The following is a 109,568-nucleotide window of genomic DNA, read 5'->3' on the forward strand; positions in this document are numbered from 1 at the left end:
CCTGCAGGCTCAACGGACCGGCCGCTTCCGGCTGGAGCTCCTGCAGACGCTGTGCCCGCTCGAGTGCCTCGTCGTAGCGTCCTGTCTGCAACAGGTACAGCACCAGCGTGGTATCCACCTGCTGGGCCGAGGCCTCGCCGCCTCCGGCGGCGCGCAGCGCATCCAGACCTTCTTCCGTCTCCCCGCCCCGGAGCAGCGCCACCGCCAGCAATTCCTGGAGACCCTGCGAACCCGGGCTCGACGCAGCCGCGTCGCGCAACGCATCGATGCCGGCTTCGGAATCGCCGGCAACCAGCAGCAGTCGCCCGCGCAGCTCGGCCATGTCGGCCGGCTCGCCGGTGTAGTCACGGCTTGCCCGCTCCACGAACTGCAGGGCATCCTCCACGCGATCCTGTTCCAGATAGATCGCCGTCAGCGTACGAATGCCCTGCAGCGATCCGGGGCTCTCCTGAACATGACGATTGAGGTTGTGTTCGGACTGCTCCATGTTGCCGAGACTGCGATGAGCCAGGCCGAGGCCCAGAAGCGCCGGGCTGTAGGAGCGATTGCCGGCCAGAGCCTGCTCGAAACTCGCCCGCGCTTCGCTATGCCGCTCCTGCTCCATCAGGAGCATCCCGTCCAGATAATGCACGCCCGGATGCGACGAGCCGCCTTGCTTCAGGCCGTCGACATCCGCCCGCGCACCCTCGTAATCACCGGCATTCAGACGCACCATCGCCCGCGCCATGTGATCGCGCCCCGAGGCCGGGCGCACTTCGATGGCTCGACTGAAGGCCTCTTCCGCACCCTCGGGGTCGCCGGTGATGCGCCGATACTCGCCCAGGAGACTCCAGGCCTGTCCCAGCTCGGGCTGCAGGTCAAGGGCCCGCTCCAGGGATGCGATCGCGTGCTCGGCATCGCCCTGGGCCATCGACAGGTGGGCATGCGCCAGGGCCTGTAGCGGCTCCTGCTCGCGCTCTCCAATCTGCGCCAGCTCGCCTTCCGCCGCCTCGCGCTCGCCGACGGCCGCGAAGGCGACGGCCCGCAAGGCGTGCAGCCGCGGCCGCTCCTCCGCCGCCAGGTCCTCCGGCACCTCCTGCTCACGGATGCGCACAAGACGATCGGTCGCGAACCACGCCTCGGCCAGCGGCAACGCCACCTGAGCGTCCGGGATCCCGAGCGACTGCGCCCGCTCCAGCTGACGCAGCGCCTCCTCGGGGTTGTTCAACTGCAGGTACACCACCCCGAGCCTTTGCCGAGTGGCGGGGGCATCGGTATTCAGCTGCAGGGCATTGCGGTACTCGATGCGCGCGCCCTGGTAGTCGCCCTTCTCCTGCAGGGCCTGGGCGCGTTCGAGGTAGTCCTGTTCGCTGCCCGCCCCGATCTGGTCGCAGCCGGCCAGACCCACACCGGTGGCCAGCACCACGGCCAGGGCCAGGGGCTTCAGCCGCCCGTTCGGTATCCGGATGGGGCGGGGCCGGGCGAGCCCGGCGTCTTCTTGCATGTATCGGGTAGTCACTATGGTGCTCCTCATCTGAGCCCGTACTTGTCGAGCAGGCCGTAGAGCGTTGGACGGGTAATGCCGAGAGTGTCGGCTGCCTGGGCGATGTTGCCGTTCGTGCGCCCCATCGCCTTGATTACGGATTGATATTCGGCCCGGTCACGGGCCTCGCGCAGGCGCTCCGGCGGCGGATCCTGATCCCGGTCCTGCAAGCCGAGATCTTCCGCGGTCACCAGATTGCCGTCGGCCATGATTACGGCGCGCCGGATCAGGTTCTCCATCTCGCGGACGTTGCCGGGCCAGCTGTGGCCCTCGATCGCCCGCAGCGCATCGGCAGTGAAGCCGCGGCGGGGTTTGCCCTGCTCGCGGGCGAAGCGTTCCAGAAGCGCATGCGCCAACAGGGTTGCGTCACCCTGACGTTCGCGTACCGGGGGGATGTCGATGGCGATCTCGCTAATGCGATAGAACAGGTCCTCGCGAAAATCGCCCGAGCGGATCAGCGCCTGGAGGTCCTGATTGGTCGCACCGATGATGCGCACATCCACCGGGATCTCGTTGCGCCCGCCCAGGCGCTCGACCGTGCGCTCCTGCAGAAAGCGCAGGAGCTTGGCCTGCAGACTCTGCGGAAGATCGCCGATCTCGTCCAGGAACAACGTGCCCTTGTCGGCGTGTTCGATCTTGCCGATGGTCTGGCGGGTAGCACCGGTGAAGGCGCCCTTCTCGTAGCCGAACAGCTCGCTTTCCAGGAGGTTCTCGGGGATCGCGGCGCAGTTGATCGCAACGAAGCGCTCCTTGGCGCGGTTACTCAGGTCATGGACGGCGCGCGCCAGGACCTCCTTGCCGGTGCCGCTGTCACCCAGCAACAGCACCGTCGCGTCGGAGGGCGCCACGCGTTCCACCATGCGGCAGACCTGAAGCATGCGCGGATCCGCAGTGATGAGCCCGGACAGCGAAGAGACGCCGCCACGGGCCAGGCGCCGATTCTCCTCCTCGAGCTCGTACAGCCGCGCGGCGCGGTCCACGATCAGACGCAGGAGTTCGGCGTCCACGGGCTTGATATAGAAATCGTAGGCCCCCAGGGCAACGGCCTTCAGGGCGTTCTCGCGATCATCGTTGCCGGTGACCACGATCACCTTGACCCCGGGATTGAACGCCAGGATCTCCTCCAGGAGTGCCAGGCCCTCGGTGGCGTTTGCGGGGTCCGGGGGCAGACCCAGGTCCAGCGTGACCAGCTCGGGCTCGTGACGGCGCATGTGGGACATCGCGCTGGCACGATCCTGGGCCTGGAGGATCTCGTAGCCGTCCAGACACCAGCGCAACTGGCTTTGCAGGCCGGTGTCATCCTCGACAATCAGAAGCTTGAGCATCGACTCCATTACATTGCACCCGGCCCGGGGAGGACGTGATGGTGGACGGCGGGGAGGGTTGTCATGCGCCGTGCTGCGGCAGGCGCAACGTGAAGGTGGTCCCCTCGCCGACGCGGCTGGAAACATCGATCCGCCCGCCCATCCGGACCACCAGGTCGCGGGCCTCATACAGCCCAATACCCATGCCGGCGTTTCCCTTGGTGGTCTGAAACGGACGGAAGAGCCGCCGACGAACGAAGTCCTCGTCCATGCCGGACCCGTTATCCTTGATTCCGATAATGACCCATTGATCCCGGGTTTTCAGGGTCAAGGTTATATCGCCGTTATCCGGTGTGGCCTCCTGCGCATTCCGCACCAGGTGCAGCAGTACATTCCGCAGGGCATCACGGTTTCCGAGGACCTCCGCGGATGTGTCGATCGCCACTCGGGGCAGCGGATGGATCTCGCGGCTATCGCCGGCGACCTCGCGCAACAGGGTGTCCATGGCGATCGCCTGACGCGGGCTGTCGGCACCCGGTTGCGCCTTGCGCAACTGGGCGAGGGTGCGTTCCAGACGCTCGCGTGCATTGCCGACGGTGCGGAAGGCGTCCGCCACGAACTCGGGGTTGTCACGGTGACGCTCGGCGTTGGAGCTGATCAGGGACAGCTGGGCCGATACGTTCTTGAGGTCGTGGACCAGAAACGCCGCCAGCCGGTGGAAGGTCTCGAACTGACGCGCCTCCAGCAGCGCCTCGTCGGTCTGCACCAGGGCCACGTAGACCGCCAGCTGACGGCCCGCGGTCTTCAGCAGGTCGCGCTCCTCCCAGTCGATACGGTGCCGTGCCCGCGGCTGGGCGAGCACGACAAAGCCCTCCAGGCCATCGCTTTTCAGGAGCGGCACCACGGCCCAGTGGCGCGGGTTGTCGACCAGCCACTGCGGCAGATCGAGCCCGTGATAGAACGCCGGATCGCGGCGGAACTCGTCAATATCGATCACCCAGCCGGACTGCGTCAGAAACGCCACCAGCGGGTCGTCCGGTTCCATTGACGGATAGTCCGGCTGGCCCAGATTCAGGACCCCGTCAAGGGCGAAGGTGCTGTCGTCCCGACGAACCCACAACAACCCCCCCGGACTCTCGACCAGCTCGCCAATGGCCTGGATGGCCCGCTGGCGAAACGGGATCTCGTGGTCCGTCTGCGCCAGGGTGCCGGTAAACCGCAGCCACTCCTGGCGGTAGTCGTAGCGATAGTTGAAGAAGTGCTTGGCCAGCCAGACGCGCAACTGGGCGCGGACGCTGCCGGAAAACAGCACGATCGCCAGGAGCAGCACGGCCCCGAACAGCAGGGTGACCTGCAGCAGCGCGCCCAGATCGCCCCCGTGGTGGCGCAGGTAATACCCCGCGCCCCCGACCGCCAGCAGATACAGCCCGGCCCCGAACAGCGACGCGGTGTGAAACAGCAGATGGCGGGACACCGTGGGCCCCTCGCGGTGCGGCAGGCGCCGGCTCACCGCGACCGCGAGCAACGGGACCACCAGCGCGTTGACGAACCCGCGGGCCTGCCAGGACGGACTGTCGATCGTCTGGAACAGCACCAGATCCGCAAACAGGAACAGGTCGAACGCGAACAGGCCCCCCAGGCCCAGGCAGAGGAACTTGATCTCCCAGCGATTCTGCGGCGGCGTGTTGCGGTAGACCTGCTCCACCAGCACCAGTCCGGCAATCGCCATCAACAGGGTTGCCAGCCCCGGCCAGATGGCGCCCAGCAACTGTGGCCACAGCATCGGCACCAGGATGAACAGCAGGAACGCCGTGGTGGCCGCCCCCCACCAGCGCAACGCACGCGGCTCCACCCCGGGGCGGCTGCCACTGCCGGCGAGCAGCGCCAGCAACACCGCAAACCAACCGGCATTGCGCGCCACCTCCATCACCCCACCGGAGATCGCAGCACTGGTCCCGTAGTGCCAGGCCAGAAAGCCCAGATATCCCGCCCATCCCACCGACAGCAGCGAGGCCAGCACCATCCACAGGGCCGAGGGGCGATTGCGCCAGCGCACCACGGTCACAACGGCCAGGACCAGGAACGCAAGTGCCGCCGTCAGATAGCTCGTCGCGGCCAGGGGCATCAGCATCGCGGATTCAGCGGGCCCCGCGGCCGAATAGTACAACCTTGACGGTCTCGAACAGGATCAGGATGTCCAGAAACAGGGTGTGATTCTTCACGTAATACAGGTCGTACTGCAGCTTCTGCCGCGCATCCTCGACCGAGGCCCCGTAGGGATACCGCACCTGAGCCCAGCCGGTGATCCCCGGACGGATGGTGTGGCGCGCGGGGAAATAGGGGATCTGCTCGGTGAGCTGTCCGACGAACACCGGCCGCTCCGGGCGCGGTCCGACGAACGACATGCTGCCCTGGAAGACATTGATAACCTGCGGCAGTTCGTCGATGCGCAGCTTGCGGATAATGCGCCCGACACGGGTGATGCGGTCGTCGTCATGCACCGCCCAGCGCGCGACGCCATCGACCTCGGCGTCCTCGCGCATGCTGCGGAACTTGCAGACCTCGAACGGGACGTTCCCCTGACCCACCCGGGTCTGCCAGTAGAACACCGGGCCGCGACTCTCCAGCTTGATCGCCAGGGCGGTGGCCAGCATCACCGGCAGGGTCGCCGCCAGCAGTGTGGCGCTGGCCAGCACATCGAACGTCCGTTTCACCGCGTTGCGCGTCCAGTGCTGCCGGAAGCCTTCGCCGAAGATCAACCAGCTGGCGTTCAGCGAGTCCAGCTGGACCTTCTGCAATTCGCGCTCGAAGAAGCTCGAGACGTCGGTAACGGCAACCCCGTTGAGCTTGCACTCAAGCAGCTGCCCGATCGGCAGGTTGTGGCGTCGGTCGCGGATCGCGACCACGATCTCGTGTACTCGGTGCTCACGCGCCATGTCCAGCAGGCTGGCATCGCTCCCGAGCTGGAAATGGCGTCCCGGATCCCGCGCGCAATCCTTCTCGCCCTGGGTAGCGATGTACCCGAGGACCCGATACGGCAGCTCTTCCGAATACTTGTCCGGATGGATCGTGTCGATCGCGCAGGCCCGGCTGCCGGTGCCCAGCACCAGGACCCGGCGCTTGAAGGCATCCGCATCGGAAAAGTTGCGCCAGAGGGTCCTTTCGGCGACCAGACCGGTCAGCAGGAGCAGCACGCCGCCGCCGACTGCGATCGGCGAAAACAGCGCAGCCGGGACCATGGCGCCATAGGCCAGCAGCAGCCCGCCCACCACCAGGATGGCCGGAACCAGGCGCAGTAGCGACCGTAGCGTGCTGCGGGTCGCGAGGTAGTCGGATTCGTACAGGCCGGCCAGAGTGAGGACGACCAGGACGACCAGCGTCGCCACCATCAGCTGGGGGTCCAGCAGGCTGAGAGCCTCCGGCTGGAAGGGCGGCAGGGTCAGCACCGCATACAGGCACAGATACGCCACGAGCAACTCCGCGCCCGCGAGCATCAGGACGCGGCGGCGGATGTAGTGGCCAAAGATGCGCACGACTAGCCGCCTCGCCGAGGCGCGTGCACAGAAGAGTTGTTTGTCCTTTTCAGGGGGTCCATGGCTACCGTCCCCGAGCCCGATCAATGGGGGCGGTCGTTCCCGGGCGGTGCCTCAAAGGCCCACCCACCCGGAAACCGGCCCCCCGTTCCGGGTTCGTCAGAAGCGTCGTTCAGGAATGATCAGCGTGTCACCGGGCAGCATGTCCACGTTGGCCGAGATATCGCCACCGTTGACCAGGTCGTCCAGGCGCACCCCATATTGCTTGCGCTCGCCATTCTCGTTACGCACGATCACTGCGCGATTGCCAGCGGCAAATTCGGTGATGCCGCCCACCGCGATCATCACATCCATCACGCTCATCTCCTCGCGATATTGCAGCGCCTGCGGCGCGGCGGCCTGCCCGATCACGCGGATCTGGCGACTATAGGGCCCGGCAAAACCGGTCACCATCACCGTGACGATCGGGTCACGCAGGAAGCGGGACAGCTCCTCCTCCATCACACGGGCCAGCTCCGTGGGCGTCTGCCCGCTCGCCTGGACATCCTCGACCAACGGGGTCGTAATTTGCCCGTCGGGGCGTACCGAGACGCCGGTGGAAAGATCCGGGTTGCCGCGCACGGATACCTGCAGGGAATCGCCGGGACCGATGATGTACTGCTCGATCACCGTGCGCTCGATGGAGGTCGGGGCCTCCGGGTAATCCGTCGTGGCACAGCCTGCCAGCAACAAGGCCGGCAGCAGGATGACGAAGCCAAACCTTGGCCCGGACTTCGACCCGGCCTTTGGAGCATTGATCAGGGACATCACGACTCCCCCTTGGAGATTCTGGCGGTTGTTAGAGGCTTCACCCGACCGGGAACGGGGCCCGCACCGCACCTCAAAGGTCGCGGAAACTGGCTACGCTTACCGGGAATACCGGATTCCACAAGCAACTTGATGTTAGGCCTCGGGTATGAACAGAGTCCACGTAAGGTCTTCATTCCCGGCGCTCCAGGACTAACGTTCGTGTTACGGAGACGTCGGGCCATCTACCTCCACCGAACAGGAGTGTCCCGTGGAGTTTCTGTCTCTCCGCTTCCTTGCCGACTGGTTTCTGCTCCCGCCCAGCGGCCCGCTCCTGCTGGCCCTGGCGGGCCTGCTTCTGTACCGGACCCTGGCGGGCAAGGCCCTGTTGACCGGCGGGCTGCTCCTGACCTACGCGTTCAGCATCCCGCCCGTCAGTCACGCCCTCATGGCCCCGCTGCAGGCCGCCTACTCGCCGCCCGACACGGCCGCGCTGGAACACGCCGAGGCCATCGTCGTGCTCGGCGCCGGGTATCGCAGTGGTGCGGTGGAATTCTCCGGCGAAACGGTCAACGACCTGGCCCTGGTGCGACTGCGCTACGCCGCCGCCCTGCACCGGCAAACCGGACTCCCCGTGGTCGCCACCGGTGGCGGCCCGGAGGACCGGGAACCGGAAGCCCGCTGGATGGCCGAGGTCCTCGCGGAGTTCGGCGTCAGTCCGGTGTGGCAGGAGCCCCGTGCGCGCGACACGGAAGGCAATGCCCGGCACTCGGCCGCGCTGTTGCACGAACGCGGCATGCAACGCGTCCTGCTCGTCACCCATGCGCACCACCTGGCGCGCGCCACTGCGGCATTCGAGCGCGCCGGGCTGGAGGCCATCCCGGCCCCGACCGGCGCCTTCGTCGCCCACGACACGAGGCTGTCGTTAGGCGCCTTCAAACCCCAGGCTAACGCCATGCGTACCAGCTGGCTCGCCCTGCACGAGTACCTCGGTATTCTGTGGTATCGCTGGCAATACGGCCGTCGCCCGGCACCGCCGGACTCCTGACGCGCCCCGCCAGCCCCAACCCATCACAACCGGGGGGCGACGGATGAATCTGCTGGTAACGGGCGGTGCCGGATACATCGGCAGCCATGTCCTGCAGCATCTGCGCAGGGGCGGGCACGACGTCACCGTGTACGACAACCTCAGCACCGGGCACGCCTGGGCCGTGGGGAATACCGAGCTGGTCGTCGGCGACCTGGCGGATACCGGGCGCCTGCGCGAAACGCTCGAACGCGGCTTCGACGGCGTGCTGCACTTCGCCGCGCACATCATCGTGCCGGAATCGGTCACCGACCCGATCAAGTACTACGGCAACAACACCCGCAACACCTTCAACCTGCTGGAGGCCTGCGCCGCCACCGGCGTGCGCTACTTCGTGTTCTCCTCCACCGCCGCCGTCTACGGCATCCCCGACACCGTCTCGGTCGCGGAGGACGCACCGCTACAACCGATCAACCCCTACGGCGCCTCCAAGATGATGTCCGAACGGATGCTCATGGACCTGGGCGCCGCCTCCGACCTGCGCTACGTCAGCCTGCGCTACTTCAACGTGGCCGGCGCCGACCCCGAAGGCCGGCTGGGCCAGGCCACCCCGGACGCCACCCACCTGATCAAGGTCGCCTGCCAGGCCGCCACCGGCCAGCGCGACGGCATCACCGTATTCGGCACCGACTACGCCACCCGCGACGGCACCTGCGAACGCGACTACATCCACGTCGAGGACCTCGCCGCAGCCCACGTCCGCGCCCTGGAACACCTCGACGGCGGCGGTGCCTCGCAGGTACTCAACTGCGGCTACGGCCACGCCTACAGCGTGCTCGAGGTCATCGATGCCGTGAAACGCGCCAGCGGCGTCGACTTCGCCGTCACCCTCGGCCCGCGCCGCGAAGGCGACCCACCCGCCCTGATGGCCGACGCCCGCCGCATCCGCCAGACCCTCGCCTGGGAACCGCGCTACGCCGACCTCGACCTCATCGTCCGCCATGCCCTCGCCTGGGAACAGAAGACGGCGCTACAGACCGCCTGATCCGTATCTCCCAGGCATTGAGGGCCGAATGCTATAGTCGAGCCAAAGCCCAAGGCGGTCCGAAACATGGCATCGACCCTCCACGCCAGCACCGGAAACACGGCAGAGGCACTCCCGCCCCGCGAACGTGTGAACCACCTCGCGCATGCGGCCGCGGAACTCGTACGCGAAGAATTCGGCCAGGATGCAAAGGTGTTCTGGTTCGGGTCCTGGCCACGCGGCACCGCTCGGTGGAACTCGGACATCGACCTCGCCGTGCTGCCTGCCAGGGAGGTTTCCATCAGCGACTGGGGCCGACTCCGCGGGCACATCGAGGACCTGCGCACCCTCTACACCTTCGACCTGGTGGATATGACCGAGGTCAGCGATGAATTGCGCAAGGAAATCGAAAGCGAGGGAATCCCGCTTTGACCGCCGTCCGCGACAGTTTCGGCAAGGCCCTCGGCCGGCTTGAAGAAGCCCTGCAGGCGCCCACCAGCGACCTGGCCCGGGATGCCAGCATTCAGCGGTTCGAATTCACCTTCGAACTGGCGTGGAAATCCGTAAAGGCAGCCGCGGTGCCCGAAGGGCTGGAGTGCGCGTCGCCACGATCCTGCCTGCGATTGGCTCTGAGCCAGAGCTGGATATCGGATGAGGCCATCTGGCTCGCCATGCTGGATGACCGCAACCGCGCCTCGCACACCCACGACGAGAAGCTGGCCGAGCAACTCTACTCCCGGCTGCCGGGATATCTGCCCGCCTTGCGGCAGCTCCAGGCCGCGCTACCCGCCTGAGAGCAAGTCCCCAGGCGGCCAGCCCGCACCTCTTCCTTTACAGCACCGTGCGGCGGGCGAGGTGCAGGAGCCGGGCGGGCAGTTCGTGCCCCAGCTCCCAGACGATGCTCATCCGAGTCGAACCTGGTAGCATGCGATCGAAACCTAGTCGCTCGATTTCGGGCAAGGCCATTCGCGGAATTGCTCTTCGCCGTGGATCCAGTCGGAGAGCCACGCAAGATCAGATTCCCTGAACCGTCCCTTGAGACCACATTCCCAAAGGGTGAGAACGCGCCATCCCGAAGCGAGAAGCATATCCCGGTTACCACGATCCCGCTTGACATTGGAAGCGAACTTCTTCTGCCAGCGGTCTTGATTGGTGGCGGGGGTAGTACAAAGCCGGCAACCCTGATGTCGATGCCAGAAACAGCCATGTACAAAGACAGCAAGGTTGTGCTTTCTGAGCACCAGATCCGGTTTTCCGGGGAGTGCCGAAACGTGCAGCCGATAGCGAAACCCCCGGGAATGAAGGAAGCGCCGCACCCTCATTTCGGGTTGCGTGTTGCCAGACCGTATCCCGGACATCATCCGCGAGCGGGTGGCCTTGTCCACTACGTCAACCATTCACATATGATCCCGGCCTCTGCTCCTCTGGGGCAACTCTCGGCCCCAAGGACAGGTTAGTGAGCCAGCGCATACCGGTAATTGATCTCTTTGCGGGCCCAGGCGGACTGGGTGAAGGCTTTGCCTCGCTCAGCGACTTCTTTCGCATAGAACTCTCCGCGGAATGTTCGGTTCCTGCTCACAAGACACTGCGTCTCCGGGCATTCAAGCGGCTTCTCGAGGAAGATGGGGACTCGCTGGACGACTATTACCTATACGTTCACGGACAGGCCCCCGTCCCCTATTCGGAGAGAACCCGAGATGCATGGGAAGAGGCCGGCCAGGAAGCGCTGCGCGTCACACTCGGCGACCCGGACGATGACAGGCGGTTTGCCGACAGGCTCGATGAACGAGGGTTTGATGGGGCGAATGGCATTCTGGTTGGCGGCCCTCCATGCCAGGCGTACTCGCTTGTCGGCCGAGCCCGGAATCGCGGTATCGCGGGGTATGTGCCCGAGGAAGACAAGAGGCATTTTCTTTATCGTGAATACCTCAAGCTGATCCAGCACTATCGCCCGGCCGTCTTTGTCATGGAGAACGTCAAGGGGATTCTCACCTCTAGAGTAGGCGGCGAACGCATCTTTCACCGAATCCTGGAAGACTTGGTGGATCCCGACGAAGCGCTCGGGCGCGGCCCTAACGGTCCGGGTTATCGAATCCATTCCCTGGTGGATCCCGGGACCGTGTTCAGGCGGGGTAACTCGCCGGCTTGCTTCGATGGACACAAATTTCTGGTCCGATCCGAAGATTACGGTATTCCACAGACCCGTCACAGGGTCTTCTTGGTTGGTGTTCGCGAAGACATAAAAGTTGACCCCCGCGCGCTAGAAGCTCGCCAGAAGATTTCTCTTGGTCAGGCCCTGGCCGGTCTTCCACCGCTGCGGAGCGGGCTGTCTCGGGATGACAGCCCGGCAGCCTGGGTAGACGCTGTCAGGGACCAGATCAGTCAACTAGCCCGTGACGCGCGGAGTCACGGTCAGAGCGATATTGCGGCCAGCCTCGAGCGTACGAGTCGCGAGATCCGGGATAAGCAAAGCTGGTCCCGTGGCGGCCTGAGATGTCCGAAGGTGGCGAGCTACCGACTACCGGAACACGAAGCGCTCGAACGGTGGTTGCACGACGACAGGCTGGAAAGCGTACTCAACCACCAGGCCCGCTCCCACATGCCAAGTGACTTGGGGCGATACGTCTACGCAGCGACATTCGCCGGGGAATACGGCCGTTCTCCTTCCGGCGCTGGAGATTTCTCCTTGCCGAGTCTGGCTCCCAACCACGCGAACTGGATGAGTGGAAAGTTTGCGGACCGCTTTCGTGTCCAGCTGCGCGACCAGCCAGCGAAGACGATAACAAGCCACATATCCAAGGACGGGCATTACTACATTCACCACGCCCCCGAACAGTGCCGATCACTTACGGTACGCGAAGCCGCCCGCATCCAGACGTTCCCCGACAACTACTTCTTCGAGGGCAACCGCACCGAACAGTATCATCAAGTGGGGAACGCGGTGCCTCCGTGGCTCGCTCGACAGATCGCAGACATCGTCCGCGCGGTCCTCGAAGAATGGCACGAGCAGGACATAACCGCGGAGACAACGGTATTCACTGAGGCCGGCTAGACCCCGCCGTATGTTCTTTCAGGGCGGCGCGGAATGCTGCAGAAACTCGGTCCCTCAGGCTTTTTTCGGGGAGAGCATCCAGATCCTGCGTAACGCGGTAGGCTCGCAAATTCCGGCTGGCGGAGCGCATGACCGCTTCCATTGGCGCCTCCCGCGAGCGCAATTCGCTTGTGTGGCACCAGGTTTCAGCAATGATCCTCGCGGTCTTCGGGTCAGACGTCAGCGATGTCCTTTCCATGATCTGCACCAGTGCATCTTGAGTAAGAGCCTCTAACGTTTTCCATCCGCCGCCCCTGCCGTCTTGGTGGTCGACTCCGATCAAATATCCGCGGCGCCACAATATCCCGAAGGTGTTCCGGATGCCGGAAGTCCAGCGCTCGCGTGGGCGCCCGTCGAACCGCCAGTCGGTGATGTCCGGCGCAAGAATCAACGAGAAATACGCCCAGATGTCCTGGCGCATGGCCTCGCACACAGGGATACCAGATTCCTCGCTCAGATAGCGTGCAGCAAGCAGGTCGAAGCGCGTCGTTGCTTCCCGCGGAGCCCTTTCCGGAAATCCGCACTCCCCGGCAATCTCCACAAGTCGGGAGCGAATTCCGCGAAGGCGACCATCAGTGACCTTTGATCCACCCGTCTGCGTGTAGGTCACGGCGGGATGGTGAATGTCCCATTCCGGTATGCGATCCAGATCGGAAGAATAATCCTCCCAGATCTCCCGGGCAGAAAAGGTGTCCAGACGCGGAAACAGTTCAATCGTCATCAGGGTTGCCGAAAACCGAGCTGATCATGGATTCAAAACGGGCCGGATCGTCCATCGCCTTCTGCCGGACTTGACCGACATCTTCCTCCGGAAATGCCGTAGCCAGCCAGGACAGTGCGACGGCGCCCAGACTTCCGTCGGGAAAATCCCCCGCATCGAATTCGAGTTCTTCCGAGAGAAGCAACCGCATAAGAATGTGCCGCACGATCTCCGCCCTGAAAAGCAATGTCAGCGGCTGCTCGCCTCGGATCAGCGGGCCATAGATGTCCGGCCGCGCCGTATTCAGGATGACTCGGAAAACGGACGCGAAACGCTCCTCCACGCGGTTGGCGCTGAGGTGGATATACCAGGGCGCATCGGAAAGTTGCCTCGAGAAGCTGGAGAAGTCTCGGGACTCCATGGGCATCCTGGAGCCGCCCCCCTCGATCTGGATGACAAATCGGTCGTCCCACAACCGGCTGCCGGGTGCCAGTGGGGCAAGCCGGGACAGGCGGCTCCCATGGTTGAAGGCCAGGCTGGTGAAGAGCTCGATACGACCTTGGAGCGTATCCCCGTTAATTCTGATCGGACCGATCGCGATCTCGCCGTGATCCAGAGTGTCCGCGGCGACCGTCTTCGAGAAGACATTGCGCCTCACGGGCATATCGCCGGTCTGGAGAAAGACGTTCAGCAGGAACGTGCTGTCGAGCTCCAGCTGCGTCTGCCGGCACAGATCGACCAAGTCGATCATCAGACTCCGACCAATGTTGATGTCAACGGAGTAGTCCCAGTGAGGAAGGATCTCCGGCACGGGTTCCCGCAGATCTTCACCCAATTCGCGATGCCACGGACCGGCGGTGATTACGCCCGGGTCAGGACGAAGAAACGGGAAGGCTACGACCTCACTCATCGGCACGCACCTCCCGGACGCTGATCCTTGGCTTGACTGCCACGCCCGGGGGCACAGTCACACGAACCGAACCTTCCATTTTTTTGCCCGCCATGTTGGTGACGACAGATTCGGCCGATCCAGAGTGCTCGCCGTCCAGTTCCCACCCGCACAATCGTGGCCTGTCTCCATCCGGGCTCACTTCAATGCTCTCACTCCCCTCTGCGGCGATGGCAGGACGGGCGATGAGTTCCACCCTCTTTCCCGTCGACCCGACGACCGTGAAATGGAATGTGGCGATTGTCTGATGATCTTCCGTTTGGAGTTCCCCGGAACGAATCCCGCTTAGTCGGACAGGGCCTCTTGTTCCGCCGCCTGTTTTTCCCGGCTTCTTGCGGCGTACGGCCCGGTCACCGTCACCGGAAAGCAAATCGCTGCCGAGACGGTCCGCGATCCCGGCCAGTCCTTCCGAACCTTCACCGGTCGGGGAACGCGGGTCCGGAAGGAGTTCTTTTGTCCTTTCCTTTATCCGAGAGAGAGCCACCCTGACGAATGTCTTCGCACGCGAACCTTTGGGAAGCGACTGAAAGTTCCAGTCGTCATGTGTAGGTGGCTCGGCGGCAGCGAAGGCTTCTTCCACATCCTGATCGCGAGAGGAAATAAAAACGCCCGCCCACTCCAGGCTCTCTTTAGGGTGTACGGGGCCCTCGAGATACTTGACCACCAGTTCCGCCGGCCTGAGGAGGGCGACATGGTGTGAAACCTCGGGCATGGCAAGACCGTCTTCTCCCTGAAGATGGGCTGGTCTGCCCTCGATGTATCCGATCTCGTGGCCCATGTGACCCAGCAGTTTCTTCGGTTTTCCACACATGATCGGTTCAGCACGCTCGGGCGATCTCGAACGGGCTTTCTGCAATGCCTGCGCGAAAAGATGGAAGGGGGGGCTTTGCTCTACGTCGGGAAGGGGAAATTCGTGGCCTTCGAGTTCGACCCGGAACCGCATGGGAGGGCTTTCCACCCCGTCCTCAGGGACCATCTTTGGCCAGAAAAGCCACAAGATGGCTCGATGGATATAGGACGCGAGAGCCGGATAATCGTCCGATTCGATGCCCACCACGGGGTCGAGGACCAGGACCGAGGTGCCGGTCCTGCTCTGATCATCGCGTTCGGGAAATCCCAACGACTCTGCCAGATGCCGGGCCTCTGAGCCGCGAACCGGGTCGACCACCCCGCCCTCCTCGGTCTTGGCACCCCACCAGTGGCGGCCCGTAAATCCGCACTGGGTCTCGGGGTCATGGAATTCCTCGCCCATGCGGCTGGCCATGAAACGCCGCTCGCTCGAGCCATCTTCATCACTGGTAAGACTGTCGACAATCACAGTCTGGCAGGAACTCAGCGCAAACAACGAAGATTTTCCGTAGCCGTAGGTTCCTCCAGATTCACTCCCGTCGCGGCGAGGACTTCCTATGTTTCGGAGGAACCGCACGAAGCGAGAGTCGCGGGAGTCCGTGAGTTCCGAAGGCCTTGGAGTCCCGGTCAGACCATGCGTCCGAAAATCGCAGATCTCGGCAACTCGGATGCGGGGCTTGCGGAACAGCTCTTCAAGTGGAGCCGCCGGATCGGATGACAGATCCTCGAACACCACGTCCCTGAGGTAGCGGGTTTGCCCTTCCGTGAGTGTTCTGATTCTGACCAGGTATTCCGGGACTTCTCCGGGAAGTCGGGCATCCCAGCTGTTCTGGCCGCTCTCGCGAATCGCCGTTTCCAGTGGCTCCGTGGCCGGGGTCCCAAGCAGACGCCTTGCGCCAGTTCCGGAAAGGTCCCCGAAATCACTGTAGGGCTGGCTGGACCGGCTAACTTTCGGTTCATCCTTCATGCAGGAATTCCTCCATGACCCGACTCCTTTCTTCATCGGCAACGGCCCACTGGTCCAGTGCATCAAGGCGCAACGAGAATTGCACTGAATCGATTCCGGGGTCGGTCTCACCTGACTTAAGCCGGTCGGGGGTGATGCGGGGGAAGTCCTCTCCCACCGTGAAAATCGTTCGCTTCCCCGGATTGAAACGATGCATCTCCCAGGCTTGCCGGATGGTTTCGGAATATCCGGAGGCGCCAAGTCGTTCGCTCAGCCCGGGGGCTGCCGGGGCGAGCACGTAAAGGCCGTCCACGAGATCCGGGACGGAGATTTCTCCCTGCGGATCGGGCACGAGTATCTGGTGAACCAGATGCAGTCCGCCGGAAGGGGCTTCGAGCTGACGGATGCCGTGGATTTCCACGGAGGAGGGTTCGCGGCGGGTGGAACTTTTGACCTCGAGGGAACGCTCGTTTCGGTGGAAATCGTGCTCCCCCCCCAGCGGCCCTTCCCATGCATTCCAGGCATCCGGGGCAAGGCGCATCAGGTCCATGAGGACCATCAGCTCCCCGGCGAGACCGGCAGCTTCTTCCCGCGTGACGTCTCCGGCTGGCGCGGCTTCGAGCAGCTTTCTGAAATCCCCGACCGCATTGCGCACCGCGCCGGCTCCCGAACGGCCCTGAAGTAGACGGCGGTGGATATCCGAGACCAGCTCCGCAAACACGGGGTGAAGCCTCGGTTCCGTACAGGTCAGTCGAAGAACCCGCAGCTTTCGGCCGCCGTACCAAACGGTCGCCAGGTCCACCACCACGTTTTTGGACGAGAGGTCAGAGGCGCGCTTGTGATCCGGCTCGACGGGCACCATTGCGCGAGGCACCCCTGCTTCCCCGAGACCCAGCAGCAGCGCATCGTGGTCGTGTTCGTCAGCGGGCTCGAAGACCGGCTTGTCGTCCTCGCCTACACGGCGCGTCAGACGCTCCCAGATCCAGAGAAGCTCCCGGGCCGGAAGCTGTCCGCTGTACTCACTCGTCATCGGATTCGGCCTCCTGGCCCTCTGCCAGCTTGTCGGGATCCACGGTGATGTAGTGGCCCGCGAACCCGCCAGGAGATTCGGGGAAGACGAGTCCCATTCCAAGTACGTGATCCACGGCATTCAGCGGTTGCCGGCTTGAACCGCGGAAGGGCCGGGAGTCGGCGTTGATCGGATAAAGGAGCAGCAGAGGGAAGCCCCGGCCGCCCTGCAGGCCCGCCCGGTATTCCTTCAGCTTGCGCCAGTTGTTCTCCATCCCCGCCGGCGGCGGCTGGTCCACGTCGATCAGGATGTCCCCGCGGGACATGAGTGCCTTGATATCGGTGCAGTCATCCGGAGCGTCCGACATGGCGGAACGGTTGACCAGGCGGGGAGCCTCGAGCGGGCCAAGAGCCTTGTCGGACGCCGGACCCGATGCAGGCATGACGACCGCTACATTCCAGCGGGCCAGCTCCTGGTCGTCGTATTTTTCCACGTATCTTGCCAGGGCCTTCGTGTTGGTGCGCACCTGGTGGGTTGTCCGGTATTGCGACAGGAACTCCAGAATCGCGTCCACGGGAACGTTGTGTATGACTGCCCCCTGTGCGCTTTCCGTTTCGGAGGTGCTGGGATCCTGCTGAGCCCGTTGCAGGAGACGTGCTCCGGCATCCCAGTTGCTAGAAAGCCAGTCGGGATCCTGGTGCAGGAACCGGATGGTCTGCAGGTGTTCGCCCGAATAGGAGAGGTTCGTTTTCTTTGCATGCTGCATTGCAGGCGCCCGGGTGACCAGCATCCCCGGAACCTGGCGGATGCGCACGCCCCAGTCGATCGGCTGGCTTGCACCGTCACTGTAGGCGGCAATGTCCTCGCGAATCTCGGCCTCGATGGTTGCGAGCTCCCGGAAATTCGACCGGGTAGAGGATGTCATCCAGATGCGAGGCAGGTCCTCGTACCCGTGGCGATAGCCGAACCACCGGCCCATCTGCATCAGGGTGTCGTACTGGCGGGCGTTCCGGCCAAAGTAGCTGACGATGAGCCCGGGCAGGGTCACGCCCCGCGCGAGTCGATCACCGCCAATGATGATCGCGGCCGCCGGATCATCTTCGGATGTCAGCACCGGCCGTTGACCGCTCATGTAATTGTCCTGAAAGACGTCGACCTCATTCAGGAGCTCTTCCGCGTCGTCGAGAACGGCTTCTTCATCCGGAAGCGCGTGTCCGAATCTCTCGGAGGGCAACGCCGTCGATTCCCGCCGCCAGACCTTTCGCAACAGCTTTCGGCGCTCATCCCGGTCGAGCTGGAGCAGCGACTGCAGTCGGCCCTTGACCGCCAATTCGAAAGAGGAATGGGCATCGGTCAGCCGACTCGTGTGGAGCAGCATCGTGGTATGCGCCCCCTGCCGAAAACGTAGAACCGCCGATGCCAGCGTGAACCAAAGGATGGCATTGTCGAGAGAGGGCGGCAGATCCGTTTCCGGTCCGACCTCGCCATTGCCAATCGCCTTCAGCCGTTCGACCTCGTCTTCGGTGATGGTGCGGACGACATCAAGCCCTTCGCGGTTCGCATCGGTGTCGTCGGCCGAGAGCATGTCTCGGCCGAACAGCGTTTCGGCCCCGAAGTATTCGGGTGGCGCCGGCAGGGAGAGAATGAAGTCCCGCGGATAGAGATCCTGGTGGTACTGCTCAGTCGATTCGGCTGCCGGATTGATCAGCACGTTGGCGAACGGCGTTGCCGTGTAACCCACATAGGATGCTTTCGGCAGGCGTACCAGGATCTCGCGGATCCGGAGGTTGATCGTGCTCGGATCCTCTTCTTCGTTCTGATTACTGACATCCGGGCTTGCCTGATCGGTTTCGTCGTCGATGACCAGCGCGGGGAGCTGTCTGCGTGTGTTTTTCGAGGTCTGCTCGAGAAAGTCCCTGAGCCGAGCGAGAACATGTGTGTTTTTCTTGACCACCGCGAGAATCGTCCCGCAGTGTGGCCTTGTCAGGCCCTGGCGCGTACCCGGGTCGAAATCGTTATCCAGTGTGGTGAGGCGCTCCCACAGTTCGGGGTGACTTGCCACCAGATCCGCTTCCATGCGTTCCTGCGTCTGGTTTCGCAGGGCATCGGTCAGCCCGGCAAGAATGATCACCAGCCGGTACCCCGTATCCATCGCCTTGGCGATCACGGCCGTCATGTTGGCGGTCTTGCCGGATTGCACGTAACCGACCACCAGTCCCCGGACCGAGAAGTCATCCCTGGAGCGTGGTGGCGCAAGCCGCGCGACTACGGACGTCGACAGGTCGTCTATGGACTGCACGGACCCCGGAGTCCAACCTTTGGCGTAGAGCAGATGCGATTCAAGGGTGGGCCAGAAGGTATCGTCCTTACTCGGGCCGGTGTACCAGCGCTTTTGTGCCCGGGCGTCGATCGCCGGGACATCGAGCTTGCTGACCCGCCCCAGCTCCTGAAGGATCTCTTCCTCGATCTGCTCCGTGGCGATCCGGGCTTCCTTTTCGTCGAGGCCCGTCATGTCCTGCAGTTCTTCCGTGATCCTGATTCGGGCTTCCTCATGCGTACCCCCCGAATGCAGCTCCCGGCGAAAATTCGCCTTCATGCGTTTCGCCTGCCGCTCGTTCAGTACCTGCTCGACCACGTAGCCTCCTTTTTTGTGTGCCGTTCCACCAGGCCCGGGTGCGTGGCGGCCGGTTTGCCCTCCCCCGGATCGTATCAGTAGTCGAGGTGTGGTTTCCCGTCTGCTCCCAGCGAGCGCTGCGCCCCATCATCCTTCGCGAGCTTCGGGGCGAGCTTCGGGGTCAGACCTTGCCTTTTGCCCTGCGGCGACGAGCATCCGCTGGACCGATGGCCTGCTCGGCCTGGCTGCCCACCCGCTGCTGGACACGCTGGGGGCGGAGGTGGTGCGTAACGCCTGGCCGCGCCTCCACCGTGCGTGAAACCTACGCCTCCGCGTGGAACTCGCGGTATTCGTTGAGGAACGCTGGACCGCCTGTGTCAGCGATGCGGTCGATGAACAGGGTGCCGTCGAGATGGTCTGTGGCAGCAGGCTCGCGCCCCGCGCGGTGAACACAGGGTGCACCAGCGCCAGGCTACCGGCTGTCAGGTAACCGGTATTCACACGGTGACGCGATATGACAACCCAAACGGGGTCGGACCAAGGCAACAATCGGATGTTAAAGGACTTTACCGGGTTTAGGTGTCGGCTTCCGCCCTTAAACGGGGCATTTCGGGCCCGAAATGATGGGGGAACTTCGGGCTCAAACCATGCCTGTTTGCCTGCATTGTGCCTCGTTGGAGCAATCCGCCATGCCGTTAATGAAAGACGGCACGAACCCGTCCCCACCGCCACCGGGGTCACCTTTGACCGCCTCGGGAACGGGGTCTAGCGTCAAAGGACAGGGGCGGAGAACGGCCCGACGGAATCCGATGCAACCTCGCGGAATCGCGAAGGAGGCACAGCATGCGCAGCGTAGACAACATACCGGTGCTCGACTGGGAGGACGGCAAGAACGCCATGCGGGCGAAGTTCCAGGTGATGCACGAGGAACCGGTGGTGCTGAAGATGCCGGCCGGCATGGACTGGTCGGTGAATGGCGGCGAGTTTGGCTGCACGCTGGACGAGAAAGGCATGCCGCGCGACTGTGAAGGCGGCAGCCTGCTGCATCGGCTGGCGGAGCTTAATGACATGCCGGGACTGGAAGATATCGCGCAGGCCTGCGCCTACTCCAGCTCCCGCGTGGATATCGACGCCGCGGGCTCCCGCATCATCGTGCACGACTGAACGGGCCTGGGCCGCCGGTCCGACCGGCGGCGACCCTGCAACCTGGAGCGGTGGCCGATGTCGGTGGTCCACCACGAGATGGAGATCGATGCCGCTCCGGAAGCGGTGTTCGATCTGATGGCCCGGGTGGAGGCGTTCGCTGCCTACAGCGAGGCCATCGAGTCCATTACCCGCGTCGGGCCCGATCGCTATCGCTGGCGTGTACGGGTGGCCGGAGTGCCGCTGGTCTTCGACGTGGAGGTGCTGGTCGCCGTCCCGCCGCGTCTGCTCGGCTGGCGCGCGCTGACTGGATTGTCCTGCGAGGGCTGCTACCGGCTGACGCCGATCGAGCGGGGCACGCATCTGCAGCTGGCCGTGCGCTGCGGCGACGAGAATCCCCTGACCGATGGCCTGCTCGGCCTGGCTGCCCACCCCCTGCTGGACGCGCTGGGGGCGGAGGTAGTGCGCAACGCCTGGCCGCGCCTCCACGGGGTGTGAGCCCCTACGGCTCCGCGTAGAACTCGCGGTATTCGTCGAGGAAGGCGAGGCGCGTGGTGTCGGTGAGGCGGTCGATGTAGAGCTTGCCGTCGAGGTGGTCGATCTCGTGCTGGAAGACGGTGGCGAGAAAGCCTTCGGGCTCCAGATGGCACGGCGTTCCGTCCGGCTCGCGGTAGTCCACGGCAATGTGCCGCGGTCGCGCGACTTCGCCACGCAGGCCGGGCACGGAGAGGCAGCCTTCCCAGTAGCGCTGCGGCGTCGGGTCGAGCACGGTCACGGCCGGATTGACGAGGACCAGGCGGCCGGTGGGCACGGCGCCGGGGTAGCGGGTATTGCCGGGCTGGATCTCGATTACGGCAACGCGTTGAGGCACACCGATCTGGGCGGCGGCCAGGCCGAGCCCTTCGTTGGCGTGCATGGTGTCGACCAGTTCGTCCACCAGGGCGTGCAGCCGGGGGCTGTCAAAATCGGATTCGGGTACCGGGTCGCAGGTGCGACGCAGGTCGGGGTGTCCCATGCGCAGGATAGGGCGAACGCTCATGGGGCGATGGTGCCACAGGGGGAAATAATGGTGGCCGGGGACGGAATCGAACCGCCGACACGGGGATTTTCAATCCCCTGCTCTACCGACTGAGCTACCCGGCCATACTTCGGGGGAATCGTCCTGCGGACGAAGGGCGGTATTAAAGCCGTCCGGCGGCCCCACGTCAAGCGCGCGGGGCTGCCAGATCGATACGAGCCGCGGAAAACTGCGACTCAGGAGGCGTTCGGGTCGACGAAACCTTCCGGCTTTTCCGAACCGTCGCCGAACAGGAACTTCTCCATTTCCTCTTCGAGGAACTTGCGCGCCTTGGGGTCGACCGGGGTCAGGCGGTATTCGTTGATCAGCATGGTCTGGTGGCTCAGCCAGGCCTGCCAGGCCTCCTTGGACACGTTCAGGTAAATCTTTTTGCCCATCTCGCCGGGATAGGGCGGGAAGTCGAGCCCGTCCGCCTCTTTGCCGAGTTTCACGCAGTTAACGGTTCGTGCCATTGCCGGGATCCTTGTCGTCGTGCAGATAACGCTGGATGGGGGCCGGGATGCCGACCGCCCGTGATGTGCCGGGTTTATACCAAATCACCCTGTTGCCTTCCATGATCCCACACGCGCCAGCCGGGAGGTCGAAGGACCGAACGCGCAGATCCAGGCGGTAGTGGCTGAAGCTGTGCTGGAGCCCGTGATCGGCAACGGACGGGGTGGCACCGGGCCACTGAACGAGCACCCAGTCTTCCAGGGCCTCGGCGGTTTCGGCCTCGGGCAGGCTGTAGAGACCGCCCCAGATGCCGTCCTGTTCGCGCTGGATCAACGCGATACCCTCCGGTGCCCGCAGACAGGCGGCCCAACGCGTGCGTGTGGGCAGATCGCGGCGCGGCCGGGGCGAAGGCAACGTGCCGGTCAGGCCCTGCTGCGCGGCGCCGCAGTCCGCGTGCACCGGGCAGGCCTCACAGGCGGGGCGGCTGCGAGAACAGAGCAGGGCGCCCAGGTCCATGATCGCCTGGGTGTAATCCGCGCAGCGTGTGGCAGGGGTACGCGCCTCGGCCTCGGCCCACAGTTCGCGCTGGACGGCGGTACTGCCCGGCCAGCCGTGGATCGCCGCGTGACGGGCGAGTACGCGCTTGGCATTGCCATCCAGGATGGCCTCGGGCACGTCGTGCGCCTGGGCGATGATGGCGGCGGCAGTGGAGCGCCCGATGCCCGGCAGTTGTTCCAGGCCCTCGCGCTCGGCGGGGAACACGCCCCCGTGTTCCTCGACCACCACCTGTGCGGCGCGGTGCAGGTTGCGCGCACGGGCGTAATAGCCAAGCCCCGACCACTGGTGCAGCACGGCGTCCTGCGGGGCCTCGGCAAGGCTTTGCACGTCGGGGAACTGCTCCATGAAGCGCAGGAAGTAGGGGACGACGGTCTCCACCCGGGTCTGCTGCAGCATGATCTCGGAGACCCACACCCGATAGGGCGTGCGCGGATGCTGCCACGGCAGGTCCTGGCGGCCGTGGCGATCGAACCAGGCGAGCAGCCGCTTGGCGAAGGCGTTCATGGGCGAATCGACCATGGCGGCACCCGCACCGGGGGCGGGCGCCGCGGGTGATCAGCGACTGCGGAAGCGATCCAGGAGCCGGTCGGACTCCTGCTCGATGCGCTCGCGGGCGCGCTCTTCTTCCTCGTCCAGGCGTTCGCGGACACGATCCTCTTCCTCTTGCACGCGTTCGCGGACCTCGCCCTCGTAACGGTCCCGCAGGGCGTCCTCCAGGTCGAGACGGAAGCTCGGGTCGGTGAACGTGCCGCTGATGCGGATCGGCAGCGTCACGCCCCGCAGATCGTCGAGTTCCCGGCCGCCCTGGCCCTCCAGCGTGCCGACCACGGTGCTGTTCACGCGGTAGTCGAGGGTGTCGTCGTTCAGGTCGGCCTGGCCTTCGCCGCTCACCCGCAGCAGGGGCGAGCTGGCCGCCAGGTCCTCGTTGCGCACGATGCCGTCGCGAATGGTGAAGCTGCCAGTCAGTTCGCTGAAATCGGTCTGGTTGGGCTCGTCTTCTTCCAGCTGCTCGCCGCGCAGGCGCGCCTCGGCCCGGCGGATGATCTGGGCCACGTTGATGCCGCGAACCGCGCCATCCTCGAAGCGCATATTGCCGGAGCCGTTCAGGGCACCCTTCAGCTCGCTCAGGAGCTCGCCCCGGGTGGCAATGTCCAGCTCCAGGTTGCCAGTACCCATCAGGCGCGCATCGTCACCCTGAAAGTCTTCCAGCAGGGCCCCGATATCCAGGGCCTGCAGGTCGGCTGCCAGCTCGTAGCGCGGGGCATCGTGGCGCGCATCCAGGCGCAGGCGGCTGCTCAGCTCGCCGTCGTAGGCCTCGGCATTCAGGGGCTGGATATTCCAGTCGCCCGCCTCGGCGCGGATCTGCAGCTCGATGTTGCGCAAGACCATGCCCATCACGTCGAGGCGGCCCAGCGCCGCGCTGCCATCCACATCGACGCTGCGCAGGGCCTCCAGCGGCAACTCGATGGCGATATCCTCGTCGGCTTCGCCATTGCCATTGCCGTTTTCCGTGCGCGCCTCTTCCACTTCCGGCGGCAGGTAGCGGTCGAGATTCAGGCGCTCGCCCGAGACATCGAAGGTGATCAGCGGGCGTTCCCCGCGACCATCCCAGCCCGCGGAACCGCTCAGCATGGCGTCATCCACGGTGATCAGGAACGGGTCCATGTTCAACGCCTGGAAGCTGCCGTGGGCGGACAGGTCCAGGGCAACCCGGGCCAGGGCATCCGGATCGCTGGTTTTGGGGGCGCCCATTCCCAGGTCGGTCAACACGTCCTTGAGGTTGAAGGTGTTGGTGCGCATCTCGCTGCGGATCTGCGGCTGCTCGCCATCCAGCTCGGACAACTCGGCAAATCCAGTCATGCGCACGCCGGCGACACCCAGCGTCAGACGCTCCAGGCGCAGGGACATCGCGTCGGCCATTTCCAGGGCCACATCGGTTTCCAGGGTCATGCCCACGGCGCGCGGCAAGCCACCACCGTCGAGGCCCAGGGTGGCGTTCAGACGACGCACGGAGTAGCGCTCGTTGAGCAGGTCGACGTTCATCAGCCCGCCGAGATCGAGCGCGAGCTCCACGGGTTCGGCCAGATCGCCGCCCTCGGCGCGCACGACCGCTTCCAGATCCAGCCGCGTCTCGACGCCCGGGCGGAAGCGCCCAATCTGCAGCTCGAACGGGTCCAGGGTGGCCTGCATGCCGGTCTCGCGATCATCCCAGTGCACCCGGGTATTGGTCAGGGAGATTCCGGCCACGTCGATGCGCTGCAGGGCCAGCCGGGTCTCGGTCGTGGTGCGCTCGTCGTCATCCGCACCCACGGCCTCGTCGCGGGCGGCGCCCGCGTGATCCAGCAGGTCGTCCCAGTTGTTGCGGCCCTGTTCGTCACGCGCCAGGTTCAGACGCACGCCGTCGGCCTGCACGCGCTGGACCTCCAGCTCGCGGCGCAGCAGCGGCATCACCGCCACCGCAACATCCACCACGTCGACCTCGGCGAACGGCTCGTCGCCAAAGCCCTCGGCATTGCCGAAGCGCACCTCTTCCAGACGCAGCCCAAGGCTGGGGAACAGGGTCAGGCCGATCGGCCCGGAGAGGGTCAGCTCGCGCCCGGTCGCTTCCTGCACCTCCGCTTCGATGCGCTCCTTGTAGTCATTCGCATCGAAGGTGATCAGCAGGTAGGCGGCCACGATGATGGCCAGCAGGATCAGTACGGCGATCAGGCCCAGCAGGCGCTTGATCCATTTCATTCGGAATCTCCTTTCGGTTCGGCCCGCCAGGTGCCACTGCGGCCCCCGCGTTTCTCGAGCAGGCGAACACCATCAATTTGCATGCCGCGATCCACGGCCTTGCACATGTCATAAACCGTCAGCAGCGCAGTGGATACGGCGGTCAGCGCCTCCATCTCCACCCCGGTCTGGGCGTGCACCTCGCAGGTGGCCTGCACGCGCACGGCGGTGTCTTCCGTCTCCAGATCCAGGGCCACCCGGGTCAGTCCGATCGGGTGGCAAAGCGGGATCAGGTCGCCGGTCTTCTTGGCCCCCATGATGCCAGCCACGCGGGCAATACCCAGGACGTCCCCTTTCGCATGGCGGCCTTCGCGGATGCGCTGCAGGGTGTCCGGCTGCATGTGGATCCGGCCCTCGGCGATCGCCACGCGATGGGTGACGGACTTTTCGCCAACATCGACCATGTGCGCATGGCCTTCGGCATCGAAGTGAGTGAATTCGTTCATGCCGGCTATAATGCTTGACTCGCAGTCATGTTTACAGGGGCCGGAATGACCGTAAGCGTTCACTATTTCGCGCGATTGCGCGAGGAACTGGGCCGCCAGGGCGAAGAAGTGGCCCTGCCCGGAGAAGGCCTGACCGTCGGCGAGCTGTGGCGGCACCTGCACCAGGATGCCCCCCCGGAACGCCTGATGGCCGCGGTCAACCAGGAACAGGCGAGCCTGGAGACCCCGGTGCGCGATGGCGACGAGGTCGCCTATTTCCCGCCGGTGACCGGGGGCTAGGGTGGCGGTCGAGATCCACACCCGCGACTTCGACCCCTGGGAGGTCGTCCGCCAGGCCGAGCAATCCATCCCGGCGAACGCCCGCGGCGCGGCCAGCGTTTTCGTCGGCCGCATGCGCGACTTCAACGAGGACGAGGACGTGACCGGCCTGTTCCTGGAGCACTATCCGGGGATGACCGAGCGCGAGCTGGAGCGCATCGTCGCCGAGGCCGAGGCGCGCTGGCCGCTGCTGGGCTGCCATGTGGCTCACCGCGTCGGCGATGTGCGTCCCGGCGATGCCCTGGTGCTGGTGGCCACCTGGTCCGCCCACCGCATCGCCGCCCGCGACGCCTGCAGCGACATCCTCGAACGCCTGAAGCACGAGGCCCCGTTCTGGAAACGCGAGACCCTGGCCGACGGCACCGACCGCTGGGTGGAGAAAAACACCCCGGGTTTCTGAACGTCACCCGCTGTTCGCCCCCCCCTTGTAGGAGCCTGCTTGCAGGCGAATGCCCCTGCCCGCGTCCGACTTTGGCAGGAGCATTCGCCTGCAAGCAGGCTCCCACGGGGCCCAGCTCAGGACATGGGGTATCCCGGCCACCCCCACATCGTCATCCCGGAAACCGCACAGCGGTTATCCGGGATCTCCACCGCCGGAGATGACCCGGGCGTCCGCGGAGGCTCCAGCGCGGGAGATCCCGGCTCTCCGCTTCGCTCCGGCCGGGATGACGGGGGTGCGCCGGGTGACGGAGTTGCGCGCGGACTTGGGCGCAATGGAACACGGCCGGTCTTCAGCGCAGGGTGAGGAAGAGGGTCTGGTTGCCGCGACGCAGTTGCAGCTCCAGGGTCTGGTGTGCGGCCAGTTGTTGCGGCAGGTCGGACAGGCGCTGGATGCGCTGGCGGTTGATGGCCAGCAGCACGTCGCCCGCGCGCAGGCCGGCGCGCGCCCCCGGGGTGCCGGGCTCCACCGCGATCACCGCCACGCGACTGCCCCCGTCACGCCCGGTGGCCTCGGACAAGCGAACACCCTCCAGCCGCGGATGCACGGCCGCGCCCTCGATGCGCCGCTCTTCGGGGCGATCCAGACGGGCGACGATCCGCTGTTCGGCCCCGTCGCGCAGGACGTCCAGGCGCACATCGGAACCGGCGCGCAGCAAGCCGAGCCGGTTGCGCAGGTCGCCGGCGCTGCGCACCGGCTGGTCGTCCGCGCGCAGCACGATATCTCCGCTCTGGAGGCCGGCGCGTTCGGCGGCGGATCCACGCACCACCCGCGTGAGCACGGCGCCCTGGGAAATGTCCAACTCAAAGGCCTGGGCCAGCGCCGGGGTCAGATCCTGCATCTCAACGCCCAGCGCGCCGCGTTCGACACGACCCTCCGCCAGCAAATGGTCGCGAATCTGGCTGGCCATGTTGGCGGGGATCGCGAAGCCGATACCAATGTTGCCCCCGCCGCGCGCGAGAATGGCGGTATTGATTCCGACCAGCTCGCCACGCAGGTTGACCAGCGCCCCGCCGGAGTTGCCAGGGTTGATGGAGGCATCGGTCTGGATGAAGTCCTCGAAGCCGTCACCACCCAGTCCGCTGCGGCCCAGGGCACTGACGATGCCGCTGGTCACCGTCTGGCCGAGGCCGAAGGGGTTGCCGATGGCGACCACGAAGTCGCCCACGCGCAGGGCGTCGGAGTCCGCCAGCGGGATCGCCTGCAGGTCCTCCGCGTCGATGCGGATCACGGCGACGTCGGTGGCCGGGTCGGTGCCCACCACCTCGGCCTCGTACTGGCGGCCATCGAAGAGGGTGACCAGGATCGCGTCGGCGCGCGCGATCACGTGGCTGTTGGTCAGGATGGTGCCGGCCGCGGCGTCCACGATCACGCCGGAGCCCAGACCCTGGCGTTCCCGCTCACGCGAACGCTCGGGGACATCGAAGAACCGGCGGAAGAAGGGGTCGTCGAAGAGCGGGCTGACCGACTCCACCACCCGCGCGCGGGTGGCAATGTTCACCACCCCGGGGATGGTGCGCTCGAGCATGGGCGCCAGGGAGGGCAGGGGCTGACCGTCCACCGCGGCCGGGAGCTGGGCGGCGGCCGGTGCGGCCCCGAGCAGGGCCAGGGCCAGGATCAGAAGGGGAACCAGCCGACGCATGGGCGATCTTCGATCAGGGCGCCAGGTTGGCACGCGGGGCGAAGGACGACTCCTTGGCCATCTTGCGGTACCAGTCACCGGCCTCGTCCTCCGGCGGGACCTGCACCAGCAGCTTCAGGTAGAGATCACCCGGTGGCTTGCCCGGCAGTCCCTTGCCCTTCAGGCGCATCTGCTTGCCCGACTGGGTGCCGGCCGGGACCTTCAGGTTGACCCAGCCATGCGGCGTGGGCACCTCGATCGTCGCGCCCAGCGCGGCCTCCCAAGGGGTGATCGGGATGTCGCGGTAGAGGTTGCGACCGTCCAGCGTGTAGCGATTATCCGGCTTGACCCGGATCTCCAGCAGCAGGTCGCCGGCGCCACCACTGCCAACGCCCGGGTCGCCCTGGCCGCGCACCCGCAGGCGCGAGCCATCCTTGGCCCCGGCGGGGATGCGCACGCGCTGCACCCGACCCTCGGCATCCTGAACCGAGACCTCGGTGCCCTTGAGCGCCTGATCCAGGCTGATGTCCACGCGCCCCTCGCGGTCGGCGCCGCGCATGTTGAAGCCGGCCCCACCACGGCGACGCCCCCCACCCATGCCGCCACCGCCGAAGATCGAGTCGAAGAAGTCCGAGAAGCCACCGGCATCGGCGCCCCCACGGGCACCGCCGTATTGCGCCCGGCCGTCCCAGCCGGGCGGCGGACGAAAGTCCTGTCCCTGGCGCCAGTTAGAGCCCAGCTGGTCGTAGGCCTTGCGCTTTTCCGCGTCGCCCAGGGCCTCGTAGGCCTCGTTGACCTCCTTGATGCGGGTCTCGGCGTCCGGGTCCTTGCTGACATCCGGGTGGTACTTGCGCGCCAGCTTGCGGTAGGCCTTCTTGATCTCGTCCTGGCTCGCGTCGCGGCTCACACCGAGGACCTTGTAGTAGTCCTTGTATTCCATTGCTTTCCTCGAGCGGTTGCGGCTGCGTCCTCGGGTGACACCCGGATCCCGCCAGTGGGCATGATAGCCGGGATGCGGCTGTCACCCCGGGAGACAGGAGCCGCAGAAAAAGATCCGTGCCTCCCTAGGGAAACACTGATCAATGTACACGTTCGCGCTCGAGTCGCTTTTGCGTGCGAACAAGGCGCGGCGACCGCCGTGCAGTCATTCTGCACAAGGGAGCCGCAACGCCGTGCGTGCGCAAAAGAGGCCGAGCCCCGTCTTTCAATAGCTTGTGGGGTTGGCACCCCAGGTTCCCCGATCCTGCGTTGCGCCGCTTGCGGGTAGAACCACTACCCGCTGCACGACGCGCCTTGTCTCGGAAAACCTGGGGTGCCAACGCGAACGTGTACATTGATCAGTGTTTCCCTAGGTTCAAAAAAACGGGCGCCACCGCGGGTGGAACCCGGGGCAGCGCCCGTGTCTCGCCCGGTGGGCGAGCATCCCCACCGGGCACGTGAGGCCGGATCAGTTCTCGATCTGGATCCGGCGCGGCTGCACGCGGGCCTGCTTCGGGATGCGCACCTCCAGCACGCCGTTCTCGCTGCGCGCGGAGATGTTTTCGGCATCCGCCGTATCCGGCAGCGAGAAGCGGCGGAAGAACGAGCCACGCACGCGTTCGATGCGCTTGTAGCCATCCTTCTCTTCCTCGCTTTCGTGCTTGCGCTCGCCGCGCAGGGTCAGCACGCCATTCTCCATGTTCAGTTCGATGTCCTTCGGGTCTACCCCGGGGATATCGGCATGCAGCACGTAGGCATCGGTCTCTTCGCGGATGTCCACTGCGGGGGCCCAGTCGGAGGTCGCGGCGGAGTCCTCGGTGCCGGGCATGTCCGGCATGCGCCCAAGTTCGCGCGACAGTTGACCGAGCAGGCTGAACGGTTCGTAGCGGGTCATGGTCATGGTGTTCCCTCCTGTGTGGGTGTCATCTGACTCACCCTTACAGTTAGGGGACACTTCCCGCGTTTTCAAGGGCCTGAGGGAGACGGCGCTCACTGTACTCGCCCGCACTCGCGCCGATTGTGCAGGCTGATGAACGCCTCCCTTACACACGGCGAAACTCCCTCAGCTTGTAGTCATCGTCGGTGATCAGCTCGAACACGCCATGCACGCCGCGCTGATCCAGATGGCTGCGCAGCAGCCGCGCCGGGAATTGCACGCTTTCGCCGCTGTCGGCCTGCGCAAAGACCACCGCGGCGCGGCCAGTGTAGTAGTCCTCCATCTCCTGGCGCGAGATCGCCAGGCGCAGGCGAAACCGGCGCATCGGCTATTCCAGGTTTTGCACCTGCTCGCGCAGCTGCTCGATCAGGACCTTCATTTCCACTGTGGCACGAGTGATCTCCAGATCGTGCGACTTGGAGGATATGGTGTTGGCCTCGCGGTTGAACTCCTGCATCAGGAAGTCGAGCCGCCGACCGCTGGGCCCGCCCTGGTCCAGGATCTCGCGCACGGCCGCCACGTGACCGTCGATGCGATCCAGCTCCTCGGCGATATCCATGCGCTGGGCCAGCAACGCGACCTCCTGTTCCAGGCGTTTCGGGTCCAGGTGCAGGTCCAGTTCGCGGATGCGCGCCAGGATGCGTTCGCGCTGCTCGTCGAGCATCGGCTGACGCCGCGAGTGGACCGTCCGGGCATGCTCCGCCAGGGCCTCCAGGCGCGTGCGCATGCCATCGGCCAGGGCCGCCCCCTCCGTCGTGCGCATCGCGACCAGGGCCTCCAGCGCGGTGTCGAAGCCGGCCAGTAGCGGCTCCGCCAGGACCTCGCCGGCATCCGAGGCGCCCTGCAGGACGCCAGGCCAGCTCAGCACGTCCAGCGGCGAGACCGGGGCCGGATCGCGCATCCTTCGCTCGATCGCCGCGCAGGCATCGATCAGCGCCTGCGCGCGCTCCTGATCGAAGGCCTCCGGGGCGTTGTCCGCCTGGCCCCGGTCGCGCAGCACCACATCCACCTTGCCGCGCGCCAGGTGACCCTTGAGGCGTTTACGCACCTCGGCCTCCAGCGAGCGCAGGTGATCCGGCAGGTGGATCCGCAGCTCCAGGTAGCGGTGATTGACGCTCTTGAGCTCCCAGTCGAACACGCCCCCATCCAGGGTGATGGCGTGCCGGGAAAATCCGGTCATGCTGGTAATCATTATTCCCCCGTTGCGGTCCCTGCTGCGCAAGGCATGAGTGTAGTGCGTCGCCCCATCGGGCGACGCACTACACTCATGGCCCGTATACTGCGCCCCTCTCAAATCTAGCAAGGATCACAGCATGCGACCCAGTGGCCGAGCAGCCGACGCGATGCGCCCCGTGCGTTTTACCCGCCATTTTACCCGTCACGCGGAGGGTTCCGTACTGGTGGAATTCGGGGACACGCGCGTGCTGTGCAACGCCACGGTGGAGTCGCGCGTGCCGCCGTGGTTGAAGAACAAGGGCCGCGGCTGGGTCACCGCCGAATACAGCATGCTGCCGCGCTCCACCCACGAGCGCATGGTGCGCGAGGCCGCCCGGGGCAAGCTGGGCGGTCGCACCATGGAGATCCAGCGCCTGATCGGCCGCTCGCTGCGTGCCGCGGTCGATCTCGAGGCCCTCGGCGAACGCCAGATCGTCGTCGACTGCGACGTGATCCAGGCCGATGGCGGCACCCGCACGGCCGCGATTAGCGGGGCCTACGTCGCGCTGCGCGATGCCATCCGCAAGGCACGCGAACAGGGCCTGATCCGCAAGGACCCGCTGCACGGGCACCTGGCAGCGGTCTCGGTGGGCATCTTCAATGGCACGCCGGTGCTGGACCTCGATTACGACGAGGACTCCCAGGCCGAGACCGACCTGAACCTGGTGATGAACGAGGCCGGCGGGGTGATCGAGATCCAGGGCACGGCCGAGGGCCACGCCTTCCGCCGCGACGAGCTGGACCAGATGCTGGATCTGGGCGAGAAGGGCATCCGCGAGATCTGCGAGGCCCAGAGCGCCGTTTTGGCCGAAGGCTGATTTGGGCCATGGTCGGCGAACCCCGACGCGTGGTGCTGGCCACCGGCAACCCCGGCAAGCTGCGCGAGATCCGCGCCTTGCTGGAGCCACTGGGCCTGGCGATCGAGCCACAATCGGAGCATGGCGTGCCGGAGGCCGAAGAGACCGGCCTGACGTTTGTGGAGAACGCCATCCTGAAGGCGCGCAACGCCGCCCGACACACCGGACTGCCGGCGATCGCCGACGACTCCGGGCTGGAGGTGGAGGCCCTGCGCGGCCAGCCGGGGATCTACTCCTCGCGCTACGCCGGTACGGACGCCGACGATACCGCCAACAACGCGCGGCTGATGGAGGCGTTGCAAGGCGTGCCACCGGAACAGCGGGGTGCACGTTTCCGCGCCGTGGTGGTGTACCTGGAACACGCCGAGGACCCGGCCCCGATCATCGCCGAGGGCGTATGGCCCGGACGCATCGCCGAGCAGGCCAGCGGCGCCGAGGGCTTCGGCTACGACCCGTTGTTCTTCGTTCCGGAGGAAGGCTGCACCTCGGCCGAACTGGACCCGGCAACCAAGAACCGCCTGAGCCACCGCGGCCAGGCCCTGCAACAGCTCGTGGCCAGCCTGCGCAACCGTATGGGCAACCCGACGGCCTGACACCCGGTCCTGCCTGGCTCCGGGGCGCATCCCGGGAGATCGCGAGCGCCGCAGGCGCGTGGCGATCCCCCGGGCCTGGCCCCGATGCGGGCCCGAACATGCGCCGGGGTGTCGTTGGGAGGTTACTCGCTGCGCTCGCCCTGCGGGCCGTTCAACGCGCTTCGCGCTTTTGTGCCACGGCCCCTACGGGGCCTCGCAACGACGGGGGCAAAAGCACCGTCATCGCGAGGCGCGCAGCGCCGTGGCGATCGGCGCGAAAACCCAAACGCCGGGTGCCGCAATGACGGGACTGGGTGCTTTCGACGCCACCCGGGGGCTCGCCTATGCTCCGCACATGAACTCCGCCCTGATCCATCCGCCGCCACTGGCGCTGTACGTGCACCTGCCCTGGTGCGTGCGCAAGTGCCCATACTGCGACTTCAACTCCCACGAGCCCCGCGGCGAGGCGCCGTTCGACGACTACGTGGCGGCGCTGCTGCGGGATCTGGAGGGCCAGCTCCCGGATGTATGGGGGCGACGGCTGGAGAGTGTGTTCATCGGTGGCGGGACCCCGAGCTTGTTCCCGCCGGAGGCGCTGGACGCTCTCATGTCCGGTCTGCGTGCCCGGCTGCCGCTGCGCCCGGACTGCGAGGTGACCCTGGAGGCCAACCCTGGCACCGCCGATCGCGCCTACTTTCGCGGCTACCGCGAGGGCGGGGTCAATCGGCTGTCGCTGGGTGTCCAGAGCTTCGACGACGCGATGCTGGCCCGGCTGGGCCGCATCCACGGCGCCACCGAGGCCCGCGACGCAGTGGAGCATGCCCGCGCCGCCGGCTTCGAGGCGATCAATCTGGATCTGATGTTCGGCCTGCCGGGTCAGTCGGTGGCCGCCGGGCTGGCGGACCTGCAGGCGGCCATCGAACAGGACCCGGGGCACATCTCCTGGTATCAGCTGACCCTCGAGCCGAACACCCTGTTCGCGGCGCGCCCACCCGAACTGCCGGAGGACGTCACAATCGAGGAATTGTTTACTCGCGGCCAGTCCTATCTGGCGGCGGCTGGCTATACTCGATACGAGATATCCGCCTATGCACGCGCGGGGCAGGAATGTCGCCACAACCGCAATTACTGGACCTTCGGCGACTATCTCGGCATTGGCGCCGGGGCCCACGGCAAGCTGACGCAGGTGCACGATGGCACGATCCTGCGACGGATGAAGCCGCGCCAGCCGGAGGCCTATCTCGCCGGGCCGCAGCAGCACAACGATCAGACCGTGCCGACGGCGGAGCGCCCCTTCGAGTTCATGCTGAACGCGCTGCGACTGGTGGAAGGTGTTCCGGCCGCGAGCTTCGAGGCGCATTGCGGCCTGCCGCTGGCGGCGCTCGAGCCGGCGCTTTCCGAACTGCGCGCGGACGGGCTGCTGGGGGCGGATACGGAGCGCCTGCAGGCCACGGAACGGGGCCTGGCGTTTCTCAATGACGTGCTGGAGCGTTTTCTTCCGGAAGGGACTCCGCAGGACTCGATCGCCACGCCGATAGCCTGGCCTGCGGGCCGGGAGGAGGGTCGATAATGCGTCCCGTCGAGTTTGTTGGTTTCGCCTGCCCCTGGTGCGGCGAGCCCGGCGAGATCACGGTGGACATGGTCAGCAATGACCGCGAATGGGTCGAGGACTGCGCGGTGTGCTGTGCCCCCATCGTGTTCCGCCGCGTGGATGCCGGCGACGAGGAGATTCCGCGCGTCGCCGCCCAGCGGGAGGGCGAGTGAGCGCGGCGCCACCGTATACCCCGATCGACTGCGAGCGCTATTCCGAGCTGGAGCTGGCCATCCTGCACGGTCAGTCCCTGCGCACGCACTGGCGCCGCGGGGAGATGGACCGCATCGCGATCGTGCGGCCGCTGGACTTGCGCACCCGGCGCAGCGCGGAGTACCTGATCCTGCGTGACGCCGAGGGCCGGCGGCAATGGTGGCGCCTGGACCGGCTGATCAGCTTCGAGCCGGTCCCGGGCTGAACGCCATCCGGGCTGCGACGGGCGAGGTGGCTCGTCTGCTTGCGGCACCCCAGAAAACACGGGGGAAGGCGAAGAACCCCTTGGGGGGGGCGTCTGTGACCGGTTCTTTCGGCGACTCGCCACCCCCGAGAACCCAATTCCGCTGAGCCAGAATAGCCTTCTCTATGCTCCCCGTGCCTTCTGTGGGGCAATCAGAAGGGCTCGCAGCGCCAGCCCGGGGAGGGGCCGGCTGCGTGGGGCGATCGCTTCGCTGACGCTCGCGATGACAGGGGCCGGGCGTAGCCCGGCCCCTGTCAGCTGCGCTTCATCTGGTCGAAGAACTCGGAATTGGTCTTGGACGACTGCATGCGGCCAAGCAGGAATTCCATGGCCTCGATGTCGTCCATGCCGTGGAGGAACTTGCGCAGGATCCAGAGCTTTTGCAGCTCGTCGGGTGCGGTCAGCAGCTCCTCGCGGCGGGTACCGGAACGGTTCACGTTGATCGCCGGGTAGATGCGCTTCTCCGCGATGCGCCGCTCCAGCTGGAGCTCCATGTTGCCGGTGCCCTTGAACTCCTCGTAGATCACCTCGTCCATCTTCGACCCGGTCTCGACCAGCGCGGTGGCGATGATGGTCAGGCTGCCGCCCTCTTCCACGTTGCGCGCGGCACCGAAGAAGCGCTTCGGGCGGTGCAGGGCGTTGGCATCCACACCACCGGTGAGCACCTTGCCGGAGCTGGGGGAGACGGTGTTGTAGGCACGCGCCAGGCGGGTGATGGAATCCAGCAGGATCACCACGTCGCGCTTGTGCTCGACCAGGCGCTTGGCCTTCTCGATCACCATCTCGGCGACCTGCACGTGGCGCTGGGCCGGCTCGTCGAAGGTGGAGGAGACGACCTCGCCCTGGACCATGCGGTCCATCTCGGTCACCTCTTCCGGGCGCTCGTCGATCAGCAGGACGATCAGATAGCACTCGGGGTAGTTGCCGGCGATGCTCTGGGCGATGTTCTGCAGCATCAGCGTCTTGCCCGCCTTGGGCGGGGAGACGATCAGGCCGCGCTGGCCCTTGCCGAACGGCGAGACGATGTCGATGATCCGCGCGGTGATGTCCTCGGTGGAGCCATTGCCGCGCTCCATGCGCATGCGCTTGTTGGCATGCAGCGGGGTGAGGTTCTCGAACAGCACCTTGTGCTTGGCGTTCTCCGGCGGCTCGAAGTTGATCTCCGAGACCTTCAACAGCGCGAAATAGCGCTCGTTGTCCTTGGGCGGGCGGATCTTGCCGGAGATGGTATCGCCGGTGCGCAATCCGAAGCGTCGGATCTGGCTGGGCGAGACATAGACGTCGTCCGGCCCGGCCTGATAGGAGCTGTCGGCACTGCGGAGAAAGCCAAAGCCGTCGGAGAGGATCTCGAGGACACCGTCGCCAAAGATGGCTTCGCCGCTCTTCGCGTGAGCCTTGAGCAGGGCGAAGATGATCTCCTGCTTGCGGGCACGGGACGTGTTCTCGATGCCTTGTTCTTCGGCAAAGGCCACGAGATCGGCAGCGGACATCCGCTTCAATTCGGTCAGATTCATGCGTGGGATGCTGTGTTCAACGTGGATGATCGGCGACCGGGGGTGGTCACTCGGATTGACTAGAAGGAGGCAGGGAATGGCCTGGCGGCCACTCGAACTGGTTCGATGGTAAGCGAGGCGGCGGCGCGGGGCAACCCCGGTGAAGCCGGGCGCCTGCGAGGCCTGGCGGTTAACCGCCAGGCCCAAGCATTAAAGGTGTTGGTCCAGGAACGCGGTCAGCTGCGACTTGGACAGGGCACCGACCTTGGTGGCCTCGACATCGCCGTTCTTGAACAGCATCAGCGTCGGGATCCCGCGGATGCCGTATTTCGGCGGCGTGGACGGGTTTTCGTCGATGTTCAGCTTGGCGACCTTGACCTTGCCGGCGTATTCTTCGGCGATTTCGTCCAGAATGGGGGCGATCATCTTGCAGGGCCCGCACCACTCGGCCCAGTAGTCCACCAGGACCGGCTGATCCGCCTTCAGGACGTCCTCGTCGAAACCGGCGTCCGATGTGTACACAATTTTCTCGCTCACTCCGAGCCCTCATGACTTGGGTTGGGGGAGCAGCCCGCACCGCCGGCTGCACGGCCCTTACTATCGACGATCAACGCCGGACAGTTCAAGTAATACGCAGGAACCGAGGAACCCCATGACCGAAACCGTGCAGGACACCCCCCGTTTCGACCAGCTCGATCTGCCCGAACCCGTCCAGGCGGGCATCCGCGCCACCGGTTTCGCAACCTGCACCCCGATCCAGGCACAGACCCTGCCGATCGCCCTGGCCGGCCACGACGTCGCCGGCCAGGCCCAGACCGGGACCGGCAAGACGGCCGCCTTCCTGATCGCGACCTTCAACCGCCTGCTGCGCCAGCAGCCGTCGCCCAACCGGCGGCCGACGGACGTGCGCGCCCTGATCCTGGCCCCGACCCGCGAACTGGCGATCCAGATCCACAAGGATGCCGAATCGCTGGGCGCCGAGACCGGGCTGAAGCTCGCGCTGGCCTACGGCGGCACCGGCTACGACAGCCAGCGCGAACAGCTGGAGGCCGGCGCCGACATCCTGATCGGCACGCCCGGACGCATCATCGACTACTTCAAGCAGAAGGTCTTCGGGCTCAAGCATACGGAGGTGGTGGTGCTGGACGAGGCGGATCGCATGTTCGATCTCGGCTTCATCAAGGATGTGCGCTTTCTGATGCGTGGCTGCGCGCCGGCCAGCGAACGCCTGTCGATGCTGTTCTCCGCCACACTGTCCTTCCGCGTGATGGAGCTGGCCTACGAGCACATGAACAATCCGGAAAAGGTCCAGGTCGAGGCCGAGACCCTGACTGCCGACCGCGTGCGCCAGGTGATTTACTACCCGGCCAATGACGAAAAGATCCCGCTGCTCCTCGGGCTCGCACGCGACCTCAAGCCGGAGCGCGCCATCGTGTTCGTGAACACCAAGCATGGCGCCGAGAAGGTCTGCGACTGGCTGAACGTGAACGACCAGAAGGCCGCGCTGCTGTCCGGCGACGTGCCGCAGAACAAGCGCTCGCAGCTGCTGGAACACTTCGCCGCTGGCGAATACACCTACCTGGTGGCGACCGACGTGGCCGCCCGCGGGCTGCACATCCCGGCGGTCACGCATGTCTTCAACTTCGATCTGCCGCAGTCCGGCGAGGACTACGTGCACCGTATCGGGCGCACCGCACGTGCGGGCGCCGAAGGTGACGCGATCAGCTTCGGCTGCGAGGACTCGGCCTTCTACCTGCCGGATATCGAGAGCTACCTGGGCGAGCGCATCCCCACCGCGAGCGTGGACCCGGCACGCCTGTTCCAGGATGCGGTCAAGCCGAAGCCACGCCCGCGCAAGCCGCGCGACGATCGCCGCGGTGGCCCGCGCTCCGGCGGAGGCGGCCGCCCCGGAGGCAGCCGCCCGCAGCGCAGCGGCAACCGGGGCTGAGCGGACGCGGGAAAACCACAGAAAAAGATGGTGCCGGCGAGAGGCACCATAGTTATGAATCAAGATACTGAAAAACGCGTCGTTTATGCGCTCGACCTCCGCTAGATACCCCCAAATATACCCCCATCTTTCCCGCGCTAGCATCAACTCCAGAGGAGTGGCTCAGTAACGGGAAAGAACGCCACCGAACGGTCCAGCCTCAACGGCCGTAGACCGGCCCTGGTAATGGAGGGGTCGTAGGCTGGTCAGGGCCGCAGTAGAGCGATGCTTTCTGGCGCAGTTCTGCCACGTCCGGAGAAAAGCTGGCTCCGAGCGGGTCGGCGCGCTCATGGCGGGCGATCCGGCGCTGAATACGGGCACACCGCTCTTGGTCGTGGTTCTCCTCTCGCATCTCCCTGATGCGCTCCTCTGCGTCCGTCGCACGCTCACGGGCTTGTTGAGCTTCCCGTTCGCGCCGCTGGTCTCGCAAGCTGGGTTGCGGTGGCGGCGGGGCGGCCGGGGTGCCTGATGGCGTTTTATGCGAGGGAAGATCATGGACCTCGGCTGAAGCGCCACAGGGAGAATCGGAAAAGACGATCCCGCCGCTGGCATCCGCACAGCGGTACACCTGGCCCGCTGACGTGAGCGGTAAGGCCAATAGCAAACCCGCAACCGCATACAAGCGAATAGTGCCGAATCCAGATACCGCTTGGTTCATTGCCCCGCCCCTCGCTACAAATCGTCCCTGACCATAGCAAAAGACTCTAGACACCTCGGGGCCAGTTCGCCTTTCCGACTGAGCAATTGAATAAACACCACCCCCCAGCAGGCTGAAATTTCTGGGTGTGAGCGGCTCAGCGCTCCCCCGTTCGGCCAGATCCGTCAGGTTCCATCGGCCTTCCCCGAAGGCTTCTCCCGCCGACGGCCGCAGAGACGAAAACGGCCCGCTCCCGGTGTGATCCCAGGGGCGGGCCGTCGTCATCGTGGCGTGCTCTTGGTCAGCCGAGTGACGCCCTACAACCCGCGCCTGATGGCACCACCGCCCTCAGGGGTCCGAAACACGCGTCGGGCCACCTCACCGGTCATTCGCTCGCCGTTCGCAGTCAGCACGAATCCATCGCACCGTCCGCAACTCGGACAACGCGAGTACCGAAGATGGAGCCCTCCTGAACGCTCGGTTACCCGGATCATCACGCTCCCGTCATCGCACACCATCACCCCCCCGTGGTAGCACTATCTGTGTGTTCACCATGTACACCGTGGATCGGGCTTTGGGGGCCTGACGGTGTACGCAGTGAACACCGTGGCGGTGGATTTCGACCCCGTTTGCAGAGCCTCGGTGTACGCTATGAACACCAACGATGTGCGCTATGAACACCGTCATTTTCCGGGCTGCCAGCGCATGTAGGTTTTCGGAGCGGTTGCCCCGTCGCCATCGCGGAGCGGCTCGTTCTCCAGCGCATACACCGTGGCGTGCCGCACCTTCATACTGAAGTGCCCGGGGCTTATCACCCGAATCCAACCGCGCTCTATCAGTTCGTCCCGGGCGCGCTCCGCAACCCGGCGGCCCACGTTCAGACGGCGCTGAATTTCCCGCAGGCTCAGGAATACGCGGTTCCCTTCGCTCGGCTGATACAACAAGCGCAGCTCGATCAGCAGGGCCTTCCCCTCGGGGCTCATGGTCTGCCAAGCGACCGTGCGCTGTTCCCAGCCGTAGATCCGGGCGTGTGCCTCGCCTCTCTTCTTGTGGCGGGCCATACATCACACCTCCCCCCGCTGGCGGCCTATCCCTAGCATGGCCCGGGCTCGCTGTAGCTCATCCCCCGCCAGCCAGTACAACGCCACGGGGGTGGGGCGACCCTGATACCCCGGCACAACGATCGTCTTGCGATCAACCCGCAAGCCGGTCTGTTGCTGGATCGTGCTGACAGTGCTGGGTAGCGTGTGATCGTGTAGCCGGTATTCGGCCTCGAACCTGTGAAACCTTCCGCCTTCCGCCAGCGCGCGCAGCACGCGGGCCGTCTTAGTCCCAGGGCGCGGCGTGCTAGCCTTGTGGTGATGGTCTGCGAGGGCCGTCTCTTTCTCCCCCGGCGGCGTGGCTGCGCCCCGGGGGTTTTTCGTGGGGGCGCTCATTTGTCACCCCCATCGCTCACGCGCTCCGCGATCCAGCGATCAATTACCGATGCCGGCCAGGCAGAGGCGCGGTCGCCAATTTTGATCGGCTTCGGGAATCGGCCTTCTTGGATCAGACGATAGATGGTGGAGCGGCTTAGCCCGGTACGACGTCGAACGTCGGGCATGCGCTGGAGTATCTCGGTCATCGTGGTAGCTCCTGTGCTTTCGTTGGACACAGGGCTATCGAATCACCCGGCAGACGGGTAGCCGGGCTATGTCACAGCGTCACGCGCGCCGCAGCCTCGATAACTTTTGGCGGAAGTTGTCGCGGGTAATCGTGTAGCCGTCGCAGTCATAGCGGTCCCCGCGATCCTCGGGCCGCAGGCCGGCATTTTCGAGGGCGGCGAACAGGCGGGGCCATAGTTCAGACGGAGGAGCGGGATCACCCCAGCCGTCACACTCCCTGGCCAACCGCTCAACAATCGTCCCAACTGCCTTGTGCGCCCCATCCCAGCGCTTGCGCGCGCCCTCGTGGCCCTTCTCTGATTGCTGGCGGCTATAGTTCTGCCCTAAGGCGGCTATGGGCTCCCAGGGTGCAACGTGTGCTTGGGCGAGGCCGTCACCCAAGTTAATTGCACATTCCAGAATCGGCAGGGCCGCAGGGGCGGGGACCCCTTTCGTCGCGTCCACTGCGGCCCGAGCATCGTGAAGCACCTTAAGGGCCCGTGCCTGCTTGGGCGTCCATTCGATCCAACCCGGACGATAAGGGGGGATGCCAGAAACTAGGCGGTGACACTCCCCCAGAGACAGATGCGGATGTCTTGGATCAAACCAGATGGCGGGCTCCGGATCGAGCCGATACCAGTCGCGAACCTCAGGCGGCAGTGTCTCGGGGCCGAGGTCCTTTATGGCGCGCGCCAGCCACGCGCGCAGCGACTCCACCACACGGCGCCCCGCTTCTTCCGGGCTGTTGTACTGCGCCGCCTCCGCCTTCGTCATCGACCGAGTACGTGGTTTATTCCAGAACATCACGCGCCCCGCAGGGCCACCACGTTGGCCGTCCCGTCACGCAGGCTGTCCAGATAATCCGCCCATGCTTCCATCATCCGCCGGCGCTCATCCAGCCGGGCCGATCGGTTATAGGCGGCTGCCACTTGCGACCGCTGCGCGTGCGATAGCTGAAGTTCAATCACCTCCGGCGGCCACCCAAGCTCGTGGAGCATTGTGGAGGCCATGCTGCGGAATCCGTGCGCCGTCATCTGGCTGCCGTCATACCCGAGCGCACGCAAAGCCGAATTGATCGTGTTTTCGCTCAGAGGGCGATTACGGCGAACACCCTCGAACACGTAGGGGCGGTGGCCGGTTAGGGGGTACAGCCATCGCAGGCATTCAACGGCATGCGGAGACAGCGGCACCAAGTGATCGCGCTTAGCCTTCATGCGGCCGGCAGGTATGCGCCACAACGCGCCGTCTAGGTCGAATTCGCCCCAGTTCGCTTGCCGCAGCTCCCCCGGTCGGACAAACGTCAGGGACAACAGCCGTAGGGCTGCCCAGGTAACGGGTTGACCGTCATAACCGTGGATCGCTCGCAGCAGGGGCGCCACGGTGTCGGGCGTGGTCAGGGCTGAGCGGTGCTTGGTGGGGGTAGTCGCCAGCGCGCCCTTCAGGTCTGCCGTGGGGTCGCGGTCTGCGCGACCGGTGGCAATCGCATACCGGAATATCTGGCCGATCCGCTGACGCAGCCGATGCGCGGTTTCATGCTTGCCCCTGCTCTCCACACGGCGCAACAGACGCAGCACGTCCGGTGGCTCAATCTCCGCTAACCGGCGGTCGCCAATATCCGAAAAAGCCCAGGTCTCCAGCCGGCGGCGCGTGATCCGCAGGGTTTCATCCGCCAGCCGGGATGCCTGCCTTTCCAGCCACTCCCGAGCCACGGCCTCGAACGTATCCGCTTCCAGTTCGCGCACCCGCGCATCCCGGCGAACCGCCCCCGGGTCTTTGCCTTCGGAAAGCAGGGTCTTCGCGTCATCCCGTGCCTTGCGCGCAGCCGCCAGCCCAACCGTCGAATACACCCCCAGGGCCAACAGCTTCTCGCGTCCACCAAATCGGTATTTCAGCCGCCAATACTGGCCGGACTTCTGAACGTGGAGGTAGAGCCCTCCGCCATCCGCCAACTTGTAGGGCTTGCCCTTAAATTTCGCGGCCTTCAGTTCGGCGGCCGTCAGCTTGTTGGTCGGCTTCGGCATGGGGGCATTCTCGGGTTGGGGGTATTCAGATACCCCCTGAGGATGGATATACCCCCGAATCTACCCCCATCTTTGCTAGGCTGTCTACGGACAGCACCGGACGAGCCAGGACCCAAGAGGGGCCTAACTCACTGTTTTTCCGGATACTGGAGTTCGGGGCGGGACGCCCCGGGAGGGGTAATTGGTGCCGGCGAGAGGAGTCGAACCTCCGACCTATCGATTACGAATCGATTGCTCTACCAACTGAGCTACACCGGCGAAGCGCGACATGATAGCGAGGGCCGGTGCCGACCACAATCCGGCGAGCCCGGACAATCGACCGATCACCGGCTCAGGAGCGGCGGCGGCCCACGCGGAAGACGACGTCCACACCCTCGAGCTCCTTGCCTTCCGGCAGGGCGGGCAGATCGGAGATGTCGATCCGCGCCGGATCCACGTCTTCCAGTTGCCCGGTATCGGTATGGAACAGGTGGTGATGCGGATTCAGGTTGGAGTCGTAGAACAGCTTGGCCGGATCAATCACGACCTCGCGCACCAGCCCCTTCTCGGCGAACAGGTTCAGGGTGTTGTACACCGTGGCCTTGGACACCCGCGAGGCATGCCGCATTAGCTGCCCGAGGATTTGCTCGGCGCTGAGGTGCTGATGGCGGGCAAACATCACGCGGGCAATCTCGACGCGCTGCTCGGTCGGGGAGATCGCGTGCTCGCGCAGCATTTCGCGCGCGGCGTGGACCGAGAGCAGATCCGGGTTGTTGGAGTCGATGTTCATGATTCCGACGATATAACAGGGATCTGGAGCAAGTCCATATCCCGCTTTCCGGGGACCGGTGAGGCCGGGAAGCCTGATAGAATGGAGCGGGTGATGGGAATCGAACCCACATTAAGAGCTTGGGAAGCTCCCGTTCTACCATTGAACTACACCCGCTTGCGGCGCCGATTGTAGGCCTTGTCGGCCTCCGGCTCAACGGTAAACTGAGCAGTCGAAGAACCATGCAGATTCAGCTGAACGGCGAACCCATTGAACTCCCCGATGATCGCGAGGCCACCCTGGCCGCGCTGATCGAGGCACGCGGCCTTGGCGGCCGCCGTCTGGCGGTGGAGGTGAACGAAGAGCTGGTCCCGCGCAGCGAGCACGCGGCCCATCCTCTGAAACCCGGGGATCGCGTGGAGATCGTGCAGGCAATCGGGGGCGGCTAGATTGCCCAGCCGCCCGGCCTGCGACCACTTTTCAACGAAGGAATGACCATGACCGAATCGGCCGCGTCCGGCGACGACCTGTTCCGCGTAGGCACGCGCGAGTTCACCTCCCGCCTGCTCGTTGGGACCGGCAAGTACCGCGATCTTGACCAGACCCGCGACGCCATCGAGGCGAGCGGCGCGGAGATCGTGACCGTCGCCATCCGCCGCACCAACATCGGCCAGAACCCGGACGAACCCAACCTGCTGGACGTGATCTCGCCGGAGCGCTACACGCTGCTGCCGAATACTGCCGGCTGCTTCAATGCCGAGGATGCGATCCGCACCTGCCGCCTGGCGCGCGAGCTGCTCGACGGCCACAACCTGGTGAAGCTGGAGGTCCTGGGCGACGAGAAGACCCTGTACCCGGACGTCTTCGAGACCGTGAAGGCCGCCGAGACGCTGGTGGCCGAGGGCTTCGACGTGATGGTCTACACCACCGACGACCCGCTGCTGGCGAAGCGCCTGGAAGACATCGGCTGCCTGGCGATCATGCCGCTGGCCGCGCCGATCGGCTCGGGCCTGGGCATCCAGAATCGCTACAACATCCGCGAGATCGTGGAGAACGCCTCGGTTCCGGTGCTGGTGGATGCCGGAGTCGGCACCGCCTCGGACGCCGCGATCGCAATGGAGCTGGGCTGCGACGGCGTGCTGATGAACACCGCCATCGCCGCGGCCGATGACCCGGTGCTGATGGCCTCGGCCATGCGCCACGCGATCATCGGCGGGCGTCAGGCCTTCCGCGCCGGGCGCATGGCGCCGCGGCGCTACGCCTCGGCCTCCTCGCCGCAGACTGGCCTGTTCTTCAGCTGAGCATGAGCGACCACGCCAACGCCGAGACGGACGACAAGCCGTTCTACCGCCGCATCCGCAGCTTCGTGCGCCGCGAGGGCCGGCTGACGCCGGGCCAGCAGCGGGCCCTGGACGAACTGTCCCCGCGCTTTGGCCTGCAGCTACCGGAACCCGCGGCACCGCTGGACCTGACTTCCGTTTTCGGGCGCACGGCACCCGTGACGCTGGAGATCGGCTTCGGGGACGGCGAGAGCCTGGCCGAGCAGGCGGAAAACCAGCCGGAACGCGACTTCATCGGTACCGAGGTCCATCGACCGGGGGTCGGGCATCTGCTGCGCGAGGTGGAGCAGCTCGGCCTGACCAATGTGCGCGTCAGCGACGTCGATGCGGTGGAACTACTGGAGCACTACCTGACGCCCGCCAGCCTGGACTGCGTGCAGGTGTTCTTCCCCGACCCTTGGCACAAGAAGCGCCACCACAAGCGGCGCCTGATCCAGCCGGCCTTCGTGCGCCACCTGGCGACGCGCATCCGGCCGGGCGGGCGGCTGCATCTGGCAACCGACTGGGCCGAATATGCCGAACACATGATGGTGGTGCTGGAGGAATGCCGGCCATGGTTCGTGCCGGACGGCCCGATCCCGGCTCCCGGCCGGCCACCGGAGCGCCCGGTGACCAAGTTCGAACGGCGCGGGGAGCAACGCGGCCACCAGGTCGCCGATCTGCTCTACCGACGCACCGACGAACCCGCCTGATGATACCCGGCGCGATGCCGGGTCGGATCAGACGTTCTTGACCACCAGGACCGGGCAGTCAGCCCCGCCAATCACGCGCTCGGACACGCTGCCCATCAGCAGGCGCTTGAGCCCGGTACGCCCGTGGCTGCCGACCACCACCAGATCGCGATGGTCGCGCGCAGCGACCTCCAGCAGGGTAACCTCGGGGCGCCCCTCCTCGAAGGTCGCATCGGCCTCCAGCCCATTCTCGCGGGCCTCGCCCTGCAGACGCTGGATGGCCTGAACGCCCTCCTGACGCCGCTCCTCGTTCTGCCCCGGGACCGCCACGGACACGATCGTGATCGGAAGCTTGCAATAGCCGGCCAGCTCGATTGCGGCGCGCGCGGCCTGGTCCCCAAGGTCGGAGCCGTCGGTCCCCACCAGAAGCCCGCGATGCGGCGCCTGGGCGCCGCGCGGGACAATCATCACGTTGCAGGGTGCGAGTCCCACGACCTTGCGCGTGGCGTCACCCACCATCAGGCGCGAGAGGTCACCGCGATCGCGTCGGCCGATGACGATCAGCCCGGCCTTGAACTCCTCGGCAATGGCGACGATCTCCTGGTGCCGGTCGACCCCGTGGCGCAGGATCATGGAGGCATCGATGCCCACCTCGCGGGCGCGCTTTTCCAGTGCATCCAGATCGGTCTGGCCGGCAACGCTCGCCTCGTGGCTGCGCGGCGGAGACAACGCATCGTGCTGGGTATCGGTGCGGATAATCCGTGCGACGATCAGGCGCGCACCACAGCGCTGCGCCAGATCCAGCGCCACATTCTCGGCGGATTCGCTGAACTCGGAGCCATCCGTCGCCAGGACGATGGTCTCGAAACGGCACAGCGGGGCATCGGATTCGGACATGCTGGGGTCTCCACCTGGACTTTTTCCCAAGCATAACCGACATGCCGGCAAACGCCAGCACTCGGGGCCGCGCCGACCGAACCGCCAACCCGACGCCGGCGCATTTTTTGCGTCCGTGCCCGCGGGATGAAATAATCCCGCGCTTTCAAGGGAAAGGCGGAATCTGTTTCCTCCGACCCGCCTCGGCGCCTGCGCCCGGCGCGAGTCCCCTTTTTCGGCTTCTGGCCACGCGCCGTCCGGCGCGGGTCCTCAGGACACGACTGGAACATGGAAAACCTTACGCTGACCACCGAGATGATCGTGGTGCTTGCGCTGCTCGCGTTCACGATCTTCCTGTTTGTCTCCGAGATCATCCGGGTCGACCTGGCAGCGATCTCGGTGATGGTCCTGCTCGGCCTGCTGACGCTGGTGCCCGGACTCGGGATGCTGGTCGGCCAGGAAGAGCTGTTCAGCGGCTTCGCCTCCAATGCGGTGATCTCGATCATCGCGGTGATGATTATCGGCGCCGGCCTGGACAAGACCGGCGTGATGCACAAGGTGGCGGCGTTCATCATGCGCGTGGGTGGCACCACCGAAAAAAGCATCATCCCGACCGTCTCCGGAACCGTCGGCGTAATCTCCAGCTTCATGCAGAACATCGGCGCAGCCGCGCTGTTCATGCCGGTGATGAGCCGCATCTCCAATCGTCTGAACATCCCGCTGTCGCGCCTGCTGATGCCGATGGGCTTCGCCGCGATCGTCGGCGGCACCATCACCCTGGTCGGGTCCAGCCCGCTGATCCTGCTGAACGACCTGCTGCCGTCGGACATGGAACCGTTCCAGCTGTTCGACGTGACCCCGATCGGCCTGGCCCTACTGGCGACCGCCATCGTCTACTTCGTGCTGCTGGGCCGCTTCGTACTGCCGTCGGTCAAGAGCAAGGCCACCCAGCGCGAAAGTGCACAGGACTACTTCCAACGCGTGTACGGCCTGTCCTACGAGATCCATGAGCTGTTCGTCCCGGAGAACGACCCGATGGTTGGGCGCACGGTGGCCGAGATTGAGCGCGAGACCGGGATCGCGATCGTCGGCACCTACATGCGCGACGAGTTGCGCATGGCACCGTGGACCGGCTACGAGATCCAGGCCAACTCGCACCTGGCCGTGCTGGCCAGCCCGTCACGCATGGAAAAGCTGTGCGAGGGCACGCGCAAGCGTCCCAGCACCCATCTCGACGTGTTCGCCAACGCCCTGGACAGTGGGCGTTCCGGCGTCGCCGAGGTCGCCATCGCGCCGGGCTCGAACCTCGCCGGCAAGACGGTCACCGAACTGGCGATGCGCCAGACCTACGGCCTGTCGGTGATGCGCATCCAGCGCGGCAACGAGACCTACGGCGAGGGGCTGCGCGACATCCCCCTGGAACCGGGCGATATCCTGGTGGTGCACTGCACCTGGGAATCGCTGGCCCGGCTGGAGCAGGACCGCGATTTCGTGGTGATCACGTCGGACTATCCGCGCGAGGAACTGGTACCGTCCAAGGTGCCGCATGCACTGTTCTTCCTGGCGCTGACCGTGGGCCTGATCGTGTTCACCGACCTGATGCTCTCGGTCGCGCTACTGACCGGCGCACTGGGCATGATCCTGACCGGCGTCATCAGCCTCGACAACGCCTATCGCGCCGTCAGCTGGAAGACCGTCTTCCTGCTGGCGTCACTGATCCCGCTGGGCATGGCGGTGGAGAACACCGGAACCGCCGCCTGGATCGCGCAGAACACGCTGGAGATGCTGGGGACCGTACCGCCCTGGGTGCTGCAGGCGACGATCTTTGCCCTGGCCACGTTCTTCACGCTGGTCATGTCCAACGTCGGCGCGACCGTGCTGCTGGTGCCGCTGGCGATCAACTTCGCGATCGCCGCGCAGGCCGCGGGCATGGATGCCGACCCGCGCGTGTTCGCGCTGACCGTGGCGATCGCCACCTCGAATTCCTTCCTGATCCCGACCCACCAGGTGAACGCCCTGATCATGGGCCCCGGCGGCTATCGGGTGAAGGATTTCATGAAGGCGGGCGGCATCATGACCATCCTGTTCGCCGTGGTCGCCATGTTCATGCTCAACCTGATTTTCTAGTCTGTTAAACGCAACCTTTAGCAACCCGTTTGCAAGGAGAAATCCCATGTCCCAGAAGCATCCCGTGATTGCGGTGACCGGTTCCTCGGGTGCCGGCACCTCCACCGTCAAGCGCTCCTTCGAGTCCATCTTCCGTCGCGAGCAGATCAGCCCGGTTGTGATCGAGGGCGACAGCTTCCATCGCTATGACCGCAAGGCAATGAAGGAGGCGATGCAGAAGGCCGCCGCCGACGGCAACGATCACTTCTCGCACTTCGGCCCCGAAGCCAACCTGTTCGATCGCATCGAGGGGCTGTTCAAGACCTACGGCGAGACCGGCCAGGGCGAGAAGCGCTACTACCTGCACTCCGACGAAGAGGCCGCCGAGCACAACGAGCGCCTTGGCACCAACCTTGGACCGGGCGAGTTCACCCCCTGGGAAGAGATCCAGCCGGGCACCGATCTGATGTTCTACGAAGGCCTGCACGGCCTGGTCGTGAACGGCGAAGTCGACGCCGCGCAGCACGTGGACCTGGGTATCGGCGTGGTGCCGATCGTGAACCTCGAGTGGATCCAGAAGATCTTCCGCGACAACGCCGAGCGCGGCTATTCCGCCGAGGCGATCGTCGACACGATCCTGCGGCGCATGCCGGACTACGTGAACTACATCACCCCTCAGTTCGGCTACACCGACATCAACTTCCAGCGCGTGCCGACGGTGGACACCTCCAACCCGTTCATCGCCCGCGCGGTGCCGACCCCGGACGAGTCGATGGTGGTGATCAGCTTCAAGGATCCGGCGAAGCTCGGCATCGACTTCCCGTACCTGCAGAACATGATCCCGGACTCCTTCATGTCCGATCCCAAGACCCTGGTGGTCCCGGGCGGCAAGATGAGCTTCGCGATGGAGGTCATCCTGGCCCCGATCATCCACGAGATGCTGTCGCGTCGCGGCTGATCCGCAAGCCCAAGAGAAGTTCCCAAGCCCCGCTCCGGCGGGGCTTTTTTCGTTCAAGGCCGGGCATTCCGCTAGGATTCGGGCTTTAACCAACAGGACGGAGTTGGCGTGATCGGACTCTTCGGGCCACGGCCGGCCCAACAGATGGAGCGCTTTCGCAGCCGTTACGACGGACGCTCGCTGATCGTGCACCAGGGTTTCAACGGGGACTGGCTGGAGGAGCTCATCAAGCAGCCGGGTGGCGGCGGGCACTTCCGCATGGACAGCCGGCCACTGCCGCGGCGGCGACCCACCCCGGTGGAATGGCTGGTACAGACCTACATCCTGCCGCTGGAGCTACCCCAGCCATTGTTTCTGGACGTACGCGAGGACGCCATCCTCGTGCGCCACCTGACGCGCGGGCAGCATGCCGTGCACCCCTCCGAGATCGCCTGGTTTCTGGAGGAACTGGACACTCGCCACCACGCCCGCCTGGTCTTCGCCGAAGACGGCGGCCTGCACGTGCACACCGGCCTGCCGGTCGACGACAACGAGGCCCTCAGCATGCTGGAGCATCTCGGTTTATGACCACACCCTTTCGCAGCGCGACCGCCCGTGGCGACGAGCCCGGGGCCCTGGCCACCACCCTGATCGCCGAGCTCGGCGAACAGCCGGTACGTGGCGATGATCAGGTACGCGTCGGCTTCATCTATCTCTCCGACCCCCTGAGCCGCCACGCCCGCAGCCTGCTGAAACACCTGCGCGAAGGCCTCGGGATCGATCACTTCGTCGGCGGCATGGCCATGGCGATCATCGGCCCGCGCGACGAGCTCTACGAGCAACCCGGTGTGACCCTGATGATCGGCGAGTTCCCGGCATCCAGTGTTCGGGTCATCTACCATCCGGTCCGTCGCTTCGAGGATCTGGTACAGGAACTGGACGGCTTCCTCGACCCGCAGACCCCGGGGCGTCTGATCCTGAATGCCGACCCCCAAACGGAGGGCCTGGAAGGCATACTGACCGAGATCGGCGAGCGGAGCGCCTGGTTCGCCACCGGGGGTGTCAACTCCGGCGAGCCCGGCGTGGTACAGATCGCCGACGGGGTCTCCGCCTCGGGCATCACCGGCCTGGCGCTGCGCGACGATGTCGCCATCGCCGCGCGCCACAGCCAGGGCTGCACACCGCTGCCCGGCCAGCACGAGCTGACCGAGACCTGGCGCAACATCGTCGTGCGCCTGGACGGGCAGCAGGCGCTGCCCGCATTCAAGGGCATCATCGGCGATGTCCTGTCGCGCGATCTGGAACGCGCGCTGGGCTACATCCTGGTCGGCTTTCCCATCGCCGGCTCGGATACCGGCGACTATCGCGTGCGCAACATCATCGGGGTGGACCTGGACCAGGAGGTCCTGGCGATCGGCGAGATGCTGGAACCGGGGTCGCAGATCCTGTTCGTGCGCCGCGACGGCCAGGCCGCCCGCGACGACCTGGAACGCATGCTGGAACAGGTGCGCGCCCAGGCACCCAACGGTATTCGCGGGGCGCTCTACGTCTCCTGTGTCGGGCGCGGACGCCACCAGTTCGGGCAGGAAGGCGCGGAGTTAGCTATCGTGCAAAAGGGGCTGGGGGACGTACCCCTGGTCGGCTTCTTCGCCAATGGCGAGATCTTCGCCAACCGCCTGTACGGCTACACCGGGGTCCTGACCCTGTTCACCTGAAACGCACTCCACCACACCCCGGGAGAAGGCATGCAGTACCGCAAGCTGGGACGTACCGATATCGAAGTCAGCCTGATCGGCCTGGGCACCATGACCTGGGGCGAGCAGAACACCGAGGCCGAGGCGCACGAGCAGCTCGACTACGCGCTGGGGCAGGGCGTGCACTTCATCGACGCCGCCGAGATGTATCCGGTGCCGCCGCGCGAAGACACCCAGGGTCTGACCGAGACCTACATTGGCAACTGGCTGGCGCAGCGCCAGAATCGCGAACAGGTCGTGCTGGCCAGCAAGGTCGCCGGCCCCGGCATGATCGACTACCTGCGCGGCGGCCCCCAGCTGAACCGCGAACACATCGAGCAGGCCCTGAGCGACAGTCTCAAGCGGCTGCAGACCGACTATCTGGACCTCTACCAGGTCCACTGGCCGGCGCGCGCGACCAACTTCTTCGGCCAGCTCGGTTACAGCCACAAGCCCGACGATAACGCCACGCCGATCGAGGAGACCGCCGCCGCCCTGAAGGCCATGGTCGACAGCGGCCGGGTGCGGACCATCGGCATCTCCAACGAGACCCCGTGGGGCTTCATGGAATGGATCCGCGCACATGACCGCGGCCTGTCCGAGCGCATTGTCTCCATCCAGAACCCCTACAACCTGCTCAACCGCAGTTTCGAGGCGGGCCTGGCCGAGATGGCCATCCGCGAGGACGCCGGCCTCCTGGCCTACTCGCCGCTGGCCTTCGGCATGCTCTCCGGCAAGTACCTGGATGGCGCCAAGCCGGCAGGTGCCCGCCTGACCCTGTTCGAGCGCTTCCAGCGCTACAGCAACGAATCCGGCCTGGCCGCGACCGCCGAGTACGCCAGGCTCGCCGCCGAACATGGGCTGACGCCAACCCAGCTGGCACTGGCCTTCGTCAACCAGCAACCGTTCGTGACCAGCAACCTGGTCGGCGCGACCACCATGGAACAGCTGCGCGAGAACATCGCCACCGTCGACATCACCCTGTCCGACGCCGTGCTGGAGGCCATCGAGGCGATCCACGCCCGCTTTACCTACCCCTGTCCGTAGGCCGGATCCGTTGCACCTGATCGATACGCACGTCCACCTGGACCTCGACGCGTTCGATCCGGACCGCCCGGCGGTGCTGGACCGGGCCCGCGCCGCCGGCGTGCAGGAGCTGGTCCTGCCCGGCGTCACGCGTGCCCGCTGGCCGGATCTGGACGCCCTGCACCGACACTACGATGGTCTGCATATCGCCTACGGTCTGCACCCAATCTTCCTGCAGGACCATGCCGATGACGACCTCGACGCGCTGGAGCCCTGGCTGGACGCGCACCCGGAGACCGTCGCCGTCGGCGAGATCGGACTGGACGGCTACCACCAGGAGCTCGACTGGGACCGTCAGTGGCGGTTCTATACGCGGCAACTGGCCATCGCCCGGGAGCGCGATCTGCCGGTGATCATCCACAGCCGACGCGCGCTCGACGAGGTCCTGAAGGGCCTGCGCCAGTACCCCGGCATCAGCGGCATCCTGCATGCCTTCATCGGGAGTCCGCAGCAGGCTCGGCAGGCGGCGGATCTCGGCTTTGCACTCGGGATCGGCGGACCCGTGACCTACGAGCGCGCAAAGAAACTGCACCGCGTGGTGCGCGACGCACCGCTGCAGGCGCTGGTGGTGGAGACGGACGCCCCGGACCAACCGCTGGCCGGACACCAGGGCGAGCGCAACGAGCCGGCCATGACTGCCGAGGTCAACCGCCAGCTCGCGGCCCTGCGAGACATGGATCCGGCCGAGATGGCTATAATCACGTCACAAAACGCACGCCGGGTCCTCCGGCTCCCGACCGGTTCCGCTGCATGAGCTCGCCCGCCGACGCCCCGCACAATCCCTTTACCGAACGCACGGATCTGCTGCTGGGGCATGACGTCACCGCACGCCTGCGCGATCGGCATGTCTTCATCGCCGGACTGGGCGGTGTGGGCAGCTACGCGGCCGAGGCGATCGCGCGGGCCGGGGTCGGACGCATGACCCTGGCCGATCACGACGTGGTCGGGGCCTCCAACCTGAACCGCCAGCTCGTCGCGCTGCGCTCCACCGTGGACCGGCCCAAGACCGAGATCATGGCGAACCGCATCCGCGACATCGATCCCGACATCGAGGTCATCATTCGCCAGGACTTCCTCCAGCCCGACACCATCGGCGACCTGGTCCCCGAGGATGCCGACTTCGTGCTGGACGCGATCGACTCCATTGTCTGCAAGGCCGCGCTGGTCGCGACCGCCCAGGCCCGCGGGCAGGCCGTGATCTCGAGCATGGGCGCAGGTGGGCGCATCGACCCGACGGCCGTGCGCGTGGGGCCGCTGACCGAGACCCGCGTGTGCCCACTCGCGCGGCAGATGCGCAAGCGGCTGCGGCGCCTGGGCGCACATCTCGACTACCCCGTGGTGTTCTCCATCGAGCAGCCGCGCAAGGGCACGGAGCACCGGCCGGTCGGCGACGGCGGGCGCCCGCGCTCGGTCAACGGCACCATCTCCTACCTGCCCGCGATCTTCGGCCTGACCGCCGCCGGCCACGTGATCCAGACCCTGATCACCCGCAGCTGACGCACACGAATCGAGTGCAGGAACCCGTATCGACTCGTCATTGCGAGGCGCAACGCGCCGCGGCAATCGGCGAGGGGTACCCCCCAGCCGCACCGCACCCGCAAGCCCCGGACAGCACCGCTACTCGTCGAACACGGCCTCGATGCGGGCCTGGATGTGCTGGTCAGCGTCCGGGCCGAACTGCGTAGTGGCGGGATCAAAGCGGTCGCAGAAGGCGTAGGCAAACTTCAGATCCTTCACTCCGAGGGCACCGAACAGGCGTGCCTCGAAGGAATGATCCTCAGGGTTCTGGATCAGCGTGGGCCAGCCGTCCGCGCCCGGGGCCAGGGCAGGGCCGAAGAAGACCACGCCGGGCAGATTCTTCAGGCGCAGTGCACAGGTGCCATCGGTTACGCCGGCCATCGGCAGGAAGTCGATGGTGCGCGACAGGCGCTGCTTGCGGTTGAAGGCGATATCGATCTCGCCGCCCGCTGCGCGGATCGCCGGGGCCTCGGCCTCGAACGTGAGGGTCTCCAGTCCCGCAGCGCGCCAGGCATCCAGATCCTGCGCCCCATGCCGGCTGGGCAGGAACAGGTACGCGGGCTTGCTGATGGCCCGGATCGCCTCCAGGAGCGACTCCGAATAGATCGGCGCGTTCACCAGGATGCCGCCGAGCTCGAGGTCATCGATCAGCCACACGGCCGGTTCCGAATCGCCGATCCGGTAGATGGTCCGGTCACGCAGTTCGACCAATGGGGCGCTGATCAGGGGTTCACTGGCCATCGGGCTTCTCCGTCGACAGGGTGGCAGGGCGAGGTTCGATCTCGGTCATGGTGGTCTCGATCCAGCTCTCGGCCTCGGACAGCACCTCGACCGGCTTGCGGCCGGCGGTCTCGATCGGCGCCCCGATCACTACCTCGACGGTGCCGGGATAGCGCCGCAGGCCCTTTTTCGGCCAGAAGCTCCCGCTGTTCAGCGCCACCGGCAGGACCGGGTAGCCGGTGCGCACTGCGAGCATCGCGCCACCCTGACGGTAGCGCCCGTGTTCGCCCGGGGCCACGCGTGTGCCCTCGGGGAACACGATCACCCAGCGGCCCTGGTCCAGGCGCTGCTTGCCTTCGGCCACCAGGTTCTCCAGGGCCTGGCGTCCGCCCTCGCGATCAATCGGTACCGGATCGAGCATGGACAGCGTCCAGCCGAACAGGGGGATCCGCATGAGTTCACGCTTGAGCACCCAGGTCTGCATGGGAAAGATCGCGACGAAGGCCACGGTCTCCCAGGCCGACTGGTGCTTGGACAGCACCACATGCGGGCGCGAGGGGTCGATGTGCTCGCGCCCGTGCACCCGGTAATCGATGCCGCAACTGACACGCAGCCACCAGACGTTGAACCGGCCCCACAGGGTCAGGACACGGTAACGGACGGGACGGGAAAACGGCCAGATCAGCGGCGGGACCAGCAGCCCGAAGACCAGGATGGAGCCAACGAGCCCCAGCTGGAACAGCAGACCTCGGATCAGGGGCAGCATCGCCCGGCCCTACCCCGTCGCCAGGCGGCCGATGTCGGCCACGGTCTCGAACGCGCGACGCAGTTCACGCAGCAGGGCCAGGCGGTTGCGCCGCTCTGCGGCGTCCTCGGCCATCACCATCACCTGGTCGAAAAAGGTGTCCACCCGGTCTCGCAGGCCTGCCAGTTCGCCGAGCGCATGCAGGTAGTCACCGTCGGCCACCGCCTGCTCGACCCCCGGACGCACGGCCTGCAGGCCCTGGTACAGCTGACGCTCCTCGTCCAGCGCCAGGGCCTCCGGATCGAGTTCCGCCTCGGCCTCCTCGCCGGCCTTGCGCAGCAGGTTGTGGATCCGCTTGTTCGCGGCGGCCAGCGCCTCGGCCTCCGGGCGTTCGCGGAACAGGCTGACCGCGCGCACGCGGCGCACGAAATCCAGCGGGGCATCCGGCGCGACCGCGGCCACCGCCTCGATAGTCTCGTGCGCCTGCCCCTGTTCCAGCAGGTACCCGCGCAGGCGCTCGAGGATGTACTCGCGTACCGGTTCCACGGCCTGATCGGCCTCCGGCACGCGTTCGCGGATGGGTTCGGCGGCGGCCTGCAGCAACGGGGTCAAGGCCAGCGGCAGTTCGCGCTCGACCAGGATGCGCACCAGCCCCAGCGCGGCGCGGCGCAGGGCGAACGGGTCCTTGGTGCCACTGGGCTGCTTGCCGATGGCGAAGATGCCGACCAGGGTGTCGAGACGATCGGCCAGCGCCAGCGCCTGGGCGAGCGGGGCGTCCGGCAGCTCGGAGCCGGACTGGCGCGGCCAGTAGTGCTGCTCGATCGCGGCGGCAACGGTCTCGTCCTCGCGGTCGTGCAGGGCGTAGTAACGCCCCATGGTGCCCTGCAGCTCGGTGAACTCGAACACCATCTGGGTAACCAGGTCGCACTTGGCCAGACGTGCGGCGCGCGCAGCGAGGGGCGCGTCCAGGCCCATCAGCCCGGCCAGGCGCTGCATCAGGGCCTCCAGCCGCATGGACTTGTCGCGCAGCGTGCCCAGGCGCTTCTCGAACACGACCGAGTCCAGCGCCTCCAGGCGTTCCTCCAGACGCTTCTTGCGGTCCTGCTGCCAGAAGAACTCGGCATCCGCGAAGCGCGGGCGCAACACGCGCTCGTTGCCGTCGCGCACCGCATGCGGATCACGCGATTCGATGTTGCTGATCACGATGAAGTGCGGCTGCATGCGGCCGGCCTCGTCGACCACCGGGAAGTACTTCTGGTTGTCCTGCATGGTGGAGATCAGCGCCTCCTGCGGGACATCGAGGAAGCGCGGATCAAAGCCGCCGGTCAGCGCCACCGGCCACTCGACCAGCGCCGTCACCTCGTCCAGCAGGTCCGCATCCACCAGCGCGCGCCCGCCCAGGGCCTTCGCCTGCTCGTGGACCTGCTCGAGGATGCGCTCGCGGCGCGCCTCGAAAGACGGCTCGACAAACCCCGGGCGACGCAGCCGCTCGGCGTAGTCGTTCCCGCGCTTGAGTTCCAGGGCGCCGGGCTGATGGAAGCGGTGGCCGTGGGTCTCCCGACCCGCTGTTTGTTCCAGCACGGTCATCTCCAGCACCTCGGGCCCGTGCAGCACGACCAGCCAGTGCGCGGGCCGCACGAACTCGGTACGGCTGCTGCCCCAGCGCATGCGCTTGGGTGTGGGCAAGGCGTCCAGCGCGGCCTCCAGCATCTCCGGCAGCAGTTCGCCGAGGGCGCGCCCCGGCTGCAGCTGACGAAACACCAGGTATTCGCCCTTGTCGGTGGTCTCGCGCTCCAGGCGCTCGACCTCGACGCCACAGGATCGGGCAAAGCCCAGCACGGCCTTGGTCGGCTCGCCGGCATCGTCGAAGGCCGCGGCCACTGCCGGGCCGCGGCGCTCCTGCAGCTGGTCCGGCTGGCGCGCGGGTACGCTCGGGAACAACACGGCCAGGCGCCGCGGGGTGGCGAAGGCCTCGGGCTCGCCCGGCTCCAGCCCGGCCTCGCGCAGGCGGGTGGTCAGGCCCTCGGCCAAGGCGTCGCGCAGGCGCGCGAGGGCGGTCGGGGGCAGCTCCTCGGTGCCAAGTTCGATCAGGAGTTCGCGGGCTTCGGCCATGTCGGGTCCAGGTTGGGTCCAGTACGCGCCGCGCGACCCAGGGGGCCGGCCGGCGCGGGATTGCGGGATTCAGGCGGCGTCGGGCTTGTTCGCGTCGTCTTCGGCACACAGCGGGAAGCCCAGGGCCTCGCGCGACTCGTAGTACTTCCGGGCGACGTTCCGCGACAACTCGCGCACGCGCAGGATATAGCGCTGGCGCTCGGTGACCGAGATCGCGCCGCGCGCATCCAGCAGATTGAAGCTGTGCGAGGCGCGCAGCATCTGCTCGTAGGCCGGCAGGGGCAGGCCCAGCTCGATCATGCGATCGCTCTCGGTCGCGTGCTGGTCGAAGGCGGCGAACAGGGCGTCGCGGTCGGCATGCTCGAAGTTGTAGGTGGACTGCTCCACCTCGTTCTGGTGGTAGACGTCGCCGTAGGTGATCGCGCGGCCGTCCGGGCCGTTGGTCCAGACCAGGTCGTAGACGCTCTCCACACCCTGCAGGTACATCGCCAGGCGCTCGAGGCCGTAGGTGATCTCGCCGGAGACCGGGTGGCAGTCGAGCCCGCCCACCTGCTGGAAGTAGGTGAACTGGGTCACCTCCATGCCGTTGAGCCAGACCTCCCAGCCCAGCCCCCAGGCGCCCAGCGTCGGGGACTCCCAGTTGTCCTCGACGAAGCGCACATCGTGGGTCAGGGTGTCGAACCCGAGCGCCTCCAGCGAGCCCAGGTAGAGCGCCTGGATGTCCGGCGGCGAGGGTTTCAGCAGGACCTGGAACTGGTAGTAGTGCTGCAGACGGTTGGGGTTGTCGCCGTAGCGCCCGTCGGTCGGGCGGCGGCTCGGCTGCACGTAGGCCGCGCGCCACGGCTCCGGCCCGATGGAGCGCAGGAAGGTCGCCGGATGGAAGGTCCCCGCGCCCATCTCCATGTCGTAGGGCTGCAGGACCACGCAGCCATGATCGTTCCAGTAGTCCTGCAGGCGGCGGATCAGGTCCTGGAAGGTCGGGCTGCTGCTGGGCGGGGTGCGTTCTTGCGACATGCGGGATCCCGGGTCAGGGCAAAGCCGACAGTATATCGGCCCGGCTTCGGCCACGGCCACCGCTCGCGTTGGCGCGGGCGTTTTGCATGCAGCCAAAGCGCGCCCATACTGGGGCCCTGATTCTGTTCGGGAGAGCGGCCCTGAGCGACCCCCTCGCCAATTCCGGACCTTCGGACACGCCGGAGAACGACCAACGCTATCGCGATACCCGCCGGGTCACGCTAGTGGGCGCGGCCGTGAACGGCTTCCTCGCCGTGGCGCAGCTCGTCAGTGGCTGGCTGCTGAACTCGCAGGCCCTGGTGGCGGACGGCGTGCATACCCTGTCGGACCTGATCACCGACGGGGTGGTGCTGTTCGCGGCGAGCAAGGCGGCCGCCTCCCCCGATCAGGAACACCCCTACGGTCACGCGCGGATCGAGACCCTGGCCACGGTGATCGTCGGGGTCTTTCTGGCGCTCGCGGGTCTGGCGATTGCCTGGGCTGCCGGCAACCGCCTGGTCGAGCCCGAGGCCATGACCGGCCCCGCAAACATGGCGATCGCCTTTGCCCTGCTGACCCTGGTGGCCAAGGAAGGCCTGTATCAGTACACCCACCGGGTGGCCAAGCGCCTGCGCTCGCGGATGCTGGATGCCAATGCCTGGCACCATCGCACGGACGCGATCTCGTCGCTGTTCGTGCTGGTCGGGGTCGGTGCGGCGGTAGCCGGGTTCCCGTGGGCGGATGCCCTGGCCGCGCTGATCGTCGCGCTGTTCATCCTGCATATCGCCGGGCGCCTGATCGTGCGTAGCGCGGCGGAGCTGATCGACACGGCCCTGGAGCCGGAGAAGGTCGAGCGCATCCACCGCACGATCATGGATGTGCCCGGGGTCAAGGATGCGCACATGCTGCGCACCCGCCGCCACGGCAGCGAAGTCGTCGTGGACGTGCATATCCAGGTCGCGCCGATGATCTCGGTCTCCGAGGGTCATCGGATCGCCGATGCGGTGTTCCACGCGGTGACCGACGAACACGAGCGGGTGAACGACATCACCGTGCACGTGGATCCGGAAAACGACGCGGAACAGGCCCGGAGTTCCATGCTGCCGCTGCGCCCGACGCTGGTGGAGGCCCTGCGCGAGGCCTGGGCCGATACCCCGGAGCTGGATGCGGTGGAGCACATGTCGCTGCATTATCTCGGCGGTCGGGTACACATGACGCTGACCCTGCGCCTTGACGGGGCAGCCGCCCCGGCAGACCTCGAGGCCCGCGCCCAGGCCCTGGCCGACCGGCTACACCGCCATCCCGGGGTAGGCGACATGCTGGGCGAGGTCACGCTACTCTATCGGCCCTGCACCCATTAGGTGCGCGCCAACAACAATGCGCACGAAACTTGTGCAGACAAAGCACCAGATTGGTGCACCCAGGATGCGGCGGGGCGCCCCGGGTGCCCGTTTTTCGCGCGCCCGGGCCAAACAGGACCGGATGGCATGATGCCTGCATAATGAACCGCGACGCCGCGCAAGCGCCCGACGGGCCGGCCGGCCACCTTTGAATACCCAAGTAAAGACCAAGGAGATCCCCATGTCCGCAGCCGACGTGCTGAACCAGATCAAGGAAAAGGAAGTTCGCTTCATCGACTTCCGTTTTACCGACTCCAAGGGCAAGGAACAGCATGTGACCGTGCCGGCCCACGACATCGACGAAGAGACCTTCGAGGAAGGCAAGATGTTCGACGGCTCGTCGATCGCCGGCTGGAAGGGGATCAACGAGTCCGACATGATCCTGATGCCGGACGCCGAGTCCGCGGTCCTCGATCCGTTCTTCGAGGACATGACCATGAACATCCGCTGCGACGTGGTCGAACCGGCCACCATGCAGGGCTACGACCGCTGCCCGCGCTCCCTGGCGCGCCGCGCCGAGGCCTACCTGCAGAGCACCGGCATCGCCGACACCGCGCTGTTCGGACCGGAGAACGAATTCTTCATCTTTGACGATGTGAAGTGGGGCACCACCCTGTCCGGCTCCTACTGCCGCGTGGATTCCCAGGAGGCCTCCTGGAACTCCGAGCGTGTCTACGAGGACGGCAACATCGGTCACCGCCCGGGCGTGAAGGGCGGCTACTTCCCGGTCCCGCCGGTCGACAGCCTGCACGACATCCGCTCCACCATGTGCGAAGTGATGACCGAGATGGGCCTCGAGACCGAGGTGCACCACCACGAGGTGGCGACCGCCGGCCAGTGCGAGATTGGCGTGGGTCCCGCGACCCTGACGCAGAAGGCCGACGAGGTGCAGATCCTGAAGTACGTGATCCAGAACGTGGCCCACGTCCACGGCAAGACCGCGACCTTCATGCCCAAGCCGATCGTCGGTGACAACGGCTCCGGCATGCACGTGCACCAGTCGCTGTCCAAGGACGGCAAGAATCTGTTCTCCGGTGACCTGTATGGCGGCCTGTCCGAGACCGCGCTGTACTACATCGGCGGGATCATCAAGCACGCCCGCTCGCTGAATGCCTTCACCAACCCGTCCACCAACAGCTACAAGCGTCTGGTACCGGGCTTCGAGGCGCCGGTCATGCTGGCCTACTCCGCCCGCAACCGCTCCGCCTCGCTGCGTATCCCGTTCGTGATGAACCCGAAGGGCCGTCGCGTCGAGCTGCGCTTCCCGGACTCCACCGCCAACCCGTATCTCGCCTTCGCGGCGATGCTGATGGCCGGCCTGGATGGCATCCAGAACAAGATCCACCCGGGCGACGCGATGGACAAGAACCTCTACGACCTGCCGCCGGAAGAAGAGAAGGGCATCCCGCAGGTCTGCCATTCGCTGGACCAGGCGCTGGAAGCCCTGAACCAGGATCGCGAGTACCTGACCCAGGGTGGCGTGTTCACCGACGACATGATCGATGCCTACATCGACCTGAAGATGGAAGACGTCACGCAGATGCGCATGACCACCCATCCGATCGAGTTCGACATGTACTACAGCCTGTAAGGCCGCCGCTTCCGGCCCCTCGGGGCCGCGAAGCTATCAGCCGCCCCCGGCCCCTGGCCGCGGGCGGCTTTTTTGTGGCTGTCGCGCACGATCCGTGCGCAGCCGGTAACGGATGAGGGCGTCCACCGCCTGTCGAGACCCCGACCGGCCCTGTTGGCCAGAACGAAAAAGGCCCCGCGGATCCTGGTCCGCGGGGCCTTCTGGGTCACTCGAGGCTTGCGCCCGTGATCAGGCGTGCCAGCCGAACTCCTCGGCCTTTTGCCGCGCCAGCGCCGGGATGTCGGTGGCGACGAACTGGGCGTGCAGCACCTGGACCCCGATCATGTGGTTGATCACCGCGTCCAGCTGAACCTGGGTGGCGGCCGGCGTGTCCTCGGACTCGTGCAGCTCGAACACCTGACGCACGCCCTCCGGGTCCAGCAACCCGGCCTCGGCGACCTTCTCCGGGGACAGATAGCGATCGGCCAGGGCCTTCATCGCCGCCCACTTGACCGGGTCGGTGTGCGCGGGCGGCGCCATGAAGGCGAACTTCTCGCGCTCGTAGAGCACCTTCGGCAACAGGCCCTTCATCGATTCGCGCAACACGTACTTCTCGGTGGAGCCCTTGATGCGCATGGTCGGCGGCAGGTGGGCGGCGAACTCGGCCAGGTGGTGATCGAGGAACGGCGGACGCGCCTCCATCGAATTGGCCATGTCCATGCGGTCGCCGCCCCAGGTCAGGATCTGGCCCTCCAGCATGGTCTTGATCCAGACGTACTGAGCCTTGTCCAGCGGATGCCGGCCTTCCAGCATGTCGTCATCCAGGGCGTTGGCGATCGCCTTGCCCGGCTTGTAGTCCTGCATGCGCTCGCGGCGCTTCGGGTGCAGCAGGCCCGGCACGTGGTCGGCCGCGGCCAGCCACGGCTGCAGGCAGGACGGGGTGAAGCCCATCATCTGCGTGAAGTCGGGGTCGTTGACCTCGTCCTCGGCCAGCATCGCACCAGAGACCAGCTCGTTGGACTCGTTCAGCATCTGCTGCCAGGCCTGGCGGTCGGCCTCCGGCAGGGTATCCAGGCCGTGCAGGAACATGTCGCGGCGGAAGGCCGGATAGCCGCCGAACAGCTCGTCCGAACCCTCGCCGGTGACGACGACCTTGTAGCCGGCCTTGTTCACGTGGCGGCTCATCAGCAACTTGGCGACACCCAGGGTGTTGTAGATGGTGCGCTCGGCGTGCCAGAGGGCCTCTTCGAAGTTGTCGTAGAGGTGGTTGGCGTCCAGGGTCATGATGTCCTGGTCGGCACCCACGCTCTCGGCCATCTCGCGGGCGATCGCGGTCTCGTCATAGTCGTCGTTGTCGAAGCCGATGGTGAAGGCCTTGACCGGCGCCTGCTGGCTGGCCGAGGCCAGCCCCAGGGTGATGCAGGAGTCGATCCCGCCGGAGAGGTAACAGGCGACCGGCACGTCGGCCTCCAGGCGCAACTGCACCGCCTCCATGAGCTGGTCGCGCACGCCCTCGATCCAGTACGCCTCGTCGGTCTCGCTCTCGGGCGGGCGCTCGGAGGCCAGCGGGAAGTCCATGTCCCAGTACTTCTCCTGGCGGATCTTCAGCTTCCCGTGGGCGCGCTCGACGATCACCATGTGGCCGGGCTTCACCTGCTGGATGTCCTCGAAGGCGGTGGTGCCGGGCACCATGGTCTGCATCAGCTGGTGGTAGAGGCCGTCATCGGAAAACTGGCGCGGCACATCGGGGTTGGCGAACAGCACCTTCAGCTCGGAGCCAAACACGAAGCTGCCGTTGGCCTCGGTGAAGTACAGCGGCTTGATGCCGAAGCGGTCGCGGATCAGTATCAGCCGGTCGTGCTTGCGGTCGTACAGCGAGATCGCGAACTCGCCACGGAAATGCTTGACCGCGTCCTCCAGCCCTTCGCGCTGGTACAGGTGCATGACCATCTCGGAGTCGCTCTTGGTGCGGAACTTCACCCCGCGCGAGGTGAGATCGGTGCGGATGCGCTTGTAGTCGTACAGCTCGCCGTTGACCGCGGTCATGATCTCGCCGCTGTCCATGCAGAACGGCTGACGGCCGCGGTTCTCGTCCAGGTCGATGATCGACAGACGCGCATGGGAAAAGCCCACACCGCGGTCATCCTGGGTGCGGTAACCGAAGCCGTCGGGGCCGCGGTGATACTGGATCGCGGCCATGTTGACCAGGGTTTGCGGGTCGACCTTGCGGGTCGGGTCGGCGTGAAAGATTCCTGCAATGCCACACATGGCATGTCTCCTTGGTTATCCGTTCGGGGCGAGCGGGGCGCGGGCCGGGCAGGCCCGGCGCGCCACGCCGCTCGCGGTTCAACTAAAAGGCGGCGTCAGCCGTCCGGGGTATCCATCACCGCGCTGATGCGGCGTACCACCGTGGTCAGCAGCGCCATGCGCACGAATACGGCCCCGCGGGCCTGGGCGAAATACCAGTTGTGCGGGGTGGCATCGAGGTCGGTGGAGAGCTCTTCACCTCGCGCCAGCGGATGCAGAACCACTGCGCCCTCCTTCAGCGGGGAGTGGCGATCCAACTTCAGCCCCTCGCCCATCGCCTCGAAGGTGTCACCCACCCAGGCGATCGCGTTGATGTACACGACATCCAGATCCGGCAGCGCCGGGTCCAGGTCGTGCACCACGCGTAGCGAGATCCCGGCCTCTTCCAGTTCCTCGCGCTGACCCGGATCGAAATTCTCGTCCTCGCGCGAGACGAGCACGATCTCGTCGATCGCCTGCGGGAACAGGCTCAACAGGCGCAGCAGGGAGCGCACCGTGCGCATGCGCGAGGGCACCCCGATGATGCCGACCTTGATGCGCTGCTCCGGGGCCACCTCGCCGGTGAACAGCTCCGGGCGCCACTTGGCCAGGGCGTAGACGTCCGCCAGCGCCTGGGTCGGGTGTTCGTCGATCCCGTTGCCGGCGTTCACCAGCGGGATGCGCAGGTTCTCCAGCATGTTGTGCGCGGCCTCGCCGTCGGAGGAGCGCAGGACCAGCACATCACCGTAGTTGTTGAACATCTCGGCGATGTCCGCCAGCGATTCGCCCTTGGCAATACCGGTGCTCTTGGGGTCGGTAATCGACATGACCGAGCCGCCCAGGCGGTGCCAGGCACTCTCGAACGACAGCCGCGTGCGCGTGGACGGCTCGTAGAACGCGCTGATCAGGATCTTGCCCGCCAGCGGCAGGTGCATCAGCGCCGGCGTGGTCTCGTACTGCGCCGCCAGGCGGAACAGCTGCAGCAGCTCGTCGCGCGAGAACTGCTGGCTGGAGACCACATGCGAGGCCGCCAGCTTGAGAAGCGGGTCCGGGTCTTCCTCCACCGCCGCCAGCAACGCCTTCGGCCGGTCGGTACCGGCGGCGCCGTCTTTCGGGTGGAGCACATGCAGGGGATCTTCGGTGTAGTTCACCAGAGGCATCCTTTTTTCCAGTCGCGGATAAACAGGGCAATCAGCAGGATCGGGGTCAGCGTCGCCACCAGTGTGGCGATGATCACGATCACGGACAGGGCTGTAATGGAGATCGTCATGCGACCACCTCGCCGTCCGGACGGGCCAGGCGGCCCCAGTCGAATGGCCGCGGCATCAACCAGGTGCTCAGCACCATCACGGCCAGCGAGACAGCGGCCCCGACCAGCGCGGCCACATAGAACCCAATCAGGAAGTAGCTGGCCAGGCCAATGCCCGACCCCAGTATCATCGACCAGGCCGCGCCCTGCGGGTTCGCCCGCTGCCAGTACAGCCCGGCAACGATCGGCCAGATCGCGGAGGCCACGAAGGCGCCGGTGAAGTACAGAAGCTCGGCCAGCGAGCCGACGATCGGCAGCTCGCCGCGGTAACTGGCCGCCAGCCAGGTCACGAGGCCCAGGAGCACCACGATCACCTTGGTCGCGTGGAACTGGTGCTGTTCGCTGGCCTGCGGGCGGATGTGGCCGCGGTAAATGTCGCGGGTCACCAGGTCCGAGGTGGCCGCCAGCAGCGAGTCGAGACTGGAAGCGAGCGCGGCGAACACCACGATGAACACCACGATCGCCCCGGTCAGGCCCAGCACCTCGGCGGCCACCAGCGGCCCGACCATGTCCGCGGCGGGCACGTTGAGGCCCAGCGCTGGCGTGGCCAGGGCGATGAAGCCGGCCACGATCGGGATTGGCAGCCACAGCAGGCCGCCAAAGAGGTAGGCCCGGAAGCCCACGTTGCGGCCGAAGGCGAAGGCGCGCGACCACCAGACATTGGAGTGGAAGATCTCGCCGACGCCAAACAGCAGATTGTTGAACAGGAACATGATCGCGGCCGGGAACAGCAGGTTCAGCAGCTCCGGGCGCTCTTCCATCAGGTTGAAGTGGATCGCCTCGAAGCCGACCTTGTCGATGGTCAGCCAGGCGATGAACGCCGCACCGGCGATGATGATGACGGTCTGGATGAAGTCGGTCCCGATCACCGCGCGCAGGCCGCCCAGCAGGGTGTAGAGCACGCAGACGGTCAAAATCACGGTCATGCCCACGCGGTAGTCGATGCCGGCCAGGGCGTTGATCAGCACCCCGCCAGCCATCGCCATCGAGACCAGCCAGCCGAAGGCGTAGATCAGTGACACCACCAGGAACACCCGCCAGGTGAATTTGCCGTAGCGCAGCCGGATGAAGTCGCCGGAGGTAAAGCCCTCGGGCATCAGTTCGCGGATGCGCCGCGCCAGCGGCGCGAACAGGATCAGGCCCAGCGCACCCAGCGAGTAGCCGAGCATGCCCCAGACGCCCAGTTGCAGCGCCAGCTGCGGGGCCGTCATCGTGGTGTTGGCGGTGACCCAGGTGGCCATCGCGGTGGCGGTGGCCAGCGCCAGGCCAACGTTGCGCCCCGCCAGCATGTGATCCTCGGCGGTCTTGTTGCGACGACCCAACCACCAGCCCAGCACCACCCAGAGGACGCTGAACGCCGCCAGCAGCCCCCAGGCGATGGAGGTCGGGAGGATCGGGTCGTCGAGACCGGTCACGAAGCCTCCTGCACCTTCTTGATCTCGCGGATCGCCTCGTCGGTGGTCATCACGCGGGCGTAGCGGTCCTTGATGGTCGTGAGCGTGGCCTTCTGCATCTCCGGCGTCACCGTGGCCGTGGCGTCGTCCATCAGGGTGACATAAAAGCCCAGGTCGCAGGCATCCCGCACGGCGGTGGAGACGCACTCGTTGGAATACACGCCCACGATGAACAGCGCGCTGATGTTCAGGTTGCGCAGGATGTAGTGGAGGTTGGTGGAGTTGAAGACCCCGCTGGCGGTCTTGTCCAGCACGATCTCGTCCCCGACCGGGGCCACCTGCTCGACGAACTCGGCATCCTTGGAGCCGGGGGCCGCATGCAGGTTCAGGCGCTTGTGGCCCGGGCTGCGGTCGCGGCCATCATGCGTCAGCGAGCGGATGCGGGTATGGATCACCTCCAGCCCCTCTTCGCGGAAGGCGTCCTGCAGGCGGCGCACATTGGGCAGCACCGTCTGCTCCAGGCGATTGAAGTAATACTCCTGGGCCTCCAGCGGCACGCCAGAGTCGGCGGAGTTCGCGAACACGCCGTGGCCGCGCGCGGCATCCAGATACTGCAAGTCGATGCACAGCAGGGCGACATGGTGCTCCCGCAACTCCTGACGCAGCACCGGCGTGGTGATCAGGCTTTCCTGGTACTGCTCGCGCAGCGGATCCAGGGAGTCGTAGTCGGTCAACTGGGTGACGTTGTCGTGTTCGGCCATTCCGGGCGCTTCCTCTCGTCGCGATTTATTGCCGAGCGGCCAACGCCAGGGCACTTTGCAGGGTCAGATTGGCGCCGGTCTCGATGTCTTCCCAGTTTGTCCATTCCGCGGCGGAATGGCTACGCCCCTGCAGGCTCGGCACGAAGATCATGCCGGTGCGGGTGATGCGGCTCATGCTCTGGGTATCGTGGGCTGCACCGCTGGGCATGGTGATGTACTCCAGCCCCATGCGTTCGGCCTGCGCCTCGATGGTCTGCACAACGCCGGGGTCACAGCGCACCGGATCGATCTCGGAGAGGACGTCGAACTCGAACATCAGGTCGCGTCGGCGCGCCAGACTGGACAGGGTGCGCCGGGCCGCATGGGCCAGCGCGGTCAGGACCTTCTCGTCGGTGTCGCGCACCTCGAAGGAGAAGGTCGCCATGCCCGGCACGGTATTCGCCGCCCCCGGTGCCAGCTCCACGCGGCCGATGGTGGCGCGCGAGTTCGGGCTGCCGTGCTCCTCGATCAGGCGATTGATCTCGCCGCCGAACTCCGCCAGGCCCTGGAAGGGATCGATACGCATGTCCATCGGCGTGGTGCCGGCGTGGTTGGGCTGGCCCTTCAGGCGCACCTCCCACTTGAACAAGCCGGTGATCGCCTCGACCACCCCGACACTGAGGCCGCGCCGGTCCAGCACCGGGCCCTGCTCGATGTGGGTCTCGATGAAGGCATGCAGGCTGTGCGGATCGCGCCGCGCGGCCAGCGCGTCGTCGGCGTTCAGCCCCCAGTTGGCCATGGCCTCGACCAGGGTCACGCCTTCGAGATCCCGCGCATGGCTGATGCTCTCCGGGGTCAGCTTGCCGGCCATTGCCTGCGAGCCGAACATGCCGCCGAAACGGCCCTCCTCGTCGGTGAAGTCGATCACCTCGAGCGGGTACGCGAGGTCGACCGCGTTCTCCTTGGCGGTGCGCAGCACCTCCAGCCCGATCAGCACGCCCAGCGCCCCGTCCAGCGGACCCCCACCGGGCACCGTATCCAGGTGCGAACCCATGGCCACTACCGGGCGCTTGCCGTCGTAGTCGAGGCGCCCGTGCAGGTTGGCGGCACCGTCCTGCCAGACATCCAGGCCGGCGGCCTCGAGGCGCCCGCGAAACCACTCGCGCCCGGCGCGGTCGCCGTCGCTGAACGCGCGACGATGCAGGCCCCGGTCGGCATCGCGGCCGATCTGCGCGAGATCGTTGATGTCCTGCTGCAGGCGCTGCATGTTGATCTTGAGATCCGTCATGGATACCTCCGAAAGCGGGCCCACCCCGGATCACGCGAGAACGTTAGCTCGACACGGATCGGCAGGGCTGGACCAAGTGAATCAGCTGCGCGGACGCCCGCGCAGGATGGCCCCGATCAGGACCAGAAAGACGACCGCGCCCACGGCAAAAAAACCGAAGGCTCGGGCCAGGCTGTGATGCTCCACCGACACCATGGCTTGATCGGCCCAGGCGTCCGGATCGGCATCCGCGGCGCGCAGGCGAAACCGGTAGTCACCATCGGGCAGGCCGCTGATGACCGTGCTGCTATCGCCGCCCTGATAGAGGATGCGCGCATCCGCGTGGTCGGGACCCGAGGCCTGCTCCAGTACCACGGGCGCATCTGCCTCCCACGCCAGGGTGAAGCCGCCATCCGTTGAGCGCTCGGGTGGCGCATCAAACGTGGGCTGCGCACCCGCCGCCAGTGGAAGGCAGAGAAGAAACGGCAGCAGCACGCGAAACAATCGCATCAGGGCCTCCGCGGCAGACGGTTCAGGACTTGCCGTCGAACGGCTGCAGGCCGGCCTTGGGCTCGGTGGTATTCATCGCCTCGACCAGCAGGTCCAGGCCCTGGTCCAGGTCCACGAGACGTCCCTTCGGCAACGACTGCAGGGCGCGGTTCAGTTCGCCCTGCGGGGCGGCCGGCGCCCTCTCCAGCAGTTCCAGCCCGGCATCGGTGACGTAGAGCCGGACGATGCGCTGGTCCTTTTCCGGGCGCCGGCGCTCGATCAGACCCCGGTGTTCCAGCTTGTCCAGAAGATTGGACGTGGTGGAGGCATGCACCGATAGCCGGCGCGACAGGTCGCTGACGTTCAGTCCCGGCGTGCGCTGCAACTCCCACAACGCCCACAGCTGCGAGGCGCTGATGCCACAGGCGCGCTCCACCGACCGCGAATGCCCCTGCAGGGCGCGGATGATCACGCGCAGCTGGCGGATCACCGACCGCGCGACATCCGGCTCGGCCGGCGCACCGGCAGGGGTGCCGGATTCATCCTGGGGTGCCTGGTGCACGGCTTGGGTGGAGGTCATGAAAACTTCTCGCAATAAATCATTCGTCTATTTATTTTTGTACAAAAATAGTTTTATTGCAACTCGAGGTCGAACTGGCGAAATCGCGCCACGGGCTCTAAACAAGTGAGTTGGGGTGCCTGCCCCGGCGAGAAACCCGCCTCCCCGCCGGGTGCGAGACGCGCGACCGAAGGGCCCCGAACCCTCGGGGCCACAAGGAGGAACACGGGACGGGTGTGGTGGTCACACCACAGTGCGCCGAGCTCGCGTATCTTGTTTACAACGAATTAGAAACTGCTTATAAACGTTGCCGGCTACGATCAAGACGCACAGACGCGCATTCCGTGTCCGCCCAGGATGGCCTCTGGCGCCACCCGAACCGCCCGACCAGAGAGGATCGCAATGAAGAAGACGATGAGCTGGACCCTGGCACCCCTTTCCGGTGCCGTCGCCCTGGCCCTGTTCCTGGGCCCGAATGTCGCTGCCGCGGAATACGACAGCATCCAGGTCGGCAACCTGTCGATCGGCGGCGCCCTGCGCGCAAACTATGTGGTCGGTGACTACCCCGACTCTGATCGCCGCTCGTGGGACAAGGGCGGCAACTTCCTGCTGGACACCGCCCGGATCAATCTCGATTACGAAAATGGCCCCTGGCTCGGGAAACTGGAGTACCGCTGGTACGACGGCTACAACATGCTGCACACCGGCTGGGCGGGCTACAACTTCGAGAACGAGAGCCAGCTGCAGGTCGGCGTGAACCGCGTCCCCTTCGGCCCGGGGCCCTACGGTGTCTCCCAGAGCTGGTTCTTCGACCAGCATTACTATGTCGGCCTGTCCGATGACATGGACCTCGGCGTGAAGTACTCCATGCCGATGGGTGACTGGACCTGGGACTTCGGCTACTACGCACGGGATGAAGGAAACTATTCCGGCGATACCGAGGACAGCTCGCGGTACTCCTACGATGTCGTCAACGAATCCGGTGACGGCTACGAAGAACGCAACCAGTTCAATGTCCGCGGTATCTACAGCATCCCGAACGCCAATGCCGATGTCGGCTTCTCGGCGCAGTACGGCGAGCTGAAGAGCAGGGGCCCGCAAAGTGACGGGGACCACTACGCAGTCTCCGGCCATATGGTCAACAACTGGGGCAACTGGACCCTGGCCAGCCAGCTGACCTATTACAAGTTTGACGTCGACGAGAACCAGCCGCTGGGCACAGACAAGCTCGTTCAGATGGGCGCCTACGACTTCCCTAACACCGTGGCTGCCGAGGGCTGGATTCCGGCCGTTTCGCTCAGCTACTACAAGGAAACCAGCAACATCCCATGGCTGGATTACGTGATCCCCTACGCCGAGGTCTCCTCCATCGTGAAGAGCGAGAGCGACTTCAACAACAGCGATCTACTGGTTCTAGGGGCGGCCTGGGCGCGGGGTAACTGGTACATCTACACCGACCTGGCCTACTCCAACGGTAACGAGTTCGTGGGCGGTAACCGTCGCGGCGACAACCCGTTTGGCGATCGCCTTGGGGCCAACGAGGAAGACAACTGGGAAGCCCGAGTGAACATCAACTTTGGTTACTACTTCTAAGCCGTACGGGCAAGGCCGTCACCAGGCGGCCATCCGCCGAACCCGAGCCCGTGCCGTCTGGTGCGGGCTTTTTTGTGCCCGCCGAAAGCCACTCGGATCAGGTGCGGCTACTCGCGAGCGGACGCCGGCGAGGTGTCTGGTCGACCGGGCTGGGGCATACGGTCGGGGTTGGCCCAGCGCATCAGGGCGAAGGCGAGCAGGATGGTGGGGATGCCGATCAGGGCGGAGCTGGCGAAGAACCAGACCCAGCCGATGTGTTCGGCCAGCACCCCGGTGAAGCCGGCGAGGAATTGCCCCGGCAGGGTCATGATGGAGCTGAACAGGGCGTACTGGGTGGCGGTGTAGGCGCTATTGGTCAGACTGGAGAGATAGGCGATGAACACCGAAATCGCCATGCCACCGGAGAGGTTGTCGGCCATGATCGCGAACACCAGCCCATAGGTCTCGGGCCCGAGCGTCGCCAGCCAGGAGAAGGTGAGGTTGGTCAGCGGCGCCAGGATCGCGGTCGCGATCAGCATGCGCATGATGCCGAAGCGCACCACCAGCAATCCGCCCAGGGCCGCACCGGCCAGGGTCATGGCCAGGCCGAAGGCGGCGGCAATATTGGCGATCTCTTCCTTGGTGAATCCGATGTCCAGATAGAACGGGTTGGCCATCACCCCCATGAAGATGTCGCTGATGCGAAAGACCGCGATAAACGCGATAACAACGAGGGCGATGCGGCCGAAACGCTGCCAGAACTCGACAAAGGGGCAGACCACCGCGCCGATGACCCAGGCCTTGAGGTCCCGCCACCAGCCGGTATCCGAGGTGTTGTTGAGGTAATGGACCACGCGATCCTCGAGCCGGGCCGTGGCAGCATCGCGTTTCGCGACCTCGGGCTCGCGCACGATCAACGTGCAGACGACACCTACCAGCATCAACGCGGCCATGGCGGCATAGGACAGGCTCCAGCTACCGACGGCGGCGATGTGCAGCGCCCCGGCCCCCGCGGTCAGCAGTGCGACGCGATAGCCGAACACGTAGGCCGCCGCCATGGCGCCCTGGCGCTCCTGGCTGACGGCCTCGATGCGATAGGCGTCGATGGCGATGTCCTGGGTGGCGGCGCCAAAGGCGGTGAGCACGGCCAGGACCGCAACCAGCCAGAGCTGTTCGACCGGGTCGGTCAGGGCGATGCCGACCAGCCCGAGGATGATCACGGCCTGGGCGAACAGCATCCACGCGCGGCGGCGCCCGAATACGCGGGTCAGGAGCGGCAGGGCCAGGCGGTCGACCACCGGTGCCCAGAACACCTTGATACTGTAGGCCATGCCGACCCAGGACAGGAAGCCGATGGAGGCCAGCTCCACCCCGAGATCGCGCAGCCAGGCGGTGAAGGTCCCGCCGGTCAGCAGCAGCGGCAACCCCGCGGCGAAGCCGAGGAACAGCATCCCGATGACCCGTGGGTGGCGGTAGACCGCCAGCGCCGCGCGCCAGTCGCGGCTCGGGGGACGCTGCGCTTCAGCGACTCCGGTCATGCGCGAACGTCACCGAATGCGAGGAACATGCCCCGATCAGGGCTGGTAGTCATAGTCGATCCAGAACGGCGCGTGGTCGGAGAAGCGATCGTCGGTATGGATGTACGGGTGATGCGCGGTGGCCGCGATGCCCGGCGTGGCGATCTGATAGTCGATGCGCCAGCCCACGTTCTTGGCCCAGGCCTGGCCGCGGTTGGACCACCAGGTGTACTGCTCCGGGCGTTCGTCCAGCCGGCGGAACACGTCCACCATGCCAATCTCGTCGAACAGGTGGTCCAGCCAGGCGCGCTCTTCCGGCAGGAAGCCCGAATTCTTGCGGTTCGACTTGTAGTTGGTCAGGTCAATCTCGCGGTGGGCGATGTTCCAGTCGCCGCAGATGACCCATTCGCGCCCGTCGTGCATGCGCTCGGTCAGCCAGGGCCGGAAGAACTCCAGGAAACGCCACTTGGAATCCTGGCGATGATCGCCGGAGGAGCCGGACGGCAGGTACAACGAGACCACCGACAGATTGCCGAAACGCATCTCGGCATAACGGCCCTCGTTGTCCGCCTCCTCGAAGCCGATACGCGTAATGACCTCGTCCGGCTGGCGGCGGCTGTACAGGGCCACGCCGCTGTAGCCGGGCTTTACGGCATCGACATAGACACTGTGGTACCCGGGTGGATGGAAGGGCTCGCCCTGGATCTGGTGGATCTGGGCCTTGGTCTCCTGGATGCAGACCACGTCGGCCTCGGTCCCCGGGAGCCAGTCGAAGAAACCCTTGCGGGCGGCGGCGCGGATGCCGTTGGCGTTCATCGAGAGTATGCGCATGGCGAGGAACGATACCGGCGCGCGCACGCGCAGGAAAGGGCCTGGCTGCGGAATCCAGGTGTCCCTGTGTCAGAATACGGCGTTTTACGACCGGAGCACCCCGATGACCGCCCACGCCTTCCTGGAATACGCCCTGCAACGCGACGTCCTGCGCTTTGGCGAGTTCACGCTGAAGTCCGGGCGGACCAGTCCGTACTTCTTCAACGCGGGCCTGTTCAACCGCGGCTCCGACCTGGCCCGCCTGGGCGAGTTCTACGCCCGTGCGATCGTGGACTCCGGCATCGAATTCGACCTGGTGTTCGGCCCGGCCTACAAGGGCATCCCGCTGGCGGCGGCGGTCACCGAAGCGCTGTTCCGCGACCACGGCATGGACCGCCCCTGGGCCTTCAACCGCAAGGAGGCGAAGGACCACGGCGAGGGCGGGAACATCGTCGGCGCGCCGCTGCAGGGCCGGGTGCTGATCGTGGACGACGTGATCACCGCCGGCACCGCCATCCGCGAATCGGTGGACCTGATCCGCGCGGCCGGGGCAACGCCTGTGGGCGTGGCGATTGCGCTGGACCGCGAGGAGCGCGGACGCGGCGAGCGCTCGGCGATCCAGGAGGTCGAGGCCGACCTGGGCCTGCAGGTCATCCGCGTCGCGCGGCTGACCGATCTCGTGACCATGCTGGAGGATACGGGCCGCGCGCCCGAACACCTGGAGGCCCTGCGCGCGTACCGCGCCGAGTACGGCGTTTAGGGGACACGTACCGCAGCATCGACCCCTGCCCCGTCATTGCTTCGTCGGCTACGCCTCCTCGCAATGACGGGGCAGGGGTTTACGCGGGGTGGCGGCATGTGCGCCGAGCGGCGCTACAGCAGTTCGGTATCGTCGTGCGAGTAAGCCGGGGAGCAGCTGCAGAGGATGTGCAGCGGCTCGGTGCCCGTATTGAGGATGTTGTGCGGCGTGCCGGGATGGATACAGACGGTGTCACCCACGGCCACCGAGAAGGTCTCCTCACCCAGACGCATCTCGCCCTGCCCGCGGGTCACGTGATAGATCTCCTCGGTGCGGGCATGGCGATGCAGGCGCGTGACGGCACCCGGCTCGACCACCGCCTCGGCCAGGCTCTGGGCCGCATTGCCGTGCACGTCAGGGTGCATCAGCTCGCGGATCTCGGAGCCGTCCTTCGTATCGTAGGCCGGTGTGTCGCTGTAGCGTGTGTGCATTGCGCGCTCCCTCAGGCCGAGGCCGGCACTTCCTCGAACAGGAGGCTGCGCCCGCCCATTGCAGAGGGCTTGGGCACGCCCATCAGCTCCAGCACGGTCGGGGCCACATCGGCCAGGCCGCCGCCGGTGCGCAGACGCCAGCGCTGCGAGTCGGTAATCATGCACATCACCGGATAGATGGTGTGCTGGGTGTGCGGGGCCCCGGTCACCGGATCCACGTATTCGTCGCAGTTGCCATGGTCCGCGGTGACGATCGCCGAATATTCGAGCCTCTTCGCCGCATCCAGCACCCGCCCGACCTCACGATCCAGGACCTGGACGGCCTCGATCAGGGCCTCGCGCTTGGCCGTATGGCCCACCATGTCGCCATTGGCGAAGTTGACCAGGACGAACCCGTAGCGCCCGCTCTCCATCGCCTGGATGGTCTGGTCGGCGACCTCGGCCGCGCTCATCTCCGGCTGCTCGTCGTAGGTATCCACCGACGGCGAGGGGACCATCACGCGCTGCTCGCCGGCGTAGGGCTCTTCCTTGCCGCCGTTGAAAAAGAAGGTCACGTGGGCGTACTTCTCGGTCTCCGCACAGTGGAACTGCGGGATGCCGGCGGAGGCGATGGTGCTGCCCAGAGTCGTCGACGGGCGTTCCGGCGGGAACGCGATCGGCGACAGGAAGCGCGGGTCGTACTCGGTCAGGCAGGTCTCGGACACCGGGTGAAAGTCACCGCGGTCGAAGCCGTCGAAGTCGTCCATGCCCAGGGCCGCGGTCAGCTGACGCGGACGGTCATTACGGAAATTGAACAGCACGCAGACCGCATCCTGTCCCAGCGGCTCGCCACCGTTGATGATGCGCGGGTTGATGAACTCATCGTCCTCGCCCGCCGCATAGGCCGCCTCGATCGCCTCGCGCGCGGAACCGGCGGCCTCCCCCTCGGCGTAGGCCATCGCGCGGAAGGCCTTTTCCGTGCGCTTCCAGCGCTTGTCACGGTCCATCGCATAGTAACGCCCGCACACGGTGGCGATGGCGCCGCCAGCGTTCGCCAGCTCTTCCTCCAGCGGATCGAGGTAGTGGAGCGCGGAACGGGGTGCGGTATCGCGGCCGTCGGTGATCATGTGCACCATCGGGCGCGCGCCCTCGCGCTGGCAGATCTCCACCAGGGCGCGCAGGTGGCGGATATGCGAGTGCACGCCACCATCGGACACCAGACCAATCAAATGCAGCGGCTGATCCTTCGCGGCCGCGGCGCGCGCAGCACTGACCAGGGCGTCGTTCTCGTAGAAGCTGCCATCGGTGATCGAGTCGTCGATACGCACCAGGTCCTGGTTGATCACGGTACCCGCACCCAGGGTCAGATGCCCGACCTCGGAGTTGCCCATCTGCCCATCCGGCAGCCCGACGGCGCGACCACAGGCGTCCAGTGTCGTGTGGGTATGAGTGGAGAGGTACTCGTCGAGGCGCGGCGTATCGGCCTCGGCGTAGGCATTGTTCAGCTTGGACGGGTTCACGCCCACCCCGTCCATGATGATCAGCAGGACAGGGCGGCGGGGGGTGGGACGCGGGTGTGCCATCGCGGGATCATTACCTGGGTCAATGGGTTACCCGGGTATTTTAGCAACTTCCGATGCTTGGCGGGGGCGCAGGCCTGCACAAATACGGCCGCCGGCGCGGTGACTCAGCGATCGCGCCCCGTATTGCCATCCTCCTGCGATGCTTCCGCGTCGGGCTGGCCGTCGTCAGCTGGGCCCTCGCCACCCTGGCCCTCGGCCACCTCGGGCGCCGGCTCGGCGGGGGTGTCAGTGGCGAGTGTGCTCGCGGACCCGCGCTGGCGACGCAGTTCGGCCTGCTCTTCCTCGATGCGGTCGAGCTCGGCGTCCATCTCGTCGTCGGTCAATGGCGTGTACCCGGTGCGCGCGGCGGCGCTGGCGCCCCCGCCGGCGGATGCGGCCGCCGTGGACGAGGCGGCCCGCGTGGTGCCGGACGCCTTGCCCGAACCACCGGGTCCACCGCGCGGCGTACCACCGCCGCCACCCGGTCCATCGTCGTCCGGACCATCATCGGCGTCGGCCGCATCGTCACCGCCCGCAGTCGCGCGGCGTTGCGCCTTCTTGCGCTCCATGATGCGCGACAGGATCAGGCCAATCTCGAACAGCAGCCACATCGGTAGCGCCAGCAGCGTCTGCGAGATGATGTCCGGCGGGGTCAGCACCATGCCGACCAGAAACACGCCGACGATCACATAGGGGCGCTTCTGCGACAGCTTGGCCGGGGTCGTGGCCCCCATGGAGACCAGCAGGATCGTTGCCACCGGCACCTCGAAGGCAATGCCAAAGGCGATGAACAGCATGATGACGAACGACAGATAGCGCGAGATATCGGTCATCACGGCCACGCCCTCGGGCGCCGTGGCCGTGAAGAACGCGAAAATCAGCGGGAAGACCACGAAGTAAGCGAACGCCATCCCCAGATAGAACAGCGCGGTGGACGACGCCACCAGCGGCAGCGCCATGCTCTTTTCGTGCGAGTAAAGCCCGGGTGCCACGAAGGACCAGACCTGATACAGCAGGTAGGGGATGCTGAGCACCACCGCCAGCAGCAGGGTCAGCTTGAACGGGATCAGGAACGGCGCGGCCACGTCGATCGCGATCATGCTGGTGCCTTCCGGCAGGTGCTGCATCAGCGGGCCGGCCAGCCAGGTGTAGATCGGGTTGGCGAACGGGAACAGGATCAGGAACATCACCAGGATGGCGATGAACATCCTGAGGATACGGTCGCGCAGCTCGATCAGGTGCGTGAGCAGGGTCTCGGTCGCTTCCGGACTCGGCTCGACCCCCGGTTTGGTCTTGCTCATGAGTGCTTGTCAGGGGTCGGGTCGTTGTGGGTGGTATCCGCTTCGGGATCAGAGGCCTCGCCCCCCCGTGACTCGGCAGGGTCCGGGGTGCGCCGTTCGCGCACCGCCGGTTTCGTCCGCTCCGGACGCGGGCCATCGGAGGCGCGCGCCTTTTGCTCGGCGGCCAGCGCCGGGTCGTCGGTCATCAAGTTGCCATCCAGATCGCCCTGGGTGGGTACCCGCCGAACCTCGGGCGCATCCGCGTCGTCGGGTGCCTCCGGCGCACCCGGGTCCGAAGCACGCGCCGCCGCATCCGGGCTGCGCATGGATGGCTTGTCCCGCACCGCGGGCTTGGCCTGGTTCTCGGCCAGGGCCTTTTGCTCCTTGCCGGAGAGATCCTTGCGGGTCTTCGGCTTGCCCTCGATATCTTCGCGCAGGTCCCGCTCGGTATCCTCGATATCCTCGCGCAGACTGGTCTCGGTCTCGTCCATCATGTTCTTGAGCTGGCGGATCTCGCGATCCTGGCTCTTCAGCATGTTGCGCAGTTCGTCGGTCTGCAGCTCCTGCTCGAAGTCCGATCGCACGCTATGGACGAAACGCCGGGTCTTGCCGACCCAGCGTCCGATCTCGCGCGCAAGCCCGGGCAGACGCTCCGGCCCCACGACCAGAAGCGCCACCAGCACGATGATGATGATTTCCCAGAAGCCGATGTCGAACATGGGCTATCGCCGCTCGAGCCTGGCCACCGCGCAGGGCGCGAGGCTCAGGACTTCTTGTCCGATTGCGAGGCGTCGGAATCCTTTTCGCTGCTCTTCTTCACCTCGGCGTCGACCACCCGGCCTTCGCTGTCGGTCTGGTTCTCGACCTCGCGCGGCTCTTCGTCTTCTTCGCCTTCCTTCTTCTCGGCGTCGGGATCCTTGACCGCCTGACGGAAGTTCTTCATCGCCGAGCCGATATCCCCACCCATATTGCGCAGCTTCTTCGTGCCGAACAGCAGCACGACGATGAGCAGGACGATGAGGAGCTGCCAAATGCTGATACCACCAATACCCATGGACTCTGTTCTCCAGTCATACAACTTTGAGGTTAGCCTGAACGGCGCCAGGCCCATAATCAACTCTGGGGCACACCGGCCACTGTGGGCGTTCGTGCTGGAGTCGCTGTTTCTTCGCGGACAGGCGCGCGGTGATTGCAGTGTAGCCGCGCCACATGAACGAACGCTTTACAGCCGGCGACTCAATGCGGCCCCCGGGGAAACACCGATCAATGTACACGCTACGAGTGGTCGGACCGGCGACCACTGATTTCGCGCGCGGCCTTCTCGGCGACGCCCGACAGACCGAAACGCCGACCCAGTTCATCGAGGACATCGTCCGGGTGCCGTCCGCGGGCCGCGAGCACCACCAGGGCATGAAACCACAGGTCGGCCATTTCCGACACAAGGGCGTCGGTGTCGTCGTTCTTGGCGGCAATCAGCGTCTCCGCTGATTCCTCGCCCAGTTTCTTGAGCATCTCGTCCAGCCCGCGCGCGTGAAGCCTGGCCACGTAGGACTGCTCCGGGTCGGCCTGGCGGCGCTGCTCGATCACCTCGGCGAGCGCGGAAAGCACCTCGGCACCACCCGGACGAGCGGGAGTCGAATCGGTCATTGCGCGGCCACCTCGGCATCGTTCGGCCGCACCGGGACACCGGCCGCCGCCATTGCGTCCTTGGCCTCGCCCACCGTGTGCTGACCAAAGTGAAAGATACTGGCCGCCAGCACGGCATCGGCATGGCCCTCGGTCACGCCCTCCACCAGGTGCTGCAGCTCACCGACCCCGCCCGAAGCAATCACCGGCACGCCGACCGCATCGCTGACCGCGCGGGTCAGGGGCAGGTCGAAGCCGATACGGGTGCCGTCACGATCCATGCTCGTCAGCAGGATCTCGCCGGCCCCCAGGGACTCCATGCGCTGCGCCCACTCGACCACGTCCAGCCCGGTCTCGCGGCGGCCTCCGTGGGTAAAGACCTCCCAGCGCGGTGGTTCATTCCCCGTGCTGACCTGCTTGGCGTCGATCGCGACCACGATGCACTGGCTGCCGACCCAGTCGGCGGCCTCGCGCACCAGCTCGGGCCGGTGCACCGCGGCGGTGTTGATGGAGACCTTGTCGGCCCCGGCGTTCAGCAGGCGGCGGATGTCTTCGACCGCGCGCACGCCACCACCCACAGTCAGCGGGATGAACACCTCGCGCGCGACGGCCTCGACCACGTGCACGATGGTCTCGCGGTCGTCGCTGGAGGCGGTGATGTCGAGGAAGGTGATCTCGTCCGCACCCTGGGTGTTGTAGCGCCGGGCGATCTCCACCGGGTCCCCGGCATCGCGGATGCCGACGAAGTTGACACCCTTGACCACGCGGCCGGCGTCGACATCCAGACAGGGAATGATGCGCTTGGCGAGCATCTCAGGTTGCGAGGGCCTTGCGGGCCTCCTCCAGGGTAAAGGCGCCGTCGTACAAGGCCCGGCCGACGATGGCGCCGGTAATGCCCTCGTCCTCGCGGGCGGCGAGGTTGCGCAGGTCGTCCAGCGAGCTGATGCCGCCGGAGGCGATCACCGGCACGCGCACGTTGCTCGCCAGGCGCGCGGTAGCCTCCACGTTGGGGCCCTTCATCATCCCGTCGCGGGCGATGTCGGTGTAGACGAAGGCCACCACGCCGTCCGCCTCGAAGTGCTGGGCCAGGTCGATCACGTCGTGGTGCGACAGCTTGGACCAGCCATCCACCGCCAGCTTGCCGTCCTTGGCATCCAGCCCGACGATGATACGGCCGGGGAATTCCAGACACAGGTCGTTCACGAAGTGCGGCGCGCTGACCGCGCGGGTACCGATGATCACGTATTCGACCCCGGCATCCAGATAGGCCTGAACCGTGTCCTCGTCGCGCACGCCACCGCCGATCTGGATCGGCAGGTCGGGGAAGGCCTTGGCAATCGCGTGCACCGCCTTGGCATTGCGCGGCTGACCGGCAAAGGCGCCGTCGAGATCAACGATATGCAACCGCTCGGCCCCGGCATCCACCCAGCGCTTCGCCATCTCCACCGGGTCCTCGCCGAACACGGTGGAATCGTCCATGTTCCCCTGGCGCAGGCGAACGCACTTGCCTTCCTTCAGATCGATTGCGGGAATGACCAGCATCTTCGACTCCTCACGACGCCCCGGGACCGTCACCGTCCCAGCGCAGAAAGTTATGCAGCAGACGCAGCCCGCAGGCGGCGCTCTTCTCCGGATGGCACTGCATGGTGAACAACGAGCCCCGCGCCAGTGCCGAGGCAAAGGTCTCGCCATAATCGGTGCGCCCGGCGACATCGGCCTCGCGCTCGGGCTGCACCCGGTAACTATGGACGAAATAAAACCACGGGGTCTCCGGCAGGCCGTGCCACAGGGGATGCTCCTGCGCCGGCAGCACGCGGTTCCAGCCCATGTGCGGGATCTTCAGGCGCCGGCCATCCGGGCCCTGCATGGCGGGAAAGCGCGCGACCCGGCCCGGCAGGATGCCCAGCAGGTCGACGCCGCCGCTCTCCTCGCTGGCGTCCATCAGGATCTGCTGGCCCAGGCACAGGCCCAGGAACGGGCGGTCGGCCGCCAGCTCCGGCAGCAGCCGGTCGAGCCCGCGACTCGACAGCGCCTGCATGGCATCCCCGGCCGCGCCCTGGCCGGGAAACACCAACCGGTCGGCCTCGCGCAAGGTCTCGGGGTCGTCGGTCAGCAGTACGCGCTGGTCGCCCGCGGCCTCGTGCTCCAGTGCACGCACGACCGAGTGCAGATTCCCCATGCCGTAATCGATGACGGCAACAGTTTCCATGGCCGGGTCTCGTCCGTTGGTCCGTTAAGGAAACACTGATCCATGTACACGCTCGCGCTCGAGTCGCTTTTGCGTGCGAACAAGGCGCGGTGACTGCCGTGCAGTCACTCTGCACAAAGGAACCGCAACGCCGTGCGCGCGCAAAAGCGGCCGAGCCCCTTGGGGTACCAACGCGAGTGTGTACATGGATCAGTGTTTCCTTAGAGACTGCCCTTGGTGGACGGCGTGATCCCCGCGGAGCGCGGATCGAACTCCGCCGCCACACGCAGGGCGCGCCCGAAGGCCTTGAAGATGGTCTCGGCGACATGATGCGCGTTGTCGCCACGCAGGCAGTCGATGTGCAGGGTCATCCAGCTGTGGTTGACCAGGCCCTGGAAGAACTCGTGGAACAAGTCCACATCGAATTCGCCGATGTGCGAACGGCGGAAATCCGCGTGCATCTCCAGCCCCGGACGCCCGGAGAAGTCGATGACCACCCGTGAAAGGGCCTCGTCCAGCGGGACATAGGCATGGCCATAGCGGCGGATACCCTTCTTGTCCCCCAGGGCCTTGGCCAGCGCCTGCCCCAGGGTGATCCCGACGTCCTCCACCGTGTGATGGGCATCGATATGCAGATCGCCCTCGGCGCGTACGTCGAGATCCACCAGGCCGTGACGGGCCACCTGGTCCAGCATGTGGTCGAGGAACGGGATACCGGTCTCGAGATGGCTTTGGCCGGTGCCGTCGAGGTTCAGCTCGACGGCGATCCGGGTCTCCAGGGTGTCGCGGCGGACAGATGCAGTACGTTCAGTCATGTTCCGGTTCGGGCACGGTAAAAGGCCAGTGTAGCAAGGCTGGCCGTCGCCCGGTATGACACAGGGAAACACGGGCCTATTCACGCTAGGGAAACACTGATCAATGTACACACTCGCGTTGGCACCCCAGGTTTTCCGAGACAAGGCGCGCCGTGCAACGGGTAGGGTTCTACCCGCAAGCGGTGCAACGCAGGATCGGGGAACCTGGGGTGCCAATCCCACAAGCCATTGAAAGCAGGGGCTCGGCCGCTTTTGCGCGCGCACAGCGTTACGGCTCCCTTGTGCAGAATGACTGCACGGCAGTCACCGCGCCTTGTTCGCACGCAAAAGCGACTCGAGCGCGAGCGTGTACATTGATCAGTGTTTCCCTAGAGCAGCGTCGGGGCGGACAGCGGCCTCACCCCTTCGACGACTACATGCCGGAGGTCAGCTTCGGCCCCACCAGTAACGCCTCGGGCACCACCGCCTGAATCGCCCCCGGCACTTCAGCGCAAAGCCCTGGCCGCGCGGTCAGCGAGACCCACAGGGTGTTCAGCTTCAGGTTCAGCTCGACGAACGCGATATCGTCCCCATAGCCGTTCAGCACGCGCTCCATGGCGCGCGCCCGGGCATGAAGTTCGGAGCGCGGACGCTGGCGCAGCCCGGGGATCAGCATCATGAAGTCCGCCAGCCGGCGGCCTGCGGCGTCGCGCCGGGGCAGGCGTTGCCACAGGGGCTGGTGGGGCTCGAGGAGCAGCGCCGGGCGCAGGGCCGGATCGGCTTCACGGGGCGCGGGGATATCCGGGGACATGGCGGTGCGCTCGGCATGGACCTGTCTGGAGTGTAGTCCACGCCAGAGAGACGCCGACCACAGAAACCCGATGACCGGACACAAAAAAGCCGGGGACCAGCCCCGGCTTCTTCAAAGAGAGTGGGAACCCTCTTTTTACCGCACTTCGACCTCGGTCGAGTCGGATTCACCCTTGTTGTCCGTCCAGGAGATGGACACGGTGTCACCGGCGGCGCCGTCGATCTCGCACTGCAGGAACGGGTTGCGGGAGACGGTGTAGTTCCAGTTGGCGGTGATGGCGGTGTTGCCATTGCGCGCCACTTCAACCGTTTCGATGAAGTGCGGGCCACCGTCGTCGTCGGGGACGAGCATGTCGTGGCTCATCAGCGCACGGATGTTGATAACGCCGTTGCTTTCTTGGGCGCGAACTCGGATAGACATATCTTAAACCTCCAGTAGTGTTCGGATCAGCGGTTGGGGGTCGGCGTTAGCCGCCGCAGCCACCGACCGTGACCTTCACTTCTTGAACCGTCTTGTACCAGGTGTCGCCGGACTTCACGGCGGCGATCACGTTGGAGGACTCGCCCATGCGGATACGGCCAGAGATGTTCGCATGCGCGCCATCGGCCAGCACGTAATGTGCGACCAGCGGCAGGTTGTTCAGCTCGACGAACACGGCCATCTCGGTCACGTTGTCCAGGCTGGATTCGACCGACACCGGAACCACGGCGCCGTTCTCGGCGATTTCCGGGGCGCTCAGGGTGACGTCGCCATCGGCAATGTCGCTGGAGCCGGTGACGGCTTCAAAGGCGGCTTCGAGGCCTTCGGCGCCGAAGGCCTCGGACGGCCAGGCGGCGAGCAGCTTGCTCGGGGCGAGCAGACCGGCCCCGACGGCGACACCGACAGTACCGGCGGCGAGAGTGCCTTTCAGGAAGACACGGCGCTTGGTGCTAATCATGGATGATCTCCTCTCATCTTGTGGGTCAGTTCCGGATTATCCGGGACGTCTTGGCGGCGAACCGCGGTGACGCCTGTTGCTTTGGACGGCGAGCGGCAGGTCTCTATTCCCTGCGGATCGGGCTCCGCCCCCTGACCAGCTTCAGTGGTCTTTTGCTGGTCTCGCAGATGCATCGTCCCAAACCTGGCTGAATCATTGATGAACGAATCATCGCCGTTCACGATCGGGCAAATTTCGTCGGACAGATACCGCAGCATCTACCGCTAGCACCTGAAGCCAGGGGCGTATCAATGGCACACTATCGCCTCTTGATGCAACGAACCCCGGATCCGACCCATGTTCTCCTGCAAGGCCCAGTGGCTCCTGATTGCCGTGATCGTCGTGCTCGGCACGATGCAGATGCTCTCCGCCTGTGGTCAGAAGGGCGATCTCTATCTGCCCGATGACGACGAAACCGAGGAGCGCCGCTGAATGGACTACTTCGATTACCACCGCGGCACCCTGTTCTGCGAAGGCGTAGCACTGGACCGCCTTGCCGAGCTGGTCGGCACCCCCGCGTACGTGTATTCCCGCGCCACGCTGGAGCGCCACTTCCGCGCATTCAGCGAGGCCCTGATCGGCACCCCGCACCAGGTCTGCTTCGCGGTCAAGGCGAACTCCGCGCTGGGCGTACTGAATGTGCTGGCGCGCATGGGCGCCGGTTTCGACATCGTCTCCGGCGGCGAACTGGAGCGCGTGCTGCGCGCCGGGGGCGATCCGGCGAAGATCGTGTTCTCCGGGGTCGGCAAGACCGCCGCCGAGATGCGCCGGGCGCTGGAGGTCGGCATCCACTGTTTCAATGTCGAATCCGCCCCGGAGCTGGACCGGCTGGAGGCCGTCGCCATGGAGATGGGTGTCCAGGCCCCGGTGTCGATCCGGGTAAACCCGGACGTCGACGCCGAGACCCATCCCTATATCGCCACCGGGCTGCGCGAGAACAAGTTCGGCGTCGCCATCGAGGAGGCACCGGCGCTGTATGCCCGGGTGCGCGACAGCCAGCACCTGGAAGCAACCGGCGTCGACTTCCACATCGGCTCGCAGCTGACCCGCATCGACCCATTCACCGACGCGCTCAAGCGCGTACTGGCACTGGTCGACGAACTGGCCGCAGACGGCGTCGAGCTGGAACATATCGATGTCGGCGGCGGGCTGGGCGTGCGCTACCGCGACGAGACCCCGCCGGAACCGGATGCCTGGGCCAGCGCCCTGCGCGAGGTCCTGGGCGATCGCCCGCTGAAGGTCCTGCTGGAACCGGGGCGCGCAATCGCCGCGAATGCCGGCGTGTTCCTGACCCGGGTGGAATACCTGAAACACACCGAGGCCCATGACTTCGCGATCGTCGACGGCGCGATGAACGACCTGCTGCGCCCGGCCCTGTACGGCGCCTGGCAGGAAATCGTCCCGGTGGTACCGCGCAGCGACACCGAAACCCGCACCTACGACATCGTCGGCCCGGTCTGCGAGACCGGCGACTTCCTCGGCCGCGAACGCGAGCTTGCGCTGGCTGCCGGCGACCTGCTCGCGGTGCGCTCGGCCGGCGCCTACGGCTACGTGATGTCCGGCAACTACAACTCGCGCCCGCGCCCGCCGGAGGTAATGGTCGACGGCGACCACTTCCAGATCATCAACCGCCGCGAGCAGGTCGATCACCTGATGATGCGCGAAAGCATGCTGCCCCGGGATCCGGAGGACCAGGACCCGTCAGGGAGCGTCGAGCCGTGATCCCGCGGCGCCCGGAGCCGGAGTTGATGCTGGAGCCGGAGCAGGCCCGTGCCTATGCCGAGGCCGACTTCGCCGCCCCGCACGAGGGCTTCGTCGACGCCTTCGCCGAGGCCTTCCCCGGGCCCGTGACCGGGCCGGTGCTGGACCTGGGCTGCGGCCCGGGCGATGTCTCGCTGCGCTTCGCCACGCGCTACCCCGACTGCGAGGTCGACGGCCTCGACGGCGCCCCGGCAATGCTGGCGGCCGGCGACGCGCTGATGGCCGGGCACCCAGCCGCGGACCGGGTGCATCTGGCCGCAGGATGCCTGCCAGAGGCGCGCGGACCGCGCGCGCCATATGCCACGATCATCAGCAACTCCCTGCTGCATCACCTGCATGACCCGGCCGCTCTGTGGCAAACCATTGCGCGTGACGGCGCGCCCGGCGCGGCGGTGTTCATCATGGACCTGCGACGGCCGGATACGACCGAGACCGTCCGGGCCCTGGTCGCGGAGTACGCCGCCGACGCGCCGCCGGTGCTGCGCCACGACTTCGAGCACTCCCTGCATGCCGCCTTCACCCCGGATGAGGTGCAGCAACAACTGGCCGCGGCCGAGCTCGAGGGCTTCACAGTAACCGTCACCTCGGATCGCCACATGACCATTTTCGGCCGGCTGCCGGAGACCTCCTGATGCGCCTGGAATTCACCAAGATGCACGGCCTGGGCAATGACTTCGTGGTCATCGACGGCATACGTCAGAACGTGCGGTTCGACGAGCCAACGCTGCGTCACCTGGCCGATCGCCACTTCGGCATCGGCTGCGATCAGATCCTGCTGGTGGAGCCACCGGGCGATCCGGCGCAGGCGCTGTTCCGCTACCGCATCTTCAATGCCGATGGCTCCGAGGTGGAGCAGTGCGGCAACGGCGCGCGCTGCTTCGCCCGCTTCGTCCGCGAGCAGGGCCTGACCGAGGCCCGCGAGATCCCGGTCGAGACCCTCGGCGGGCGCATCGTGCTGCATGTCGAGGACGACGAGCAGGTGCGCGTGGATATGGGGCGGCCGGAGTTCGCACCGGCGCGCATCCCGCTGCTCGCCGAGGCCGAGGCCGATGCCTACACGCTGGATGTGCAGGGCCACTCGATCACCCTGGGCGCGGTCTCCATGGGCAACCCGCATGCGGTGATCCTGGTCGACGACGTGGCCAGCGCACCGGTCCACGAGATCGGCCCGATCATCGAACGCCACGCAAGCTTCCCGCGCCGCGTCAATGTCGGGTTCGCCGCACTGCGCGACCGCGGGCATGTCGACCTGCGGGTGTTCGAACGCGGGGTCGGCGAGACACTCGCCTGTGGCAGCGGCGCGGCCGCCGCGATGGCCGTATTGCGCCGCCGCGGACTGGTCGACGACAACCTCGAAGTGACCCTGCCGGGCGGGACCCTTGTGCTAAGCTGGACCGGACAGGCCGAGGCTCCGGTTTGGCTGACCGGGCCGGCCACCACGGTATTCAACGGCTGGATCGATCTATGACTGGGCAGCAATCCTCCAACGCCTCTGCGGCAAAAACCAAGACCCCCAAGACCCGGGCCCCGGAAGACCGCACGATCAGCGCGGCCGACGTCGAGGCCTACCTGCGCGAGCATCCCGACTTCTTCCAGGACCACCTGCCGCTGCTGGATATCCTGCGCCTGCCGCACCCGACCGGTGGCGCGGTGTCCCTGCTGGAACGCCAGGTCGCCCTGCTGCGCGAGAAGCACCGCGCCATGGAACAGCACATGGGCGAGCTGGTCGAGCGTGCCCGCGACAACGAGCGCATGGGCCAGCACCTGCACGAACTGGCCAAGACCCTGATGCGCGCCGAGAACCTGGACGCCGTGCTGGCGCTGACCCAGGACGCCCTGCGCAACGAGCTGGGCGCGGAACGCGTCAGCATCCGCCTGGCCCACCGCGAGGTCGACGACCTGCATGCGCTAACCACCAGCGAGCTGGCCACCTTCGACCCGCTGTTCAGCCGCGGCAAGGCCCAATGCGGTCGCGTCCCGGCCGAGATGCTCGACGTGCTGTTCGACGACGCCGAGGAGATCGGTTCGGCCATCCTGATGCCATTGGGCAACGAATCCGACCATATCGGGGTACTCGGCCTGGCCAGCGAATCCGCGGACCGCTTCGAGCCCGACATGGGCACCTACTTCGTCACCCACATCGGCGACCTGCTGGCCGAATCGATCCGCTGCCATGTCGAGCGGGCCCACGCCGCTGCCTGACGCACCCGAGCAGGATGCGGATATCGCGGCCTTTCTGGCCCATTTGAGCGATATTCGCGGCCATTCGCCGCATACCGTACAGGCCTATCGGCGCGACCTGGCCCGCCTGCGCGGGCTGCATAACGGCCCCTGGGATGCCCTCAAGGCAGCCGACATGCGGCGCATCGCCGGACAGCTGGCCCGCCAGGGCCGCCACCCGCGCTCGATCCAGCGCTTCCTGTCCGCCGTGCGCGGCTTCTTCGCCTATCAGGTCGAACAGCGGCGCATGCCGGCCAATCCGGCCGCCGGCATGCGCGGCCCGCGTGCCGGGCGCCCCCTGCCGCGCGATCTCGATGTCGATCAGACCCAGCGGGCGCTGAGCCCGGCCGAGGGCATCGAGCCGAACCTGGCGGCACGCGACCAGGCGATGCTGGAGCTGCTGTATTCGTCCGGGCTGCGCCTGTCGGAACTGACCGGACTGGATCTGACGGACCTTGACCTGGATTCCGGGCTGGTGCGCGTGCTCGGCAAGGGCCGGCGCGAGCGCAGCGTCCCGGTGGGGCGTGTGGCGCGCGATGCGCTGCGCACCTGGCTGAAATGCCGGGGCGACTGGGCCACAGCGGACGAGCGCGCCGTGTTCGTCAGCCGCCGAGGCCAACGCCTCGGCAACCGCGCGGTGCAACGCCGGGTCGCCGAGGCCGGCCGTCGCGCCGGGCTGGATGTGCGCCTGCACCCGCACCGTCTGCGCCATGCCTTCGCCAGTCACCTGCTGGAGTCGAGTGGCGATCTGCGGGCGATCCAGGAACTTCTCGGCCACGCCAACCTTGAAACCACCCAGATCTATACCCATCTCGACTATCAGCACTTGGCACAGGTGTATGATGCCGCCCATCCGCGGGCCCGCCGGAGAGACTGATTCGGCGACGATCCCACCCGCCAGGTGAACGATCCCGGGCCGCCGCAACCCAACACCGTGCCCCATGACACTCAGCCGTAACAGGAGAGATCCGTGGAACAGTTTCGCGGCACCACCATCGTATGCGTCCGCAAGGACGGCGCCGTCACCCTCGGGGGCGACGGCCAGGTTTCCCTTGGCAACACCGTGATGAAGGGCAACGCGCGCAAGGTGCGCCGCGTCTACCATGATCGCATCCTCGCCGGTTTTGCCGGCGGCACCGCCGATGCCTTCACCCTGTTCGAACGCTTCGAAGGGATGCTGGAGAAACACTCCGGCAACATTACCCGCGCCGCCGTCGAGCTGGCCAAGGACTGGCGTACCGACCGCGCCCTGCGCAAGCTGGAGGCATTGCTGGCGGTCTCCGACCGCGAGAACTCCTTCGTGATCTCCGGCAATGGCGACGTGATCGAGCCCGAGCATGCACTGATCGCAATCGGGTCCGGCGGCCCCTACGCCCAGGCCTCCGCCCAGGCCCTGCTGCAGAACACGGATCTGCCAGCCCGCGATATCGTGGAGAAGTCCCTGAACATCGCCGCCGATATCTGCGTGTACACCAATCACAACATCACCCTGGAGAGCCTGGACGCGGAGTAACGCGACCCGGCGCCAAGCGATTCGACCAAGGCCCATTTGCCATGACCGACATGACCCCCCGCGAGATCGTCCAGGAACTGGACCGCTACATCATCGGCCAGGACGACGCCAAGCGCTCCGTCGCCGTTGCCCTGCGCAACCGCTGGCGCCGCCGCCAGCTGCCGCCGGAGCTGCAACCGGAGGTCACACCCAAGAACATCCTGATGATCGGCCCGACCGGTGTGGGCAAGACCGAGATCGCCCGGCGTCTGGCGAAGCTGGCCCACGCCCCGTTCATCAAGATCGAGGCGACAAAGTTCACCGAAGTCGGTTATGTCGGGCGCGATGTCGAGTCGATCATCCGCGATCTGGCCGAGGCCGCGGTGAAGCAGCTGCGCGACGAGGCGATCAAGGAAAACCGCCTGAAGGCCGAGGACGCCGCCGAGGAGCGCATCCTCGACGCCCTGCTGCCAAGCCCGCGCAATGCCGGCTTCACCGAGTCCGAGCCGGACCACGGCAACAGCGAGACCCGCCAGAAGCTGCGCAAGCGCCTGCGCGAGGGGGACATGGACGAACGCGAGATCGACATTGAGGTCTCGCAGAACCCGCAGGGCGTGGAGATCATGACCCCCCCAGGCATGGAAGAGATGGCCAGCCAGTTGCAGTCGATGTTCCAGAATCTCGGCGGGCAGAAGACCCGCTCGCGGCGGCTGAAGATCGCCGAGGCGCGCAAGCTGCTGATCGAGGAAGAGGCCGCGCGCCTGGTCAATGAAGAAGAGCTGAAGCTGAAGGCGATCGAACGCGTGGAACAAAGCGGCATCGTGTTCCTCGACGAGATCGACAAGGTCGCCAAGGGCAGCGAGAAGACCGGCGGTGGCGAGGTCTCCCGCGAGGGCGTGCAGCGCGACCTGCTGCCGCTGATCGAGGGCACCACCGTCTCCACCAAGCTGGGCATGGTGCGCACCGACCACATCCTGTTCATCGCCTCCGGCGCCTTCCACCTGTCCAAGCCGTCCGACCTGGTGCCGGAGCTGCAGGGCCGGCTGCCCATCCGCGTGGAGCTGGACGCCCTGTCGGCCGATGCCTTCGTGCGCATCCTGACCGAGCCCACCGCCTCGCTGACCGAGCAGTACACCGCGCTGATGAAGACCGAGGGCGTGGAGCTGCGCTTCGAGGAAGAGGGCGTGCGCCGTCTGGCCGAAATCGCCTTTGACGTGAACGCACGTACCGAGAATATCGGCGCCCGCCGTCTGCATACCGTGCTGGAGCGCCTGCTGCAGGACGTCGCCTACCGCGCCCCGGATGTCGAAGGCCCGGTGATCGTGGACCGCGCCTTCGTCGACGAACGCCTCGGCGACCTGGCGGAAGACGAGGACCTGTCCCGCTACATCCTCTGACGCGACCCGCCCAGCGGGCCGGCCATGCGCGGGGAGTACCGCGCGGGAGGTTACTCGGGCGCCCCCCGGCGATAGGGATCGGGCCAGCCCTCGGGCGGTGGGTTGAAGCGCTTGTAGGCCCAGTTGTATTGCTCGGGGCAGCGCCGGACCAGGGTCTCCACATGGAGGTTGATCGCCGCGGCCGCCCGGGCAAAATCGCGATCGGCCACCTCCGGGCCGGCCACGACCTCGTGATAGCGATAGCCCCGCCCCCCGGGCAGACGCTCGGCAAACAGGAATACCACGTGATCCGCGCGCCCGCGCAGCAGACGCGGGAGCAGGGTCATGGTCAGGGCCGGACGCCCGAAAAACGAGGCGTGCTGGCCCGAGGCGCCCTTGGGGCTCTGGTCCGGCAGGATGCCGATGATCTCGCCGCGGTCGCGGGCCTGCTGCAGGATGCGCAGGCCACTGCGATCGGCCGGTGCCAGCTCGGCCCCGGTGGAGGCACGGGCCTCGCGCACCCAGCGGTCCACCTCCGGCGTCTTGAACGGGCTGTACAGCGTGGCCATCGGCCCGTGGCAAGCGGCATGCAGTCCGGCGAATTCCCAGGAACCGAGATGCGGGGCGCACAGGAACAACGCCCGACCGGCGGAGCGCTCGCGCAGGCGCGCGTACTGCGGCGGCTGGACGGCCAGGGTCTCGAGGCTCTCCGGAGGCGACTGCCACAGCCAGGGGGACTCGGTCAGGGCCCGGCCCATCGCCATCAGGGAGCGCCGCCCCACCCGCCGCCGCCACGCCGGGTCCTTTTCCGGAAAGCACAGCGCCAGGTTGATGCGGGTGATGCGGGCCGCGCGGGTGGGCAGGTACCACACCAGCGCCCCGACCGCGCCGCCCAGGGCGTGGTTCACGCGCAGCGGGAGGCGCGCGAGCAGGCGCAGGCCCACCCCGATCAGGCGATCACGCAGATGCCGACGTCGGGCCATGTTCGGACACTGCGGATTCGGTGGTTGCGGACGCGCTCGGCGGTGGATCGCGCGGAGGAATGCCACCCTCGGTCATCAGGGGCTTGAGGGTGGTGCGCAGGTTACGGAACAGTCGCGGGTGCTGCGCCTCCTCCTGCGCCAGCAGCTGTTTCATGTGCTCGCGCTGGGTGGGCATGGCGAAGCAGGCGGGGCAGTTGTCGAGGATCACCGGGAGCCCCGCGGCGTCGGCAAAGTCGCGGGTCTGGCGTTCGCGCACGTAGACCAGCGGGCGAATGACCCGCAGGTCGCCGGCGTCGATCGCGTAGTGGGCCTTCATGGTGCGCAGCTGGCCACCGTGAAAGGCACTCATCATGAAGCTCTCGGCCAGGTCGTCCAGGTGCTGGCCCAGCGCCAGTACGTTGTAGCCGTGTTCGCGCGCCGTGCGATACATCAGGCCGCGCTTCATGCGCGAGCAGAAGGAGCAGAACGAGTCGTTGTCCATGTGCGCATCGGCCAGCTCGGCGATGGGCTCGGACACGAAGTGATAGGGGATGCCATACGCGGCGAGGTAGTCCATCAGCCGCTGCGGCTCGAATCCCTCGATCTCGGGGTTGATGGTGACCGCCCCCACCTCGAAGCGTACCGGGGCCCGCCGAGCGAGGTTGTGCAGCAGCCACAGCAGGGTCAGCGAATCCTTGCCACCGGACAGGCCGACCAGGATGCGGTCGCCCTCGCGGACCATGTCGAAGTCGGCGATGGCACGCCCGGCGAGGCGGCGGATCGAGGCGGGAACGGCGGGTGTCTCCATGGGCCCGCAACATAGGCCGGCGGTCGGCTGCACGCAAGCCCAACCCGCAATGGTGGAGCAGGATTTCGGTGCACACCGCGCCTCCCGTGCACCAGAGATGAACACCCATCGCTCTCGCACAGGGCAGGGGTTGCGACCTGGGGGCACCGGGGCAGCGAATGGCGGGCGTCTCGCCGTGGCACCCCGCTTGCATGAAGCCGGAGAAACCTACGTCCACCCGGGGGACCCGATGCACGACCGCAAGAGCCTCAGCCTGGCCGCCGAACTTCGGCGAAACCTGCGCGCCGAATTCCCCGCGGTAGCACGGCTGTCGGTCAGCGACCCGGATTTCATGGAGGCCATCCTTGATTACGCGGCCCGCTCGCAGTCGAGCATGGTCGAGGCGGCGGCGCTGACCCTGCGCAGTCAGCTGGAGGGAACGGGATATCTGCGAACACCCTCACCCGCGAAGACACAACCGGAAGACGGGGCGCAGGGAGAACACCGGCCTGGGCACAAGCGGCGTGTCTATCGCGGGCGGGTAATCGAGGACCCGGAGTAGGGCCGGATCGGCGATTGCGGGAAGAGCCCGAAGGGTTTCGCCCACGCTGCGTTTTGGCGACACTCGGGGTTTTGCCCGGAGGGCTTCCATGGACGCGCTGTATCCCGAGATCGAGCCCCACGGTATGGGGCGCCTGCAGGTTGGCGACGGCCACGAACTGTACTTCGAGGAATGCGGCAATCCGGAGGGGATACCCGTTGTGTTTCTGCATGGCGGGCCCGGCTCGGGTTGCGAAAGCTGGCACCGCCGCTTCTACGATCCGGAGCGCTACCGCATCGTGTTGTTCGACCAGCGCGGCTGCGGACGCTCGACCCCGCACGCAAGCCTCGAGGCGAACACGACCTGGCACGCGGTCGCGGACATCGAGCGCCTGCGCGAGCACCTGGGGGTCGAACGCTGGGTGGTGTTCGGCGGATCCTGGGGCTCCACGCTCGGACTGGCGTATGCGCAGACACATCCGGAGCGGGTCCTGGGCCTGGTGCTGCGCGGGATCTTCCTTTGCCGTCCGCAGGATATCCAGTGGTTTTACCAGTCGGGGGCCGATCGGTTGTTTCCGGAGGCCTGGGCCGACTACGAAGCGCAGATCCCCGCAGGCGAGCGGGACGACATGGTAGGTGCCTATTACCAGCGGCTGACCGCCGACGACCGGGCGGTGCGCGAGGCGGCGGCCCGGGCCTGGTCCGGCTGGGAGGGGCACACGTCCTGTCTGATTCCGAACGACGACGTGATCGCGCACTTCGAGGAGCCGGATGTGGCCGTGAGCCTGGCCCGGCTGGAGTGCCACTACTTCGTTCACGAGACGTTCCTGGAACCCGACCAGCTGCTGCGCGATGCCGGCCGGCTGCAGGGGATTCCCGGCACCATTGTGCACGGCCGCTACGACGTGGTGTGCCCGGTGAATCAGGCGGTGGCCCTGCACCAGGCCTGGCCACAGGCGCAACTGGAGGTCGTACCGGACGCCGGCCACTCGGCGGCGGAGCCGGGCATCGTGCGCCGACTGGTCGCAGCCACGGACCGACTGGCAGGGGAACTGTCCAGGCACATCGAGCCCGGCACTGGAAGGGAGCAGGCGTGATCGCACTGATCCAGCGCGCAAGCGCGGCGCGGGTCACCATCGACGGGGAGGACGTCGGGGCGATCGGAAGCGGCCTGGTGGCTCTGGTGGCCGTGGAGCCGAACGATACCGAGGCGAGCGCGGAACGGATGCTCGACCGGCTATTGGGCTACCGGGTATTCGCGGACTCGGCGGGCCGAATGAACCGGAGCCTGGGCGAGACCGGTGGCGGGCTGCTGCTGGTGCCCCAGTTCACCCTGGCAGCCGATACGCGCAAGGGGATGCGACCGAGCTTTTCCGGATCGGCGAGCCCCGAGCATGGCGCAGCGCTGTTCGATTGGCTGGTACGGCGGGCAGGCCAACGCCATGAACCCGTGGCCAGCGGGCGTTTCGGGGCGGACATGCAGGTCAGTCTGACCAACGACGGCCCGGTGACCTTCTGGCTGGAGGCGCGCGGTCAATAAGCGGCGAAGGACGACCGAATCCAAAAGCCGATCAAGGGCGAAGGAACCACAGCGTACGCGGAGGCTACAGAGGAGGTCTTCGTTGGCTTGCGGGAAGCGCCACCGTCCAGGTGGGGGTCGTCCGGCAGCGACCGGGGGTCGGCGAGAATGCCGTCGCGGGCGGCATTACTCACTGCCTTGTACCTTTACTTTTCCTGATTAGTAACGAGCTTCAGCCCATTGCAGGGAGCGTTCTCCCAAGGGCTGGTTCCCTCCGCCACGGTAGGGTGCTGTTGAGCGCAGCGAAACGCACCATTTCCCGCGTTGTGCCCGTTCCTTGATGGGATTCGCTGCGCTCTTCCCATCCTACGACCCTTTCCTGCGTTTCGCCGTGTCCCCTGTGTCCTCTGTGTCCTCTGTGTTGCATCACTCGGGTTTCCCGGGCCACAAACGAAGAGACCCGGCACGAGGCCGGGTCCATGAAGGCAACGCCGAGTGCGCTGGGGACGCGGATCAGGCTGCGCGGCGCAGGAACGGACGCTGGCCGGACTGGACCGCGCGACGGATGAAGTCGGCGCGGCCGGCCTCGCGCTGGTTCAGGTTGTCGGCGCATTTCGACGGCTCGTAGGCTGCGGCGGAGAGCATGACCTCCAGCTCGCACAGGTCGACCTTCGGCTCTGTCAGTTCGTCCGGGTTCGTGTTCAGCTTGCGGCCGACTTCCCAGAACATGCGGGGGTTCCACAGCTTGGTCTGGATTCGCGGGGACTGGAACAGGGTGACGCAGCGGTTGTTGAGCTCTTGCTGATCCATAAGGTGCTCCTGTGAAAGGTTATTCAAGCGCACCAAAATCTAGCGAACCCGGGGCACGAATACAAGCGTCTCCTGATGGAATGAACGCTTGGGGCGCCGCACACTATTCCACGGTCACCGATTTGGCGAGGTTGCGCGGCTGATCCACATCGGTGCCCTTCAGCACGGCCGTATGGTAAGCGAGCAACTGTAGCGGGACCGTGAACAGAACCGGAGCCAGCCACGGGCTGAGGGCCTCGTTCTGCGGGAGACCGACCCAGGTGTCCTCGGGTTCCAGCGCGCGCGCGGCGTTGGATTCGCCAATGACGATCAGCTGCCCGCCCCGGGCCCGTACCTCCTGCAGGTTGCTGGAAAGTTTCTCCAGCTGGGCATCGTCCGGGGCGACGGCCACGACCGGCATCTCGGTATCCACGAGTGCCAACGGACCGTGTTTCAGCTCGCCGGAGGGGTAGGCCTCGGCGTGGATATAGGAGATTTCCTTCAGCTTCAGCGCGCCTTCCAGGGCAATCGGGAAATAGGCCCCACGCCCGAGAAACAACGCATGCTGGCGCTCCAGGAGATCCTCGGCGATCCGCGCAATCGGCGTGTCGAGCGCGAGGATACGGGCCACTTGGTCGGGGAGACTGCGCAGGGCGGCGACTGCATCGGCCCGCGCGGCGGCGGGCATACGGGCGGCGGTGGCGACCTGACCCAGCAGCAGGACCAGGATGGCCAGGGCCGCCAGCTGGGTGGTAAACGCCTTGGTGGATGCGACGCCGATCTCGGGTCCGGCATGGGTCATCAGGACCAGGTCGGCCGCCCGTGCCATCGTGCTCTCGGGCACGTTGCAGATCGCCAGCCGCGCCAGGAACGGCTCGTCCTGGGACTGACGCAGGACCGCCAGGGTATCGGCGGTCTCGCCGGACTGCGAAATCACCACCAGCAGGGTGCCCGGGGCGAGGACGTGGCGCCGGTAGCGATACTCACTGGCGACTTCGACTCGCGCCGGAAGGCCCAGGTGCTCCTCGATCCAATGGGCCGCGACCATGCCGGCGTGATAACTCGTTCCGCAGGCAACGATCTGCACGGCGGCGACATCGGCCAAGCGTTCGTCGCTGCCCGGTCCGAGGATGTTCTCGAGGATGCCGGCTTCGCCCAGGCGCCCCGACAGGGTTTCTTCCAGGGCATGGGGTTGCTCGTAGATCTCCTTGAGCATGAAATGGCGGTACTCGCCCCGGTCCGCGATGCTCGCCTGGCAACGACTCTCGCGGATACCGCGCTCGACCCGTTCTCCGGCGGCGTCGTGGATCTCGATGCCGTCGCGCGTGAGCCGGGCAATGTCTCCATCTTCCAGGTCGACGAAACGCTGGGTGACCGGAAGTAGCGCCTGCACGTCGGAGGCGGCGAAGGTCTCGCCAATGCCCAGGCCCAGGAGGACCGGGCTCCCGGAGCGGGCAACAATCAATTCGTCGGGGAAGTCCGCAAACACCGCCGCGATCGCGTAGGCACCTTGAAGCTCGGCACAGGCGCTGCGCATCGCATCCAGCGGCGACGAACCCAGTGCCAGGGCCTGCTCGAGACGATGGGCGATCACCTCGCTGTCAGTCGCGGATACGCAGGGCCAGCCGGCGGCGTCGAGCCGGGAGCGCAGGTCGCCGTGATTCTCGATGATGCCGTTGTGCACGATGGCCACGCGGCCGTCGCGCGAACGGTGGGGATGGGCATTCTCTTCTGTGGGAGCCCCGTGCGTCGCCCAGCGCGTGTGAGCGATGCCCACCGGCCCCTCCAGCCCAGCGGCGTCGATCCGTTGCTCCAGGGCCGCAACCTTGCCGATGGCACGCAGGTCCGAGAGGCCACAGTCGTTGACCACGGCCACGCCAGCGGAGTCATACCCCCGGTATTCCAGGCGATGCAGACCCTCGACCAGGACGGGGACCAGGTTTCGTTCGCCAATGCCTGCAACCAGACCGCACATCGATTACTTCTCCTTGTCGTTACCGCTCTTCTTCGGGCGCGGCCAGTCGCGAATCGTGCGGGCTCGGGCGCGAGTCAGCGCGAGAGCGCCCGCCTCGACGTCGTCGGACAGGGTTGACCCTGCGCCCACGGTCGCGTCGTCCCCGATGCGTATCGGAGCCACCAATGCCGTATTGGAGCCGATAAAGGCGCGCTCGCCGATCTCGGTGCGATGCTTGTTGGCGCCATCATAGTTGCACGTAATGGTGCCCGCGCCCAGATTGGCGCCAGCGCCAATCTGGGCGTCGCCGACGTATGTCAGGTGGTTCGCCTTGGCCCCGGCACCCAGGGTGGCATTCTTGATCTCGACGAAGTTGCCGACGCGCGCCCCGGTCCCCAGTTCGGTGCCGGGCCGCAGGCGCGCGAACGGTCCAATCCGCGCATCGGCATGAACCCGCACCCCCTCGAGCACACTATGCGCCGCGATCTGCGTGCCGGAACCGATGTCGCAGTCCCGCAGCACACAACCGGGTCCAATATAAACATCGTCCGAGAGCGTCACCGTGCCCTCGATCACGACGTTCACATCGATCTGGCAGTCGCGCCCGAAGGTGAGAACACCGCGCACATCCAGCCGCGCGGGGTCGGCAAGGCCCAGACCCTCGCGCATCATCCCCGCACCCAGCGCCGCCTGGTACAGCCGTTCCTGAACCGCCAGTTGCTCGCGGTCATTCACCCCGAGGACTGCCGCGGAGTCGCCGCTTTCCTCCACGTCCACGGCATATCCGTCAGCGCGCGCTGCCGCCACGACATCGGTAAGGTACCACTCGCGTGGTCCGGTCACCCGTGGTTCACAGGCGGCCAGCCATCGGCGAAGCTCACCCGCTGGGGCAGCAAGGACACCCGTGTTGATCAGGTCCACGGCACCTTCACGTGCAGTGGCCTCCTTGTCCTCGACGATCCGCTCCAGTTGCCCCGACGAATCCAGAATCAAGCGCCCATAACCGCTCGGATCCACGACCCGGGCGGCCAGCACCGTAACACCGTCGCCGTCCGCACAGGCCACCAGGTCAGCAATCGGAATGCGGGGCACATCGCCATAGGTCACCAGGACACGTGCCGCGTCCGGGATGGCTTGAAGGGCTTGAAACACCGCGTGGCCGGTCCCGCGGGGCTCCCCCTGGTCGACCCAGGTCAAGGCTTGCGGGGAGTCGGCGAACGCCGCGCGCACCCGCTCCTGCTCGTGACTTACCACCACGTGGCAGGCGGCGGCGTCCAGCGCCGCTACTCTTTCCAGGACATGGGCCAGCAGGGGACGGCCGGCGAGGGCTTGCAGGACTTTCGGACGCCGCGAACGCATTCGCGTCCCCTTGCCGGCTGCAAGTATTGCGATATGAAGGGGCTTGGATTCAGGCATGGGTACAATGATAAAGGGCCAACCGAGATGGTTGGCCCTTAGCGTAAGTCATCCGTCGCAGTTTGCCGGATTATTTCCGGCGCAGCTTCTGGATCATCTGCAGGCGCGCCGCCGCCTCGACCAGCTCGGCCTGGGCCTTGGCGTAGTCGAAATCGGCCTTGGAGTTGGCCAGCGCCTCCTCCGCACGCTTCTTCGCCTCGATGGCCTCGGCCTCGTCAAGATCCTTCGCGCGCACCGCAGTGTCCGCCAGAACGGTCACATGGTACGGCTGCACCTCGAGGATGCCGCCGGACACGAACACCGGCTGCGGCTCCGCGCCTTCCTTTTCCAGGATGCGCAGTTCACCCGGATTCAGCCGGGCGAGCATCTGCGTATGCCCGGCATACACGCCGACCTCGCCCCCTTCGGCGGGTGCGGCGATCATCAGGGCCGTACCGGAGTAGATCGACTCCTCCGCACTGACCACATCCACATGCATATTCATGGGCATAACGCCTTGCTCCTTAGCCGAGCTTCTCGGCCTTCTCGACAGCTTCTTCGATCGTGCCGACCATGTAGAAGGCCTGCTCCGGCAGATGATCGTATTCGCCGTCCACGATGGCCTTGAACGCCCGGATGGTGTCCTTCAGGGAGACGTACTTACCCGGGGCTCCGGTGAAGACTTCCGCAACGAAGAACGGCTGCGACAGGTAGCGCTGGATCTTTCGCGCACGGGCCACGGCCAGCTTGTCGTCTTCAGACAGCTCGTCCATGCCGAGGATCGCGATGATGTCCTTCAGCTCCTTGTAGCGCTGCAGGGTACCCTGCACGGCGCGCGCGGTGTCGTAGTGTTCCTGCCCGATGATCTGCGGGTCCAGCTGACGCGAGGTCGAGTCCAGCGGGTCCACTGCCGGGTAGATGCCCAGCTCGGCGATCTGGCGGGACAGCACGACCGTGGCATCCAGGTGCGCGAAGGTGGTGGCGGGGGACGGGTCGGTCAAGTCATCCGCCGGCACGTAGACGGCCTGGATGGAAGTGATCGAGCCTTTCTTGGTCGAGGTGATGCGCTCCTGCAGCACACCCATCTCTTCCGCGAGGGTCGGCTGGTAGCCCACCGCGGAGGGCATACGACCCAGCAGCGCCGAGACCTCGGTACCGGCCAGGGTGTAACGGTAGATGTTGTCAATGAACATCAGCACGTCACGGCCTTCGTCACGGAAGAACTCGGCCATGGTCAGACCGGTCAGCGCTACGCGCAGACGGTTACCCGGCGGCTCGTTCATCTGGCCATAGACCAGGGCCACCTTGTCGAGGACGTTGGAGTCCTTCATCTCGTGGTAGAAGTCGTTGCCCTCACGAGTACGCTCCCCGACACCCGCAAACACCGAATAACCGGAGTGCTCGATCGCGATATTACGGATCAGCTCCATCATGTTGACGGTCTTGCCCACGCCGGCTCCACCAAACAGGCCGACCTTGCCGCCCTTCGCGAAGGGGCACAGCAGGTCGATGACCTTGATGCCGGTTTCCAGCAGCTCGGTCGAGCCCGCCTGCTCGTCAAAGGTCGGGGCGGCGCGGTGAATCGACCAGGTTTCCTGGGCCTCCACATCACCGGCGTTGTCCACCGGACGACCGAGGACATCCATCACCCGACCCAGCGTGCCCTTGCCGACCGGCACGGAGATCGGCTTGCCCGTGGCGGTAACCGCGGTCTGACGCTTCACGCCCTCGGTCGTGCCCATGGCAATGGTACGTACCACGCCGTCGCCCAGCTGCTGCTGGACTTCCAGGGTCAGACCGTTTTCCAGGGTCAGCGCGTCGTAGATCTTGGGCACTTCGCCGTGGGGGAATTCCACGTCCACGACGGCGCCGATGATTTCGACAATCTTTCCAGAACTCATTTGTTCATCCTCGTAAGTCGTAATTCGTGCCGAGTCGACCGATTCGTGCCGGTGGGCGCTAGACCGCAGCCGCGCCGCCGACGATCTCGGAGATCTCCTGGGTGATCGCAGCCTGGCGCGCCTTGTTGTAGACGAGCTGCAGGTCCTTGATCATCGTGCCGGCGTTGTCGGAGGCCGACTTCATCGCGACCATGCGTGCGGCCATCTCGCAGGCCACGTTCTCGACCACCGCCTGATAGATCAGGGACTCGACATAGCGCTCGAGCAGCGTATCCATCACCGGATGCGTGTCGGGCTCGTAGATGTAATCCCAGTGGTGCTTGAGCGATTCGTCCCTGCTCGGCGCCGTCGGCAGCAACTGCGTGGCCTCGGCCTGCTGCGTCATGGTGTTGACGAACTTGTTCTCGAGCAGCACCACGCGATCGACCTTGCCGTCGCGGAAGTTGTCCAGCACCACCTTGATCGAACCGATCAGGTCGTTGATGTGCGGACGGTCCCCGAGATCCTTGGACTCGGCCACGATGTTCCCGCCCAGGCGCTTGAAGAACTGCAGCGCCTTGCTCCCGATCACGCACAGATCGACCTCGACGCCCTCGTCGCGGTAGCGACGCATCTCGATCACGGCCTTCTTGAACAGGTTGGTGTTCAACCCGCCGCAAAGACCACGGTCAGTCGACACGATGATCAGCGCGATGCGCTTGACCTCGCGTTCCACCATGAACGGATGCTTGTACTCCGCATTCGCCATCGCGACGTGACCGATCACGTCGTGGATCTTCTGTGCGTAAGGCCGGGACTCCTGCATGCGGTCCTGGGCCTTGCGCATCTTGGACGCGGCGACCATTTCCATCGCCTTGGTGATCTTCTGAGTATTCTTGATACTCTTGATCTGCGTCCGGATCTCCTTAGTGCCCGCCATTGCGTGCTCCCGTTACCAGCTGTGCTTGGCCTTGAACTCTTCCAGGGCGCTTTTCAGCTTTTCCTGAATGGAGTCGTTGTAATCGCCAGTGCTGTTGATTTCGTCCAGGAGCTCCTTCTGGGAGGAACGCGCGTAGGCGATCAGTTCCTTCTCGAAGCTCACGATCTTGTCGGCCTCGACGTCGTCGAGGAAGCCTTCGTTCGCGGCGTACAGCGAAAAGGCCATCTCGCCGATGGACATGGGCTGGTACTGACCCTGCTTCATCAGCTCGGTCACGCGCTTGCCGCGATCCAGCTGCTTGCGGGTCAGTTCGTCCAGATCGGAGGCAAACTGCGAGAACGCCGCCAGCTCACGATACTGCGCCAGTGCCAGACGCACGCCGCCACCCAGCTTCTTGATGATCTTGGTCTGGGCGGCACCACCGACTCGGGACACCGACAGACCGGCGTTGATCGCCGGGCGAATACCGGAGTTGAACAGGTCGGTCTCGAGGAAGATCTGACCGTCGGTGATCGAGATCACGTTGGTCGGAACGAACGCGGAGACGTCACCCGCCTGGGTCTCGATGATCGGCAACGCGGTCAGAGAACCGGTCTTGCCCTTCACTTCACCGTTGGTCTTCTCTTCGACGTACTCGGCGTTCACACGCGAGGCACGCTCCAGCAGACGCGAATGCAGGTAGAAGACATCACCCGGGTAGGCCTCACGACCCGGCGGACGACGCAGGAGCAGGGAGACCTGACGGTAGGCCCAGGCCTGTTTGGTGAGGTCATCGTAGACGATCAGCGCGTCTTCGCCGCGATCGCGGAAGTATTCGCCCATCGCGCAGCCGGCGTACGGGGCGATGAACTGCATCGCCGCCGACTCCGACGCATTGGCGGCCACGATGATGGTGTTCTGCATCGCGCCCGCTTCTTCCAGCTTGGCCACCACGGAGGCGACCGAGGAGGCCTTCTGGCCAACCGCGACGTAGACGCACTTAACGCCGGAGTCCTTCTGGTTAATGATCGCATCGATCGCGACGGCGGTCTTGCCGGTCTGGCGGTCGCCGATGATCAGCTCGCGCTGGCCGCGACCGACCGGGACCATGGCGTCGATCGCCTTGATACCGGACTGCAGCGGCTGGTCGACCGACTTGCGCTCGATAACACCGGGCGCGATCTTTTCGATCGGGCTGGTGATGTCGCTTTCGATCGGGCCCTTGCCGTCGATCGGACGACCCAGGGAATCGACTACCCGACCCAGCAGCGCTTCGCCAACCGGCACTTCGAGGATGCGGCCGGTGCACTTGACCGTCTGGCCCTCGGAGATGTGCTTGTAGTCGCCCAGGATCACGACACCCACAGAGTCGCGTTCAAGGTTAAGCGCCATGCCGAAGGTGTCGCCCGGGAACTCGAGCATCTCGCCCTGCATGACGTCACCGAGACCGTGGACGCGGGCGATACCGTCGGTCACGCTGACCACGGTGCCCTCGTTGGAGGCCTCGGACGAGGCATCGAATTTCTCGATGCGCTGTTTGATCAGATCACTGATCTCGGAGGGATTCAGTTGCATGTTAAATATCCTCTTAGCGACTCAAATTGGCAGCCAGGCGGTTCAGCTGGCCTCGCACGGAGCCGTCGATTACCAGGTCGCCGGCGCGGATGATGGCCCCTCCAAGAAGGGCGCTGTCGACCGAATGCTCGAGATCGACTTCGCAGCCCAGGCCCTGGGCCAGGGCGTCGTGGATCTCTTTCTCCTGCGCCTGGGTGAGCTTGCGAAAGGCGATCACGTCGGCATGGACGCGGTGCTCGGCCGCGGCCTTCAATTCGGCAAAGGCATCGCTCACGGCGGGGAGGGCGGGCAGCCGGCCGTTTTCGGCCAGCAGGCGAACCAGGTTCCCCGCCTCGGGCCCCACCTTGTCACCGGCCACGTCGAGCACGAGCTGTGCCCGGTCCGGCCGCGGGACCCGCGGGTTGGAGAGGAGACTGTGCATCTGCGAATCGCGGGCGATCGCCGCCAGCAATTCGAGCTGCTCGGCCCAGCCGGCGAGATCCTTGGCCTCGCGGGCCCGCTCGAAAGCTGCGCGAGCGTAGGGTCGGGCGACCGAAATCAGGTCTGACATAACGTCTCCTTACAGCTTGGCCGAGAGCTTCTTGAGCAGATCGCCGTGCGCCTTGGCGTCGATTTCCTTGGCCAGGATCTGCTCGGCACCGGCAACCGCCAGCTCGGAGACCTGCTTGCGCAGCTCTTCCTTCGCGCGGTTGATCTCCTGCTCGATCTCGGCGTGCGCCGCCTGCTTGATGCGTTCGCCTTCTTCGTGGGCCGTGGACTTGCTTTCCTCAACCACGTCGTTGGCGCGCTTCTGCGCAGAGGCCACGATCTCGTTGGCCTGCTGCTTGGCCTCCTTGAGGACCTCGGTCGCACGCTCCTGGGCGAGCTCCTGCTCTTTCTCGCCACGTTCCGCGGCTGCCAGGCCGTCGGCAATTTTCTTGCGACGTTCTTCCAGGGCGGCGGACATGGGCGGCCAGACGTAGCGCATCGTGAACCACACGAAGACGCTGAACGCGAGCAGCTGGCCAATGATGGTCAGATTGATATTCATCCTGCTACCTCAGGTTGGACGAGTGGAGGGGACCTCGGGACTCGCTCAGCCTTATTAACCCAGGGCGAACAGGACGTACAGGCCGATACCCACGCCGATCATCGGCACGGCGTCGGTCAGACCCATCACGATGAAGAACTGGGTGCGCAGCATCGGGATCAGTTCCGGCTGACGCGCGGCGCCTTCCAGGAAGCGACCACCCAGGGTACCCACGCCGATGGCGGCGCCGACAGCGGCCAGACCCAGAAGCAGCGAGCCAGCCAGGACGATCAGAGCGTTAGCCATTTCCATTTTTGTATCTCCAGTCGAGTGTTGAAACAGTCAGTTGAGTAGGGAAGTCGAAATCAGTGGTCTTCGCTGTACGCCATGTCGAGATAGACGACGGTCAGCACCATGAAGATGAAGGCCTGCAGCGGTACCACCAGGATGTGGAAGATTGCCCAGCCCACGTGCAGCACACCACCGGCCAGACCCATGATCAGGCCCGCAGAGTACATGACACCGATCAGGATGAAGATCATCTCCGCGGCGTACAGGTTGCCGAACAGTCGCAGGGCGAGCGAGGCCGGCTTGGCCAGCAGGTTGATGAACTCCAGGACGAAGTTGATCACCCAGAAAAACGGCTTGATGTACACGATGTTGGTCTGGAACGGGATGCCCGTCAGTTCCTTGATGAAACCCACCGGGCCCTTGATCTTGAGCGAGTAGTAGATGATCAGGATGAACACACCGAGCGCCAGGCCCGCGGTCACGTTGATATCCGTAGTCGGCACGATCTTGAAGTACGGGATACCCAGCAGATAGGCGATGTGCGGGATCAGGTCGACCGGCACGAGGTCCATCAGGTTGAGCAGGAATATCCAGACGAAGATGGTCAGCGCGAGCGGCGCGACCATGTCGTTCTTGTGCTTGAACGAACCGCGGACGTTGTCGTTGACAAAGTCCATGAGCATCTCGACGAAGTTCTGCCAGCCGCCCGGGACGCCAGCGGTGACCTTCTTGGCCGCGGCGCGGAACGTGAGGACAAACAGCAGGCCGAGGGCGATCGACCACAGCATGGAGTCGACGTGGATCGCCCAGAAGCCCATTTCGGCGGCTTCGGTGCTGGTGGTGGCGAAGCTCATCCCCTTCTCGGGGTGGAGTCCGAAGGTAAGATTCGTCAGATGGTGAGCAATGTGCTCTTCCATCGTGGGCAGTCCGCTTTCTGAAGCCATGCAGTTATCTCGTCATTGCTTGATCAGAAACCCGGTGCAGCCACCACAAGGGGGCCAGGTGCACCAGGAGGAAGATGCCGAACAACGCCAGTAAATCCGGCTCGTCCAGGTAAGCGAACGCCACCCCGAATGCCACCGCGATGATTGCCAGTCGTCCCATCTGGGCGCCCATCATGCGGGCGGTCAGCGAGCCCACCTGATCGGAACGGTAGGCCCGAAACACAACAACCGCGGCCACGGCATTGCCGAGCGTCGCGGTGATGCCGCCCACCGCAGCCGAGATCGCCACGATCGGGGGGAACAGGGCCAGAAGCAGGCCCGACAGTATCAGCGTTAAGGCGAGCTGCAGACCTAGCGATTGTAAAGCGTGTCTGAAGCGTCGCGGTGTCATTCAGCGGATGGGCACACCCACCCCTCTCCCAAAAAGTGCGCGTAGTATAAGAGCGCCCTTCTACTGCGTCAAACGGCGTTCAGGGCCATCCGGCTGTCCGCTCAGGGAGTTACTGGATGTGGGCGAGGATGCCATCGAGCTCGTCGAGGCTGTTGTATTCGATAACCAGACGGCCTTTGCCCTGGCGGTTGTAGCGAACCTGGACCGCGGCGCCCAGCTGGTCGGAGAGACGGCTCTCCAGTTGCCGCACCTCGGGCGAGGGTCCGGCATCCTTCTTGGGCTCCGGGGTCGCGGCGAGGATCTTCTTTACCATCTGCTCGGTCGCGCGCACCGAGAGCCCGCGCTTGACCACGGTCGCGGCCACCCCGGGCTGGTCGTCCAGGGGCACCGCCAGCAGGCAGCGGGCGTGGCCCATCTCCAGGCGCCCCTCGTTGACGTGGTCCTTCACCGTGTCGTGGAGTTCCAGCAGGCGCAGCAGGTTGGTGACCGCAGTGCGCGAGCGGCCGACCGCATCGGCCGCGGCCTGGTGCGTCATCTCGAATTCGCCGATCAGGCGGCGGATGGCCTGCGCCTCTTCCAGCGGGTTCAGGTCCTCGCGCTGGATGTTCTCGATCAGTGCCATCGCCGCGGCGGCCTGATCGGGGATATCGCGGACCACTGCCGGGACGGTCTCCAGGCCCGCGATCTGGGCGGCACGCCAGCGGCGCTCGCCGGCGATCAGCTCATAGCCCTCGTCCAGGCGCCGCACAACGACCGGCTGCACGATGCCCTGGGCTCGAATCGAGTCCGCCAGCTCGGCCAGCGCCGCCTCCGCCATGTGGACCCGGGGCTGATACTTGCCACGCCGGATCTGCTCGATCGGGAGCTGCTCCAAACTGTCGCTGTCGTCACCACCGGCCTGGGCGCCGGAGAGCAGGGCATCCAGGCCTCGGCCCAGTCCTCGTTTCGCCATGGTTGATCGTTCCTGCAGGCAGTCGGTAAGGGGGTAACAGGCGGCGTTCAGCGCCGCAACATCTCGCCGGCCAGGGCCAGGTACGCCACGGCCCCGCGCGAGGAGGCATCATACAACAAGGCCGGCTGGCCAAAACTGGGTGCCTCGGCCAGGCGGATGTTGCGCGGGATCACGGTTCGGAACACGCGATCGCCGAAGTGGTCGGTGAGCTGTGCCGAGACATCCCCGGAAAGACGATTGCGTGGATCGAACATCGTGCGCAGCAGGCCCGAGATACGCAGCTTGGGGTTGGGACCGCGCTGGATGCTCTCGATGGTGCGCATCAGGGCGGTCAACCCCTCCAGTGCGTAGTACTCGCACTGCATCGGGATCACCACACCATCGGCCGCGACCAGGCCGTTGACGGTCAAAAGGTTCAGCGACGGCGGACAGTCGACCAGGATGTGATCGTAGTTTGCCCGGGCCGGTGCCAGCGCCTCCTGCAACCGGTATTCACGGCGCTCGGCTTCCATCAGCCGCACCTCGGCCACGGTCAGGTCGCCGTTGGCCGGGACCAGGTCATAGCCGGCCTCCACTCGGTGGGCGGCCTCGGCCACCGTGGCCTGGCCAAGCAGGACCTCGCAGGAGGTTGGGTCATCGGCGTGCTTGTCGACGCCCGAACCGGTGGTCGCGTTGCCCTGTGGGTCCATGTCCACCACCAGCACGCGCTTGCCCAGCCGGGCGAGCGAGGCGGCAAGGTTCACGCAGGTGGTGGTCTTGCCCACTCCGCCCTTCTGATTGGTGATAGCCAGCGTATCGGTCACGGGTCGGCTCTCTCGATAATGGCGATGTGCCGCTCGGCGGTCTCGCCGGGAATGGTAACCGGGTCCACGCTTCGGTACGACCACGGGGCCGGGAGCGGTTCGGCGACGACCGATCGCTGACCCAGCATGGCCAGCACGCGGCCCCCCTCGGCCACCTGTGGCGCGACCCGCGAGACCATGTCGGCCGGGGCCTTGAACGCCCGCGCCAGCACCGTGGTATAGGGCGCGGAGGGCTGGAAATCCTCGATCCGTACATGCACGGCCTCGACCCCGGACAGCCGGGCGAGTCCGATCACGTTCCGCAGGAAGCGGATGCGCTTGGCCGCGCTGTCGAGCAGGCAAAATTCGCGTTCGCGCTCGGTGGCCGCGAGTACGAAACCAGGCAGTCCGGCGCCGGTCCCGACATCCAGCACCCGGTCCCCATGAAGATACGGGCGCAACGTCAGGCTGTCGAGGATATGCCGGCGAATCCACTGCGCGGGGTCACGCACCGCGGTCAGGTTGTGCACGCGGTTCCAGCGCCCGAGCTGTTCCAGATAAATCGCCAGGGCCTCGATGGCCGGTGGGTCCAGCGACCAGTCCCCGGCCACGGCGGTCAGGGCCGCGCGCCAGTCGTTACTCGCCACTGGCGCGCTGCTTTAAGGAAACACTAATCCATGTACACACTCGCGCTCGAGTCGCTTTTGCGCGGGAACAAGGCGCGGTGACTGCCGTGCAGTCGTTCTGCACAAGGGAGCCGCAACGCCGTGCGCGCGCAAAAGCGGCCGAGCCCCTTCGGGGTTGGCACCCCAGGTTCCCCGATCCTGCGTTGCGCCGCTTGCGGGTAGAACCACTACCCGCTGCACGACGCGCCTTGTCTCGGAAAACCTGGGGTGCCAACGCGAGTGTGTACATGGATTAGTGTTTCCTTAAGTGCACAGCCAAAGCCGACAGCGCGGCCGGGGTCACGCCCGGGATGCGCTGCGCCTGGGCTAGGGTATGGGGGCGGAATTCAGCCAGCTTCTGGCGGATCTCGTTCGACAGCCCGTGGACCCGGGCGTAGTCGAGGCTGTCCGGGAGGGCGGTCTGCTCGGCCTTCGCCTGGCGGTCGATCTCGGCCTGCTGGCGCTCGATGTAGCCGGCGTACTTGGCCTGGATCTCCGCCTGTTCGCGCACGTCGGGCGTGCAGCCTGCATCCAGTTCGGGCAGCGCATGCATCAAGCCATCGTAATCGGCCTCGGGGCGGCGCAGCAGGTCGAGCAGCGTGGCATCCGGATCCGGCGCCTTGCCTAGCAACTCGATCAGGGCCGGGTGGTTCCGCTGGTCGCGGTCCGGGCGGGTTTGTCCGAGTCGGGTCATCTCGGTCTCGAGGGCCGCGGCACGGATCTCGAAGCGCGCCCAGCGGGCGTCGTCGACCAGCCCGTACTCGCGCCCGACCGGGGTCAGGCGCAGATCGGCGTTGTCCTCGCGCAGCAACAGCCGGTACTCGGCGCGCGAGGTGAACATGCGGTAGGGCTCCTGGGTGCCGCGGGTCACCAGGTCGTCGATCAGCACGCCGATGTAGGCCTCGGAGCGCTGCGGGATCCACGGCGCGGCGTCCTGCACCAGCCGCGCCGCGTTGAGCCCCGCGACCAGACCCTGGGCGGCGGCCTCCTCGTAGCCGGTGGTGCCGTTGATCTGGCCGGCGAAAAACAGGTTGCCGATCTCGCGCGTGGCCAGCGTCGGGCGCAGGCCGCGGGGATCGAAGTAGTCGTATTCGATGGCGTAGCCGGGGCGTGTGATGCGCGCGTTCTCGAACCCGGCAATGCTCTGGACCAGGGGGACCTGGATCGCATACGGCAGCGAGGTGGAGATCCCGTTGGGATACAGCTCGTGGGTGCTGAGGCCTTCCGGCTCGACAAAGACCTGGTGACTGGTCTTGTCGGCGAACCGCACCACCTTATCCTCGATCGACGGGCAATAGCGCGGGCCGGTGCTGTCGATCTGGCCGCTGTACATCGGCGCCTGGTCCAGGTTCGCCCGGATCAGGTCGTGGGTCTTCTCGCTGGTGCGCGCGATATGGCAGGGGCGCTGCGCCGGGTGGTCGTCGGTCGAGCCGATGAAGGAAAAGACCGGGCGCGGGTCATCGCCCGGCTGCGGCTCGAGCCGCGAGAAATCCACGCTGCGTCCGTCGATGCGTGGCGGCGTGCCGGTCTTGAGCCGCCCGACGGCAAAGGCCATCTCGCGCAGGCGCGCCGCCAGGCGGGTGCTCGGCGGATCACCCGCGCGCCCGCCGGGCTGCTGGGTGAGCCCGGTGTGCATCTGGCCATTGAGGAAGGTACCCACGGTCAGCACCACGGCGCGGGCGTTGAACGCGATGCCGGCCTCGGTGACCACGCCGGTCACGCGCTGGCCGTCCTGGGTGATGTCGGCCACCGGCTGCTGAAAGATCTGCAGGTTCGGCTCGGCCTCGACGAACTGGCGGATGGCCTGGCGGTAGAGCTGCCGGTCGGACTGCGCGCGGGTCGCGCGCACGGCCGGGCCCTTGCGTCGGT

117 protein-coding genes, 3 tRNA genes and 2 pseudogenes (1 of these 122 running past the window's edge) are annotated in these 109,568 nt (G+C 66.0%); 41 read left to right on the forward strand and 81 right to left on the reverse strand.

Annotated features, from left to right (window positions below):
• The 5 genes from D575_RS0105140 to D575_RS0105160 all read right to left on the reverse strand — a co-directional run.
• The coding region (locus D575_RS0105140; protein ID WP_231367505.1) for a tetratricopeptide repeat protein at window positions 1-1,498 on the reverse strand (1,498 nt) is incomplete at its 3' end.
• Between the two features lie 11 nt (window positions 1,499-1,509).
• Window positions 1,510-2,847: a PEP-CTERM-box response regulator transcription factor gene (prsR, locus tag D575_RS0105145; protein WP_018144846.1), complete on the reverse strand. Its 1,338-nt coding sequence runs from the start codon at window positions 2,845-2,847 to the stop codon at window positions 1,510-1,512.
• Window positions 2,848-2,908: 61 nt separating this feature from the next.
• A complete protein-coding gene (prsK, locus tag D575_RS0105150; protein WP_018144847.1) occupies window positions 2,909-4,957 on the reverse strand; it encodes an XrtA/PEP-CTERM system histidine kinase PrsK in 2,049 nt (682 codons plus the stop codon).
• Between the two features lie 7 nt (window positions 4,958-4,964).
• A complete protein-coding gene (locus D575_RS0105155) occupies window positions 4,965-6,359 on the reverse strand; it encodes a TIGR03013 family XrtA/PEP-CTERM system glycosyltransferase (protein ID WP_018144848.1) in 1,395 nt (464 codons plus the stop codon).
• Window positions 6,360-6,518: 159 nt separating this feature from the next.
• Window positions 6,519-7,166, reverse strand: a complete 648-nt coding sequence (locus D575_RS0105160; protein ID WP_018144849.1) for an XrtA/PEP-CTERM system exopolysaccharide export protein — start codon at window positions 7,164-7,166, stop codon at window positions 6,519-6,521.
• A 250-nt stretch (window positions 7,167-7,416) separates the two neighbouring features.
• Between D575_RS0105160 and D575_RS0105165 the strand changes: the two genes are divergently transcribed.
• The 4 genes from D575_RS0105165 (at window position 7,417) to D575_RS0105180 (ending at window position 9,990) form a co-directional block, all read left to right on the forward strand.
• Entirely contained in the window at window positions 7,417-8,193 is a 777-nt protein-coding gene (locus D575_RS0105165; protein WP_018144850.1) for a YdcF family protein, read from the forward strand.
• Window positions 8,194-8,236: 43 nt separating this feature from the next.
• Entirely contained in the window at window positions 8,237-9,217 is a 981-nt protein-coding gene (gene galE, locus D575_RS0105170) for a UDP-glucose 4-epimerase GalE (RefSeq protein WP_018144851.1), read from the forward strand.
• 66 nt (window positions 9,218-9,283) lie between these two features.
• Window positions 9,284-9,628 carry a nucleotidyltransferase family protein gene (locus D575_RS0105175; protein ID WP_018144852.1) on the forward strand — a complete coding sequence of 115 codons (345 nt, stop codon included), beginning with the start codon at window positions 9,284-9,286 and terminating at the stop codon, window positions 9,626-9,628.
• Window positions 9,625-9,990 carry an HI0074 family nucleotidyltransferase substrate-binding subunit gene (locus D575_RS0105180; protein WP_018144853.1) on the forward strand — a complete coding sequence of 122 codons (366 nt, stop codon included), beginning with the start codon at window positions 9,625-9,627 and terminating at the stop codon, window positions 9,988-9,990. Before D575_RS0105175 ends, D575_RS0105180 begins: the two co-directional genes overlap by 4 nt.
• Before the next feature lie 37 nt (window positions 9,991-10,027).
• Here D575_RS0105180 and D575_RS14610 read toward each other — a convergent pair whose 3' ends face one another.
• Both D575_RS14610 and D575_RS13895 read right to left on the reverse strand, forming a co-directional pair.
• Window positions 10,028-10,162 (reverse strand): hypothetical protein, encoded by a 135-nt coding sequence (locus D575_RS14610; protein ID WP_255349314.1) that lies wholly within the window; start codon window positions 10,160-10,162, stop codon window positions 10,028-10,030.
• Window positions 10,135-10,593, reverse strand: coding sequence for a very short patch repair endonuclease (locus tag D575_RS13895; protein WP_018144854.1), 459 nt, complete (start codon window positions 10,591-10,593; stop codon window positions 10,135-10,137). The genes D575_RS14610 and D575_RS13895 overlap by 28 nt, the downstream gene beginning before the upstream one ends.
• 59 nt (window positions 10,594-10,652) lie before the next feature.
• Here D575_RS13895 and D575_RS0105190 point away from each other — a divergent pair, with 59 nt between their 5' ends.
• Window positions 10,653-12,248 carry a DNA cytosine methyltransferase gene (locus tag D575_RS0105190; protein WP_018144855.1) on the forward strand — a complete coding sequence of 532 codons (1,596 nt, stop codon included), beginning with the start codon at window positions 10,653-10,655 and terminating at the stop codon, window positions 12,246-12,248.
• On the opposite strand, the gene D575_RS0105195 is transcribed toward D575_RS0105190, so the two are convergent.
• From D575_RS0105195 to D575_RS0105215, 5 genes are read right to left on the reverse strand one after another with little or no spacing between them, the layout of a single operon-like run.
• A complete protein-coding gene (locus D575_RS0105195; protein ID WP_018144856.1) occupies window positions 12,232-13,008 on the reverse strand; it encodes a hypothetical protein in 777 nt (258 codons plus the stop codon). The two genes, D575_RS0105190 and D575_RS0105195, sit on opposite strands and share 17 nt — an antisense overlap.
• Entirely contained in the window at window positions 12,998-13,897 is a 900-nt protein-coding gene (locus D575_RS0105200; protein ID WP_018144857.1) for a hypothetical protein, read from the reverse strand. The genes D575_RS0105195 and D575_RS0105200 overlap by 11 nt, the downstream gene beginning before the upstream one ends.
• The gene (locus tag D575_RS0105205) at window positions 13,890-15,752 is read right to left on the reverse strand and encodes a hypothetical protein (protein ID WP_026182058.1); all 1,863 of its coding nucleotides are present in this window, start codon (window positions 15,750-15,752) and stop codon (window positions 13,890-13,892) included. The genes D575_RS0105200 and D575_RS0105205 overlap by 8 nt, the downstream gene beginning before the upstream one ends.
• Entirely contained in the window at window positions 15,742-16,761 is a 1,020-nt protein-coding gene (locus D575_RS0105210) for a PD-(D/E)XK motif protein (RefSeq protein WP_018144859.1), read from the reverse strand. Before D575_RS0105210 ends, D575_RS0105205 begins: the two co-directional genes overlap by 11 nt.
• The gene (locus D575_RS0105215) at window positions 16,751-19,375 is read right to left on the reverse strand and encodes a Z1 domain-containing protein (RefSeq protein WP_018144860.1); all 2,625 of its coding nucleotides are present in this window, start codon (window positions 19,373-19,375) and stop codon (window positions 16,751-16,753) included. Before D575_RS0105215 ends, D575_RS0105210 begins: the two co-directional genes overlap by 11 nt.
• A 180-nt stretch (window positions 19,376-19,555) precedes the next feature.
• Between D575_RS0105215 and D575_RS13900 the strand changes: the two are divergent.
• Window positions 19,556-19,673 (forward strand): annotated as a pseudogene (locus D575_RS13900) (polyketide cyclase/dehydrase); the annotation flags it as partial.
• Window positions 19,674-19,676: 3 nt separating this feature from the next.
• Here the strand turns inward: D575_RS13900 and D575_RS13905 are convergent.
• Window positions 19,677-19,772: pseudogene (locus D575_RS13905) on the reverse strand (peptide deformylase); the annotation flags it as partial.
• A gap of 425 nt (window positions 19,773-20,197) precedes the next feature.
• Here D575_RS13905 and D575_RS0105220 point away from each other — a divergent pair.
• Window positions 20,198-20,518, forward strand: coding sequence for a hypothetical protein (locus D575_RS0105220; RefSeq protein ID WP_018144861.1), 321 nt, complete (start codon window positions 20,198-20,200; stop codon window positions 20,516-20,518).
• Between the two features lie 57 nt (window positions 20,519-20,575).
• Window positions 20,576-20,995: an SRPBCC family protein gene (locus tag D575_RS0105225; RefSeq protein ID WP_018144862.1), complete on the forward strand. Its 420-nt coding sequence runs from the start codon at window positions 20,576-20,578 to the stop codon at window positions 20,993-20,995.
• A 4-nt stretch (window positions 20,996-20,999) separates the two neighbouring features.
• Here the strand turns inward: D575_RS0105225 and def are convergent, their stop codons facing one another.
• From def to moaC, 6 genes are all read right to left on the reverse strand, one after another.
• Complete coding sequence (gene def, locus D575_RS0105230) at window positions 21,000-21,536, reverse strand: peptide deformylase (RefSeq protein ID WP_018144863.1); 537 nt, start codon at window positions 21,534-21,536, stop codon at window positions 21,000-21,002.
• A gap of 28 nt (window positions 21,537-21,564) precedes the next feature.
• Window positions 21,565-21,640 (reverse strand) — tRNA-Phe (locus D575_RS0105235).
• 111 nt (window positions 21,641-21,751) lie between these two features.
• Complete coding sequence (locus D575_RS0105240; protein ID WP_038032041.1) at window positions 21,752-22,027, reverse strand: oxidative damage protection protein; 276 nt, start codon at window positions 22,025-22,027, stop codon at window positions 21,752-21,754.
• Entirely contained in the window at window positions 22,011-23,069 is a 1,059-nt protein-coding gene (mutY, locus tag D575_RS0105245; protein ID WP_018144865.1) for an A/G-specific adenine glycosylase, read from the reverse strand. The genes D575_RS0105240 and mutY overlap by 17 nt, the downstream gene beginning before the upstream one ends.
• Before the next feature lie 51 nt (window positions 23,070-23,120).
• Entirely contained in the window at window positions 23,121-25,301 is a 2,181-nt protein-coding gene (locus D575_RS0105250; protein WP_018144866.1) for an AsmA family protein, read from the reverse strand.
• The gene (moaC, locus tag D575_RS0105255) at window positions 25,298-25,786 is read right to left on the reverse strand and encodes a cyclic pyranopterin monophosphate synthase MoaC (RefSeq protein ID WP_018144867.1); all 489 of its coding nucleotides are present in this window, start codon (window positions 25,784-25,786) and stop codon (window positions 25,298-25,300) included. The genes D575_RS0105250 and moaC overlap by 4 nt, the downstream gene beginning before the upstream one ends.
• Before the next feature lie 45 nt (window positions 25,787-25,831).
• Here moaC and moaD point away from each other — a divergent pair, with 45 nt between their 5' ends.
• On the forward strand, window positions 25,832-26,065 hold the full coding sequence (gene moaD, locus D575_RS0105260; RefSeq protein ID WP_018144868.1) for a molybdopterin converting factor subunit 1: 234 nt from the start codon (window positions 25,832-25,834) through the stop codon (window positions 26,063-26,065).
• A 1-nt stretch (window position 26,066) separates the two neighbouring features.
• Window positions 26,067-26,504 carry a molybdenum cofactor biosynthesis protein MoaE gene (locus tag D575_RS0105265; protein ID WP_018144869.1) on the forward strand — a complete coding sequence of 146 codons (438 nt, stop codon included), beginning with the start codon at window positions 26,067-26,069 and terminating at the stop codon, window positions 26,502-26,504.
• 331 nt (window positions 26,505-26,835) lie between these two features.
• Here D575_RS0105265 and D575_RS0105270 read toward each other — a convergent pair whose 3' ends face one another.
• From D575_RS0105270 to D575_RS0105290, 5 genes are all read right to left on the reverse strand, one after another.
• On the reverse strand, window positions 26,836-28,185 hold the full coding sequence (locus D575_RS0105270; RefSeq protein WP_018144870.1) for a Do family serine endopeptidase: 1,350 nt from the start codon (window positions 28,183-28,185) through the stop codon (window positions 26,836-26,838).
• A 13-nt stretch (window positions 28,186-28,198) separates the two neighbouring features.
• A complete protein-coding gene (locus tag D575_RS0105275; RefSeq protein WP_018144871.1) occupies window positions 28,199-29,104 on the reverse strand; it encodes a DnaJ C-terminal domain-containing protein in 906 nt (301 codons plus the stop codon).
• Window positions 29,105-29,611: 507 nt separating this feature from the next.
• Complete coding sequence (locus D575_RS0105280) at window positions 29,612-30,043, reverse strand: Hsp20/alpha crystallin family protein (RefSeq protein ID WP_018144872.1); 432 nt, start codon at window positions 30,041-30,043, stop codon at window positions 29,612-29,614.
• A gap of 142 nt (window positions 30,044-30,185) precedes the next feature.
• The gene (locus D575_RS0105285) at window positions 30,186-30,404 is read right to left on the reverse strand and encodes a DUF2835 family protein (RefSeq protein WP_018144873.1); all 219 of its coding nucleotides are present in this window, start codon (window positions 30,402-30,404) and stop codon (window positions 30,186-30,188) included.
• A 3-nt stretch (window positions 30,405-30,407) separates the two neighbouring features.
• On the reverse strand, window positions 30,408-31,271 hold the full coding sequence (locus tag D575_RS0105290; protein WP_026182059.1) for a YicC/YloC family endoribonuclease: 864 nt from the start codon (window positions 31,269-31,271) through the stop codon (window positions 30,408-30,410).
• A 121-nt stretch (window positions 31,272-31,392) separates the two neighbouring features.
• Between D575_RS0105290 and rph the strand changes: the two genes are divergently transcribed.
• From rph to D575_RS0105315, 5 genes are all read left to right on the forward strand, one after another.
• The gene (gene rph, locus D575_RS0105295; RefSeq protein ID WP_026182060.1) at window positions 31,393-32,112 is read left to right on the forward strand and encodes a ribonuclease PH; all 720 of its coding nucleotides are present in this window, start codon (window positions 31,393-31,395) and stop codon (window positions 32,110-32,112) included.
• Window positions 32,113-32,120: 8 nt separating this feature from the next.
• Complete coding sequence (gene rdgB / locus D575_RS0105300; protein ID WP_018144876.1) at window positions 32,121-32,744, forward strand: RdgB/HAM1 family non-canonical purine NTP pyrophosphatase; 624 nt, start codon at window positions 32,121-32,123, stop codon at window positions 32,742-32,744.
• 280 nt (window positions 32,745-33,024) lie between these two features.
• Window positions 33,025-34,293, forward strand: a complete 1,269-nt coding sequence (gene hemW, locus D575_RS0105305) for a radical SAM family heme chaperone HemW (protein WP_018144877.1) — start codon at window positions 33,025-33,027, stop codon at window positions 34,291-34,293.
• The gene (locus tag D575_RS0105310; protein WP_018144878.1) at window positions 34,293-34,487 is read left to right on the forward strand and encodes a CPXCG motif-containing cysteine-rich protein; all 195 of its coding nucleotides are present in this window, start codon (window positions 34,293-34,295) and stop codon (window positions 34,485-34,487) included. Before hemW ends, D575_RS0105310 begins: the two co-directional genes overlap by 1 nt.
• Complete coding sequence (locus D575_RS0105315; protein WP_018144879.1) at window positions 34,484-34,732, forward strand: transcriptional antiterminator, Rof; 249 nt, start codon at window positions 34,484-34,486, stop codon at window positions 34,730-34,732. Before D575_RS0105310 ends, D575_RS0105315 begins: the two co-directional genes overlap by 4 nt.
• 293 nt (window positions 34,733-35,025) lie before the next feature.
• On the opposite strand, the gene rho is transcribed toward D575_RS0105315, so the two are convergent.
• Window positions 35,026-36,285, reverse strand: a complete 1,260-nt coding sequence (gene rho, locus D575_RS0105320; protein ID WP_018144880.1) for a transcription termination factor Rho — start codon at window positions 36,283-36,285, stop codon at window positions 35,026-35,028.
• Between the two features lie 189 nt (window positions 36,286-36,474).
• Window positions 36,475-36,801: a thioredoxin TrxA gene (trxA, locus tag D575_RS0105325; protein ID WP_018144881.1), complete on the reverse strand. Its 327-nt coding sequence runs from the start codon at window positions 36,799-36,801 to the stop codon at window positions 36,475-36,477.
• Between the two features lie 115 nt (window positions 36,802-36,916).
• Between trxA and D575_RS0105330 the strand changes: the two genes are divergently transcribed.
• Complete coding sequence (locus tag D575_RS0105330; protein ID WP_018144882.1) at window positions 36,917-38,212, forward strand: DEAD/DEAH box helicase; 1,296 nt, start codon at window positions 36,917-36,919, stop codon at window positions 38,210-38,212.
• Between the two features lie 199 nt (window positions 38,213-38,411).
• On the opposite strand, the gene D575_RS14660 is transcribed toward D575_RS0105330, so the two are convergent.
• The 8 genes from D575_RS14660 to D575_RS0105375 all read right to left on the reverse strand — a co-directional run bounded on the left by D575_RS14660 (window position 38,412) and on the right by D575_RS0105375 (window position 43,477).
• Window positions 38,412-39,173, reverse strand: a complete 762-nt coding sequence (locus D575_RS14660; RefSeq protein WP_081612097.1) for a DUF4124 domain-containing protein — start codon at window positions 39,171-39,173, stop codon at window positions 38,412-38,414.
• 398 nt (window positions 39,174-39,571) lie between these two features.
• Window positions 39,572-39,949, reverse strand: a complete 378-nt coding sequence (locus tag D575_RS0105340) for a helix-turn-helix domain-containing protein (protein WP_018144884.1) — start codon at window positions 39,947-39,949, stop codon at window positions 39,572-39,574.
• Between the two features lie 371 nt (window positions 39,950-40,320).
• Window positions 40,321-40,512 (reverse strand): AlpA family transcriptional regulator, encoded by a 192-nt coding sequence (locus D575_RS0105350; RefSeq protein WP_018144886.1) that lies wholly within the window; start codon window positions 40,510-40,512, stop codon window positions 40,321-40,323.
• Window positions 40,513-40,591: 79 nt separating this feature from the next.
• Window positions 40,592-41,335 (reverse strand): hypothetical protein, encoded by a 744-nt coding sequence (locus D575_RS0105355; protein ID WP_155985172.1) that lies wholly within the window; start codon window positions 41,333-41,335, stop codon window positions 40,592-40,594.
• Window positions 41,335-42,552 (reverse strand): integrase arm-type DNA-binding domain-containing protein, encoded by a 1,218-nt coding sequence (locus D575_RS0105360; protein WP_018144888.1) that lies wholly within the window; start codon window positions 42,550-42,552, stop codon window positions 41,335-41,337. The genes D575_RS0105355 and D575_RS0105360 overlap by 1 nt, the downstream gene beginning before the upstream one ends.
• 182 nt (window positions 42,553-42,734) lie before the next feature.
• A tRNA-Thr gene (locus D575_RS0105365) sits at window positions 42,735-42,810 on the reverse strand.
• Between the two features lie 73 nt (window positions 42,811-42,883).
• Window positions 42,884-43,321 (reverse strand): Fur family transcriptional regulator, encoded by a 438-nt coding sequence (locus tag D575_RS0105370; RefSeq protein ID WP_018144889.1) that lies wholly within the window; start codon window positions 43,319-43,321, stop codon window positions 42,884-42,886.
• An 82-nt stretch (window positions 43,322-43,403) separates the two neighbouring features.
• Window positions 43,404-43,477, reverse strand: a tRNA-Gly gene (locus D575_RS0105375).
• Between the two features lie 65 nt (window positions 43,478-43,542).
• On the opposite strand from D575_RS0105375, the gene thiS reads away from it, so the two are divergent.
• The 3 genes from thiS to trmB are packed head-to-tail and all read left to right on the forward strand — an operon-like array spanning window position 43,543 to window position 45,332.
• Entirely contained in the window at window positions 43,543-43,749 is a 207-nt protein-coding gene (gene thiS, locus D575_RS0105380) for a sulfur carrier protein ThiS (RefSeq protein ID WP_018144890.1), read from the forward strand.
• Between the two features lie 48 nt (window positions 43,750-43,797).
• On the forward strand, window positions 43,798-44,601 hold the full coding sequence (locus D575_RS0105385; RefSeq protein WP_018144891.1) for a thiazole synthase: 804 nt from the start codon (window positions 43,798-43,800) through the stop codon (window positions 44,599-44,601).
• Between the two features lie 2 nt (window positions 44,602-44,603).
• Window positions 44,604-45,332: a tRNA (guanosine(46)-N7)-methyltransferase TrmB gene (gene trmB / locus D575_RS0105390; RefSeq protein ID WP_018144892.1), complete on the forward strand. Its 729-nt coding sequence runs from the start codon at window positions 44,604-44,606 to the stop codon at window positions 45,330-45,332.
• A 27-nt stretch (window positions 45,333-45,359) separates the two neighbouring features.
• Here trmB and D575_RS0105395 read toward each other — a convergent pair whose 3' ends face one another.
• Complete coding sequence (locus D575_RS0105395; RefSeq protein WP_018144893.1) at window positions 45,360-46,208, reverse strand: universal stress protein; 849 nt, start codon at window positions 46,206-46,208, stop codon at window positions 45,360-45,362.
• A 267-nt stretch (window positions 46,209-46,475) separates the two neighbouring features.
• Between D575_RS0105395 and D575_RS0105400 the strand changes: the two genes are divergently transcribed.
• The 7 genes from D575_RS0105400 (at window position 46,476) to D575_RS0105430 (ending at window position 53,546) form a co-directional block, all read left to right on the forward strand.
• Window positions 46,476-48,314 (forward strand): SLC13 family permease, encoded by a 1,839-nt coding sequence (locus D575_RS0105400; protein WP_018144894.1) that lies wholly within the window; start codon window positions 46,476-46,478, stop codon window positions 48,312-48,314.
• 46 nt (window positions 48,315-48,360) lie between these two features.
• Window positions 48,361-49,251, forward strand: a complete 891-nt coding sequence (locus D575_RS0105405) for a phosphoribulokinase (RefSeq protein ID WP_018144895.1) — start codon at window positions 48,361-48,363, stop codon at window positions 49,249-49,251.
• Window positions 49,252-49,359: 108 nt separating this feature from the next.
• On the forward strand, window positions 49,360-49,818 hold the full coding sequence (locus D575_RS0105410; RefSeq protein ID WP_018144896.1) for a hypothetical protein: 459 nt from the start codon (window positions 49,360-49,362) through the stop codon (window positions 49,816-49,818).
• Window positions 49,815-50,945: an FIST C-terminal domain-containing protein gene (locus D575_RS0105415; protein ID WP_018144897.1), complete on the forward strand. Its 1,131-nt coding sequence runs from the start codon at window positions 49,815-49,817 to the stop codon at window positions 50,943-50,945. Before D575_RS0105410 ends, D575_RS0105415 begins: the two co-directional genes overlap by 4 nt.
• Before the next feature lie 30 nt (window positions 50,946-50,975).
• Window positions 50,976-52,010, forward strand: a complete 1,035-nt coding sequence (locus D575_RS0105420) for an NADP(H)-dependent aldo-keto reductase (RefSeq protein ID WP_018144898.1) — start codon at window positions 50,976-50,978, stop codon at window positions 52,008-52,010.
• Between the two features lie 10 nt (window positions 52,011-52,020).
• Window positions 52,021-52,803: a TatD family hydrolase gene (locus D575_RS0105425; protein ID WP_018144899.1), complete on the forward strand. Its 783-nt coding sequence runs from the start codon at window positions 52,021-52,023 to the stop codon at window positions 52,801-52,803.
• The gene (locus D575_RS0105430; protein WP_018144900.1) at window positions 52,800-53,546 is read left to right on the forward strand and encodes a ThiF family adenylyltransferase; all 747 of its coding nucleotides are present in this window, start codon (window positions 52,800-52,802) and stop codon (window positions 53,544-53,546) included. Before D575_RS0105425 ends, D575_RS0105430 begins: the two co-directional genes overlap by 4 nt.
• A gap of 120 nt (window positions 53,547-53,666) precedes the next feature.
• On the opposite strand, the gene D575_RS0105435 is transcribed toward D575_RS0105430, so the two are convergent.
• The 4 genes from D575_RS0105435 to glyQ form a co-directional block, all read right to left on the reverse strand.
• Window positions 53,667-54,308 carry a hypothetical protein gene (locus D575_RS0105435; protein ID WP_018144901.1) on the reverse strand — a complete coding sequence of 214 codons (642 nt, stop codon included), beginning with the start codon at window positions 54,306-54,308 and terminating at the stop codon, window positions 53,667-53,669.
• Window positions 54,298-55,053 carry a 1-acyl-sn-glycerol-3-phosphate acyltransferase gene (locus D575_RS0105440; RefSeq protein WP_018144902.1) on the reverse strand — a complete coding sequence of 252 codons (756 nt, stop codon included), beginning with the start codon at window positions 55,051-55,053 and terminating at the stop codon, window positions 54,298-54,300. The genes D575_RS0105435 and D575_RS0105440 overlap by 11 nt, the downstream gene beginning before the upstream one ends.
• 9 nt (window positions 55,054-55,062) lie before the next feature.
• Window positions 55,063-57,144 (reverse strand): glycine--tRNA ligase subunit beta, encoded by a 2,082-nt coding sequence (glyS, locus tag D575_RS0105445; RefSeq protein WP_018144903.1) that lies wholly within the window; start codon window positions 57,142-57,144, stop codon window positions 55,063-55,065.
• A 69-nt stretch (window positions 57,145-57,213) separates the two neighbouring features.
• Window positions 57,214-58,158 carry a glycine--tRNA ligase subunit alpha gene (gene glyQ / locus D575_RS0105450; protein WP_018144904.1) on the reverse strand — a complete coding sequence of 315 codons (945 nt, stop codon included), beginning with the start codon at window positions 58,156-58,158 and terminating at the stop codon, window positions 57,214-57,216.
• 86 nt (window positions 58,159-58,244) lie between these two features.
• Here glyQ and D575_RS0105455 point away from each other — a divergent pair, with 86 nt between their 5' ends.
• Both D575_RS0105455 and glnA read left to right on the forward strand, forming a co-directional pair.
• Window positions 58,245-59,498, forward strand: a complete 1,254-nt coding sequence (locus D575_RS0105455) for a cation diffusion facilitator family transporter (protein ID WP_018144905.1) — start codon at window positions 58,245-58,247, stop codon at window positions 59,496-59,498.
• A 220-nt stretch (window positions 59,499-59,718) separates the two neighbouring features.
• The gene (gene glnA, locus D575_RS0105460) at window positions 59,719-61,128 is read left to right on the forward strand and encodes a glutamate--ammonia ligase (protein WP_018144906.1); all 1,410 of its coding nucleotides are present in this window, start codon (window positions 59,719-59,721) and stop codon (window positions 61,126-61,128) included.
• Window positions 61,129-61,356: 228 nt separating this feature from the next.
• Here glnA and asnB read toward each other — a convergent pair whose 3' ends face one another.
• The 8 genes from asnB to D575_RS0105500 form a co-directional block, all read right to left on the reverse strand.
• Window positions 61,357-63,375 carry an asparagine synthase (glutamine-hydrolyzing) gene (gene asnB / locus D575_RS0105465; RefSeq protein ID WP_018144907.1) on the reverse strand — a complete coding sequence of 673 codons (2,019 nt, stop codon included), beginning with the start codon at window positions 63,373-63,375 and terminating at the stop codon, window positions 61,357-61,359.
• A gap of 95 nt (window positions 63,376-63,470) precedes the next feature.
• A complete protein-coding gene (locus D575_RS0105470; protein ID WP_018144908.1) occupies window positions 63,471-64,553 on the reverse strand; it encodes an aspartate carbamoyltransferase in 1,083 nt (360 codons plus the stop codon).
• The gene (locus tag D575_RS14615; protein ID WP_018144909.1) at window positions 64,541-64,663 is read right to left on the reverse strand and encodes a hypothetical protein; all 123 of its coding nucleotides are present in this window, start codon (window positions 64,661-64,663) and stop codon (window positions 64,541-64,543) included. Before D575_RS14615 ends, D575_RS0105470 begins: the two co-directional genes overlap by 13 nt.
• Complete coding sequence (locus D575_RS0105480) at window positions 64,660-66,117, reverse strand: sodium:solute symporter family protein (protein ID WP_018144910.1); 1,458 nt, start codon at window positions 66,115-66,117, stop codon at window positions 64,660-64,662. The genes D575_RS14615 and D575_RS0105480 overlap by 4 nt, the downstream gene beginning before the upstream one ends.
• On the reverse strand, window positions 66,114-66,857 hold the full coding sequence (locus D575_RS0105485) for a cysteine hydrolase family protein (RefSeq protein WP_018144911.1): 744 nt from the start codon (window positions 66,855-66,857) through the stop codon (window positions 66,114-66,116). Before D575_RS0105485 ends, D575_RS0105480 begins: the two co-directional genes overlap by 4 nt.
• A gap of 25 nt (window positions 66,858-66,882) precedes the next feature.
• Entirely contained in the window at window positions 66,883-68,124 is a 1,242-nt protein-coding gene (locus D575_RS0105490) for a Zn-dependent hydrolase (RefSeq protein WP_018144912.1), read from the reverse strand.
• A gap of 81 nt (window positions 68,125-68,205) precedes the next feature.
• The gene (locus D575_RS0105495) at window positions 68,206-68,613 is read right to left on the reverse strand and encodes a hypothetical protein (RefSeq protein ID WP_018144913.1); all 408 of its coding nucleotides are present in this window, start codon (window positions 68,611-68,613) and stop codon (window positions 68,206-68,208) included.
• A 22-nt stretch (window positions 68,614-68,635) separates the two neighbouring features.
• Window positions 68,636-69,172, reverse strand: a complete 537-nt coding sequence (locus D575_RS0105500) for a MarR family winged helix-turn-helix transcriptional regulator (RefSeq protein WP_018144914.1) — start codon at window positions 69,170-69,172, stop codon at window positions 68,636-68,638.
• Between the two features lie 381 nt (window positions 69,173-69,553).
• Here D575_RS0105500 and D575_RS0105505 point away from each other — a divergent pair, with 381 nt between their 5' ends.
• Complete coding sequence (locus D575_RS0105505; protein WP_018144915.1) at window positions 69,554-70,744, forward strand: hypothetical protein; 1,191 nt, start codon at window positions 69,554-69,556, stop codon at window positions 70,742-70,744.
• Between the two features lie 107 nt (window positions 70,745-70,851).
• Here the strand turns inward: D575_RS0105505 and D575_RS0105510 are convergent, their stop codons facing one another.
• Together D575_RS0105510 and D575_RS0105515 are read right to left on the reverse strand one after the other, a co-directional pair.
• Complete coding sequence (locus D575_RS0105510; protein WP_018144916.1) at window positions 70,852-72,261, reverse strand: MFS transporter; 1,410 nt, start codon at window positions 72,259-72,261, stop codon at window positions 70,852-70,854.
• A gap of 36 nt (window positions 72,262-72,297) precedes the next feature.
• Window positions 72,298-73,071: an exodeoxyribonuclease III gene (locus tag D575_RS0105515; RefSeq protein WP_255349313.1), complete on the reverse strand. Its 774-nt coding sequence runs from the start codon at window positions 73,069-73,071 to the stop codon at window positions 72,298-72,300.
• 103 nt (window positions 73,072-73,174) lie between these two features.
• Between D575_RS0105515 and pyrE the strand changes: the two genes are divergently transcribed.
• Window positions 73,175-73,810: an orotate phosphoribosyltransferase gene (gene pyrE / locus D575_RS0105520; RefSeq protein ID WP_018144918.1), complete on the forward strand. Its 636-nt coding sequence runs from the start codon at window positions 73,175-73,177 to the stop codon at window positions 73,808-73,810.
• 113 nt (window positions 73,811-73,923) lie between these two features.
• Here pyrE and D575_RS0105525 read toward each other — a convergent pair whose 3' ends face one another.
• The 14 genes from D575_RS0105525 to D575_RS14460 form a co-directional block, all read right to left on the reverse strand.
• Window positions 73,924-74,280: a cupin domain-containing protein gene (locus tag D575_RS0105525; RefSeq protein ID WP_018144919.1), complete on the reverse strand. Its 357-nt coding sequence runs from the start codon at window positions 74,278-74,280 to the stop codon at window positions 73,924-73,926.
• Window positions 74,281-74,291: 11 nt separating this feature from the next.
• On the reverse strand, window positions 74,292-75,842 hold the full coding sequence (gene gpmI, locus D575_RS0105530; protein WP_018144920.1) for a 2,3-bisphosphoglycerate-independent phosphoglycerate mutase: 1,551 nt from the start codon (window positions 75,840-75,842) through the stop codon (window positions 74,292-74,294).
• Window positions 75,843-75,946: 104 nt separating this feature from the next.
• Window positions 75,947-77,122: a twin-arginine translocase subunit TatC gene (tatC, locus tag D575_RS0105535; RefSeq protein WP_018144921.1), complete on the reverse strand. Its 1,176-nt coding sequence runs from the start codon at window positions 77,120-77,122 to the stop codon at window positions 75,947-75,949.
• Complete coding sequence (tatB, locus tag D575_RS0105540; RefSeq protein WP_018144922.1) at window positions 77,119-77,820, reverse strand: Sec-independent protein translocase protein TatB; 702 nt, start codon at window positions 77,818-77,820, stop codon at window positions 77,119-77,121. The genes tatC and tatB overlap by 4 nt, the downstream gene beginning before the upstream one ends.
• A 44-nt stretch (window positions 77,821-77,864) precedes the next feature.
• Window positions 77,865-78,155, reverse strand: a complete 291-nt coding sequence (gene tatA / locus D575_RS0105545; protein ID WP_018144923.1) for a twin-arginine translocase TatA/TatE family subunit — start codon at window positions 78,153-78,155, stop codon at window positions 77,865-77,867.
• Window positions 78,156-78,376: 221 nt separating this feature from the next.
• Entirely contained in the window at window positions 78,377-78,748 is a 372-nt protein-coding gene (locus D575_RS0105550) for a phosphoribosyl-ATP diphosphatase (protein ID WP_018144924.1), read from the reverse strand.
• Window positions 78,745-79,539 (reverse strand): imidazole glycerol phosphate synthase subunit HisF, encoded by a 795-nt coding sequence (hisF, locus tag D575_RS0105555; protein WP_018144925.1) that lies wholly within the window; start codon window positions 79,537-79,539, stop codon window positions 78,745-78,747. Before hisF ends, D575_RS0105550 begins: the two co-directional genes overlap by 4 nt.
• Before the next feature lies 1 nt (window position 79,540).
• Complete coding sequence (gene hisA, locus D575_RS0105560; RefSeq protein ID WP_018144926.1) at window positions 79,541-80,269, reverse strand: 1-(5-phosphoribosyl)-5-[(5-phosphoribosylamino)methylideneamino]imidazole-4-carboxamide isomerase; 729 nt, start codon at window positions 80,267-80,269, stop codon at window positions 79,541-79,543.
• Between the two features lie 10 nt (window positions 80,270-80,279).
• Window positions 80,280-80,936: an imidazole glycerol phosphate synthase subunit HisH gene (gene hisH, locus D575_RS0105565; RefSeq protein ID WP_018144927.1), complete on the reverse strand. Its 657-nt coding sequence runs from the start codon at window positions 80,934-80,936 to the stop codon at window positions 80,280-80,282.
• Window positions 80,937-81,136: 200 nt separating this feature from the next.
• Window positions 81,137-81,730 (reverse strand): imidazoleglycerol-phosphate dehydratase HisB, encoded by a 594-nt coding sequence (hisB, locus tag D575_RS0105570; protein ID WP_018144928.1) that lies wholly within the window; start codon window positions 81,728-81,730, stop codon window positions 81,137-81,139.
• A 412-nt stretch (window positions 81,731-82,142) separates the two neighbouring features.
• On the reverse strand, window positions 82,143-82,520 hold the full coding sequence (locus D575_RS0105575) for a hypothetical protein (protein WP_018144929.1): 378 nt from the start codon (window positions 82,518-82,520) through the stop codon (window positions 82,143-82,145).
• A gap of 135 nt (window positions 82,521-82,655) precedes the next feature.
• Window positions 82,656-82,940 carry a thiosulfate oxidation carrier complex protein SoxZ gene (gene soxZ, locus D575_RS0105580; RefSeq protein ID WP_018144930.1) on the reverse strand — a complete coding sequence of 95 codons (285 nt, stop codon included), beginning with the start codon at window positions 82,938-82,940 and terminating at the stop codon, window positions 82,656-82,658.
• 46 nt (window positions 82,941-82,986) lie between these two features.
• Window positions 82,987-83,457 carry a thiosulfate oxidation carrier protein SoxY gene (gene soxY, locus D575_RS0105585; RefSeq protein ID WP_018144931.1) on the reverse strand — a complete coding sequence of 157 codons (471 nt, stop codon included), beginning with the start codon at window positions 83,455-83,457 and terminating at the stop codon, window positions 82,987-82,989.
• Window positions 83,454-83,714, reverse strand: coding sequence for a hypothetical protein (locus D575_RS14460; RefSeq protein WP_196799815.1), 261 nt, complete (start codon window positions 83,712-83,714; stop codon window positions 83,454-83,456). Before D575_RS14460 ends, soxY begins: the two co-directional genes overlap by 4 nt.
• 79 nt (window positions 83,715-83,793) lie before the next feature.
• Between D575_RS14460 and D575_RS13925 the strand changes: the two genes are divergently transcribed.
• The 8 genes from D575_RS13925 to hslU all read left to right on the forward strand — a co-directional run bounded on the left by D575_RS13925 (window position 83,794) and on the right by hslU (window position 90,366).
• Complete coding sequence (locus tag D575_RS13925) at window positions 83,794-83,928, forward strand: lipoprotein (RefSeq protein ID WP_018144932.1); 135 nt, start codon at window positions 83,794-83,796, stop codon at window positions 83,926-83,928.
• Complete coding sequence (gene lysA / locus D575_RS0105595) at window positions 83,929-85,218, forward strand: diaminopimelate decarboxylase (protein WP_018144933.1); 1,290 nt, start codon at window positions 83,929-83,931, stop codon at window positions 85,216-85,218.
• A complete protein-coding gene (locus tag D575_RS0105600) occupies window positions 85,215-85,889 on the forward strand; it encodes a trans-aconitate 2-methyltransferase (RefSeq protein ID WP_018144934.1) in 675 nt (224 codons plus the stop codon). Before lysA ends, D575_RS0105600 begins: the two co-directional genes overlap by 4 nt.
• The gene (dapF, locus tag D575_RS0105605) at window positions 85,889-86,725 is read left to right on the forward strand and encodes a diaminopimelate epimerase (protein ID WP_018144935.1); all 837 of its coding nucleotides are present in this window, start codon (window positions 85,889-85,891) and stop codon (window positions 86,723-86,725) included. The genes D575_RS0105600 and dapF overlap by 1 nt, the downstream gene beginning before the upstream one ends.
• Window positions 86,722-87,459: a DUF484 family protein gene (locus D575_RS0105610; RefSeq protein ID WP_018144936.1), complete on the forward strand. Its 738-nt coding sequence runs from the start codon at window positions 86,722-86,724 to the stop codon at window positions 87,457-87,459. The genes dapF and D575_RS0105610 overlap by 4 nt, the downstream gene beginning before the upstream one ends.
• The gene (gene xerC, locus D575_RS0105615; protein WP_018144937.1) at window positions 87,431-88,354 is read left to right on the forward strand and encodes a tyrosine recombinase XerC; all 924 of its coding nucleotides are present in this window, start codon (window positions 87,431-87,433) and stop codon (window positions 88,352-88,354) included. The genes D575_RS0105610 and xerC overlap by 29 nt, the downstream gene beginning before the upstream one ends.
• Before the next feature lie 93 nt (window positions 88,355-88,447).
• Window positions 88,448-88,990: an ATP-dependent protease subunit HslV gene (gene hslV, locus D575_RS0105620; RefSeq protein ID WP_018144938.1), complete on the forward strand. Its 543-nt coding sequence runs from the start codon at window positions 88,448-88,450 to the stop codon at window positions 88,988-88,990.
• Window positions 88,991-89,031: 41 nt separating this feature from the next.
• Window positions 89,032-90,366 (forward strand): ATP-dependent protease ATPase subunit HslU, encoded by a 1,335-nt coding sequence (hslU, locus tag D575_RS0105625; RefSeq protein ID WP_018144939.1) that lies wholly within the window; start codon window positions 89,032-89,034, stop codon window positions 90,364-90,366.
• Between the two features lie 50 nt (window positions 90,367-90,416).
• Here the strand turns inward: hslU and D575_RS0105630 are convergent, their stop codons facing one another.
• Window positions 90,417-91,328 (reverse strand): lysophospholipid acyltransferase family protein, encoded by a 912-nt coding sequence (locus D575_RS0105630; RefSeq protein WP_018144940.1) that lies wholly within the window; start codon window positions 91,326-91,328, stop codon window positions 90,417-90,419.
• Entirely contained in the window at window positions 91,303-92,115 is an 813-nt protein-coding gene (locus tag D575_RS0105635) for a tRNA 2-thiocytidine(32) synthetase TtcA (RefSeq protein ID WP_018144941.1), read from the reverse strand. The genes D575_RS0105630 and D575_RS0105635 overlap by 26 nt, the downstream gene beginning before the upstream one ends.
• Before the next feature lie 229 nt (window positions 92,116-92,344).
• Here D575_RS0105635 and D575_RS0105640 point away from each other — a divergent pair, with 229 nt between their 5' ends.
• The 3 genes from D575_RS0105640 to dtd all read left to right on the forward strand — a co-directional run bounded on the left by D575_RS0105640 (window position 92,345) and on the right by dtd (window position 94,174).
• On the forward strand, window positions 92,345-92,656 hold the full coding sequence (locus tag D575_RS0105640) for a hypothetical protein (protein WP_018144942.1): 312 nt from the start codon (window positions 92,345-92,347) through the stop codon (window positions 92,654-92,656).
• An 88-nt stretch (window positions 92,657-92,744) separates the two neighbouring features.
• Window positions 92,745-93,731, forward strand: coding sequence for a prolyl aminopeptidase (pip, locus tag D575_RS0105645; RefSeq protein WP_018144943.1), 987 nt, complete (start codon window positions 92,745-92,747; stop codon window positions 93,729-93,731).
• The gene (gene dtd / locus D575_RS0105650; protein ID WP_018144944.1) at window positions 93,728-94,174 is read left to right on the forward strand and encodes a D-aminoacyl-tRNA deacylase; all 447 of its coding nucleotides are present in this window, start codon (window positions 93,728-93,730) and stop codon (window positions 94,172-94,174) included. Before pip ends, dtd begins: the two co-directional genes overlap by 4 nt.
• 492 nt (window positions 94,175-94,666) lie before the next feature.
• Here dtd and D575_RS0105655 read toward each other — a convergent pair whose 3' ends face one another.
• The 16 genes from D575_RS0105655 to mnmG all read right to left on the reverse strand — a co-directional run.
• Window positions 94,667-94,963: a hypothetical protein gene (locus tag D575_RS0105655; RefSeq protein ID WP_018144945.1), complete on the reverse strand. Its 297-nt coding sequence runs from the start codon at window positions 94,961-94,963 to the stop codon at window positions 94,667-94,669.
• Between the two features lie 103 nt (window positions 94,964-95,066).
• Window positions 95,067-96,917, reverse strand: coding sequence for a glutamine--fructose-6-phosphate transaminase (isomerizing) (glmS, locus tag D575_RS0105660; RefSeq protein WP_018144946.1), 1,851 nt, complete (start codon window positions 96,915-96,917; stop codon window positions 95,067-95,069).
• A gap of 3 nt (window positions 96,918-96,920) precedes the next feature.
• A complete protein-coding gene (gene glmU / locus D575_RS0105665; protein WP_018144947.1) occupies window positions 96,921-98,255 on the reverse strand; it encodes a bifunctional UDP-N-acetylglucosamine diphosphorylase/glucosamine-1-phosphate N-acetyltransferase GlmU in 1,335 nt (444 codons plus the stop codon).
• A gap of 127 nt (window positions 98,256-98,382) precedes the next feature.
• On the reverse strand, window positions 98,383-98,802 hold the full coding sequence (locus D575_RS0105670; protein ID WP_018144948.1) for a F0F1 ATP synthase subunit epsilon: 420 nt from the start codon (window positions 98,800-98,802) through the stop codon (window positions 98,383-98,385).
• Between the two features lie 13 nt (window positions 98,803-98,815).
• Entirely contained in the window at window positions 98,816-100,192 is a 1,377-nt protein-coding gene (gene atpD / locus D575_RS0105675) for a F0F1 ATP synthase subunit beta (RefSeq protein ID WP_018144949.1), read from the reverse strand.
• A gap of 58 nt (window positions 100,193-100,250) precedes the next feature.
• The gene (gene atpG / locus D575_RS0105680) at window positions 100,251-101,111 is read right to left on the reverse strand and encodes a F0F1 ATP synthase subunit gamma (protein ID WP_018144950.1); all 861 of its coding nucleotides are present in this window, start codon (window positions 101,109-101,111) and stop codon (window positions 100,251-100,253) included.
• A 12-nt stretch (window positions 101,112-101,123) separates the two neighbouring features.
• Complete coding sequence (gene atpA, locus D575_RS0105685) at window positions 101,124-102,665, reverse strand: F0F1 ATP synthase subunit alpha (RefSeq protein ID WP_018144951.1); 1,542 nt, start codon at window positions 102,663-102,665, stop codon at window positions 101,124-101,126.
• 13 nt (window positions 102,666-102,678) lie between these two features.
• Complete coding sequence (locus D575_RS0105690; protein ID WP_018144952.1) at window positions 102,679-103,215, reverse strand: F0F1 ATP synthase subunit delta; 537 nt, start codon at window positions 103,213-103,215, stop codon at window positions 102,679-102,681.
• A 9-nt stretch (window positions 103,216-103,224) separates the two neighbouring features.
• The gene (locus tag D575_RS0105695; protein WP_018144953.1) at window positions 103,225-103,695 is read right to left on the reverse strand and encodes a F0F1 ATP synthase subunit B; all 471 of its coding nucleotides are present in this window, start codon (window positions 103,693-103,695) and stop codon (window positions 103,225-103,227) included.
• A 54-nt stretch (window positions 103,696-103,749) separates the two neighbouring features.
• Entirely contained in the window at window positions 103,750-103,986 is a 237-nt protein-coding gene (atpE, locus tag D575_RS0105700) for a F0F1 ATP synthase subunit C (protein WP_012983953.1), read from the reverse strand.
• A 53-nt stretch (window positions 103,987-104,039) separates the two neighbouring features.
• Window positions 104,040-104,882, reverse strand: coding sequence for a F0F1 ATP synthase subunit A (atpB, locus tag D575_RS0105705; RefSeq protein ID WP_026182062.1), 843 nt, complete (start codon window positions 104,880-104,882; stop codon window positions 104,040-104,042).
• Window positions 104,883-104,913: 31 nt separating this feature from the next.
• Window positions 104,914-105,300: an ATP synthase subunit I gene (locus D575_RS0105710; RefSeq protein WP_018144955.1), complete on the reverse strand. Its 387-nt coding sequence runs from the start codon at window positions 105,298-105,300 to the stop codon at window positions 104,914-104,916.
• 109 nt (window positions 105,301-105,409) lie between these two features.
• A complete protein-coding gene (locus D575_RS0105715) occupies window positions 105,410-106,252 on the reverse strand; it encodes a ParB/RepB/Spo0J family partition protein (RefSeq protein WP_018144956.1) in 843 nt (280 codons plus the stop codon).
• 47 nt (window positions 106,253-106,299) lie between these two features.
• Complete coding sequence (locus tag D575_RS0105720; protein WP_018144957.1) at window positions 106,300-107,055, reverse strand: ParA family protein; 756 nt, start codon at window positions 107,053-107,055, stop codon at window positions 106,300-106,302.
• Window positions 107,052-107,681, reverse strand: a complete 630-nt coding sequence (gene rsmG / locus D575_RS0105725; RefSeq protein ID WP_018144958.1) for a 16S rRNA (guanine(527)-N(7))-methyltransferase RsmG — start codon at window positions 107,679-107,681, stop codon at window positions 107,052-107,054. Before rsmG ends, D575_RS0105720 begins: the two co-directional genes overlap by 4 nt.
• 271 nt (window positions 107,682-107,952) lie before the next feature.
• Window positions 107,953-109,568 carry the 3' portion of a tRNA uridine-5-carboxymethylaminomethyl(34) synthesis enzyme MnmG gene (mnmG, locus tag D575_RS0105730; RefSeq protein ID WP_018144959.1) on the reverse strand. The gene runs 247 nt beyond the window's last position, so 1,616 of the gene's 1,863 nt are visible here — the last part of the coding sequence; its start codon lies beyond the right edge, outside the window; its stop codon occupies window positions 107,953-107,955.

Origin of the sequence: Thioalkalivibrio sp. AKL6 (assembly GCF_000376905.1) — a bacterium.
Taxonomy (GTDB): domain Bacteria; phylum Pseudomonadota; class Gammaproteobacteria; order Ectothiorhodospirales; family Ectothiorhodospiraceae; genus Thioalkalivibrio; species Thioalkalivibrio versutus.

Excerpts from the sequence above, each read along its gene's own strand:
- D575_RS0105195 (WP_018144856.1), bottom strand. The coding sequence starts at position 13,008 with ATGACGATTGAACTGTTTCCGCGTCTGGACACCTTTTCTGCCCGGGAG.
- atpB (WP_026182062.1), bottom strand. The coding sequence starts at position 104,882 with ATGGAAGAGCACATTGCTCACCATCTGACGAATCTTACCTTCGGACTC.
- D575_RS0105240 (WP_038032041.1), bottom strand. The coding sequence starts at position 22,027 with ATGGCACGAACCGTTAACTGCGTGAAACTCGGCAAAGAGGCGGACGGG.
- soxZ (WP_018144930.1), bottom strand. The coding sequence starts at position 82,940 with ATGTCTATCCGAGTTCGCGCCCAAGAAAGCAACGGCGTTATCAACATC.
- tatC (WP_018144921.1), bottom strand. The coding sequence starts at position 77,122 with ATGAGCAAGACCAAACCGGGGGTCGAGCCGAGTCCGGAAGCGACCGAG.
- rdgB (WP_018144876.1), top strand. The coding sequence starts at position 32,121 with ATGGTCGGCGAACCCCGACGCGTGGTGCTGGCCACCGGCAACCCCGGC.
- D575_RS0105225 (WP_018144862.1), top strand. The coding sequence starts at position 20,576 with ATGTCGGTGGTCCACCACGAGATGGAGATCGATGCCGCTCCGGAAGCG.
- D575_RS0105610 (WP_018144936.1), top strand. The coding sequence starts at position 86,722 with ATGACTGGGCAGCAATCCTCCAACGCCTCTGCGGCAAAAACCAAGACC.
- D575_RS0105250 (WP_018144866.1), bottom strand. The coding sequence starts at position 25,301 with ATGAAATGGATCAAGCGCCTGCTGGGCCTGATCGCCGTACTGATCCTG.
- lysA (WP_018144933.1), top strand. The coding sequence starts at position 83,929 with ATGGACTACTTCGATTACCACCGCGGCACCCTGTTCTGCGAAGGCGTA.
- D575_RS14660 (WP_081612097.1), bottom strand. The coding sequence starts at position 39,173 with ATGACGACGGCCCGCCCCTGGGATCACACCGGGAGCGGGCCGTTTTCG.
- D575_RS0105400 (WP_018144894.1), top strand. The coding sequence starts at position 46,476 with ATGGAAAACCTTACGCTGACCACCGAGATGATCGTGGTGCTTGCGCTG.
- D575_RS0105420 (WP_018144898.1), top strand. The coding sequence starts at position 50,976 with ATGCAGTACCGCAAGCTGGGACGTACCGATATCGAAGTCAGCCTGATC.
- D575_RS0105430 (WP_018144900.1), top strand. The coding sequence starts at position 52,800 with ATGAGCTCGCCCGCCGACGCCCCGCACAATCCCTTTACCGAACGCACG.
- moaC (WP_018144867.1), bottom strand. The coding sequence starts at position 25,786 with ATGAACGAATTCACTCACTTCGATGCCGAAGGCCATGCGCACATGGTC.
- gpmI (WP_018144920.1), bottom strand. The coding sequence starts at position 75,842 with ATGGCACACCCGCGTCCCACCCCCCGCCGCCCTGTCCTGCTGATCATC.
- D575_RS0105635 (WP_018144941.1), bottom strand. The coding sequence starts at position 92,115 with ATGGAGACACCCGCCGTTCCCGCCTCGATCCGCCGCCTCGCCGGGCGT.
- D575_RS0105385 (WP_018144891.1), top strand. The coding sequence starts at position 43,798 with ATGACCGAATCGGCCGCGTCCGGCGACGACCTGTTCCGCGTAGGCACG.
- D575_RS0105435 (WP_018144901.1), bottom strand. The coding sequence starts at position 54,308 with ATGGCCAGTGAACCCCTGATCAGCGCCCCATTGGTCGAACTGCGTGAC.
- D575_RS0105515 (WP_255349313.1), bottom strand. The coding sequence starts at position 73,071 with ATGCGCATACTCTCGATGAACGCCAACGGCATCCGCGCCGCCGCCCGC.
- glmU (WP_018144947.1), bottom strand. The coding sequence starts at position 98,255 with ATGCGTTCGCGGCGTCCGAAAGTCCTGCAAGCCCTCGCCGGCCGTCCC.
- D575_RS0105200 (WP_018144857.1), bottom strand. The coding sequence starts at position 13,897 with ATGAGTGAGGTCGTAGCCTTCCCGTTTCTTCGTCCTGACCCGGGCGTA.
- D575_RS0105655 (WP_018144945.1), bottom strand. The coding sequence starts at position 94,963 with ATGGATCAGCAAGAGCTCAACAACCGCTGCGTCACCCTGTTCCAGTCC.
- xerC (WP_018144937.1), top strand. The coding sequence starts at position 87,431 with ATGTCGAGCGGGCCCACGCCGCTGCCTGACGCACCCGAGCAGGATGCG.
- mutY (WP_018144865.1), bottom strand. The coding sequence starts at position 23,069 with ATGAACGCCTTCGCCAAGCGGCTGCTCGCCTGGTTCGATCGCCACGGC.
- hslU (WP_018144939.1), top strand. The coding sequence starts at position 89,032 with ATGACCGACATGACCCCCCGCGAGATCGTCCAGGAACTGGACCGCTAC.
- D575_RS0105270 (WP_018144870.1), bottom strand. The coding sequence starts at position 28,185 with ATGCGTCGGCTGGTTCCCCTTCTGATCCTGGCCCTGGCCCTGCTCGGG.
- D575_RS0105290 (WP_026182059.1), bottom strand. The coding sequence starts at position 31,271 with ATGATTACCAGCATGACCGGATTTTCCCGGCACGCCATCACCCTGGAT.
- prsR (WP_018144846.1), bottom strand. The coding sequence starts at position 2,847 with ATGCTCAAGCTTCTGATTGTCGAGGATGACACCGGCCTGCAAAGCCAG.
- moaD (WP_018144868.1), top strand. The coding sequence starts at position 25,832 with ATGACCGTAAGCGTTCACTATTTCGCGCGATTGCGCGAGGAACTGGGC.
- atpG (WP_018144950.1), bottom strand. The coding sequence starts at position 101,111 with ATGGCGGGCACTAAGGAGATCCGGACGCAGATCAAGAGTATCAAGAAT.
- D575_RS0105510 (WP_018144916.1), bottom strand. The coding sequence starts at position 72,261 with ATGACCGGAGTCGCTGAAGCGCAGCGTCCCCCGAGCCGCGACTGGCGC.
- D575_RS0105310 (WP_018144878.1), top strand. The coding sequence starts at position 34,293 with ATGCGTCCCGTCGAGTTTGTTGGTTTCGCCTGCCCCTGGTGCGGCGAG.
- D575_RS0105640 (WP_018144942.1), top strand. The coding sequence starts at position 92,345 with ATGCACGACCGCAAGAGCCTCAGCCTGGCCGCCGAACTTCGGCGAAAC.
- D575_RS0105210 (WP_018144859.1), bottom strand. The coding sequence starts at position 16,761 with ATGACGAGTGAGTACAGCGGACAGCTTCCGGCCCGGGAGCTTCTCTGG.
- hisB (WP_018144928.1), bottom strand. The coding sequence starts at position 81,730 with ATGACTGAACGTACTGCATCTGTCCGCCGCGACACCCTGGAGACCCGG.
- pip (WP_018144943.1), top strand. The coding sequence starts at position 92,745 with ATGGACGCGCTGTATCCCGAGATCGAGCCCCACGGTATGGGGCGCCTG.
- D575_RS0105710 (WP_018144955.1), bottom strand. The coding sequence starts at position 105,300 with ATGACACCGCGACGCTTCAGACACGCTTTACAATCGCTAGGTCTGCAG.
- hisH (WP_018144927.1), bottom strand. The coding sequence starts at position 80,936 with ATGGAAACTGTTGCCGTCATCGATTACGGCATGGGGAATCTGCACTCG.
- D575_RS0105415 (WP_018144897.1), top strand. The coding sequence starts at position 49,815 with ATGACCACACCCTTTCGCAGCGCGACCGCCCGTGGCGACGAGCCCGGG.
- D575_RS13925 (WP_018144932.1), top strand. The coding sequence starts at position 83,794 with ATGTTCTCCTGCAAGGCCCAGTGGCTCCTGATTGCCGTGATCGTCGTG.
- dapF (WP_018144935.1), top strand. The coding sequence starts at position 85,889 with ATGCGCCTGGAATTCACCAAGATGCACGGCCTGGGCAATGACTTCGTG.
- D575_RS0105575 (WP_018144929.1), bottom strand. The coding sequence starts at position 82,520 with ATGTCCCCGGATATCCCCGCGCCCCGTGAAGCCGATCCGGCCCTGCGC.
- D575_RS14615 (WP_018144909.1), bottom strand. The coding sequence starts at position 64,663 with ATGACGATCTCCATTACAGCCCTGTCCGTGATCGTGATCATCGCCACA.
- D575_RS0105505 (WP_018144915.1), top strand. The coding sequence starts at position 69,554 with ATGAAGAAGACGATGAGCTGGACCCTGGCACCCCTTTCCGGTGCCGTC.
- D575_RS0105360 (WP_018144888.1), bottom strand. The coding sequence starts at position 42,552 with ATGCCGAAGCCGACCAACAAGCTGACGGCCGCCGAACTGAAGGCCGCG.
- D575_RS0105205 (WP_026182058.1), bottom strand. The coding sequence starts at position 15,752 with ATGAAGGATGAACCGAAAGTTAGCCGGTCCAGCCAGCCCTACAGTGAT.
- D575_RS0105280 (WP_018144872.1), bottom strand. The coding sequence starts at position 30,043 with ATGACCATGACCCGCTACGAACCGTTCAGCCTGCTCGGTCAACTGTCG.
- D575_RS0105470 (WP_018144908.1), bottom strand. The coding sequence starts at position 64,553 with ATGCCTCTGGTGAACTACACCGAAGATCCCCTGCATGTGCTCCACCCG.
- glnA (WP_018144906.1), top strand. The coding sequence starts at position 59,719 with ATGTCCGCAGCCGACGTGCTGAACCAGATCAAGGAAAAGGAAGTTCGC.
- D575_RS13895 (WP_018144854.1), bottom strand. The coding sequence starts at position 10,593 with ATGGTTGACGTAGTGGACAAGGCCACCCGCTCGCGGATGATGTCCGGG.
- D575_RS0105630 (WP_018144940.1), bottom strand. The coding sequence starts at position 91,328 with ATGGCCCGACGTCGGCATCTGCGTGATCGCCTGATCGGGGTGGGCCTG.
- atpD (WP_018144949.1), bottom strand. The coding sequence starts at position 100,192 with ATGAGTTCTGGAAAGATTGTCGAAATCATCGGCGCCGTCGTGGACGTG.
- D575_RS0105340 (WP_018144884.1), bottom strand. The coding sequence starts at position 39,949 with ATGGCCCGCCACAAGAAGAGAGGCGAGGCACACGCCCGGATCTACGGC.
- atpA (WP_018144951.1), bottom strand. The coding sequence starts at position 102,665 with ATGCAACTGAATCCCTCCGAGATCAGTGATCTGATCAAACAGCGCATC.
- rho (WP_018144880.1), bottom strand. The coding sequence starts at position 36,285 with ATGAATCTGACCGAATTGAAGCGGATGTCCGCTGCCGATCTCGTGGCC.
- hisA (WP_018144926.1), bottom strand. The coding sequence starts at position 80,269 with ATGCTGGTCATTCCCGCAATCGATCTGAAGGAAGGCAAGTGCGTTCGC.
- def (WP_018144863.1), bottom strand. The coding sequence starts at position 21,536 with ATGAGCGTTCGCCCTATCCTGCGCATGGGACACCCCGACCTGCGTCGC.
- tatA (WP_018144923.1), bottom strand. The coding sequence starts at position 78,155 with ATGGGTATTGGTGGTATCAGCATTTGGCAGCTCCTCATCGTCCTGCTC.
- D575_RS0105175 (WP_018144852.1), top strand. The coding sequence starts at position 9,284 with ATGGCATCGACCCTCCACGCCAGCACCGGAAACACGGCAGAGGCACTC.
- glyQ (WP_018144904.1), bottom strand. The coding sequence starts at position 58,158 with ATGTCGCAAGAACGCACCCCGCCCAGCAGCAGCCCGACCTTCCAGGAC.
- D575_RS0105355 (WP_155985172.1), bottom strand. The coding sequence starts at position 41,335 with ATGTTCTGGAATAAACCACGTACTCGGTCGATGACGAAGGCGGAGGCG.
- D575_RS0105715 (WP_018144956.1), bottom strand. The coding sequence starts at position 106,252 with ATGGCGAAACGAGGACTGGGCCGAGGCCTGGATGCCCTGCTCTCCGGC.
- soxY (WP_018144931.1), bottom strand. The coding sequence starts at position 83,457 with ATGATTAGCACCAAGCGCCGTGTCTTCCTGAAAGGCACTCTCGCCGCC.
- D575_RS0105500 (WP_018144914.1), bottom strand. The coding sequence starts at position 69,172 with ATGACCTCCACCCAAGCCGTGCACCAGGCACCCCAGGATGAATCCGGC.
- D575_RS0105490 (WP_018144912.1), bottom strand. The coding sequence starts at position 68,124 with ATGACGGATCTCAAGATCAACATGCAGCGCCTGCAGCAGGACATCAAC.
- D575_RS0105440 (WP_018144902.1), bottom strand. The coding sequence starts at position 55,053 with ATGCTGCCCCTGATCCGAGGTCTGCTGTTCCAGCTGGGGCTCGTTGGC.
- D575_RS0105550 (WP_018144924.1), bottom strand. The coding sequence starts at position 78,748 with ATGACCGATTCGACTCCCGCTCGTCCGGGTGGTGCCGAGGTGCTTTCC.
- D575_RS0105160 (WP_018144849.1), bottom strand. The coding sequence starts at position 7,166 with ATGTCCCTGATCAATGCTCCAAAGGCCGGGTCGAAGTCCGGGCCAAGG.
- D575_RS0105690 (WP_018144952.1), bottom strand. The coding sequence starts at position 103,215 with ATGTCAGACCTGATTTCGGTCGCCCGACCCTACGCTCGCGCAGCTTTC.
- D575_RS0105525 (WP_018144919.1), bottom strand. The coding sequence starts at position 74,280 with ATGCACACACGCTACAGCGACACACCGGCCTACGATACGAAGGACGGC.
- hemW (WP_018144877.1), top strand. The coding sequence starts at position 33,025 with ATGACGGGACTGGGTGCTTTCGACGCCACCCGGGGGCTCGCCTATGCT.
- pyrE (WP_018144918.1), top strand. The coding sequence starts at position 73,175 with ATGACCGCCCACGCCTTCCTGGAATACGCCCTGCAACGCGACGTCCTG.
- D575_RS0105670 (WP_018144948.1), bottom strand. The coding sequence starts at position 98,802 with ATGCCCATGAATATGCATGTGGATGTGGTCAGTGCGGAGGAGTCGATC.
- asnB (WP_018144907.1), bottom strand. The coding sequence starts at position 63,375 with ATGTGTGGCATTGCAGGAATCTTTCACGCCGACCCGACCCGCAAGGTC.
- D575_RS0105330 (WP_018144882.1), top strand. The coding sequence starts at position 36,917 with ATGACCGAAACCGTGCAGGACACCCCCCGTTTCGACCAGCTCGATCTG.
- D575_RS0105285 (WP_018144873.1), bottom strand. The coding sequence starts at position 30,404 with ATGCGCCGGTTTCGCCTGCGCCTGGCGATCTCGCGCCAGGAGATGGAG.
- D575_RS14460 (WP_196799815.1), bottom strand. The coding sequence starts at position 83,714 with ATGCTGCGGTATCTGTCCGACGAAATTTGCCCGATCGTGAACGGCGAT.
- D575_RS0105495 (WP_018144913.1), bottom strand. The coding sequence starts at position 68,613 with ATGCGATTGTTTCGCGTGCTGCTGCCGTTTCTTCTCTGCCTTCCACTG.
- glmS (WP_018144946.1), bottom strand. The coding sequence starts at position 96,917 with ATGTGCGGTCTGGTTGCAGGCATTGGCGAACGAAACCTGGTCCCCGTC.
- D575_RS0105405 (WP_018144895.1), top strand. The coding sequence starts at position 48,361 with ATGTCCCAGAAGCATCCCGTGATTGCGGTGACCGGTTCCTCGGGTGCC.
- glyS (WP_018144903.1), bottom strand. The coding sequence starts at position 57,144 with ATGGCCGAAGCCCGCGAACTCCTGATCGAACTTGGCACCGAGGAGCTG.
- D575_RS0105455 (WP_018144905.1), top strand. The coding sequence starts at position 58,245 with ATGCAGCCAAAGCGCGCCCATACTGGGGCCCTGATTCTGTTCGGGAGA.
- D575_RS0105350 (WP_018144886.1), bottom strand. The coding sequence starts at position 40,512 with ATGACCGAGATACTCCAGCGCATGCCCGACGTTCGACGTCGTACCGGG.
- hisF (WP_018144925.1), bottom strand. The coding sequence starts at position 79,539 with ATGCTCGCCAAGCGCATCATTCCCTGTCTGGATGTCGACGCCGGCCGC.
- prsK (WP_018144847.1), bottom strand. The coding sequence starts at position 4,957 with ATGCTGATGCCCCTGGCCGCGACGAGCTATCTGACGGCGGCACTTGCG.
- D575_RS0105220 (WP_018144861.1), top strand. The coding sequence starts at position 20,198 with ATGCGCAGCGTAGACAACATACCGGTGCTCGACTGGGAGGACGGCAAG.
- D575_RS0105395 (WP_018144893.1), bottom strand. The coding sequence starts at position 46,208 with ATGTCCGAATCCGATGCCCCGCTGTGCCGTTTCGAGACCATCGTCCTG.
- D575_RS0105485 (WP_018144911.1), bottom strand. The coding sequence starts at position 66,857 with ATGGCCGAACACGACAACGTCACCCAGTTGACCGACTACGACTCCCTG.
- thiS (WP_018144890.1), top strand. The coding sequence starts at position 43,543 with ATGCAGATTCAGCTGAACGGCGAACCCATTGAACTCCCCGATGATCGC.
- galE (WP_018144851.1), top strand. The coding sequence starts at position 8,237 with ATGAATCTGCTGGTAACGGGCGGTGCCGGATACATCGGCAGCCATGTC.
- tatB (WP_018144922.1), bottom strand. The coding sequence starts at position 77,820 with ATGTTCGACATCGGCTTCTGGGAAATCATCATCATCGTGCTGGTGGCG.
- D575_RS0105370 (WP_018144889.1), bottom strand. The coding sequence starts at position 43,321 with ATGAACATCGACTCCAACAACCCGGATCTGCTCTCGGTCCACGCCGCG.
- atpE (WP_012983953.1), bottom strand. The coding sequence starts at position 103,986 with ATGGAAATGGCTAACGCTCTGATCGTCCTGGCTGGCTCGCTGCTTCTG.
- rph (WP_026182060.1), top strand. The coding sequence starts at position 31,393 with ATGCGACCCAGTGGCCGAGCAGCCGACGCGATGCGCCCCGTGCGTTTT.
- trmB (WP_018144892.1), top strand. The coding sequence starts at position 44,604 with ATGAGCGACCACGCCAACGCCGAGACGGACGACAAGCCGTTCTACCGC.
- D575_RS0105275 (WP_018144871.1), bottom strand. The coding sequence starts at position 29,104 with ATGGAATACAAGGACTACTACAAGGTCCTCGGTGTGAGCCGCGACGCG.
- D575_RS14610 (WP_255349314.1), bottom strand. The coding sequence starts at position 10,162 with ATGGCCTTGCCCGAAATCGAGCGACTAGGTTTCGATCGCATGCTACCA.
- D575_RS0105695 (WP_018144953.1), bottom strand. The coding sequence starts at position 103,695 with ATGAATATCAATCTGACCATCATTGGCCAGCTGCTCGCGTTCAGCGTC.